This window comes from Nocardioides halotolerans DSM 19273, assembly GCF_000422805.1.
In the GTDB taxonomy this organism is placed as follows: Bacteria; Actinomycetota; Actinomycetes; order Propionibacteriales; family Nocardioidaceae; genus Nocardioides; species Nocardioides halotolerans.
Genome location: NZ_KE383923.1, coordinates 353,072 through 465,881, shown reverse-complemented (window position 1 = coordinate 465,881; position 112,810 = coordinate 353,072). Strand labels below are relative to the sequence as shown.

The 112,810-nt window shown below is 68.1% G+C and carries 114 protein-coding genes and 1 other RNA gene (2 of these 115 cut by a window edge); 72 read left to right on the top strand and 43 right to left on the bottom strand.

Annotated elements, in window-relative coordinates:
• From ftsX to ssrA, 6 genes are all read left to right on the top strand, one after another.
• Window positions 1-82, top strand: partial view of a permease-like cell division protein FtsX gene (ftsX, locus tag G514_RS0117055; protein ID WP_028652742.1) — the end only. Its footprint begins 830 nt before the window's first position; 82 of the gene's 912 nt are visible here — the last part of the coding sequence; the start codon falls outside the window, past its left edge; it ends in the stop codon at window positions 80-82.
• A 96-nt stretch (window positions 83-178) separates the two neighbouring features.
• A complete protein-coding gene (locus G514_RS0117050) occupies window positions 179-1,441 on the top strand; it encodes a M23 family metallopeptidase (RefSeq protein WP_157544922.1) in 1,263 nt (420 codons plus the stop codon).
• 53 nt (window positions 1,442-1,494) lie between these two features.
• Complete coding sequence (locus G514_RS30745; protein WP_169576479.1) at window positions 1,495-1,665, top strand: DUF6767 domain-containing protein; 171 nt, start codon at window positions 1,495-1,497, stop codon at window positions 1,663-1,665.
• A gap of 64 nt (window positions 1,666-1,729) precedes the next feature.
• Window positions 1,730-2,206 carry an SsrA-binding protein SmpB gene (gene smpB, locus G514_RS0117040; protein WP_028652740.1) on the top strand — a complete coding sequence of 159 codons (477 nt, stop codon included), beginning with the start codon at window positions 1,730-1,732 and terminating at the stop codon, window positions 2,204-2,206.
• Window positions 2,207-2,289: 83 nt separating this feature from the next.
• The gene (locus tag G514_RS0117035) at window positions 2,290-3,111 is read left to right on the top strand and encodes an amidohydrolase family protein (protein ID WP_342662592.1); all 822 of its coding nucleotides are present in this window, start codon (window positions 2,290-2,292) and stop codon (window positions 3,109-3,111) included.
• A 106-nt stretch (window positions 3,112-3,217) separates the two neighbouring features.
• Window positions 3,218-3,586: a transfer-messenger RNA gene (gene ssrA / locus G514_RS29940) on the top strand.
• A 309-nt stretch (window positions 3,587-3,895) separates the two neighbouring features.
• Here ssrA and G514_RS27375 read toward each other — a convergent pair.
• Genes G514_RS27375 through G514_RS27370 form a run of 6 tightly spaced genes read right to left on the bottom strand, consistent with a single transcriptional unit; the run spans window position 3,896 to window position 11,031 of the window.
• Window positions 3,896-4,978, bottom strand: a complete 1,083-nt coding sequence (locus G514_RS27375; protein ID WP_051247609.1) for a CaiB/BaiF CoA transferase family protein — start codon at window positions 4,976-4,978, stop codon at window positions 3,896-3,898.
• A gap of 38 nt (window positions 4,979-5,016) precedes the next feature.
• Window positions 5,017-7,227, bottom strand: a complete 2,211-nt coding sequence (locus G514_RS0117025; protein WP_084152174.1) for an acetate--CoA ligase family protein — start codon at window positions 7,225-7,227, stop codon at window positions 5,017-5,019.
• 39 nt (window positions 7,228-7,266) lie between these two features.
• On the bottom strand, window positions 7,267-8,463 hold the full coding sequence (locus G514_RS0117020; protein ID WP_169576477.1) for a CaiB/BaiF CoA transferase family protein: 1,197 nt from the start codon (window positions 8,461-8,463) through the stop codon (window positions 7,267-7,269).
• Window positions 8,464-8,492: 29 nt separating this feature from the next.
• A complete protein-coding gene (locus G514_RS0117015) occupies window positions 8,493-9,641 on the bottom strand; it encodes an acyl-CoA dehydrogenase family protein (protein WP_028652736.1) in 1,149 nt (382 codons plus the stop codon).
• A 43-nt stretch (window positions 9,642-9,684) separates the two neighbouring features.
• Window positions 9,685-10,044: a metal-sulfur cluster assembly factor gene (locus G514_RS31375; RefSeq protein ID WP_084152173.1), complete on the bottom strand. Its 360-nt coding sequence runs from the start codon at window positions 10,042-10,044 to the stop codon at window positions 9,685-9,687.
• A 15-nt stretch (window positions 10,045-10,059) separates the two neighbouring features.
• Window positions 10,060-11,031 (bottom strand): amidohydrolase family protein, encoded by a 972-nt coding sequence (locus G514_RS27370; RefSeq protein WP_157544920.1) that lies wholly within the window; start codon window positions 11,029-11,031, stop codon window positions 10,060-10,062.
• A gap of 382 nt (window positions 11,032-11,413) precedes the next feature.
• Between G514_RS27370 and G514_RS0117005 the strand changes: the two genes are divergently transcribed.
• From G514_RS0117005 to G514_RS29410, 4 genes are all read left to right on the top strand, one after another.
• Window positions 11,414-12,577: an ABC transporter substrate-binding protein gene (locus G514_RS0117005; protein ID WP_084152172.1), complete on the top strand. Its 1,164-nt coding sequence runs from the start codon at window positions 11,414-11,416 to the stop codon at window positions 12,575-12,577.
• Between the two features lie 81 nt (window positions 12,578-12,658).
• Window positions 12,659-13,549, top strand: coding sequence for a branched-chain amino acid ABC transporter permease (locus G514_RS0117000; protein ID WP_028652734.1), 891 nt, complete (start codon window positions 12,659-12,661; stop codon window positions 13,547-13,549).
• A gap of 23 nt (window positions 13,550-13,572) precedes the next feature.
• Window positions 13,573-15,303: a branched-chain amino acid ABC transporter ATP-binding protein/permease gene (locus G514_RS0116995; RefSeq protein ID WP_028652733.1), complete on the top strand. Its 1,731-nt coding sequence runs from the start codon at window positions 13,573-13,575 to the stop codon at window positions 15,301-15,303.
• Window positions 15,278-16,048 carry an ABC transporter ATP-binding protein gene (locus G514_RS29410; protein ID WP_036565080.1) on the top strand — a complete coding sequence of 257 codons (771 nt, stop codon included), beginning with the start codon at window positions 15,278-15,280 and terminating at the stop codon, window positions 16,046-16,048. Before G514_RS0116995 ends, G514_RS29410 begins: the two co-directional genes overlap by 26 nt.
• 66 nt (window positions 16,049-16,114) lie before the next feature.
• Here the strand turns inward: G514_RS29410 and G514_RS29405 are convergent, their stop codons facing one another.
• The 7 genes from G514_RS29405 to G514_RS0116955 form a co-directional block, all read right to left on the bottom strand.
• On the bottom strand, window positions 16,115-17,491 hold the full coding sequence (locus G514_RS29405; RefSeq protein ID WP_051247603.1) for an MmgE/PrpD family protein: 1,377 nt from the start codon (window positions 17,489-17,491) through the stop codon (window positions 16,115-16,117).
• Window positions 17,492-17,536: 45 nt separating this feature from the next.
• Complete coding sequence (locus G514_RS0116980; protein WP_028652731.1) at window positions 17,537-18,322, bottom strand: enoyl-CoA hydratase/isomerase family protein; 786 nt, start codon at window positions 18,320-18,322, stop codon at window positions 17,537-17,539.
• Complete coding sequence (locus G514_RS29400) at window positions 18,319-18,756, bottom strand: Zn-ribbon domain-containing OB-fold protein (protein ID WP_051247601.1); 438 nt, start codon at window positions 18,754-18,756, stop codon at window positions 18,319-18,321. The genes G514_RS0116980 and G514_RS29400 overlap by 4 nt, the downstream gene beginning before the upstream one ends.
• Before the next feature lie 10 nt (window positions 18,757-18,766).
• Entirely contained in the window at window positions 18,767-19,897 is a 1,131-nt protein-coding gene (locus G514_RS0116970; RefSeq protein ID WP_211222169.1) for a thiolase C-terminal domain-containing protein, read from the bottom strand.
• Between the two features lie 16 nt (window positions 19,898-19,913).
• Window positions 19,914-21,926 (bottom strand): AMP-binding protein, encoded by a 2,013-nt coding sequence (locus tag G514_RS27355; RefSeq protein WP_157544918.1) that lies wholly within the window; start codon window positions 21,924-21,926, stop codon window positions 19,914-19,916.
• 84 nt (window positions 21,927-22,010) lie between these two features.
• The gene (locus tag G514_RS0116960; protein WP_028652729.1) at window positions 22,011-23,171 is read right to left on the bottom strand and encodes an acyl-CoA dehydrogenase family protein; all 1,161 of its coding nucleotides are present in this window, start codon (window positions 23,169-23,171) and stop codon (window positions 22,011-22,013) included.
• 46 nt (window positions 23,172-23,217) lie between these two features.
• Window positions 23,218-24,192, bottom strand: coding sequence for a beta/alpha barrel domain-containing protein (locus G514_RS0116955; RefSeq protein WP_028652728.1), 975 nt, complete (start codon window positions 24,190-24,192; stop codon window positions 23,218-23,220).
• A gap of 337 nt (window positions 24,193-24,529) precedes the next feature.
• On the opposite strand from G514_RS0116955, the gene G514_RS0116950 reads away from it, so the two are divergent.
• The 3 genes from G514_RS0116950 (at window position 24,530) to G514_RS0116940 (ending at window position 26,957) form a co-directional block, all read left to right on the top strand.
• The gene (locus G514_RS0116950; protein WP_028652727.1) at window positions 24,530-25,327 is read left to right on the top strand and encodes an IclR family transcriptional regulator; all 798 of its coding nucleotides are present in this window, start codon (window positions 24,530-24,532) and stop codon (window positions 25,325-25,327) included.
• Window positions 25,328-25,331: 4 nt separating this feature from the next.
• Window positions 25,332-26,096 (top strand): enoyl-CoA hydratase-related protein, encoded by a 765-nt coding sequence (locus G514_RS0116945; protein WP_028652726.1) that lies wholly within the window; start codon window positions 25,332-25,334, stop codon window positions 26,094-26,096.
• An 81-nt stretch (window positions 26,097-26,177) separates the two neighbouring features.
• On the top strand, window positions 26,178-26,957 hold the full coding sequence (locus G514_RS0116940) for an enoyl-CoA hydratase/isomerase family protein (RefSeq protein WP_028652725.1): 780 nt from the start codon (window positions 26,178-26,180) through the stop codon (window positions 26,955-26,957).
• Between the two features lie 26 nt (window positions 26,958-26,983).
• Here the strand turns inward: G514_RS0116940 and G514_RS0116935 are convergent, their stop codons facing one another.
• Window positions 26,984-27,445 (bottom strand): Lrp/AsnC family transcriptional regulator, encoded by a 462-nt coding sequence (locus G514_RS0116935; protein WP_036565364.1) that lies wholly within the window; start codon window positions 27,443-27,445, stop codon window positions 26,984-26,986.
• A 156-nt stretch (window positions 27,446-27,601) separates the two neighbouring features.
• On the opposite strand from G514_RS0116935, the gene G514_RS0116930 reads away from it, so the two are divergent.
• Window positions 27,602-29,959, top strand: a complete 2,358-nt coding sequence (locus G514_RS0116930; RefSeq protein WP_028652723.1) for a transketolase-like TK C-terminal-containing protein — start codon at window positions 27,602-27,604, stop codon at window positions 29,957-29,959.
• An 85-nt stretch (window positions 29,960-30,044) separates the two neighbouring features.
• Here G514_RS0116930 and G514_RS0116925 read toward each other — a convergent pair whose 3' ends face one another.
• Together G514_RS0116925 and G514_RS0116920 are read right to left on the bottom strand one after the other, a co-directional pair.
• Complete coding sequence (locus tag G514_RS0116925; RefSeq protein ID WP_028652722.1) at window positions 30,045-31,838, bottom strand: hypothetical protein; 1,794 nt, start codon at window positions 31,836-31,838, stop codon at window positions 30,045-30,047.
• Entirely contained in the window at window positions 31,835-32,731 is an 897-nt protein-coding gene (locus G514_RS0116920; protein WP_157544914.1) for a hypothetical protein, read from the bottom strand. Before G514_RS0116920 ends, G514_RS0116925 begins: the two co-directional genes overlap by 4 nt.
• 351 nt (window positions 32,732-33,082) lie before the next feature.
• Here G514_RS0116920 and G514_RS0116915 point away from each other — a divergent pair, with 351 nt between their 5' ends.
• The 3 genes from G514_RS0116915 to G514_RS29930 all read left to right on the top strand — a co-directional run bounded on the left by G514_RS0116915 (window position 33,083) and on the right by G514_RS29930 (window position 36,057).
• Window positions 33,083-33,379, top strand: coding sequence for a hypothetical protein (locus G514_RS0116915; RefSeq protein ID WP_028652720.1), 297 nt, complete (start codon window positions 33,083-33,085; stop codon window positions 33,377-33,379).
• A 167-nt stretch (window positions 33,380-33,546) separates the two neighbouring features.
• A complete protein-coding gene (locus G514_RS27350; RefSeq protein WP_211222168.1) occupies window positions 33,547-35,073 on the top strand; it encodes a hypothetical protein in 1,527 nt (508 codons plus the stop codon).
• Between the two features lie 138 nt (window positions 35,074-35,211).
• Window positions 35,212-36,057: an HIRAN domain-containing protein gene (locus G514_RS29930; RefSeq protein WP_084152168.1), complete on the top strand. Its 846-nt coding sequence runs from the start codon at window positions 35,212-35,214 to the stop codon at window positions 36,055-36,057.
• On the opposite strand, the gene G514_RS0116900 is transcribed toward G514_RS29930, so the two are convergent.
• From G514_RS0116900 to G514_RS0116895, 3 genes are read right to left on the bottom strand one after another with little or no spacing between them, the layout of a single operon-like run.
• Window positions 36,032-36,523, bottom strand: a complete 492-nt coding sequence (locus G514_RS0116900) for a hypothetical protein (RefSeq protein WP_028652719.1) — start codon at window positions 36,521-36,523, stop codon at window positions 36,032-36,034. The two genes, G514_RS29930 and G514_RS0116900, sit on opposite strands and share 26 nt — an antisense overlap.
• The gene (locus G514_RS30425; protein WP_157544912.1) at window positions 36,520-36,657 is read right to left on the bottom strand and encodes a hypothetical protein; all 138 of its coding nucleotides are present in this window, start codon (window positions 36,655-36,657) and stop codon (window positions 36,520-36,522) included. The genes G514_RS0116900 and G514_RS30425 overlap by 4 nt, the downstream gene beginning before the upstream one ends.
• Window positions 36,658-36,670: 13 nt before the next feature.
• Window positions 36,671-37,162 carry a hypothetical protein gene (locus tag G514_RS0116895; protein WP_157544910.1) on the bottom strand — a complete coding sequence of 164 codons (492 nt, stop codon included), beginning with the start codon at window positions 37,160-37,162 and terminating at the stop codon, window positions 36,671-36,673.
• 582 nt (window positions 37,163-37,744) lie between these two features.
• Here G514_RS0116895 and G514_RS30420 point away from each other — a divergent pair.
• On the top strand, window positions 37,745-37,912 hold the full coding sequence (locus tag G514_RS30420; protein ID WP_157544908.1) for a hypothetical protein: 168 nt from the start codon (window positions 37,745-37,747) through the stop codon (window positions 37,910-37,912).
• Window positions 37,913-38,018: 106 nt separating this feature from the next.
• On the opposite strand, the gene G514_RS0116880 is transcribed toward G514_RS30420, so the two are convergent.
• From G514_RS0116880 to G514_RS27340, 3 genes are all read right to left on the bottom strand, one after another.
• On the bottom strand, window positions 38,019-38,405 hold the full coding sequence (locus G514_RS0116880; protein ID WP_028652716.1) for a hypothetical protein: 387 nt from the start codon (window positions 38,403-38,405) through the stop codon (window positions 38,019-38,021).
• A gap of 122 nt (window positions 38,406-38,527) precedes the next feature.
• Entirely contained in the window at window positions 38,528-39,088 is a 561-nt protein-coding gene (locus G514_RS0116875; protein ID WP_028652715.1) for a hypothetical protein, read from the bottom strand.
• A 145-nt stretch (window positions 39,089-39,233) separates the two neighbouring features.
• Window positions 39,234-39,932 (bottom strand): IclR family transcriptional regulator, encoded by a 699-nt coding sequence (locus G514_RS27340; RefSeq protein WP_051247595.1) that lies wholly within the window; start codon window positions 39,930-39,932, stop codon window positions 39,234-39,236.
• A 68-nt stretch (window positions 39,933-40,000) separates the two neighbouring features.
• On the opposite strand from G514_RS27340, the gene G514_RS0116865 reads away from it, so the two are divergent.
• From G514_RS0116865 to G514_RS0116820, 10 genes are all read left to right on the top strand, one after another.
• A complete protein-coding gene (locus tag G514_RS0116865) occupies window positions 40,001-40,795 on the top strand; it encodes a 2-keto-4-pentenoate hydratase (RefSeq protein WP_028652714.1) in 795 nt (264 codons plus the stop codon).
• Window positions 40,792-41,733 carry an acetaldehyde dehydrogenase (acetylating) gene (locus G514_RS0116860; RefSeq protein ID WP_028652713.1) on the top strand — a complete coding sequence of 314 codons (942 nt, stop codon included), beginning with the start codon at window positions 40,792-40,794 and terminating at the stop codon, window positions 41,731-41,733. The genes G514_RS0116865 and G514_RS0116860 overlap by 4 nt, the downstream gene beginning before the upstream one ends.
• Window positions 41,734-41,735: 2 nt before the next feature.
• Entirely contained in the window at window positions 41,736-42,749 is a 1,014-nt protein-coding gene (gene dmpG / locus G514_RS0116855; protein WP_028652712.1) for a 4-hydroxy-2-oxovalerate aldolase, read from the top strand.
• Between the two features lie 71 nt (window positions 42,750-42,820).
• Window positions 42,821-43,582, top strand: a complete 762-nt coding sequence (locus G514_RS0116850) for an SDR family NAD(P)-dependent oxidoreductase (RefSeq protein WP_036565073.1) — start codon at window positions 42,821-42,823, stop codon at window positions 43,580-43,582.
• 130 nt (window positions 43,583-43,712) lie between these two features.
• Complete coding sequence (locus G514_RS0116845) at window positions 43,713-44,525, top strand: SDR family NAD(P)-dependent oxidoreductase (protein WP_028652710.1); 813 nt, start codon at window positions 43,713-43,715, stop codon at window positions 44,523-44,525.
• Window positions 44,526-44,596: 71 nt separating this feature from the next.
• Window positions 44,597-46,282: a class I adenylate-forming enzyme family protein gene (locus G514_RS27335; RefSeq protein WP_051247594.1), complete on the top strand. Its 1,686-nt coding sequence runs from the start codon at window positions 44,597-44,599 to the stop codon at window positions 46,280-46,282.
• Window positions 46,279-46,884, top strand: coding sequence for a UGSC family (seleno)protein (locus G514_RS0116835; RefSeq protein WP_425411448.1), 606 nt, complete (start codon window positions 46,279-46,281; stop codon window positions 46,882-46,884). Before G514_RS27335 ends, G514_RS0116835 begins: the two co-directional genes overlap by 4 nt.
• Window positions 46,881-47,909 (top strand): hypothetical protein, encoded by a 1,029-nt coding sequence (locus G514_RS27330; RefSeq protein WP_051247591.1) that lies wholly within the window; start codon window positions 46,881-46,883, stop codon window positions 47,907-47,909. The genes G514_RS0116835 and G514_RS27330 overlap by 4 nt, the downstream gene beginning before the upstream one ends.
• On the top strand, window positions 47,906-48,190 hold the full coding sequence (locus G514_RS0116825; RefSeq protein ID WP_028652708.1) for a hypothetical protein: 285 nt from the start codon (window positions 47,906-47,908) through the stop codon (window positions 48,188-48,190). Before G514_RS27330 ends, G514_RS0116825 begins: the two co-directional genes overlap by 4 nt.
• On the top strand, window positions 48,191-49,861 hold the full coding sequence (locus G514_RS0116820) for an AMP-binding protein (protein WP_051247589.1): 1,671 nt from the start codon (window positions 48,191-48,193) through the stop codon (window positions 49,859-49,861).
• On the opposite strand, the gene G514_RS0116815 is transcribed toward G514_RS0116820, so the two are convergent.
• Window positions 49,848-50,828, bottom strand: a complete 981-nt coding sequence (locus G514_RS0116815; protein ID WP_028652706.1) for an NADPH:quinone oxidoreductase family protein — start codon at window positions 50,826-50,828, stop codon at window positions 49,848-49,850. The two genes, G514_RS0116820 and G514_RS0116815, sit on opposite strands and share 14 nt — an antisense overlap.
• Window positions 50,829-50,851: 23 nt before the next feature.
• A complete protein-coding gene (locus tag G514_RS0116810) occupies window positions 50,852-51,304 on the bottom strand; it encodes a MaoC family dehydratase (protein WP_028652705.1) in 453 nt (150 codons plus the stop codon).
• A 168-nt stretch (window positions 51,305-51,472) separates the two neighbouring features.
• Between G514_RS0116810 and G514_RS27325 the strand changes: the two genes are divergently transcribed.
• The 7 genes from G514_RS27325 to G514_RS0116775 all read left to right on the top strand — a co-directional run bounded on the left by G514_RS27325 (window position 51,473) and on the right by G514_RS0116775 (window position 58,655).
• Entirely contained in the window at window positions 51,473-52,960 is a 1,488-nt protein-coding gene (locus G514_RS27325) for an AMP-binding protein (protein ID WP_169576473.1), read from the top strand.
• 103 nt (window positions 52,961-53,063) lie between these two features.
• The gene (locus G514_RS0116800) at window positions 53,064-53,915 is read left to right on the top strand and encodes a branched-chain amino acid ABC transporter permease (RefSeq protein ID WP_028652704.1); all 852 of its coding nucleotides are present in this window, start codon (window positions 53,064-53,066) and stop codon (window positions 53,913-53,915) included.
• 4 nt (window positions 53,916-53,919) lie between these two features.
• The gene (locus G514_RS0116795; protein ID WP_028652703.1) at window positions 53,920-54,987 is read left to right on the top strand and encodes a branched-chain amino acid ABC transporter permease; all 1,068 of its coding nucleotides are present in this window, start codon (window positions 53,920-53,922) and stop codon (window positions 54,985-54,987) included.
• Window positions 54,984-55,685 carry an ABC transporter ATP-binding protein gene (locus G514_RS0116790; RefSeq protein WP_028652702.1) on the top strand — a complete coding sequence of 234 codons (702 nt, stop codon included), beginning with the start codon at window positions 54,984-54,986 and terminating at the stop codon, window positions 55,683-55,685. Before G514_RS0116795 ends, G514_RS0116790 begins: the two co-directional genes overlap by 4 nt.
• Window positions 55,682-56,374, top strand: a complete 693-nt coding sequence (locus G514_RS0116785; protein ID WP_028652701.1) for an ABC transporter ATP-binding protein — start codon at window positions 55,682-55,684, stop codon at window positions 56,372-56,374. The genes G514_RS0116790 and G514_RS0116785 overlap by 4 nt, the downstream gene beginning before the upstream one ends.
• 98 nt (window positions 56,375-56,472) lie before the next feature.
• Window positions 56,473-57,612, top strand: a complete 1,140-nt coding sequence (locus G514_RS0116780) for a CaiB/BaiF CoA transferase family protein (protein WP_245582246.1) — start codon at window positions 56,473-56,475, stop codon at window positions 57,610-57,612.
• A gap of 5 nt (window positions 57,613-57,617) precedes the next feature.
• Window positions 57,618-58,655 carry an LLM class flavin-dependent oxidoreductase gene (locus tag G514_RS0116775; protein WP_169576471.1) on the top strand — a complete coding sequence of 346 codons (1,038 nt, stop codon included), beginning with the start codon at window positions 57,618-57,620 and terminating at the stop codon, window positions 58,653-58,655.
• A gap of 73 nt (window positions 58,656-58,728) precedes the next feature.
• Here G514_RS0116775 and G514_RS0116770 read toward each other — a convergent pair whose 3' ends face one another.
• The 3 genes from G514_RS0116770 to G514_RS27315 all read right to left on the bottom strand — a co-directional run bounded on the left by G514_RS0116770 (window position 58,729) and on the right by G514_RS27315 (window position 61,387).
• Window positions 58,729-59,943: an ABC transporter substrate-binding protein gene (locus G514_RS0116770; RefSeq protein WP_028652698.1), complete on the bottom strand. Its 1,215-nt coding sequence runs from the start codon at window positions 59,941-59,943 to the stop codon at window positions 58,729-58,731.
• Window positions 59,944-60,083: 140 nt separating this feature from the next.
• Entirely contained in the window at window positions 60,084-60,452 is a 369-nt protein-coding gene (locus G514_RS27320; protein WP_036565069.1) for a nuclear transport factor 2 family protein, read from the bottom strand.
• On the bottom strand, window positions 60,449-61,387 hold the full coding sequence (locus tag G514_RS27315; protein WP_342662591.1) for an NAD(P)-dependent oxidoreductase: 939 nt from the start codon (window positions 61,385-61,387) through the stop codon (window positions 60,449-60,451). Before G514_RS27315 ends, G514_RS27320 begins: the two co-directional genes overlap by 4 nt.
• A gap of 85 nt (window positions 61,388-61,472) precedes the next feature.
• On the opposite strand from G514_RS27315, the gene G514_RS27310 reads away from it, so the two are divergent.
• The 4 genes from G514_RS27310 to G514_RS0116740 all read left to right on the top strand — a co-directional run bounded on the left by G514_RS27310 (window position 61,473) and on the right by G514_RS0116740 (window position 66,264).
• Window positions 61,473-62,177: a tyrosine-protein phosphatase gene (locus G514_RS27310; protein WP_051247584.1), complete on the top strand. Its 705-nt coding sequence runs from the start codon at window positions 61,473-61,475 to the stop codon at window positions 62,175-62,177.
• A gap of 82 nt (window positions 62,178-62,259) precedes the next feature.
• Window positions 62,260-63,936 carry an AMP-binding protein gene (locus G514_RS0116750; protein WP_028652697.1) on the top strand — a complete coding sequence of 559 codons (1,677 nt, stop codon included), beginning with the start codon at window positions 62,260-62,262 and terminating at the stop codon, window positions 63,934-63,936.
• Window positions 63,933-65,282 (top strand): PucR family transcriptional regulator, encoded by a 1,350-nt coding sequence (locus tag G514_RS27305; RefSeq protein WP_051247582.1) that lies wholly within the window; start codon window positions 63,933-63,935, stop codon window positions 65,280-65,282. Before G514_RS0116750 ends, G514_RS27305 begins: the two co-directional genes overlap by 4 nt.
• 4 nt (window positions 65,283-65,286) lie before the next feature.
• The gene (locus G514_RS0116740) at window positions 65,287-66,264 is read left to right on the top strand and encodes an NADPH:quinone oxidoreductase family protein (RefSeq protein WP_028652696.1); all 978 of its coding nucleotides are present in this window, start codon (window positions 65,287-65,289) and stop codon (window positions 66,262-66,264) included.
• Between the two features lie 22 nt (window positions 66,265-66,286).
• On the opposite strand, the gene G514_RS0116735 is transcribed toward G514_RS0116740, so the two are convergent.
• Window positions 66,287-67,066, bottom strand: coding sequence for an SDR family NAD(P)-dependent oxidoreductase (locus tag G514_RS0116735; protein WP_028652695.1), 780 nt, complete (start codon window positions 67,064-67,066; stop codon window positions 66,287-66,289).
• Window positions 67,067-67,189: 123 nt separating this feature from the next.
• Between G514_RS0116735 and G514_RS27300 the strand changes: the two genes are divergently transcribed.
• From G514_RS27300 to G514_RS0116715, 4 genes are all read left to right on the top strand, one after another.
• Complete coding sequence (locus tag G514_RS27300) at window positions 67,190-68,266, top strand: phosphotransferase family protein (protein WP_051247580.1); 1,077 nt, start codon at window positions 67,190-67,192, stop codon at window positions 68,264-68,266.
• A gap of 98 nt (window positions 68,267-68,364) precedes the next feature.
• A complete protein-coding gene (locus G514_RS0116725) occupies window positions 68,365-69,603 on the top strand; it encodes an acyl-CoA dehydrogenase family protein (protein WP_028652694.1) in 1,239 nt (412 codons plus the stop codon).
• Window positions 69,604-69,690: 87 nt separating this feature from the next.
• Window positions 69,691-70,875, top strand: coding sequence for an acyl-CoA dehydrogenase family protein (locus G514_RS0116720; RefSeq protein ID WP_028652693.1), 1,185 nt, complete (start codon window positions 69,691-69,693; stop codon window positions 70,873-70,875).
• A gap of 24 nt (window positions 70,876-70,899) precedes the next feature.
• A complete protein-coding gene (locus tag G514_RS0116715) occupies window positions 70,900-72,834 on the top strand; it encodes an AMP-binding protein (RefSeq protein WP_036565066.1) in 1,935 nt (644 codons plus the stop codon).
• Between the two features lie 8 nt (window positions 72,835-72,842).
• Here G514_RS0116715 and G514_RS0116710 read toward each other — a convergent pair whose 3' ends face one another.
• Entirely contained in the window at window positions 72,843-73,625 is a 783-nt protein-coding gene (locus G514_RS0116710) for a FadR/GntR family transcriptional regulator (protein WP_211222166.1), read from the bottom strand.
• Between the two features lie 60 nt (window positions 73,626-73,685).
• Here G514_RS0116710 and G514_RS0116705 point away from each other — a divergent pair, with 60 nt between their 5' ends.
• From G514_RS0116705 to G514_RS0116635, 15 genes are all read left to right on the top strand, one after another.
• Window positions 73,686-74,723: an acyl-CoA dehydrogenase family protein gene (locus G514_RS0116705; protein WP_028652690.1), complete on the top strand. Its 1,038-nt coding sequence runs from the start codon at window positions 73,686-73,688 to the stop codon at window positions 74,721-74,723.
• 69 nt (window positions 74,724-74,792) lie between these two features.
• A complete protein-coding gene (locus G514_RS0116700) occupies window positions 74,793-75,980 on the top strand; it encodes an acyl-CoA dehydrogenase family protein (RefSeq protein ID WP_211222165.1) in 1,188 nt (395 codons plus the stop codon).
• Window positions 75,981-75,990: 10 nt separating this feature from the next.
• Window positions 75,991-76,740 (top strand): SDR family NAD(P)-dependent oxidoreductase, encoded by a 750-nt coding sequence (locus G514_RS0116695; protein WP_028652688.1) that lies wholly within the window; start codon window positions 75,991-75,993, stop codon window positions 76,738-76,740.
• Window positions 76,740-77,930 (top strand): thiolase family protein, encoded by a 1,191-nt coding sequence (locus tag G514_RS0116690; protein WP_028652687.1) that lies wholly within the window; start codon window positions 76,740-76,742, stop codon window positions 77,928-77,930. Before G514_RS0116695 ends, G514_RS0116690 begins: the two co-directional genes overlap by 1 nt.
• Before the next feature lie 10 nt (window positions 77,931-77,940).
• Window positions 77,941-79,185, top strand: coding sequence for an acetyl-CoA hydrolase/transferase family protein (locus G514_RS0116685; protein ID WP_028652686.1), 1,245 nt, complete (start codon window positions 77,941-77,943; stop codon window positions 79,183-79,185).
• Window positions 79,185-80,132: a hydroxymethylglutaryl-CoA lyase gene (locus tag G514_RS0116680; RefSeq protein WP_051247576.1), complete on the top strand. Its 948-nt coding sequence runs from the start codon at window positions 79,185-79,187 to the stop codon at window positions 80,130-80,132. The genes G514_RS0116685 and G514_RS0116680 overlap by 1 nt, the downstream gene beginning before the upstream one ends.
• A 36-nt stretch (window positions 80,133-80,168) precedes the next feature.
• A complete protein-coding gene (locus G514_RS0116675; protein ID WP_028652684.1) occupies window positions 80,169-80,930 on the top strand; it encodes an SDR family NAD(P)-dependent oxidoreductase in 762 nt (253 codons plus the stop codon).
• A 37-nt stretch (window positions 80,931-80,967) separates the two neighbouring features.
• Window positions 80,968-81,795: a 1,4-dihydroxy-2-naphthoyl-CoA synthase gene (gene menB, locus G514_RS0116670; RefSeq protein WP_028652683.1), complete on the top strand. Its 828-nt coding sequence runs from the start codon at window positions 80,968-80,970 to the stop codon at window positions 81,793-81,795.
• A 41-nt stretch (window positions 81,796-81,836) separates the two neighbouring features.
• Window positions 81,837-82,607 (top strand): enoyl-CoA hydratase/isomerase family protein, encoded by a 771-nt coding sequence (locus G514_RS0116665; protein ID WP_028652682.1) that lies wholly within the window; start codon window positions 81,837-81,839, stop codon window positions 82,605-82,607.
• Window positions 82,608-82,609: 2 nt separating this feature from the next.
• Window positions 82,610-83,632, top strand: coding sequence for an EamA family transporter (locus G514_RS27295; protein WP_051247574.1), 1,023 nt, complete (start codon window positions 82,610-82,612; stop codon window positions 83,630-83,632).
• The gene (locus G514_RS0116655; RefSeq protein ID WP_245582245.1) at window positions 83,622-84,440 is read left to right on the top strand and encodes an enoyl-CoA hydratase/isomerase family protein; all 819 of its coding nucleotides are present in this window, start codon (window positions 83,622-83,624) and stop codon (window positions 84,438-84,440) included. Before G514_RS27295 ends, G514_RS0116655 begins: the two co-directional genes overlap by 11 nt.
• Window positions 84,441-84,463: 23 nt before the next feature.
• Complete coding sequence (locus tag G514_RS0116650) at window positions 84,464-85,270, top strand: enoyl-CoA hydratase/isomerase family protein (protein WP_051247572.1); 807 nt, start codon at window positions 84,464-84,466, stop codon at window positions 85,268-85,270.
• A gap of 1 nt (window position 85,271) precedes the next feature.
• The gene (locus tag G514_RS0116645) at window positions 85,272-86,327 is read left to right on the top strand and encodes a phosphotransferase family protein (RefSeq protein ID WP_036565063.1); all 1,056 of its coding nucleotides are present in this window, start codon (window positions 85,272-85,274) and stop codon (window positions 86,325-86,327) included.
• On the top strand, window positions 86,324-87,346 hold the full coding sequence (locus tag G514_RS0116640) for an Rv3169 family protein (protein ID WP_028652678.1): 1,023 nt from the start codon (window positions 86,324-86,326) through the stop codon (window positions 87,344-87,346). The genes G514_RS0116645 and G514_RS0116640 overlap by 4 nt, the downstream gene beginning before the upstream one ends.
• A 9-nt stretch (window positions 87,347-87,355) precedes the next feature.
• Window positions 87,356-88,105 carry an SDR family NAD(P)-dependent oxidoreductase gene (locus tag G514_RS0116635; RefSeq protein WP_028652677.1) on the top strand — a complete coding sequence of 250 codons (750 nt, stop codon included), beginning with the start codon at window positions 87,356-87,358 and terminating at the stop codon, window positions 88,103-88,105.
• Here G514_RS0116635 and G514_RS0116630 read toward each other — a convergent pair.
• Window positions 88,102-89,235 carry an acyl-CoA dehydrogenase family protein gene (locus G514_RS0116630; RefSeq protein ID WP_028652676.1) on the bottom strand — a complete coding sequence of 378 codons (1,134 nt, stop codon included), beginning with the start codon at window positions 89,233-89,235 and terminating at the stop codon, window positions 88,102-88,104. The genes G514_RS0116635 and G514_RS0116630 overlap by 4 nt on opposite strands.
• A 6-nt stretch (window positions 89,236-89,241) precedes the next feature.
• On the bottom strand, window positions 89,242-90,036 hold the full coding sequence (locus G514_RS0116625; protein ID WP_028652675.1) for an enoyl-CoA hydratase-related protein: 795 nt from the start codon (window positions 90,034-90,036) through the stop codon (window positions 89,242-89,244).
• Between the two features lie 142 nt (window positions 90,037-90,178).
• Here G514_RS0116625 and G514_RS29395 point away from each other — a divergent pair, with 142 nt between their 5' ends.
• Window positions 90,179-90,952 carry a PaaI family thioesterase gene (locus G514_RS29395; protein WP_051247569.1) on the top strand — a complete coding sequence of 258 codons (774 nt, stop codon included), beginning with the start codon at window positions 90,179-90,181 and terminating at the stop codon, window positions 90,950-90,952.
• A 9-nt stretch (window positions 90,953-90,961) separates the two neighbouring features.
• On the opposite strand, the gene G514_RS0116615 is transcribed toward G514_RS29395, so the two are convergent.
• Window positions 90,962-91,468 carry a thioesterase family protein gene (locus tag G514_RS0116615; protein WP_028652674.1) on the bottom strand — a complete coding sequence of 169 codons (507 nt, stop codon included), beginning with the start codon at window positions 91,466-91,468 and terminating at the stop codon, window positions 90,962-90,964.
• Window positions 91,469-91,591: 123 nt separating this feature from the next.
• Here G514_RS0116615 and G514_RS0116610 point away from each other — a divergent pair, with 123 nt between their 5' ends.
• A complete protein-coding gene (locus G514_RS0116610; RefSeq protein ID WP_028652673.1) occupies window positions 91,592-92,053 on the top strand; it encodes a MaoC family dehydratase in 462 nt (153 codons plus the stop codon).
• 14 nt (window positions 92,054-92,067) lie between these two features.
• Here the strand turns inward: G514_RS0116610 and G514_RS0116605 are convergent, their stop codons facing one another.
• Together G514_RS0116605 and G514_RS0116600 are read right to left on the bottom strand one after the other, a co-directional pair.
• The gene (locus tag G514_RS0116605; protein WP_028652672.1) at window positions 92,068-92,823 is read right to left on the bottom strand and encodes an SDR family oxidoreductase; all 756 of its coding nucleotides are present in this window, start codon (window positions 92,821-92,823) and stop codon (window positions 92,068-92,070) included.
• A complete protein-coding gene (locus G514_RS0116600; protein ID WP_028652671.1) occupies window positions 92,820-93,833 on the bottom strand; it encodes an LLM class flavin-dependent oxidoreductase in 1,014 nt (337 codons plus the stop codon). The genes G514_RS0116605 and G514_RS0116600 overlap by 4 nt, the downstream gene beginning before the upstream one ends.
• Window positions 93,834-93,958: 125 nt before the next feature.
• Here G514_RS0116600 and G514_RS0116595 point away from each other — a divergent pair, with 125 nt between their 5' ends.
• The 4 genes from G514_RS0116595 to G514_RS0116580 are packed head-to-tail and all read left to right on the top strand — an operon-like array spanning window position 93,959 to window position 96,878.
• A complete protein-coding gene (locus tag G514_RS0116595) occupies window positions 93,959-94,891 on the top strand; it encodes an LLM class flavin-dependent oxidoreductase (protein ID WP_036565061.1) in 933 nt (310 codons plus the stop codon).
• Entirely contained in the window at window positions 94,888-95,862 is a 975-nt protein-coding gene (locus G514_RS0116590) for a zinc-binding dehydrogenase (protein WP_028652669.1), read from the top strand. Before G514_RS0116595 ends, G514_RS0116590 begins: the two co-directional genes overlap by 4 nt.
• 3 nt (window positions 95,863-95,865) lie before the next feature.
• Window positions 95,866-96,642 carry an enoyl-CoA hydratase/isomerase family protein gene (locus tag G514_RS0116585; RefSeq protein ID WP_028652668.1) on the top strand — a complete coding sequence of 259 codons (777 nt, stop codon included), beginning with the start codon at window positions 95,866-95,868 and terminating at the stop codon, window positions 96,640-96,642.
• On the top strand, window positions 96,639-96,878 hold the full coding sequence (locus tag G514_RS0116580; protein WP_028652667.1) for a hypothetical protein: 240 nt from the start codon (window positions 96,639-96,641) through the stop codon (window positions 96,876-96,878). Before G514_RS0116585 ends, G514_RS0116580 begins: the two co-directional genes overlap by 4 nt.
• On the opposite strand, the gene G514_RS27285 is transcribed toward G514_RS0116580, so the two are convergent.
• The 3 genes from G514_RS27285 to G514_RS0116565 all read right to left on the bottom strand — a co-directional run bounded on the left by G514_RS27285 (window position 96,866) and on the right by G514_RS0116565 (window position 99,559).
• Complete coding sequence (locus G514_RS27285; RefSeq protein ID WP_157544900.1) at window positions 96,866-97,654, bottom strand: esterase/lipase family protein; 789 nt, start codon at window positions 97,652-97,654, stop codon at window positions 96,866-96,868. The genes G514_RS0116580 and G514_RS27285 overlap by 13 nt on opposite strands.
• A gap of 191 nt (window positions 97,655-97,845) precedes the next feature.
• Window positions 97,846-98,715 carry an alpha/beta hydrolase gene (locus G514_RS0116570; RefSeq protein WP_028652666.1) on the bottom strand — a complete coding sequence of 290 codons (870 nt, stop codon included), beginning with the start codon at window positions 98,713-98,715 and terminating at the stop codon, window positions 97,846-97,848.
• 127 nt (window positions 98,716-98,842) lie between these two features.
• Complete coding sequence (locus tag G514_RS0116565) at window positions 98,843-99,559, bottom strand: FadR/GntR family transcriptional regulator (protein WP_028652665.1); 717 nt, start codon at window positions 99,557-99,559, stop codon at window positions 98,843-98,845.
• Between the two features lie 143 nt (window positions 99,560-99,702).
• On the opposite strand from G514_RS0116565, the gene G514_RS27280 reads away from it, so the two are divergent.
• From G514_RS27280 to G514_RS27275, 7 genes are all read left to right on the top strand, one after another.
• Entirely contained in the window at window positions 99,703-100,752 is a 1,050-nt protein-coding gene (locus tag G514_RS27280; protein ID WP_169576466.1) for an amidohydrolase family protein, read from the top strand.
• Between the two features lie 13 nt (window positions 100,753-100,765).
• Window positions 100,766-101,839 (top strand): DODA-type extradiol aromatic ring-opening family dioxygenase, encoded by a 1,074-nt coding sequence (locus tag G514_RS0116555; RefSeq protein WP_028652664.1) that lies wholly within the window; start codon window positions 100,766-100,768, stop codon window positions 101,837-101,839.
• An 86-nt stretch (window positions 101,840-101,925) separates the two neighbouring features.
• On the top strand, window positions 101,926-102,684 hold the full coding sequence (locus tag G514_RS0116550; RefSeq protein ID WP_211222164.1) for an alpha/beta fold hydrolase: 759 nt from the start codon (window positions 101,926-101,928) through the stop codon (window positions 102,682-102,684).
• On the top strand, window positions 102,681-103,964 hold the full coding sequence (locus tag G514_RS0116545; protein ID WP_028652662.1) for an aromatic ring-hydroxylating oxygenase subunit alpha: 1,284 nt from the start codon (window positions 102,681-102,683) through the stop codon (window positions 103,962-103,964). The genes G514_RS0116550 and G514_RS0116545 overlap by 4 nt, the downstream gene beginning before the upstream one ends.
• Window positions 103,961-104,467, top strand: a complete 507-nt coding sequence (locus tag G514_RS0116540; protein WP_028652661.1) for an aromatic-ring-hydroxylating dioxygenase subunit beta — start codon at window positions 103,961-103,963, stop codon at window positions 104,465-104,467. The genes G514_RS0116545 and G514_RS0116540 overlap by 4 nt, the downstream gene beginning before the upstream one ends.
• Window positions 104,464-105,246: an SDR family NAD(P)-dependent oxidoreductase gene (locus G514_RS0116535; protein WP_036565060.1), complete on the top strand. Its 783-nt coding sequence runs from the start codon at window positions 104,464-104,466 to the stop codon at window positions 105,244-105,246. Before G514_RS0116540 ends, G514_RS0116535 begins: the two co-directional genes overlap by 4 nt.
• Entirely contained in the window at window positions 105,243-106,949 is a 1,707-nt protein-coding gene (locus tag G514_RS27275) for an AMP-binding protein (RefSeq protein WP_036565059.1), read from the top strand. The genes G514_RS0116535 and G514_RS27275 overlap by 4 nt, the downstream gene beginning before the upstream one ends.
• Window positions 106,950-106,954: 5 nt before the next feature.
• On the opposite strand, the gene G514_RS0116525 is transcribed toward G514_RS27275, so the two are convergent.
• From G514_RS0116525 to G514_RS0116515, 3 genes are read right to left on the bottom strand one after another with little or no spacing between them, the layout of a single operon-like run.
• Window positions 106,955-107,902, bottom strand: a complete 948-nt coding sequence (locus G514_RS0116525) for a cupin domain-containing protein (RefSeq protein ID WP_028652659.1) — start codon at window positions 107,900-107,902, stop codon at window positions 106,955-106,957.
• Window positions 107,903-107,906: 4 nt separating this feature from the next.
• Window positions 107,907-108,440 (bottom strand): MarR family winged helix-turn-helix transcriptional regulator, encoded by a 534-nt coding sequence (locus G514_RS27270; RefSeq protein WP_051247559.1) that lies wholly within the window; start codon window positions 108,438-108,440, stop codon window positions 107,907-107,909.
• Complete coding sequence (locus G514_RS0116515; RefSeq protein WP_245582267.1) at window positions 108,437-109,165, bottom strand: fumarylacetoacetate hydrolase family protein; 729 nt, start codon at window positions 109,163-109,165, stop codon at window positions 108,437-108,439. The genes G514_RS27270 and G514_RS0116515 overlap by 4 nt, the downstream gene beginning before the upstream one ends.
• A 256-nt stretch (window positions 109,166-109,421) precedes the next feature.
• On the opposite strand from G514_RS0116515, the gene G514_RS0116510 reads away from it, so the two are divergent.
• Window positions 109,422-109,958 carry a nuclear transport factor 2 family protein gene (locus G514_RS0116510; protein WP_028652657.1) on the top strand — a complete coding sequence of 179 codons (537 nt, stop codon included), beginning with the start codon at window positions 109,422-109,424 and terminating at the stop codon, window positions 109,956-109,958.
• A 124-nt stretch (window positions 109,959-110,082) separates the two neighbouring features.
• Here G514_RS0116510 and G514_RS0116505 read toward each other — a convergent pair whose 3' ends face one another.
• The 3 genes from G514_RS0116505 to G514_RS0116495 form a co-directional block, all read right to left on the bottom strand.
• Complete coding sequence (locus G514_RS0116505; RefSeq protein WP_028652656.1) at window positions 110,083-110,463, bottom strand: hypothetical protein; 381 nt, start codon at window positions 110,461-110,463, stop codon at window positions 110,083-110,085.
• The gene (locus G514_RS0116500) at window positions 110,460-111,071 is read right to left on the bottom strand and encodes a hypothetical protein (RefSeq protein WP_028652655.1); all 612 of its coding nucleotides are present in this window, start codon (window positions 111,069-111,071) and stop codon (window positions 110,460-110,462) included. The genes G514_RS0116505 and G514_RS0116500 overlap by 4 nt, the downstream gene beginning before the upstream one ends.
• 68 nt (window positions 111,072-111,139) lie before the next feature.
• Window positions 111,140-112,810, bottom strand: partial view of a hypothetical protein gene (locus tag G514_RS0116495; protein WP_028652654.1) — the 3' portion only. Its footprint extends 144 nt past the window's final position; the window shows 1,671 of its 1,815 coding nt (coding positions 145-1,815); its start codon lies off the right edge, out of view; the stop codon is at window positions 111,140-111,142.

Genomic DNA, 112,810 nt, shown 5'->3' with positions numbered 1-112,810 from the left:
GCTCGTCGTCATCGCGATCCTCGGCCCAGCGCTCACACTGCTGCCGACACTCCTACTGACGCGCAAATACCTCAAAGTCTGACCTCGGGCCCTTACCGTCGGGGACGACCGATCAGTTACTTCCCCGACTGTTAGGCACGACGTGCGCTACTTCCCCGGCGCCGCCAACCGTCCTGCGTTGGCGACCCTCCTGATCGCGGCGACCCTCGGACTCGGCGTACCCGCCGCCCAGGCGCACCGCGACGGCGACCTCGAGGACCGCCAGCATCAGGTCCACCAGCAGGTCCAGCAGGCGCAGGCCGACGTGGAGGACGCCAGCAAGGCGATCACCCGGGCCAAGGCCGAGCTCGCCGACGCCGAGGCGCAGCTCGCCGCCGCGCAGGCGGACTTCGCGGACAAGCAGGCGCGGGCCGCCGACGCGCTCTCGCAGCTCCAGACCGCCGAGGCGCAGGACGCCGCGATGCGCGCCGCCCTCGAGACCGCGCAGGCCAACCTCGCGCAGGCCAAGGCCGACGTCGTCGCGGGGCAGGCGGCGCTCGACGCGCAGCAGGTCCGGGTCAAGGACACCGTCGTGGCCTTCTACCAGCAGGGCTCGCCCGAGCTGATGGCGTGGACGGGCTACCTCGACGCGCAGACCCCGGCCGACCTGATCCGCAAGATGGAGTACGCCGACACGCTCGTCGAGGACCAGAGTGCGGTGTTCGACCAGCTGCACGCCGCCGAGCTCCAGCTGCGCGCGCAGAAGGAGGAGGTGAAGGCCGCCGAGGCCGCGGCCGACGAGCAGGCCGACCTCGCCGCCCAGCAGCTTGCCAACACCCAGCGCCTCAAGAACGAGGCCGACCAAGCCGCCAACGACGCGCTGCTCGCCCAGGACCAGGTGACGCTCACCGTCGCCGCCCGCGAGAAGGCGCAGCGGCACGCCGAGCGGGCCAAGGCGCGCGACGAGGCCGAGCTGGCGAAGCTCAAGAAGCAAGAGCGCCACATCAAGCAGCTGATCATCGCCGCGGCGGCCGCCGACCACAGCACGGGCTTCGTCGGCAGCGACGACGGGTTCCTGCTCGCGCCGGTCAACGGCTCGGTCACCTCGCCGTTCGGCTACCGGGTGCACCCGATCTACGGCTACTGGGGCCTCCACGACGGCACCGACTTCGGCGTCTCCTGCGGCGAAGGCATGCGCGCCGCCGCGGCCGGCAAGGTGATCTCGCGCTACTACTCCTCGGTCTACGGCAACCGGCTCTACCTCGACGTCGGCAAGGTCAACGGCCACAACCTCACCGTCGTCTACAACCACGCGACCTCGTACCGCGTCGGCGTCGGCGACCGGGTCGCGCGCGGCGACATCGTGGGCTACGTCGGCTCCACGGGCTGGTCCACCGGCTGCCACCTGCACTTCACGGTGCTGCAGGACGGCACCGCGGTGGACCCGATGAAGTACCTGTAGGCGCAGGACCTCGGGCCCTGCCCGTCGCCGTTCGGGCGCCCTACCGTCGAAGCGTGACGAGGCCCGTCCCGCGCTGCCCGATCCGCATCGGTGACGCGTGCTCCCTGTGCCTGCCGGGCGTCACCGGCCCCGAGGACTGCGGGCTGGTCTGGCTGGTGATGCAGGACCCCAACCTGCGCGATCGGCTGGCCGAGCTGCGCCGCGAGGCCGCGCTCACGAAGTGACGGACCTCAGGCGGAGACGGCGGGCACCCCGTAAGCGAGTTGCGCTCATTGACAGAATGGCGGGATGGCCAGGGAGCAGGGGCGCAAGGTCGTCGCGCAGAACCGCAAGGCGCGGCACGACTACGCCGTCGAGGACACCTACGAGGCCGGCCTCGTGCTCCAGGGCACCGAGGTGAAGTCGCTGCGGGAGGGCCGGGCCTCGCTGGTCGACGGGTTCGTCGACATCGACCGCGGCGAGGCGTGGCTGCACAACGTGCACATCCCGGAGTACTCCCAGGGCACCTGGACCAACCACTCCGCCCGCCGCAAGCGCAAGCTGCTGCTCAACCGCGACGAGATCGACAAGATCGAGCGGAAGGTCAGCGAGAAGGGGTTCACGATCGTGCCCCTGTCGCTCTACTTCCTCAACGGCCGAGCCAAGGTCGAGATCGCGCTCGCGAAGGGCAAGAAGACCTGGGACAAGCGGCACGCCCTGGCCGAGCGCCAGGCCAACCGCGAGACCGAGCAGGCTGTCGGCCGCCGGCTCAAGGGGATCGACTGAGCCTCGAGGCGCCGGATCGCTCCGACGACGTCGCGCCGGTCCGCGCGTTCTGGGAGGGGCTCGGGCTGCCCGGGCTGTTCGACGTGCACGTGCACTTCCTGCCGCCCAACATCCAGAAGGCGGTCTGGAACGTCTTCGACACCGCTGGCCCCAAGATCGGCCGCGAGTGGCCGATCCGCTACCGCCAGCCCCACGAGGAGCGCGTCGAGCTGCTGCGCGCGATGGGCGTGCGCCGCTTCTCGACGCTGCCCTACGCGCACAAGCCCGGCGTGGCGGCGTACCTCAACGACTGGTCGCGCGCCTTCGCCGCCGACGTCCCCGAGGTGATCTGGTCGGCGACGTTCTTCCCCGAGGAGGGCGTCGCGGCGTACGTCGGCGAGCTGGTCGAGGCCGGGGTCGAGCTGTTCAAGCTGCACCTGCAGGTGGGGGAGTTCCACCTCGACGACCCGCTGCTCGACGACGTCTGGGGGCCGCTCGAGGACGCCGGCGTCCCGATCCTGGTGCACGCGGGCTCGGGGCCGGTCGGCAACGACTTCACCGGGCCGGACTCGATGCAGCGGCTGCTCGAGCGCCACCCGAGGCTGCCGATCATCGTCGCCCACATGGGTGCGCCGGAGGTGGTGCGCTTCCTGCGGCTGGCGGAGGAGCACGAGCACGTGCGGCTCGACACCACGATGGTGTTCACCGACTTCTTCGGCATGCCCTACCCCGCCTGGCTGGTGCCGCGTCTGGTCGACCTGCAGCCCAAGATCCTGCTCGGCACCGACTTCCCGACGATCCCGTACCCCTACGCCCACCAGCTCGAGGGCCTCGCCCGCCTCGACCTGGGCGACGACTGGCTGCGGGCGGTCTGCTGGGAGAACGGCGCCGGGCTGTTCGGCGCCGAGCGCTCCGTCCGGCCCTGAGTGGCCCCGGAGGGAATCTCGGGGGCGGGTAGTCGGTTGCACCCCGTAGACTCACCGGTGGTTGAGAAGGTCGCGCTGCGACCGTCTCGAAGCCAACAACTCAAGAGGGGCTGATCGGTTTCGACTTGGGACGTTAGTTCCAGGAGAAGCGGGTCGAGGAGCCAGCGACATCTCGTAAACGACCGCTGGAAAACACAACTGCCAACGCTAAGCGCAGTTCCTTCGCTCTCGCCGCCTGAGCGGTGATCGAAGCGTCAGACCGGGCATCCGTCTCCGTCCCGGACCCTGGCGTCATCTAGGAGACTTGCTGTTCACCCCCAGTCAGGAGGGGTGACCGGGACTCAAACCTGACTGAGTCCGTCGGCGACGTGTCTGTGCGAGCGCCGGGGCTGAGAAGACGCCATCACAGACTGCACCCGGAGAAGACCTGGTTCGACGCTCGAGGACGCGGGTTCGATTCCCGCCAGCTCCACCACGGGGTGTTCGCACAATTCGCGGCACCCTGTTCGCACAATTCGTGGCCGACGCCTTGGCGCCGGCCACGAATTGTTCCGGCGCCCGGTGTCGTGGCGCGCTGCGGGCGGCATGGGGGTCTGAGTGAACTCAGAATCCGTTAGCGAGCCCCTGCGCTGGTTCGCATAGAGCACCTTGCGACCTCATTGCACTCGTCGACCTCTCGCGGGCCTGTCCCAGACCCGCCTCAACTTGATCGGCGGCACGCTGATCACTGGACGCTAAGCACGACAGCGGCGCGCTCATCAGGCCACATGGATCGAGTGTCGGCCTAGACCGCCGGACTCCAGCTGACGACCGCTCCGGTGTCGAGGCTACAGGCGAGAGATCGAAAGGCCGGCGGCGTTTCTCGAAGGCGAATCGCTGTCGGCAACTGCGGCCCGATATCGGGTCCGGGCCGGGTCGCAGAGTGCCAGTCGATGTCGACGGCCTCGTCCTCTAGGACCTCACCGATGTTGTTGACGACTCCGAACGCGACATCTGCGCCGCTCAAGAGATCGACCCACTCGGCGCGCGTTCTGCTGAGGAAGATCACCTCCAACGCCCGATGGACCTTCTGTGCGTCACTGTGGCGGAGGGAGGTCAGGTGATCAGCTCCGAGGGCGACGCACAGGTTTCCCCACAGGGACTCCTCAAGGCACGCCACGGTCAGATGCCGACCGCATTTGGTCTCATAAATGCGGTACGCGGGGTCGTTCCCGGTGCTGACGGAGCGATGGTTGATCTCGCCGTCTGTCAGTGACTCCAAGAGTTGGGAGCCTATGAGGCCGACAGCACTTCCGAGCAGACTCACATCTATCTGCTGACCCTGTCCCGTTCGCTGCTTGTGCACATAGGCCGCTAGCACGCCGATGGCCATGTTCAAACCTGCGGCGACGTCCGCTATCGGGAATCCGAGCTGCCGCGGACGTTCGCCCCTACCTGCGAGGTCGAGGAGTCCGGCGATCCCCGCGATGTTCAGATCGTGGCTGGGACGCTCGCGCATGATCCCGTCCGACCCGTAGCCCGTGATCGATCCATAGATGACGGACGGGTTGACGCGTCGGCATGCGGCGTAGTCGATACCAAGCCGGGCTGCTACTCCCGGCCGAAACCCCTCAAGCACGACATCCGCGTCAGCTATGAGATCCAAGACCACACTGAGCTGGGCTGGGTCCTTCAGGTCTTTGACGATCGACCTCTTGTTCCGGCCGACCCAAGCGTGCAAGGCGCTGTCTTCCCCGAACCTCGCAGCAAGCTGTCGCGAGGGATCGCCACCCGGTCGCTCGACGTGGACTACGTCGGCACCGAAGTCGGCCAAGATCATGCTGGCCAGCGGCCCGGGCAAGAGGCTCGTGAGATCGACTACGCGCATGCCTGCCAAAGCAGCTGGATCGACGTGATCGGGAACTGTCACGAGTGCTTCACCGGCGCGACCATGGGGTTGGTAGTGATGACAGCATCCGCCGCGACTAGGCGGCCTTCGGCGGTCTCGAGCAGGGGGTTGACTTCCACCTCGACGATCTCGGGAAGAGCCGCAAGCAAGGTCACGAGCCTCATTGCGGCCTCGGCCAAGGCGTGCAGGGCCTGCGTTGCACCCGGCTCGTCCTGCTGCGCGGGGAAACGCTCTGCTAGTAGGGCGGCGAGCTCGTGTGCGGAATCAGCGCCGAAGACGATCAGAGGCTCCAGCTCCTCCACGCGGGTGCCGCCCCGACCGACCGTGAGCACTGTGCCGAACTCAGCGTTTCGTGAAGCCCCGACGAACCACTCTCGTTCAGCGGACACCATGCTCTCCACCAGCACTTCAGAGCCGCTACCCAAGGAGGATGCGAGGACCGAGAGTTCTGAGATCGCATCACCAAGCTTTGAGGGATCGGTGAGATTCAGGCGTACGGCCCCGACTCTCGCCTTGTGCAAGAGGTGTCGATCAAGGATCTTTGCCACGACCGGAAAGGTGATGCCGTGGAGGCGAAGGCTGTCGCGCTCCAAGTCACCCATGCGGAGTGCGCCTGGTGTCTCGGTGGACACGACGACGCTCGGTGGGATGGGGATGCCCAGCGCCGAGAGCACGCGCTTGCCCTCTGCTTCGTTCAGGTAGTAGGGACCATCAACAGCAGGAAGCGATCCGAGACCTGCGGCTCGGATCGCCTGCTCCTGAGCGCCATCCAGTAGTCGCGTTGGGAACCCATGCGTCAGTGACCTCTGGAGGTGGGCTCGCCAATCGAGCCAGTGGCGGGCGCTGGCGAATGCGGACCGGAACGACTTGAACACGCTCACATGGGGTGCATCCTTGAGGAGCCTCAGGCCAGGGCCCTCGGTCCAGTCGCTCAGCCACACGACACCGATTCCTGCAGTGTCGTCACCAAGGTGGGTGGCCGCGTACTCCGCCATCGCGTGTGCCCGCGGCTCCGACGTCGTCTCGGCCGCGAGGGTGACGGCGGTCAAGACGAGTCCAGTACCTGGGTCAGTTGCAAGAGCGTCCAGACACTCCGTGAAGATCTGCGTTGGAGCCTCAGCGCCCATGTCCACTGGATTGCCGGCACGGGCGAACGTCGGCAGAGCGAGATTCAAGGTCCTCAGCGTCGAATCCTGGAGTTCACCGAGCTCGACCTGCGCGGCATGGGCTTCATCAGCCGCAAGGATGGCCGCTCCTCCCGAGCCTGACAGCACGGCAACTTGACCGAGGGCACGCGGCTCAGCCTTGACGAAGAGGGACGCCGTTGGCACCAATTCGTCAAAGTGATCGACGACGACCAGTCCCGCCTGCGCGCAGGCTTCACGAAGGAGTGTGTCGCCCCCCATGAGTGCGCCGGTGTGAGACTGAGCCACCTGCTGACCCTTCGGAGATCCACCGAGCTTGTGCACCAGGACTGGCTTCCGTACTGCCGCCGCTGCACGGCCCAACTGCCAGAGGCGCTCGGGGTTCTTCAGACCCTCGAGGATCATGACGACGCAGCGCGTCGCGGGGTCCGCCAGCATGAGGTGCGCAAGGTCGAGGACGTCGACGTCGACGGCGTTGCCCGTCGCCGCCCAATGGGAGAAACCAACGCCTTCGTAGGCCGCTTGGCCGAGCAGATACCCCAGTCCTCCGCTTTGCGAGACGATGCCGACGTGCCCCTCAACCAGGTCACCTCCGAACGCACGGGTGAAGTGCAACTCCATGCCGGTGCTTGAGTTGATGGCCCCGAGACAGTTGGGGCCGAGGATCCGCATTCCATCGGCTACCAATCGCGCCAAACCCCGCTCAGCCTCGATGCCGTCCGCAGTTCCAGTCTCACCGAAGCCTGATGAGTGCACCACCGCATGCGACACGCCGACGGCGCGTGCTTCGGAGAGAGCGTCGAGGACACCGTCGCGGGGGATGCAGACGCAGACCAGGTCGAGTGGGAACGGCGAGTGCGCCAAGCTCCCGATACAGGGAACGCCGTGAACCTCGTCGCCTGCGTAGCGAGGATTCACTGCGACTAGCTGGACCCCTCTGGCACGCGTTGCGTTGCGCAGCAGCTTTCCTCCCAGGGCATCATCGCGAGGTGATGCCCCGACCACCGCGACGGCTCTTGGCGTCAGGAAAGGCTTCAGCTCCTGAGGGGAGTAGAGGTTGCGGGACAAGAGGAGCTCCTTCACAGGTGTGTCTCTTTGCCGGCGCCGCCGGCTCGCTCGCCTCTAGGGCGCGGCAGCGATCTCGGGCTGAGCCTCCACGACGCCGGCCGCCTCAAGGGCCGCGATTGCATCGGCGCCGTACCCGAGCTGCGCCAGGACGGCACGCGTGTTGGCGCCTGCCGGCGGTGGGGCGCTCCGAGACATCAGACGTTCACCGTTGAGGCGGACGGCTGGGGCGATGTCCCGATAGTCGACGATGTCGTCGTGGCTTGTCCTGCGGATCATCTCCAGCGCGCGAGTCTGTGGGTCGCTCATCAGCTGGTCGATGCCACGAACCGGAGAGCACGCGACGCCTGCGCCTTTCATGGCGCTCTCCGCAACAGCCGTCGTTCGGGAGGCGAAGAACGGCGCGATGGTCTCGTGCAGCGCCAAGCGATGTCCTACGCGAAGCTCGTTGCTCGCGAAGCGCGAGTCCCGAGCGAGTCCGGGTGCTTCCATCGCCACGCACAACCGTTGCCACTGTGCGTCGTTGTTCGCAGCCACGAGGAGATAGCCGTCCTTGGTTTGAAACGCCTCGTAGGGTGCCATCATCGCTGCTCCTGAGCCCTCGGGCTGCGGCACGACGCCCGTGGCCATGTAGCTCATGATTTGGGCCGGCAACCAGGCGAGTGCGGTCTCATACAGAGAGACATCGACTCGCTGCGGTCCGCCGACTTGTTCCCGCGTCCTGAGCGAAGCCAGGACCCCGAGTGCAGCCCACATCCCCGTACCGATGTCGATGACCGAGAAGCCCACTCGCACCGGCTCGGCGTCACGATGACCCGTGACACTCATCAGACCCGCGGAAGCCTGCATGAGCGCGTCGTACCCAGGCTGGTCGCTCAAGGGCCCGACGCTGCCGTGCGCTGAGATTGCGCAGTAGACCAACGAAGAGTTGCTTTCGGTGAGCGTGTCGAAGTCGAGCCCCAGACGGGTCGCAGTTGCCGGCAGGAGGTTGTGAACCACCACGTCGGCGTCGCTCACCAGACCGCTCACTATCGCTCGCCCGGCCGGAGTCTTCAGGTCGACGACGGCGGACTGCTTGTTCCGGTTGAAGGCCAGGTAGGTAGCGCTGATGCCTTCCCAGAAGGGTGGGCCCCACGATCGCGAGTCGTCGCCCTTGCCGGGGCGTTCGATCTTGACGACGTCAGCACCCAAGTCCGCGAGTAGTTGAGTGCAGAACGGACCGGCGATGCTGTGGGTGATGTCGACGACTCGCACGCCGGCGAGTGGAAGGCCGCTCGGCATGCTCAGTAGCTCCGAGGTAGGCCGAGCATTGCCTGGCTCAAGTAGTTGAGTGTCACCTCACTGCTGACCGGAGCGATGCGCTGGAGACGGATGATCGGCCAGAGAGCGGCGATGTCAGTGTCAGCCTCGAACGCCGAACCACCGTGTACCTGTAGCGCTGCATCGATTGCTGCATCGGCTGCGAGGCTCGCCAGGTACTTGGCGGAGGTGGCCTGCACACCGATGTCGGCGCCTTGGACATCGTGCCGGGCGCAGGCGTCGTAGGTCACGAGTCGAGCGGCGTCCAGATGGATCCGGGCGTCGGTCAACGGATGCTGAACCGACTGGTAGCCGCCGATCGGCGTGCCGAACGGCGCACGTACCTGGGCATATTCCACGCCGAGCCGCACCGCACGAGTGCCCAACCCGATCGTCATGCCGGCGACGATCAGCCGCTCCGGGTTGAGCGCGCTGAACAGTTCGCTGGCCCGCGAGCCTCCGCTCCCAATGCGAGCGTCCACAGGCACCTCGACGTTGTCGAAGAAGACGGTGAAGTGGCGTTGTGGGATGTTCAGGCCCATCGTCAGCCGCTGGAGCGTCACTCCATCGTTGGGCATGGGCACCATGTACAGGCCCACGTCTCGCGGGTCGCCCTCGGATCGAGCGACCACCATGATCTCCTCTGCCTCGTCGGCGGAGGAGATGAACGTCTTCTGGCCAGAGATCAGGTAGGTGCCGTGATCGGTCGCCCGAGCTGTCGTCGTCAGGTTGAAGCTGTTGCTCCCCGCACCAGGCTCGGTCAGGGCGAACGCGTATCGGATCTCGCCCGTAACAGTCGGTGGCACCCATCGAGCCCGTTGCTCCGGTGTTCCGTGCAGCAGGATCGCCTGTCGGACAAACCCGAGTGACACGTAGAGCTGGGGCGGGGTGCCGGCTTCGGCCATTGCCTCCATGAAGGCGACTGGGGCCGTGGTGCCGCCACCTGAGCCGCCGTACTCCTCAGGCACGCCCAGACCCAGCAGCCCCTGCTCCCCGAGGAGCGACCACAGCTCGGGACCGGGGACAGCGTCATCTCGCACGAGCTGCAGGTAGTAGTTCCTGTCCAGGCGTGCGGTGACGCCGCGAGTGGCCTCGCGAGTCGCAGCAATGAGTTCCTCTTGCCAGTCGAGCATTCTTCTCCGTCGAAGGTCGTTGCCGATGGGGCGCTGGTCGGGGTCAGGAACCTAGATGGGGTCGCCGAATGGCGTGGGGCGGGTTCATGCGGTCTGGAGTCCACGGTTGGTCGTGGATCTCGGTCTCGCATCGCCACCCCGTCACCTCTGTCACACGTCGCTCGATTTCCTCGAGCAGCGGCATCTGGAAGAAGCAGGAGGCTCCCGTCGGACAGAAGGACACCTGGACGACACCGGTGTCTGCATCGACGTCGACTGATTCGATGAGCCCAAGAGACACGACATCGATCGGCTGGCCAAGCCCTTCGCTACATGGGTCAACCAAGCGTCCGAGCGACGTCCACACTGCTTCGCGGACCGAGCCCAGCTCGTCCTGCTGTGCCTGGGTTGTTCGTGATGTCATCTCAGTCGCCCGCCGTCACTCGTTGAGTCCGTGAAGCCGGATGACGTTGCCGCCGAGGATCAGGTCCTTGTCGCTTTGTGTGATCGGGTGGAACGACCCGTCTTCGACCAGGCTCTGTGGCATCTCGAAGACGTCGAACGCATCGATCAGCGGCTTGGGGTGGATGAGGTTGTAGCCGCTCGCGAAGATGAGTTGCTCGGCGCTGCCCCAATAGAGGAGTTCGCCGAGCGCTCGGGCGAAGAGCTGGGGGCGCGTGACGATGTAGGACATGGTCACCTCGAGGTTGACGTACACGTTGCTGAATCGGTGCAACAACTGCGCGGTCTCCTCCAGGAACGCCAAACCCCCATGGACCACTTGGAAGTTCAGGTCTGGGAACTCTGCGGCCGCACCGACGAGGTCATCGACGCGGAAGGGTCCGATTGGCGCGGGGCCAACCGGAAGTGCCTTGTGAACAGCGATGTTTCGGATGCCGAGTTCCAATGCTCTTTCGAACACCGGGAACGCCACCTTCTCGTCGTCCATCGTCCAGGTGTAGGAGCGGCCATTCATGTACGCCGAGGGGTACAACTTGATGCCGTCCACCCCGTCGACCTCGACATTCCTGGTGAGGCGCTGGAGGGCGAGAGGACCGTCAAGCGGACTGATCGGCGCGTAGAGCAAGACCTTCTTCGACGTGGAGTCCCGCAGGTGCTTCCCCTGCTCGAGCGAGGTCAGCCCGTCGATGAAGTAGTCCCACAGGGGCAGCCCGTGAAAGACCACGGCTTCGACGCCGGCCTCTTCGACTGCGGCCAGTACCGACTCGTTGGATGACTGACCCATGAAGTCTTCGCGGCTGGTGATGTAGCCGTCGGACTGACGCTGATACGCGACGTGGTGGCGGTACAGGCCCTCGGCGAATCGCGCCGAGGCTTGATTGGCAAAGTTGGAGCTGAGGAGGTTGTACGGATGGACCACTCCGTCGACGATGCGGCGCGGGCTTGTCACGGTCGCGACCCTGCTGTGTGGGCACGAGGCACCCACCCTTCGAGTGCGCGGAGACTTTTCGTGTTTTCGAACACGACCGCAAGTTACTCAGCCTCAGATACCTCTGTCAAGGAAGCAACTATCCCAGCATCCACCGCCTGAACGGCGCACAAAACAGTCCATCGACCATGGGCGGCCAGCCGTCCGGAACTGCGGATCGCCATCCGAAATTTCGGAAAGTTTCGGCCTGAATGCTTGACATGCCGATGTGGGGACTGTCACGTTACGTCTCATTCCCAGGCCGCCCGGCCGTCAACTCAAGGCCTCTTGAGGCCCGCGTGCTGCTAGCTCATCACTCCCGGGAGCGCACGCCCGCACCCGAGCCATCGATCGAAGGAGCAGCATGACTTTGTGGGTAAGGACCGCGATCGCCGCCAGCTGTCTCGCGCTACTAGCGAGTGCATGTGGATCAGACGGTGGCGACACATCCTCTGACGGCACCAAAGTAATCACGGTCGGCATGATGGCCAATCTGACCGGAGCCGGCGCTCCGTATGGCGTCCCGTTCAAGAACGGCCTCGACCTCGCGCTCAAGGACAGCGCCGGGGACCTCAAGGACGCCGCCGATGTGTCGATCAAGATCGACTCGAAGGACACGACTTCCGTCGAAGCGAACGCTGTGACGCTCTGCAACCAGTACGCGCAGAAGAAGTACCCAGCGATCATCAGTGACTCCCTCACGCCCATCGCGGCGGCGGTGACTCCGTGTGCCACGCAGAACAAGATGCTGTTCGTCAGCGGTTCAGGCGGTGAGGTCCCCAACGAGGAGGGCTATGAATTCCGGCTGACTGATGTCAGCACTGTCATGGTGACCCTGGCCAAGCACATCGTTTCGACAGGCCATCAGAAGGTCGCTGTGATCGTGGACCGCGACAACCCTGCACTCGTTTCGACAGCGGACATCACGGAGCAGGCTCTCAAGGATGACGGAGTCGATGGGTTCGTCGCCCGCGAGGACGTCTCGGGGACGGACACGGACTTCTCGTCCGTGCTCACGAACATTCGGGATGCCGATCCGGACGCCATCTTGATCATCACGCTGGCTGAGCAGTCGGGAGCGATCGTGCGGCAGATTGCCCAGTTCGGCGGATTCGACGGCGTACTGCTCTCTGGAAGCCACGCTTGGGGACCCCAGGTGTTCGAGGTCGCCGGCGACGCCGCGGTTGGCTCGATCTACGGCGCACTGTGGTCGCCTGGGGAAGCCAGTAGTGCAGCTTTCGTCGAGGAGTACAAGAAGGAGTACGACTCCGACCCAGTCGCCTTCTCGGCCCTGGGGTACGAGACCGGATGGCTTCTGGCCGCAAGCATTCGGGCGGTCTTGGCCGACGGCGGCGAGGTGACTGGAGAGGCATTGCGGGACGCCATGGCGGACGCGGTCGACTCCGACTGGCTGAAGGATCATGGTCCGGTCCAGGGTCTGCACTTCGAGGATGGCGGCGCTGCCCGCTATCCCGGGACGGTCGTCGAGTTCGGGGCCGGTGGCGAGGTCCAGATCGTGACGGACTGAGAATGACTCGCTGATCGGTGGCGTCCGGCGGCCAGAGGGCTGCCGGACGCCACCGGCAACCTCCACTGGAAGGGCCTCCTGGTGCAGCTCCTCGGTCAGCAGACGATCAACGGCATCGCCTTAGGCATGGTTTTTGCACTCTTTGCGATGGGCTTCAGCTTGGTGATTGCGAACCTCAGCGTCTTCCATGTGGCCCATGCTGCGGTCTTCTCATGGGGAGCAGTGTTCGCATGGGACTTGACGGACCGATTCGGGCTACCCCTCGTGGTAGCCCTGCCAGGTGCCGCACTTCTAGCCGGCGTGCTCAACGTCCTCTGTTACTTCGTACTCATCCGACATCTGGACTCTCGGCGGGACAAAGAGCTGGCTGCGTTCATCTCAAGCGTCGGCGGTGGAATCATCCTGACGGAGCTGATCAGCAAGCATCTGAACTACGTCACAGTCAGATTGCCGGACGGGCTGTTTCCGATCCGCTCGTGGCGCGTGTGGGGACTCCAGATCTCGAGTATCCAGCTGCTGATCGTGGGTGTTGCGGGAGTTACGGTCGTGCTCCTCGGTCTGTTGATGACCCGAACACAGATCGGCCGCGAGGTCCGCGCGGTCGCCTACGACCGAGAACTGGCCTCGATGCTGGGCGTCGGGGCTACCAGTGTGAGCGCCCTCGTCTTCTTCTTGTCTGGAGTTCTGGCCGGCGTCGCGGCCGTCCTCATCGCGTTGGCCTTTAGCCAGATCGACTCGCGTCAAGGCAACGCCTACCTGGTCCTCGCGCTCACTGCCATGGTCCTCGGCGGGTTTGGAAGCGTCAAAGGGGTGGTTGTGGGTGGGCTCGTCGTGGGGCTCGCGAGCTCGTACACGACGGCGTACCTGTCGTCCGGCTACCGCAACGTCGTCATCTTTGGGCTGTTGATGCTGGTCCTGGTGGTACGGCCGCAGGGCCTCTTTGCGGTTCCGTCCTCCGAGATTCGCGTCTAGCCGGACCTGGGACGGATATACGCATGCAGACCTTTCTCGACGCCTTCGGGATCTATGACTATGCCGTCCGACAGGGGCTCGCGCTCACCCTCGTGGGGCTGAGCGTCTTCATCCTTCTCCGCGTCGGCCTCTTTGCCATGCCACAGATCGGCTTCATGGCGATCGGCGCCTACACCACCGCCGTGCTGATCGCAGATCACGGATGGCCATTCCTGCTCGCGGCGCTAGCAGGCGGCGTGTTCGGGGCAGTCTCAGGGCTCGTGTTGGGCGTGTTCCTGTCGCGGCTCAGCGGCGTCTACTTGGCGCTCGCGACCATCGGCTTCAGCGAGATCGTGCGTGAGCTGATCCTGCAGTTGGAGTTCACGGGTGGCGCACAGGGCATCTACGGGATCCTGCCCGAGCAGGTGGACCTCTACTTGGTCGGTTCGATCGCGCTGGTCTTGGTCGTGTGCCTGCTCACGGAGCGCACACGGGTTGGACTTGCGATGTCAGCCATCAGGGATGAACCGATCATGGCTGCTCATCAAGGGATCGGGATCAAGTGGTACCGCATTTCGCTCTTCGTGGCCTCCGGCTTCCTGGCTGGACTAGGCGGATCCTTCTTCGTCAATCAGGCGGGGTTCGCGGATCCGAGTTCTTACTCTTTCGCGCTTCTTGTCCAAGTTCTTGCTGCCGCGATCCTCGGCGGCCGGGCCAGCTCGTGGGGACCCCTGCTGGGTGGCATCGTGATCTTCGGACTACCTCTGTTTCTGGGCGGCCTCGATCAGTACGGCGCCATGATCAACGGTGCGCTCATCGTCTTGGTCATCGGTCTGTTTCCCGGAGGTCTCGTGGGGACAGGCAGAGGACTCGTGACGTGGCTCCTCGCACGAACCCGCACAGCAGGTTCGGCGTTCGACGGAGACACGTCCAGCGCACCATCAACGCCACGAGCCGCCGGGATCGCCGTACCGAAGCCAGCTGTGGCGGCCGACAGGACATCAGAGTCGCCTCTCCTGTCGCTCGAGGGGATCCAGAAGTCGTTCGGAGGCATCCAGGCTCTGCGGGGCGCAGACATGTTCGTCTACTCGCAAGAGGTGTTCGGCCTGATCGGACCGAACGGGTCGGGAAAGACGTCACTGCTCAATGTCCTGTCCGGTGTCTACTTTCCCGATGCTGGAAAGGGGCAGTTGGACGGGCGAGAACTGTCAACCATGTGGGGTCACCCTGAACGCTTGTCTCGCGCGGGGATAGCACGCACCTTCCAGGGCATTCGTCTCCTGGGTGAGCTCACCGTTGCAGCCAACGTCTCGTTGGGCGCCTATCACACCCACAGGAGAGCCGTTTCCCCCAGGATGGCGGACGGCCGCCTCGGGGAACATGTGACGGCAGAGGTCAAGGACCTGGTGCGCGACACGTTGGCCGAGCTCGGTCTGGGCGAGCTCGCGAGTCAGCCGACGGAAAGCCTTCCCTACGGTGTCCAGCGCAAGGTAGAGATAGCGCGCGCGATCGTGAGCCAACCAAAGCTCTTGCTTCTCGATGAGCCGACGGCTGGCATGACGCCCTACGAACGAGCTCAGATCTTTGAGCTGGTTCAGCACGTTCGGGCTCGTGGCGTCACGGTCGTGGTCGTCGAGCACGACGTCAGCATCATGGCCGAGCACTGCGATCGGATGATGGTCCTGGACTTCGGATCAGTCATTGCCGTCGGACCCGCCGATTCGATCCTCAAGGAGGAGGCTGTGATCGATGCATACATCGGACGACCTGCTTAGCCTGACGCAGGTCACGATCAGGTATGGACGCGTCGAGGCCGTTACCGACGCAAGCTTCAGCGTCCGTCCGGGTGAGGTGGTGGCCCTCCTTGGTGCCAATGGAGCGGGCAAGACCAGCCTGTTGAAGTCGATCAGTGGCCTCGTTCCAGTTGCGGCCGGAGACATCCGTCTACGAGGGTCATCCATCTTGAAGAAGCGTCCTGAGATCGTCTTGAGAAGCGGTATTGCCCATTCACCCGAGGGACGGCGCGTGGTCGCCAGCCTGACTGTCGAGGAGAATCTGGAGCTGACAGGCAGGGCAAGCCGGCGGCGTGCGACGCGGGCAGACCTACTCTCGGGGTTCGAGGAGTGCTACGAGCTCTTCCCCCGCCTGTTCGAGCGCCGACAGCAGGGAAGCGGCCTCCTGTCCGGAGGTGAGCAGCAGATGCTGGCTATCGCCAGAGCGATCATGGCCCGGCCCGAGGTGATGCTCTTGGACGAGCCGAGCATGGGGCTCGCGCCGATCATGACCCAGAGTATTTACGCAGTGCTGTCGAAGCGGACCGGGACACTAGGCGAAGCGGCAATCATCCTCGCCGAGCAGGGAGCCTCCCTTGCCCTGACCCTGGCGGACACGGCATGTCTGCTCAAGCGCGGAGAGGTCGTGTATCACGGCCCGGCGAGCGAACTCACCGCCGAGCAAACGGTAGCTGCCTACATGGGCACGGCCGAGGAGCGCCAAGCCGGGAGTCCCGCAAGTCCTTAGACGCGTCACGTTCGCTCGGGGACGTCGCCCATCGCCCGGGTGTTCCGCTCTCCACCTCGTCACGTGCTACGAAGGCAGAACCAGCGCGTCGACCAAGCTTCGGACGTTTCCGACAGTGGAAAGCCCCGACGCTGAAGCGTAGGCATGGGCAGCACCTCGATCGGTCAGCACCGGAGCCACAAGAGCTTCAAACTTCAGGCGCAGCGCCGCCTCGGACAGAGGGTTTGCGGGCGAACCTTCTGCTAACAAAACCCGTTCCCGATCCAAGGCGGTGCCGCGCGAGGTCGTCACGACTACCTCGGCCGCGGACGCCTCAGCACTGTTCTCGGGGATGGCTGAGAGCTCTGGGTGGAGGCTCACCTCGACGCGTTTCATGAGACTGGTCACCGCGTCATCGGGGGGAGCATCATCCTCGAAGCGAGACATGTCGACCTCTCCCGCCAGGAGTGCGCTCGCTACGCAGAACTCCATGCTGAACTTGCGCTCCAAGGCGGTCGTTGGAAACCGCGTGAGCAGAGGCGGCAAGCATGCAGGCGCCACGAGCACCCTGACTGCAAGGTCCCGTTCGGGTGGCAGGACCGTTCGACGGTAAATGCTCCGAGCCGCGTCTATGGCCTGATGCGTTGCTGCGCAAGACGGGTATTGCTTCCTAGTGAGTCCGTACTTCGTGATGAGGAGCTGCGACAGGTCTTGAGCGAGGTGCACCGAGGTGCTCGTGTCAGGTCCGAACGCGTTGAGGAAGCCAGACTCGCCGTCCAGGGCGTGTGAGTCTGCCACGAGTCCAGCCTCTCCCAAGAACGCAGCTTGCAAGCCGTTTCGCGCCGCCATGCCGACATGGAACGGCTTCACCATGCTGCCGAAGTTCTGGCGCAGACCTGCGGCTTGCGATGCGGCGATGCCGAGAGCGGAGGTGAACTGGACGGGGTCGAGACGCAACAGGGTCGCAATGGCGGCCGCGGCCCCTAACGTGCCGCAGGTAGCTGTGGCGTGCCAGCCCCGTAAGTAGTGCTCGGGAGTGATTGCGTGACCCAGGCTCACCATCACCTCGTAGCCGACCAGGTATGCGGAAACGAGATCCTGTCCCGAACTGCCGAGAGCCTCACCAGCTGGCAACAGAGCCGATATGAGAACCGCCGACGGGTGCCCCATCATCTCCCAGCACACGTCGTCAAAGTCTGCGACATGGGCGCAGGTACCGATGGTCAACGCGGCGTCCATCAATGACTGTCGATCGGTGCTTCCTGGGATCCGCGCCTCGAGGTCGGACCTACCGGTGAGCAGCCTGTGCTGGCGGAGGAGCCGACCGGCTGGTGAACCCGCTCCGGAGATGACGCAGGCCAGGGTGTCCACGAAGGACTCCGTGACCAGATGCCCGATTTGGGGCGCCAGATGGGAGCTCCGAGCCAGGTCACTGAGAGCCGCTATCTCATCCGCCAGAGACACGATGCCTCCTCCTTCCGAGACCGCGGCGACCTCGGGATCGGGTGGTCAGCGGCCGGTCCATTCCGGCTTGCGTCCCTCGGCGAATGCCGACTGTCCTTCTTGGCAGTCGTCGCTGGCGTACACGACCCGACACATGTCGTCGGCGACGAGATAGCCGGCAGCCCTGCCGACGTCCATCGTCCTGTAGAACAGCCGCTTGTGGGCCTGGACGGTCAGAGGGGCGTTCTCAGAGATCTGTGCGGCGAGTTCTTGAGCACGTCGAAGGGTCTCCTCCGGCGGCGTCACCTCGTTGACGAGTCCGACCTGGTGTGCGCGTTCGGCTCCGATGGTCCGTCCGAGCAGGAGCATCTCTAGCGCGATGGCGCTTGGCATCGCCCACAGAAGCGGTACCGACCACGGCGCCGCGCGACCGACCTGTGCCTCGGTGATGCCGAAGGTGGCCGAGTTGCTAGCAACTCGGAGATCGCACTGCAGAGCCAACATGAATCCCCCTGCGAGCGCGTATCCATTGATCGCGCCAATGACCGGCTTGCTGATCTCCCATTCGTAGGTGGCGCTGAGGTAGCGAGGCGGAGCTCCAGCGCGGACGTCGCTCGAGTGTCGTGCCCTGAGGGCTGCGAACTCTTTGAGGTCACCGCCCACGCAGAAGGCACGGTCTCCCGCACCGGTGAGTACCACGGCCCGCACATCGTCGTCCTTGTCCAGCTCTCGCCAGGTCGATGCCAAGGCGTCGAAGAGCGCACCGTTGAGCGCATTCAGCCGACTGGGGCGATTCAGAGTCACCGTCGCAACGTGGCCGTCGCGAGAAACGAGGAGCGGATCCTGGGTCATGCGCCCTCGCTCTCCCGGTGCCACACTGGCAACACGACCCCCTCGCCTCGTTCGGCGAACCTGACCACGAGGCGTTCACCGGCGACGAGGGTGTCGATGTCGGGCGTGTGGATGTAGCCGACCATTCGGACGGGAGTTTCGTCGATCTCGACGATGCCCACTGCATAGGGAACGAGGTCCTGGTATCCCGCAAGCCCGGTGCGGTGTACCTCGGTCCACGTCGACAGCGTGCCCGAGCCGGCGATGACGTGCCAGGTGAGCTGAAGGCTCTGGCACTTGACGCATGCCGCACGTGGGGGCCATTGCACGCCTTGACAATCTGCGCACACCTGCGCGCGGAGCTCCCGCTCTGTGAGGCCGTCCCAAAAATGGCGGATCTCCGGATCCCGCCTGTCGGGGCGGGGTCCGTCGAGTGCTGCGAGCTCTGCGTTCACGGCTGTTCTCCTAGTTGGTCAACACTGCAAGTGAACCGTCGCCGAGGTCGCCCCAGCCGGTCACCGCCGCTACTTCTGCTCCTGGGACCTGGCGATCACCACCGGCGTGACGAAGCTGGAGCACTGCCTCGACGATGTGGTTCATGCCAGCGAGGTGGCCCTCTGACAGAAGTCCGCCGTGCGGGTTGACGGGTAGGGATCCGCCGCTGAGCGCGATCTCTCCGGCCTCGACGAATGCTCCACCCTGGCCGAGGGGCGCGAAGCCAGCCGCTTCAAGTTGCTGGATCACTTGGAAGGTGAAGCAGTCGTAGATCAGAGCGACGTCCACGTCTGCTGGCCCGATGCCGGCCTCACGGAACGCTCGAGGTGCAGCCTTGGCGAGGCCCGTACCGTAGATCGGGTTCCTGGCGCTGAGGTCGTCGGCGGAGTCCGCGTGACCCTCGGCAACGCCTCTGATCAGGACTGGCGGCTGGGGAAGGTCTCGCGCTCTCTCTGCCGACGTGATCACGATCGCCGACGCGCCATCCGTCTCAAGGGAGCAGTCGAACATCAGGTAGGGGAGTGCGATCGGCTTCGAGGTGACGTACTGCTCGAATGTGAGCTCTCGGCCGTACATCTGGGCATGCGGGTTGAGTAGAGCATGTTCACGCATGGTGACGGCGACTTTGCCCAGTTGCTCCCTCGTGGTGCCGAAGTCAAGCATGTGTCGGCGGCACATGAGGCTGTAGGTCTGGACCGGGAGACTGAGTCCTAGAGGGTGTTCGAGGCCGTGACGGAACTGCTGACCGGGCACTTGCTGCGTCACGCGCGACTCGACTCTGTCCCCCGACCGACCATTTCTCGCGACGTACATCAGGACGGCCTCTGCCTGGCCCGCTGCGATGGCAAGGGAGGCCGTGCGGAGCCCGGCGACCGGGCTAGCGCCGCCCAGATGAGAGACGGCAGTGAACCGGACGTCTCCGAGCCCGAGCATCGCGATCAGATCTTCCGCTGGTGGTCCGATCTGGTAGGGGATGATCCCGTCGATGTCACCGGGGTTGAGTCCAGCATCCGCGATGGCCAAGAGGGCAGCCTCGATGGCGAGGCGGGACTGGCTGCGGCCGCTGCCGCTCGAGAACTCGGTCTGGCCGACGCCAGTCACTGCCGCGGTCCAACAACTACTCATCAGCTCGTCCGTCTCTCGCAGTGTGTGATTGTTCTGAGCGCTCGATGCATCCCGCATGCCCAGGCGGGACGCCACCCACGAGGAGGACCTCCTCGTCGCCCGGCGGTTGGTCCGGCGGGTCGGTCGATGTCAGCAACTCTCGGACGGCACGCCGGTTCACCTTGCCGTTTCCGGTTTGCGGAATGGCGTCGACGATGCGAATGATCGCTGGGCTGAAGGCTCGACCCATCGCCTGTTCGATTCGGGCGCGTACGGCGGCCAGGACTTCTTCTGGGGACGGGTTCGCAGCAGACACCTCGAGGACGAGGTTCACCGCCTCGCCTTTGTCATGATCGGGAACCCCCACCGCGACGGCCAGGACTACCTGGGGGACCTCGCACGCAAGTCGCTCGTACTCTTCGGGACCAACGCGCTTTCCAGCGACTTTGATGAGGTCATCCGAGCGCCCCACCAGTTGCCACGTGCCATCAAGGTGTTCAACGGCGCGATCGCCTTGGACCCAGGCTCCTGGCCACTGTCGCCAGTGGCGGTTGACGTAGCCTTCGGCGTCGTCCCAGAAGCCCAGCGTCATGGACGGTCCTGCCTGAGTGACCACCATCTCGCCAGGTTCACCGAGGGTGAGGTCGCCCTTGGCGTCGCGCACCTCGGCCCGGATGCCCGGCGCCAGACCGGAGAAGTGACACTCCGGCGTCTCGACGATCGGGCTTCCCACGAGAAGCGCGCCGGCCTCCGTGCCACCGGACAGGTCGATGATCGGGCGGACACCACGTCCGACATGCCGGTGCAGCCACCTCCATGGCGAGGACGTCATCGGCTCGCCGGCGCTCCCGAGGATACGCAAGGTGCGCAGGTCGTGCTCTTCGATGACGTTCACGTCGGCGGCAGCCATGGCACGGGTGACTGTCGGTGCCATCCCCAGGTGTGTCACGGCGTGGTCCGCGACGATCGACCAGACAGTTCTCGGCGACGGATAGGTCGGCACTCCCTCCATCAGAACAACAGTGGCGCCGAGCGCGAGCGTGCCGACCAAGCTGTTCTGAGACATCATCCACCCGGTGTCGCTGGGCCAGAGCACTCGGTCGTCAGCGCAGACGTCGAAGTTGAGGCCGAACGTGATCGGGATCCCGTATGCGAATCGGCCGTGACAATGCACCGCGCCTTTGGGTGGTCCGCTGGTTCCGCTCGTGAAAGCCAGAAGGCACGGGGTCGCGGGGTCGAACGCCTCGATGTCGTTGTCTGAGTCTCCCTGGATCAGCGTCGACCATGCGACGTCGCGGGCGAGACGGGTCCCGCGTCCCGCCTCGCCGTGTTCTACGACGACGACCCGTTCGACCGAACCGACGGTGTCGCAGGCGGCGTCGGCAATCGACTTGAGATCGATGGCCCGTCCGCGTCGGCGGGCCCTGTCGGCGGTGATGAGCACCTTGGCGTTGGAGAGCGCCAGGCGTTGCGCGAGAGCCTCCGCCCCGTAGCCGCTGAAGGCCGGAACGGCGATCGCCCCGATCTTGGCAATCGCAAGGAACGCGATGACCGCTTCTGGGATGGTCGGGAGGTATAGGCCAACCCGGTCGCCCCGCTCGACGCCGAGCTCGCGGAGCCCGGTCGCCGCAGCGGACACCGCGCCAGCCAGCTGAGCGTAGGTCAGCTCCAAGCTTGCACCGTCCTCAGAGCACCAGATGAGGGCGGCTTTGTCCGGGGTCGTGAGCAGCCAGCGATCGACGCTCAGCCACGCCAGGTTCGTCCTCCCGCCCGAGAACCAGTGCGACCACTCGGGCCCGTCAGAGACATCGAGGACGCTGTCGAAGGATTCCATCCAGTCGAGACTCAAGAAGTCGAAGATGGCTGGGTAGAACCAGTTTGGATCGTCCGCACTTCGGCGCAGGAAATCGTGGTAGTCCCGAAGGCCGTGTTTCACCATGAACTGCCACGTCCTCGTCAGCTCCACGCTGCCGGGTGGCGGCACCCAACGATCGTTGACGAACCACTCAGGAAGGTCCAGGGTCACGGTGCCTGTCTCGCCTCTCTCGTCCCGCGCCTCATCGGCAGTTTGTCGTGTGGTCCTCGTCCGATTGCGCTCCGATGCGCTCGACTAGAAAGTCCTGGGCATCCCCAGTACGTGCTGACCGATGTGCGCCAGGACCAGGTTGTTGCTGACCGGCGCCACCATGAAGAGTCGTGCCTCGCGGAACCTGCGTTCGATGCCGTACTCCTCAGCGAAGCCGTACCCGCCGAAGGTGTCCATGGCGGCGTTCGCCGCCGCCCACGATGCCTGGGAGGCCAGTAGCTTTGCCGTGTTCGCCTCATAGCCTTTCGTGTGACCTGCCTCGAACATCGCGGCCGCCTGCCAGCGCATGAGGCTGGCGGCCTCGAGCTGTGCGAACGCCTGTGCGATGGGAAACTGGACACCTTGGTTGGCCCCGATCGCCCGACCGAAGACGACGCGCTCGCCGGCGTAGCGCGCTGATCGATCGACGAACCAAAGACCCGCTCCAATGCATTCCGAGGCGACGAGGATCCTTTCCACGTTGAGCCCGCTCAGCAGGTAGGTGAACCCTTCGCCCTCCTGTCCGATCAGGTTGTTGGCCGGCACGCGCAGATCGTCGAAGAAGAGCTGATTCGTCTCGTGGTTGACCATCGTCTTGATGGGGCGGACGCTGATCGCGTCGCCTGCTTCCGCGAGGTCTACTAGAAAGACGCTGAGCCCGTGGGTCCGGTGCTGGGCTTGCTCCTGGGGGGTCGTGCGAGCAATGAGCATCATCACATCGGAGTGCTGGAAACGAGACGTGAAGATCTTCCCGCCGTTGATGACGTAGTGGTCACCGTCGCGTACGGCAGTAGTGCGCATGCTCAACGTGTCGGATCCTGCTTCGGGCTCGGTCAGCCCGAACGCTTGGAGACGAAGCTCCCCAGAAGCCAGCCTGGGCAAGTACCTGGCCTTCTGGTCCGTCGAGCCGTGCCTGAGCAACGTCCCCATCGTGTACATCTGGGCATGTGCGCTGGCAGCGACGGCGCCGTGTCGAGTGATGGCCTCGAGGACGAGGGCGGCATCGCTCACGGTGCCCCCACCGCCGCCGTACTCCTCGGGGATCATGAGCCCCAGCCAGCCTTCGTCCGTCAGTGCCTTGACGAATTCGTCCGGATAGGCCCGTACGTCGTCGAGGCCGGCCCAGTAGTCCTCACTGAAGCGGTTGCAGATCTTTCCGACCGAGTCTTGGATGGCGCGTTGCGCGTCAGTCAACTCGAAGTGCACGGGCGTCCTTTCACAAGTACCAGGCGGGCGATTCCATGTGCCCGTCCTAGGAGACAGTGGCGTGATCGATGTACTCGCTCACGTAGTCAGTGACATCTCCGTGGAGCGTGATCCGGGGCATAGGCACTGGCCTCACCAACTTGGACATATCCAAGGCGATGTTCCGGATGGTCTTGAAGTCGATGCCAGTTTCGTAGCCGAGGGAGTTGAGCACGTAGACGACCTCCTCCGTCGCTACGTTGCCCATCGTGGCCTTGTCAACAGGAACCACCGTCCCGGAGCCGACGCCGAGAAGCGACGCGTCGATCTTCACGACGTCTGCGTCCAAAGCGGCGAGCACACCCACCGATGCCACGCCGTGACGGTTGTGTAGGTGAACGCCGTACTGAATGTCGGGGAAGTTGCCCTTCAGCTCTCGTAGAAGGTCGTAGATCGTTCCGGGATCCGACATACCCAGCGTGTCGGCGATCGTGACCTCTCGGATGCCGATGTCTCGTAGCTGGCCGAGAACTTCAAGAACACGCTGCCTGGGGATCTCTCCCTCGAACGGGCAGACGGTCGTCGTACCCAAGTCGGCACTCATGTTGAGCCCCGCGTCCGCCCCGACGCGCCACATGGACTCGATTTCGAGGAGCGACTCTTGAATGCTCTTGCCTACGTTCTTGGCCTGGTAGGCCTCGCTGCAGGTCAGGAACGCGGTCACGCTCCTCAGTCCAGCGTCGATCGCTCTCTCGAGTCCGCGGACGTTGGGGACGAGCGCACGGGCAGCACCTGACTCGCGTGCCTCGGCCGGAAGCTGGCGCACCACTTCTTCTGCATCTGCGAACTGAGGGAGAAGGGTCGGGTGTGCAAAACTGGTTGCCTCGATGTCGTCGACACCGGCCTCGAGGAGTCTCTCGACCATGTCAACTCGTGTCGCCGTGTCCAACGCGACAAGTTCTCCAGCGTGGAAGGCCTGCAACCCGTCTCGGAGGAAGCACTCCGAGATCCGGACCTGCTTGCCGTCTCCCAGTAGACCCATGCCGCGTCGCTCCTTGTATCGAAGGCTGAGCGTTCGCCGGCCGTGAGGCCGGGAACGCATCTGGAGGTCCGAGTTCTCGAAGAGTCATTCGGATTTTCGGATCATCTTTGCACGCAAGATGGGCTTGGTGTCAACCAGTGGAGCGCGCTGAACGGGTTTCGCGCCGGAGGTAGACGTGTGGAGTTCGAACTTCTGGTAGGTTTTCCGAGTCAGCCTGACCCAGGTCACCGCCTCCCGTGGTGGAGGCCGAGGGACGGGATAGCAGAGGGTCCGTCGCCCTGAAATCGTGCGACGGTCTCCACGTGAACGTGTGCCCTCCACAGCCCGGAGCGTTGCCATGAACAACAGCGAGCGCGCCAATCGCGTCGAACGTGTCGTGCAGGTCATCGAGTACCTCGCCGACCCTCCCGATGAATGCTCACTGTCTGACATATCTCGAGAGCTGGGTCTTGCGGCGAGCAGCACCCATGACTTGCTCAAGGCGATGTTGGTATCGGGGCTCATCGTGAACGGTGAGGATCGACAGTTCCGACTGGCGCCACGCAGTATCCGACTCGGGCTGCGGATAGCTGCGCAGGTCGACGTCGACAACGTCACCACCACACACGTGGTGCGGCTGGTGGAGCGCGTTCGGCAGGATGTCTACGTAGCGTCGCGTGTGGGAAACGATGTCATGTACATCGGCCGGTACGACGGACCACAGCCTGTGAGACTGGGTCTCCGACTTCGCGAGCCTGTGGCCCTGCACTCCACGGCCGTCGGCAAGTTGATCACGGCCTTCGACCCGGAGTTGGAGCAGCAAGTGCTCGCGGGGGAGCTGGTCTCGATGACCCCATCCACGATCACTGATCCTGCGGTGCTTGCGCTCGAGTTCAAGTCGATCAGGGAAACGGGCATCAGCGTAAGTCGAGAGGAAAACCTGCGAGGCATCATCGCCATCGCAGCTCCAGTCCGTGGCGGCCAGGAGAGGGTCTCCAGCGCCATCGCGGTTTCAGCCCTGGCAGTCGACATGCCGGAGTCCCGAATCCCGTCCATCGCAAGAATGTTGGCAGAAACCACTCAAGCCATCGAGTTCACGCTTGGAAGCTACGCAGCTCCTGATGCAACGTCATCCAGGGTCGCGCAGGAGGCCTGACACCTTGTCATCGAACTCAGCGGTGCAGTTGAGTGGACCCGACAACGGGATCGTCCACATCACGCTCAGCCGGCCGGAGCAGCGAAACGCGCTGCGGGAGTCCGATCACCAGAGGTTGTCTGTGATCTGGGACGACCTCGACAAGGATGCAGACGTGCGCGTGGTCGTGGTGCACGGCGCAGGACAGTCCTACGGTGCGGGCGGTGATCCTGACTACGTGCGGCAGGTGGTCAGCGATGAAGATGTACGCCGACGCGCGTGGTGGGAGGCCCGTAGCATCGTCAGAGGGATGATCGAATGCAGGAAGCCGATCGTCTCGGCTGTCGAAGGCGCGGCTGTCGGAGCTGGATGTGCCATCGCTCTGCTCGCTGACATCTGCATCGTCGCCGAGGATGCGCGGCTGATCGACGGTCACCTTGCCATGGGTGTCTCTCCCGGGGACCACGCAGCGTTCCTCTGGCCGCTGGCCATGGGCATCGGTCGCGCTCGCGGCCACTTGCTCTTGGGCCGCAGGCTGAGCGGCGCGGAGGCGGCTGCGCAGGGGCTGGTCTACGAGGCGGTGGCGCCGGGCACGGCGCTTCAGCGCGCGGACGAACTCGCGGCTGAGCTCGTTGGGTTCGATGCCCAAGCGCTGGCAGTGACCAAGCTGTCGGTCAATGCGATCCTGCGTCAGCATTGGCAGTCGTTCGAGGCGGCGCTTGCCTTGGAGTTCATGCTGATCTCCGGCGACGGGCCCAGGGCGGCGCTTGCGTCCCTCGATCAAGCCTGACCGCGGATGCCGTCAGCCTGCATCCCTCGTTGCTCCATTCGAGGCAAAGCTTTCTCGCCAGTCCACTCAGAAGGGTGATCTATGTCGGACCTGATCCAGTACGAGGTGGACGGTCGAACGGCCCTCATCACGATCAACCGGCCGCAGAAGATGAACTCGCTCACTCCCGAGATGCGCGATTCCCTTCGTGAAGCATTCGTGCAGGCGAATGCGGACGAGTCGGTCTGGGTGATCGTCTTCACGGGAACGGGTGATCGGGCCTTCTGCTCTGGGTCCGACCTCGGTAGCAACATCTCCCGCCTGACCGACGACCCTGCGACCGGGCTCAAGGGCGCCATTCCCGACCCATCGAAGCGTTGGTTCTCCGACATCTACAAGCCGATCATCTGTGCGGTGAACGGAGTCGCGGTCGGAGGCGGCGTCGAGATGATGCTGGGCACGGACATTCGCGTGGCAGCCGATCACGCAACATTTGCCCTCCGTGAGGTCGCACGCGGCATCGTTCCTGCCGGAGGTTCACACGTCCGGTTACCGCGCCAGGTGCCATGGGCGGTTGCGATGGAGATCATGCTGCTCGGCGACCCGATCGACGCGGCTCGCGCCTACTCCATCGGCCTCGTCAATCGCGTCGTTCCTGGCCCCGAGGTTCTGGCAACGGCTCACGAGCTCGCCGCGCGACTTGTCCGCAACGGACCGGTTGCCGTGAGAACAGCCAAGGAAGCGATGGTCAGATCACTCGAGCTGGAGGGGCCGTTCAGCAGGGACTACTACCTCTCAGGCACCGTCTTCCATACAGAGGACGCTCGCGAGGGGCCAAAGGCATTTCTAGAGAAGCGTGAGCCCAGGTTCACCGGTCGCTAGCGCGGTGGGCACTCGGGTCCGCAGGATCATCGGTCCTCGTCGTCGGCGACGCGTTGACCGCGTCGCCACGAGTCGAGCACCATCAACGTCTTGGTCCCGATGACGTTCCCGTCCCGACGGATCAAGTCGATGAGTCGGTGCAGGTGCGGGAGACTGTCGATGCGGAAGTGGATGAGGGCATCGGGGTCGCCGGCGACGGTGTAGATGCCGATGACCTCAGGAAGGTCTTTCGCAGAGGCGGTGATCGCCTCGACCTTGGTATTGCCGGCGTACCTCACCTCGGCAAACGCCTCCATGGTCGCGCCGAGCTGGCTCTCGTCGACCAGTGCGGTGTACCCGGTGATGACACCTTGCCTTTCCATCCGCTCAACTCGTCGTTGAACGGAACTCGGGGAGAGGCTCACCGTGCGGGCGATGTCTCGCACCGAGCGACGCCCGTCCTCGACCAGCTGATCGAGGATCTTGCGGTCAACCGCGTCAGTCTTCATCTCGGGCACGCTGACATCCTAGACTGAAACGCAGTAATATTGCGCAGGAAGCCGAAGTGCTGCAACAAATTTGCGGATCTGCTACGAACATGTCACTTTGGTTGCATATCACGCCAAGCGGCGTGAGCGTTTGTCCATGGTCGGACAGGAAAACGCATGACGTCGTTGGACATGCCGTCTGCACGCACACCCACGGCGGACCAGACGCTCGGCATAGATGTAGCGGCGCTGCGCGACATCTCTCAGCGAGTGCTCTGGTTGTCCACCGCGATCGTGGACGCGGCGAATCGCGGGCGGCCCAATGAGAGTGGTGTCAAGGTGGGAGGCCACCAAGCCTCCTCGGCGTCGATGGTCGACATCATGGTGTCGCTGTGGTTCTCCGAGCTGACAAGCCTCGACCGGGTCTCGGTCAAGCCTCATGCCTCACCTGTGCTGCACGCCATCAACTTCCTACTCGATGATCTAGAGCCTCGGTTCCTCTCCACTCTGCGATCCAAAGGTGGTCTTCAGTCCTACCCGAGCCGACTCAAAGACCCGGATACGGTCGACTTCTCGACGGGATCGGTCGGAATCGGTGCGACCGCAGCGCTCTGGGCCGCGATAGCCCATCGCTACGCGGCCTCGAGGTTCCCGGACACACCGCCGGCAGGCCGATTCGTGAGCCTCATTGGTGATGCAGAACTCGACGAGGGAGCGATCTGGGAGGCGGTCGCCGACCCAACGGTCTCGCGACTGGGTGAACTCTTGTGGATAGTCGACCTGAACCGGCAGTCCCTGGACCGCATCGTCCCCGACGTGCAGATCCACCGCCTCGCAGGCATGTTCGCCGCCGCGGGGTGGCAGGTTCTCACACTGAAATGGGGTCGGACCATCTCCGAGCTCTTCAACCGACCCGGCGGCAGCGAATTGCGGCAAAGGCTGGAGGAGATGCCTAACGAGGAGTACCAGCGACTCCTGAGGGCCGACGACGCTGAAGTCGCCAGCCGTCTTTCGGGCCCCCATCCAGGACAGGGTCTGAATCAACTTCTCAGTTCCCTGTCCACCGACGAGTTGAAGCTTGCCGTCCGTGACTTGGGTGGCCACGACATCGGCGCTCTTCTCAACATGTACGCGCAAGTCGATGACTCACGACCGACCGTCATCTTCGCGTACACCATCAAGGGTCGCGGGCTTCCCATCGAGGGACATCCGAACAACCACTCCGCGCAACTGACGCAGGCGCAGATGGAAGTGCTCGCGCAGGCGTCCGGGACGGATGCGGCGGACCCGTGGCGTCCTCTTCCGCCGAACAGCGACGCGGCGCGCCTCTGCGCGTCACGGGCTGCTGTTATGGCTCGCCCTGCCGTCGTCGCGAAAAAGCCGATGTCGATGCCCGTGACCCTGGGTCGGCCGCACCGAACTGCAATCTCGACGCAAGCGTCCCTCGGCAGGTTCCTTGCCGACTTCAGACGCGCATCACCAGAAAATGCCGAACGCGTCGTCACGTGTAGTCCTGACGTGGCTTCGTCGACCAACCTGGGAGGCTGGATCAACAAGACTGGCGTCTGGTCGGTTGCAGACCGTCACGACTGGTTCGCCGACGACCCCGACCGGGTTTTACGTTGGTCCGAGGTGAGTGTCGGCCAGCACATCGAGCTTGGCATCGCCGAGGTGAACCTGGTTGGTTTGCTTGGCGAGCTCGGCGCGACTTGGTCGAGGTGGGGCGAGCGACTTATTCCGATCGCGACGCTCTACGACCCGTTCATCGCCCGGGCCTTGGAGCCCTGGTCATACGGTATCTACTCCGGCGGGCAGTCGATCATTGTCGGCACGCCCTCCGGGGTGACGCTCGCTCCCGAAGGTGGGGCGCACCAGTCCATCACCACCCCATCGATCGGGCTAGAACAACCGGGTTGCATTGCTTGGGAGCCCGCGTTCGCACAGGACCTGGAGTGGTGCCTCCTGCACGCAATGAGCCAGGTTGGCTTCGAAGGCGGCACGTCGTCCTATTTCCGCCTGTCTACCCGGCCGATTGAACAGACACTTGCCGCCACGCCCGAGGATCCGCACCTTCTGGAGCGACGACGTCGGCATGCTGTCGCGGGCGGGTATCGACTGCCTCGCTTCGGCACCGACGCCGAGGATGTCACTCTGGTCGGCGTTGGGGCGATCATGCCTGAAGTGCTCGCCGCGGCCGAGGCCCTTGCCGTTCTGGGCGTCACCGCCGGCGTCGTATGTCTGACGAGCCCAGATCTCGTGTTCCGATCCTTCCTGAGCCGCGGACGGCTCGGTGTCACGATTGGGGACGACATCGCCGCCACGCTCTTTCCGTCCTCACTCTCCGCGCCGATCGTTACCGTCATCGACGGCCATCCACATACTCTGGCCTTCCTCGCCGGGATGCGGGGTGATCCCATCCGATGTCTCGGCGTGCGCGAATTCGGGCAATCGAGTGACTTGGAAGACGCATATCGACTCCACGGAATCGACACGGGCTCGATCGTCGATGCCGCGCTATCGCTACTCGATCGATGAGCCCGCCGGTTGACAGATTCGATCCGGCTCCCGCTGCGAAGTTACTCGCAACAAGATCGCGACCGCTGGCCTTCGCCCGCCCCGCTCATGCGGCCTCGGGTAGCGGGTGGTTGTCGGATTCTCCACTCGGGTCGAGGACGTTCGGGTTGGTGAGGAGGACGAAGCCGTGGAACTCGGGCTCAGGTGCGAGCAACGGGTTGGCGAGGTCGCCATTGCCGGTCCGGTCGTGCCAATTGCGGAGCTGTCGGAGGTTGGTGGCAGTGGCGGCGGCGGTGATGGAGAGCGTGACCAGCGGGAGACCCACGAACCTAAAGAGGCCGCGGTGGACGTTCTCGTTGTTGGGTGCCTTGAGCAGTCCGAACGCGGCCTCGACATATGTCCTGCGCCGATAGCTTGTTTCCCACCGTTTGTCGCCCCAGTACTCGTCCTGGGCGTGCTTCATCGCTTGTGCAAGCTTGGTCTTCCTGTCGCGCTCGCTCCTCGTGTCGTCTTCGGCCGGGGGCTGGATGCGGATCATGAACGTGCGTTGGTTGCAGCAGGTCGGCTTGGCATCCTGGGCTGGTGGTCGGGCGATGCTGGGGAGGTCGAGCTGGTGGGCGACCTCGATGGTGCCGGGGACGTGGGTACAGCCGACCTTGCCGGCCCGGGCGGGGCATTCCCAGCGTGAGGCGCCGTCAGGGATGTGGCTCTTCACGCGTCGCATCGCGTAGGCCTGTCGTTCGGCGATGAGCTTCTCGAATCGCTCCTGAGCTGCCCGGCTGGCTCCGATGCCTGGGCGGGGGATGGTGCCGAGGCGGTTGGGGGTGCCGGGACAGTGGGGCCAGGAGGCGGCGATCTTGGCGCCGTCGTAGTCACGGAACCCGTGTTCGTTCTCTCGGAGATCAAGGACGGGTCGGATGCCGCGGGTCCAGAGCTGGTAGGCCCAGCGGTTCCACTCCTTGTATGAGTAGTGCCGGTCGGCGGCGAGGTCCTTGACCGGGGTGTGGGCGCGCACCCGGTCGAGGAGGCCAAGACTCACGTCCACGATGTCGGTAGCCGCAGGGGTGAGCTCAACGGCCTCGATGAGGATCGGATCGTCCTCGTCGGTGAACGAGGGGCCGGGTCGCAGGTCGGGGATTCGTACGAGGGCGTGCAGTCCGTAGCCGAAGTAGGCGTCCTGAGTCCCGTCCTTGCCGGTCTTGGTGCCCCACGCTGCGTCGGGGCAGCTCGACAGTCGAAGCTGTGCAGCGGCAGACTCGTCGACGCCATCGGGCTCATGCTCCTCGTTGCTGACTGCTGCCTCCTCAAACCGTCGGTTCCTGCGGCCGCGTGCCCAGGCCCAGATGCCGCTCTCGTCGAGGGCGTAGGAGCTGCCTGGTCGTTCGGGGAGGGTGGCCCGCAGGAGTCGGTCGCTGATCTCGCGCATCGCGTCGCGTCTCTTCGCCCGTTCTTCGTCGGTCAGACCTGTTGCCTTCGGGCCGGTCCACGAGAGCTTGCGGGTGATCGTTCGGGAGATGTTGTAGAGCTCGTCGATGGGCATGTCGGTCCACCGCATCTCCGGAGCTCCGCGAAGCCCGGCGGCAGGGGTTTCGGAGACGGGGGAGAGGTGACGGCGAGTTGTGCCGGCTGCTGCCCCACCGTCGGTCGCTGCTCTGTGGCGGATGGTCCCGAGTTCGAGCTGGATGTTGAGGGGCAGCTCGCGAGTGCCGATCTGGTGCATCCGTTCGATGGTCAGCTCTCCGTCGGCGGCAGCCAGGAGCATGAGGATCAGGAAGGTGCGAGGGCTCCCAGGTGATCGGCGGCCGCGCGGTGAGGTGCGAATGGCCCTCTGGAGGACGTCGGCGGCCCCGCTGGTGTCGACGATGTGCGTGACGAGCTGGTAGCGGAACGCCGATTTCATGCCGCCACCTCCGCACGTGCTGCCGCGGCAGGTGGGCCGCCGCGGAGTGCGAGTCCGGTCTCCTCCTGGGTGGGAGGGGGCAGGTACGGGATGAGGTCGGGCAGGGTTCGGGCGGTCCGGAGCCCGGCTGCAGTCATTAGAAGGTCCAGGCGGACCGGTTGCATCAGCAGGGTCGCGAGCCAGGTGGCCCGGAGCCGCGACTGCTCGATCCGCGGGCACCCGCCGAGGACAACGACGTCGGCGAGTGCGTTGGCCGCAAGGTTTCGGCGCTCCTCGACCCTTCCCAGCAGCAGCTGATCGGAACCGAGTCCCTCAAGGCCCCGGAGGACGAGCTCGACGTACTCGACGCGCACCGGCACGAACCGGGCGGCTGTCGTGGCGGCTGTCCTGGCGGCCGTCTCCGCGACCGTCACCGTCACGAGCGGGCGCGAGCTGTCTGGTGTGACTTGGATGTGGTGACGTCGCAGTCCGCGGAAGTCGCTGGAGTCGAGGCCGGCGCCTAGGCCGAGCCCGATGCAGAGTGCGGCCTTCCGGGTGCGCTCTGCCGATGGCTGGTTCCAGGCTGTGCGGAGGAGTGCCTGGACTTCGCGGTCGGTGTAGGGCGGTCGGACGGTGGGGCGTGCGATCTCGACGTGGGGGGCGGGCGCCTGCTCGGGGTGGTGCTGGTCGGCGAGGCGACGGAGGCGGCTGCGCCGGTCCGCGCGGGACTTGGCGCTGCTGCCGGGCATTCCGGTCCGGGCGTACTCCTCGATGTTCGATCGCGTCAGCGTCGCGACGGTGAGAGGGACGTCGTGGTCACGTGCCCAGACGTAGAAGTAGCCGAGGTGGGTGAGGTGTTTGCGGAAGCTGTCGTGGCCGCGAACGACGGATGCGGCCAGTACCTCGGCGACCACCGGGTGCACCTGGGGCCAGATGGTTGAGATCGGCGGCCCGGGGCTGAACTGCTGGACCATCTGGGCCAGCTCAGCTGGCAGATCCGTCGCCTTGATCGCGGGCGTGTTCTGGTCGGCGAGCAGCCGTCTCGCGGCCGCCGCGCTGGTCCGTCGTGGGCGAATCGCCATCGACCTGTTCTCCTGCGTTCGGCCCGGGAACCCCGGGCTGCCGGGACCTTCCGGCGGTTAGCAAGGTGCCGGCCGATGCTCGTCTGGCATTCGATCTGAGTCGAGGAGCGGCAGGTCGGCTCTAGGCGCTCCTGTGTCGCCGGCTTCTTGCCGACTCGCCCCGTGTCCGGACCGTCTCCGGTCATGTCCGATGAACATGCCCTCCCGCAGACCACGTCCACCTCGCCCGGGGATGTCCAGCCAGGGTCAGAGACGGCGGGCCGAGGCTTGCCGACTTCCTCGCCTCTGACGCTCGTTATCCACGATGGCGAGGGGACCTGGCATGCGGTCAGCGCCCTGAAGCTGGTCGGGCTGCTGCCTGAGGAGCTCGCGGACCTCGAGGACGGCGACGAGAGCCTGCTTGACGATCTCCCGAGCCGCAGTGTCCTCGAGGCGCTCCAGGCACAGAACCCCGACCTCGCCGACGACATCTGGACCTGAGTCTGGCCAGACTCTTCAGCAGTCAGGCGGGACCCCGAAGCGCCTCTAAGTCAATAAGAGACGAGCAGCACCCGCCAAGCCGGATTTGACGTGTCGGGAGGCTCTCGAGACTTACCCTGCTTGCTGCGTGGCACGACCCGCGAACGCAACCAGGGAGGGCTCAGACCATGACAGAAGAGGCATGGCACGAGGCACGGTTGATCCCAACCTCCGGCATCTCGGGAGCGGAGGAGCAGGAGCGCCGGGCCACCTCTGCGCTGTTGGCGGTCATGGGCATCGTCAAGGAGTTCAGCAAGGCCGTCCTCGGGCCGCTCGGCGCGCCGGCCGGAAACGTGGAGACCTACATCGAGGTCCCGTTCATGCTGGTCGACAAGCGCTGTTACCCGGACGGTCTGATCCGGGTCACACGTGGCTCGCGAACCTGGACTGCGCTGGTCGAGGTGAAGACCGGGAAGAGCGAACTCGAGACGCAGCAGCTGGAGAACTACCTCGACATCGCGCGCGAGCAGGGCTTCGACGCCCTGATCACGATCAGCAACGAGATCCCGCCCGTCGCGGGTCAGCACCCGACCAAGGTTGACAAGCGCAAGATGCGCAAGGTCGAGCTCCATCACTGGTCATGGACCTACCTGCTCTCCACTGCGGTGATGCAGAAGGAGCACCGCGGTGTCTCCGACCCAGAGCAGGCCTGGATCCTCGGGGAGCTCATCAGGTACCTCGAGCATCCGCGTTCGGGTGCGATGGAGCTCGACGACATGGGCCAGCACTGGGTCGCCGTCCGCGAAGCGGTCACCGCCGGGACGCTGCGCGCTACCGACAAGGCCGCCCCGGAGGTCGTCGCGCGGTTCGATGCGCTGCTGCGCTACGCCAGCTTGCGTCTGGGACGACAGCTCGGCACCGAGGTACTCCCTGTGCTGAGCCGCCGTGAGCAGGCCGAGCCCGGCTTGCGCGCTCAATCCCTCCTGCAGGGCATGGTCGGCCAAGGCCTGCTCTCCGGCGCCATCCGGATCCCTCATGCCGTCGCGCCGATCTCCGTTACCGCCGACCTGAGGGCCGGTCGGGTGATCGCATCGCTCGACATCGACGCGCCCAAGGAAGGCAGAGCCCAGACACGTGTGAACTGGCTGGTCCGCCAGCTCAAGAGCGCACCGGACTCCGTACGGCTGGAGGCTTTCGTCGCAAACGCTCGCGGCGCCGGCGCGACGGAGCTGCTGGGCAAGGTCCGCGAGGAGCCCAGCCTGTTGATCGCCGACCCCAAGCGTGACCTGCGCAGCTTCCAGGTCGCCATGTCAGCACCCATGGGCGTCAAGCGAGGCCGCGGTCGTGGAGGGTTCATCGACTCAGTCTTGGAGCTGGTCGACGCCTTCTACGCCGAGGTCGTCCAAGACCTGAAGGCGTGGTCGGCCTCGCCGCCGAGGATGCGGGAGCCACTGGCTGTCCACGAGACCCCCTCGGCTCTGGTCTCGACGTCCCTTTCTTCGCAGGACGGCCCCTACGACGTCGACCACCAGGAAGACGGCGACAACGCAGGAAGCGACGCCGGGCCGACTACCAATCTGAACGCCGCAGCGGGGTTCGATGACAACGGAGCCGGCGACAACTCGGCCCCCGGGGTCGACGAGTCAGGCACCGTTACTCGCGCCGAAGACGACCCACTACCAAGTGGGACCGCACCCTCGCCCCGTTGTTCGTAAGCCGACCGCCCCGTGCGCCTCTTTCGACGTCGCAGCCGAGAAGACACCTCCCCGCCCGACCGTGGGCCAGCTGCCGCACCACCGGATCCGGGTGAGGATGAGACGGCCCAGCTGATAGCAGCAGAGGCCGAGCGGCTCATGCCCGAGATCGACCGGCGAGCCCAGCAGCTGCTCGCCGAGCTCGACGGTGGGCCTACGCCCTCTGACTCGGTCACGCCGCCTGACGAGCCGCCACCGCTCACCTCCCCGACCGCAACCTCGAAAGTGCCGGGACCGTCGTGTATGAGTGCAGAGGACTGGGCCCACCGAGTCGCCTCCTATCGACGGCAGCAGAGGTCCATCGCGGAGATCGTCGAGATCGCCAGCCATCTCGAGCGACGCGGCCCACCGAAGCCACGCCAAAAGGCTCAAGGACGGCGCATCACACCCGATTCGGCCGGCACGGTGAGCGGCAGCGGCCATGCGGGAGGTGTCGTCCGAGAGGACTATGTGGCCAAGGAGAACGAGAGCAGGTACCTGACCCGGGACACGAACGGGTCGCCGACGCTGAGGCTTGTCGACGCCGGCGACCGACTTGTCTTCTGGTCGCCCATCGACGGCGGCAAGGCCCTCAACCCCAAGGGCCCTGGGCTGCGGTCCATCGGGATCGTGACGTCCTACGCGCGGGGCAGTGCGTACCACGCGGCGGCGTTCCGTAGCGCCGATCTGCGCAAGGGGCGACCCGTCGAGCTGCGCAGAGAGCCGGACAATCCGCACGACCGCAACGCGATCGCTCTCTATGCACCTGGCGCCCGGAAACCGTTCGGCTACGTCCAGCGCGGGCGAGCCGTGTCGTTGGCCAAGCGCCTCGACAGAGGTGAGGAACTTGGCGCGGTCAGCCTGCGGGGACCTCGCTCAGGACGAGACGACGGCACGGCCTTCATCGTGATCGCCGCTGCCGCCGACATCTCATCCATGCTCAGCTCTGGTCGTCCGTACGCCTGACGACCTCGGGTTCGCTCGAAGCAGCATGCGCGGTCGCGATCAGCTTCTCTGGCCTTCCCGATTTTGCCTTTGATCGAGGTTGCGAGGGACCAGCTCGTATCCCATCGACATGGTCAGACTCCTCAACCGCGTCATCGCCCGACCTCAGGTTGTGAAGGCGGAAGTAGAGGTCGACGGTCTCGTCGATCTCTTGGTGGAACCGGACGCGCTGCTCGAGATCCAGCTGAGAGAGCAGGTCCAGGACCTTGCGGATTGTGTCGTCCAAGCGCTGCCAGATGTCGACGTGCTTTGTCGGGATGACCAAGGGGAGTCGGGCGACGGCTGCTCGGCCCCCGTAGACGAAGACGAGGAAGGCCCGGTAGGTCGTGCCGGTGCGTGGGTGTTGCTCGAACACTCCGAGGCTGCGGATGTCGGAGAACGGCGGTAGCTGCCAGTGCTCCTCGTCATCGGACGGCACCTCGGTCATGGGTCGACCTCGTTCGGCGAGTCCGGTCTGGCCTCCGTTGGATCGTCTTCCTCCAAGGGCTCGGTGTCGCCATCGACGAGATCGACTGCAAGCTCACGCAGCTGATCGACGGTGCCGATGAAGTCCTTGGCCAACCTGAGTGCCGCCTCACGGACCGCAGGAGGTTTGTCGCAGGGCTTCCTGGACCAGCCGCGAGAGGTGCAACCGACGCTCGGCATCGGCAAGCTCGTCCTCTGCGCGCTTGACGAACTGGACTCGGCTATCGACGAGGTCGCTGGCTTCCTCGATCTCGGCGTCGGCAAGGGACTGCGCGATGGCGAGGAGGTCGGTCGACGTCAGTGCGTTGACGAAGTCGAGCACGACCTGGCCGCTTGGATCCGGTATCCAGCCCTCAGGCTCGAGGCCGGGCGGCTGCATCGTGAACACACCCGGTTCGGTCTCGACCATCCAGCGCATCCAGGCGGTCTCGTCCTCGACGTCTCGCCGGATGAGGAACCGGTTGTGCGAGTCCCAGTGGCGAAAGCCGATGCACGTGAAATCGCCTGCTACGACGTGGGCGTAGACCTGGAGGACGTCGTCGCCATAGGGCAGCTCCCAGGTGGTCTCCACGGCAGCCAGCGTGCCGGTCGGGTACGACACGACATTGATCATCCGGTCGACGCCGAGGACCGCCTGCCTGTGTCGCACCTCGATGCCACCATCTGGGACCACACCGCCACTCGCGCCGGTTCACCAGGCGCGGCGGCATGGGGAGAATCCGGAAGGAAGACGCGCGATGCGACGACGCGAGCCGCTCCCGTGGTCCTTCGCACCCGGTGACCGGAAACGTTCCGTGCTGGCGACCCCGTCACGCCGCGACTGGCGCTGGGTGCACTTCACGGCCGCCGGCCCCGTCCGGCCCGACCCGCAGATCGGGACCGTCGTGCGCTCGGTCGAAGGCGGCGACCCCTGGTTGCTACGCCTCAGCGATGAACTACATCTCCCCGCTCGGGGGCTGCGGTCCACGCGCGCACACGAAGAGGACCAGCTCAGCGAGCTCAGCCCCACGGGGCCGACGCCACTCGAGCACCTGTTCCTCGACACGGTCGCGGCCCTCCCGATCGAAGAGATCGTCGAAGCTGCGCGGATCTTCGCTCAAGAGCGGTCGACGGCGCGCGAGCCCGGCTGGAGATGCGGACGGAGCGGAGCAAGCACGACCCACGCAACCGAGTTTGGTCCGGGATGATCGAGAGCAGCCACGAGCGGGTCGCTCTCGAGGAACTACGGCGGGCGGCCCTGAACATCGATCATCCCGTGGCGAGGTCGTTCGCCGTACGCGCGGCCGACTCCTTCATCGGCAGCCCGGACCAGTTGGTCGAGCTGGCCGCAGACGTGGCCTCTAACAGGTGACGGAGCGGGGCATCCCGGGACACCGCCGGTGTTCCATGCGGAAACCGCCGCCGGACTCTAAGGTCCGGCGGCGGTCTGGTCGAACGCGCTGCGCCCGGCGCTGCACCTACGCGGCGTCGGGTGGACCTGCCGTGGGCACCGTCCTCGAGATGGTGCGGCACAGGGTGCAGTCAGGCATCCACTCGCCGACGGGGTGTTCGGCGACGGAGTCTTGGACGGCCCAGTCGGTAAGCAGGTGCTCGTAGGGGAGCGGGAACTCCTGGCTGATGATCGACTCGACACTCAGCAGGAGCTCGAACGTTTCGGCGGCCTCCTCGAGGCCGTGGCTGCGTTGAGCCGCGGCCGTGGTGGCGAGGTGCTCGCGGACACTCGTCAGCCGCTCCAGCCGACGGCGGTCCTTGTAGTCGGCTAGCGAGATGACTTCCGCCAGTTGCTCCGCTTGGGCAGCGGAGGCGCTCCGCGTATCGCTGGTCCGGTGATCGATTGTGGTCATGACCCCTCCATGGGTCTTGGCGCCGCCGGGAAACATGGGCGTCCCAGTCGTGGCGCGGAACGTCTCCGACGTTCATCAGGACCCGTTGGCGCGACTCTCCGGCCCCAAGACCCGTGCGCGCCTCAATCGGGCTCCGCGAGGTCGGCCTCAGGATCGGTGGCGAGATGTGTGGCGAGCTGCCTGAGCTCGTCTGCGTTGCCAACGAAGTCGTCCGCGATCCGAAGCGCTGCCTCGCGAACCGTCGGCGGCAGCCTCAGTGCGTCGAGAACCAGGTTGGCGCGGTGCAGTGCGCGTCGGGCTCGCACTAGGTCTTGGCTAGTCCGATCGAGAACATCGAGGCGCTCTCGAGCTTCGTTTCTCGCCACTATGACTTCTTGCCTGGCGAGGGTCTGCGCGATCTGTAGCAGCTCCCCTTCGGAGAGCCCATCCACGAACGCGCAGACGCGGCGCGCTCGCGACTCATCCCGCTGGTCCGGCGCATAGTCATCTGGCAGATGGGCGTGGCCAGCAACTGCGTCGGTGTCGACTCTCCAGAGAACGTGGGCACATGCCTCCGAGACACCGCGACGCACGATGTAGTCCACAGAGTCTCGATCCCGGAACTCGATCGTGGTGATCGTGCCGCCCGACGCACTCGCCTGCACCGTGAGCACCTGGCTTTGAAACGAGATCTGCCACGCCATTTCCACCTCTGGATGCTGACGAGTTTGTGCGACAACACCCTAGGTAGCCGGTGATCGGCGTCGGAGATCGCCAGCGCGGGACTCGACGTCTACGTGTTGCTTCACGCGCGCTATGCAGGATGCGCGTGAAGCGACAGATGACTACCTAGGGACTGTGTTGCTCCGGTCGGAACCGACTCGTGGGACCGGTCAGACTCAGAGCGGCCACCACTTGACCGGCGACGGCGATCGGGGCTGCGACGCAGTTGATACCGAGGGCGGATTCCTCTCGCTCGAAGGCGACCCCTCTACGCCGAGCGTCCGCTAGGGACCTCGAGAGTTGCCCAGGCCGGACGATCGTGTGTGGCGTTCGACGCTCAAGTGCACCGCTCAACATCGAACGACGGACAACCGTTGGCGCGAAGGCGAGCAACACCTTGCCGATCGCCGTGCAGTGCAGTGGCAGGCGACCACCTACGCGCGATGGGCTTGATGCCTGCCGGTGTCCGCCGAGCTTCGAGATGTACATGACCTCTGTGCCCTCGCGCACGCCGAGATGCACGGTCTCGTGGGTCCGTTCGTAGAGGTCTTGCATGAACGGGACGGCCAACTCGAGGAGGCTTCGCTCGGCCGAGGCGCGCATCCCGAGCTCGAAGAGACCACCGGACAGCCGGTAGCCGCCGCTCGTCTTGTCGAGGAGACGGAGCTCGACCAGCTCTCCGCAGAGCCGGTAGGTCGTGGCCTTGTGCAGCCCCGTGCGGCGGACCAGCTCCGCCAATGTCAGCACGTGATCGTCGACCCCGAACGCGCGGAGGATCGCTGTGGCCTTGCCCAGGACGGAGTCGAGATGGGTGGCTGCGGCCATCTCGGCATCGTATCGCTGAGCGATACGATCCCCTCGCGCGTCGAGCGCTTCGGAGCCACAGTCCCTCCATGCCCACCGATGCTCTGCAGGCCGCGGCGGAACGGTTGCAGGCGGCGGCTGCGACGGGGCGGCCGTGTCGGCCGGTTCGGGGCCTGATCGGTGCCGACGACCTCGAGGCGGCTTACGCCGTCCAGACCGCCGTGGTGGACGGACGCGTTGCTGCTGGTGCGCGGGTGGTCGGTCGCAAGATCGGTCTGACGTCGCAGGCCGTGCAGCAGCAGCTCGGGGTGGACCAGCCCGACTTCGGCGTCCTCCTCGCGGACATGCAGTACGCAGACGGGGACACGATCCCCTTCGACCGCCTTCTTCAACCGCGGATCGAGGCGGAGGTGGCGTTCGTCCTGGGGGATGACCTGGCGGACGGCGACCTTGACCTGGTGCAGGTGAAGGACGCCGTCGGGTACGCCGTCGCGGCCATGGAGATCGCGGACAGCCGGATCGAGGGCTGGGACATCACGATCGCGGACACCGTCGCCGATAACGCCTCTTCAGGGGCCTACGTGCTTGGATCCCGACGGGTGCACCTCGACCGGTTCGAGCCCAAGGACGTCGAGATGCGGATGATCGTCACCGGCCAGGATGACTCGACCGGCACCGGCGCGGCGTGCCTGGGTGACCCCCTGGAGGCGCTGCGCTGGCTCGCGCTCCGATCCCGCGAGCTCGGGGATCCGCTTCGAGCCGGCCAGGTGGTGCTCTCCGGGGCACTCGGGCCCATGCGGCCCGTCGTCCCGGGTGCCACCGCCACCGCAGTCATCAGCGGTCTCGGCGGGGTGTCCGTGCACTTCTCGGCGGTTCCGGCGTGAGGACGAAGGTGGCCGTCATCGGCTCCGGCAACATCGGCACCGACCTGATGATCAAGGTGCTCCGCACGGCGAAGCACCTCGAGATAGCGGCGATGGTCGGCATCGACCCGGACTCGGACGGGCTGGCGAGGGCCGCCCGCCTAGGCGTACCCACCACGCACGACGGGGTGGAGGGGCTGCTGGCGCTGCCCGGTGCCGACGAGATCCGGATCGTCTTCGACGCGACCAGCGCCAAGGCGCATCGTCACCATCACGAGGTGCTGGCGCCGCTCGGGAAGCGGCTGGTCGACCTCACCCCTGCGGCGATAGGTCCCTTCGTGGTGCCGGCCGTCAACCTCGAGACGCACCTCGACGCCCCAAACCTCAACATGGTGACCTGCGGGGGGCAGGCAACGATCCCGATCGTGGCTGCGATCAGCCGCGTCGTACCAGTGGCCCACGCCGAGATCGTTGCCTCGATCGCCTCGAGGAGCGCAGGTCCAGGCACCCGGGCCAACATCGACGAGTTCACCGAGACCACTGCAGCGGCCATCTCGGAGGTCGGCGGTGCGCGGCGAGGGAAGGCGATCATCATCCTCAACCCTGCCGAGCCGCCGCTGATGATGCGCGACACCGTGTTCGCGCTGGTGGAGGCGGCGGAACAGGGCCAGCTGGACGAGATCCGCAGGAGCGTGGAGAAGATGGTCGGCGACGTCTCCGCCTATGTGCCCGGCTACCGCCTCAAGCAGGATGTGCAGATCGAGGAGATCCCCGCCGGGTGGCCGCTGCGGACACTGGTCGCCGAGGACCCCGACCGCGTGACTCACCAGGTCTCGGTGCTCCTCGAGGTCGAGGGGGCGGCGCACTACCTCCCGTCGTATGCCGGCAACCTCGACATCATGACCTCGGCGGCTCTCCAGGTGGCCGAGCGGATCGCTGCGGCCCGGGCGGGGGCGTGAGCATGCCCGGCCGGGTCTTCGTCCAGGACGTCACGTTGCGCGACGGCATGCACGCCGTCCGCCATCGGCTCGACACTGGCGACGTCCGGCGCATCGTGGGCGCCCTCGATGCTGCCGGCGTCGACGCGATCGAGGTGGCCCACGGGGACGGACTCTCGGGCAGCTCGGTGAACTACGGGCCGGGCTCCCACACGGACTGGGAGTGGATCGAGGCCGCGGCGTCGGTGCTGCAGCGGGCTCGGCTGACGACGTTGCTCCTGCCCGGCGTCGGCACCATCCGCGACCTCGGGCACGCCCACGAGCTCGGCGTCCGCAGCGTCCGCGTCGCCACGCACTGCACTGAGGCGGACATCTCGGCCCAGCACATCTCCGCGGCTCGCGAGCTGGGCATGGATGTGTCGGGCTTCCTGATGCTGTCGCACATGGCTCCTCCCGATGAGCTCGCCAGGCAGGCCAAGCTGATGGAGTCCTACGGCGCCCACTGCGTCTACGTCACCGACTCCGGCGGTCGGCTGACCATGAACGACGTCACCGCCCGGGTGCGCGCCTACCGCGACCTCCTCGATCCCGGCACCGAGATCGGCATCCACGCGCACGAGAACCTCTCACTGTCGGTCGCCAACTCGGTGATCGCCGTCGAGCACGGCGCGACGCGTGTGGACGCCTCGCTCGCCGGTCACGGCGCTGGGGCGGGCAACTGCCCGGTCGAGGCCTTCGTCGCCGTCGCGGACCTCTCCGGCTTCGAGCACGGGTGCGACCTGTTCGCGCTCCAGGACGCCGCGGACGACTTGGTCCGTCCCCTTCAGGACCGCCCGGTGCGGGTCGACCGGGAGACGCTCACCCTCGGCTACGCAGGTGTCTACTCCTCGTTCCTCCGGCATGCCGAGGCCGCGAGTTCCCGGTACGGCGTCGACGTACGCCAGATCCTCATGGAGTGCGGCCGCCGGGGCCTGGTCGGCGGCCAGGAGGACATGATCATCGACATCGCACTGACCCTGCAGCGCGCGTCCGCCTGACCTGTGCCGGTCGACAGCGGACCGCGCGGAGCCGTTCGCCATGCTGCGCGCGGTCTGCCTACGTTCTGGGGGTGACCACAGATCGCGAGTTCGAGGGCAAGGTCGTCATCGTCACCGGGGCCGGCGGCGGGATCGGCAGCGCTACCGCCCGGCTCTTCGCAGAGCGGGGCGCGACCACCCTCCTGGTCGACCGGGACGTCGAGCCGCTCAACGCGCTCGCCGAAGAGATCGGTGGGCACGCCTACGCGCTCGACCTCCGGGACGAGCCGGCTATCGACGCGTTCGTCGAGAAGGCCGTCGAGGAGGCCGGGAGGCCCTACTCGCTGGTGAACATCGCGGGCGTCTTCGTCGGCACAGAGGGTCGGGTCGAGGAGAGCTCACGCAAGATGTGGGACCTCAGCCTCGACGTGAACCTCAGGGCGACCAGCCACCTGACGGCGAGATGTCTGCCGCACCTCGTCGCCGGGGGCGGCGGCTCGGTGGTGACGACGTCGTCCACGCAGGCACGGGCCGCCGACATCGGCTGGTCGTCGTACGGCATCGCCAAAGCAGGTGTCGAGGCGCTCACCCGGTACGTCGCGACGCAATACGGACCCGACGGCGTGCGCTGCAACTGCGTTGCCCCCGGGGTGACGGCGACCCCGCGCGCGATGCAGCGCTTCCCCGAGGACCGCGCCGCAGCGGTGAAGGTCAACACCCCGCTCCGCAGGTTCGGTCGCCCCGAGGAGCTCGCCGAGGCCTACGTCTTCCTCGCGTCCGAACGGGCCTCCTTCATCACCGGCCAGGTGCTCCCGGTCGACGGCGGCATGATGGTGCACCTGCCCACCACGTGATCCCCTCCCCAGCGGACTCCCCGGGGACCTGCCTGGGGAACTGCACATCGACGGTCGGGCGCAGACTGGCCCGGCGTTGAGTGCCGACCTAGCGTGCACGCGTGATCGCTACCCGCTGCCAGGCGTCGACGTGACCCGCTCCAGAACGCCGGTCGCGGTCGTCACCGGCGCGGGCCGTGGCATCGGACGGGCCGTGGCGCTGATGCTCGCCCGGCGCGGGATGGACCTCGTCGTGGTGGGGCGCGACATGTCCCCCGACTACGAGCGCTACGGCGAGGAGATGTCCGCGGGCACGGTCCAGGACGAGATCGAGGCGATGGGTCGACGAGCGCTGGTCGTCGAGGGCGACCTCCGCGACCGTGCGGTGGCAGACCGAGTGGTCGAGCAGTCGGTCGCCGGCTTCGGGCGCATCGACGTCCTCGTCAACAACGCCGGAGGCGCTCTTGCGCCGCCCGAGCGGAGCTTCGGCTCGCAGATGCCGATCGAGGACCTCGACGACATGATCCGGCTCAACACCCACAGCGCCATCCACTGCTGTCAAGCCGTGATGCCGGTCATGAGGGAGGCGCGGAGCGGCAGCATCGTCAACGTCGGCTCGCGCGTCGCGATCGACCCGGCGACGGCCGGCGGCCGGCTCGCCCCCTACGCGATGTCGAAGGGGGCGCTGGTCCAGTACACGCGGCACCTCGCGATGGAGGTCGGGCCTGACGGCATCCGCGTCAACTGCGTCTCGCCCGGGATCGTCGCCACGGCGCGGGTCATGCACTTCGCCGCGAAGCGCGGCATCGGTACGGACGACGACCTGAACGCGATCCCGCTGCGCCGCTTCGCCACCCCGGACGACATCGCCGGGGCCGTCGCCTACTTCGCGGGCGAGGAGTCCACCTACGTCACCGGCCAGGTCCTCTCGGTCGACGGCGGGGCGGTCCTCACCCCCAGCTGACTGTCGAAGTCCACAGGTGGCTCGCCCGGATCGCGTGCGACGGCTCGTGCCGCGTGCCTACCGTGCAAGACGTGGACCTCGATGTCGACAGCCTGTTCGACCGGCCCGCCAAGGACCGCTGGAACCGCATGGCCCTCGGCGACGTGCTGGAGCGGGTCACCTGGAGCCACCCCGACCGGGACGCCATCGTCGGCTGGTCCGGCGCGTACGCCGCGCCCGAGTTCGAGCGGCTGACCTACCGGCAGGCTGACGAGAGGGCCAACCAGGTCGCGCACGCGTTGCTGTCAGCGGGGCTCGAGCGCGGCGCGCGGGTGCTGCTCTACTGCGAGAACTCGGTCGAGGCCGTGGTGACGATGCTCGGCATCGCCAAGGCGGGGCTCGTCTGCGTACCCCTCAACCCGCTGCTCGCCCCCGACGTCGTCACCTACGCCATCGAGCACGTCGGAGCAACGTTCGCCGTCGTCGATGCGGAGCTCTGGCCGCGGGCCGAGGCGGCCTTCGCCGCGGCCGGTCTGGCCGCGGGCGTCACGATCCCGATCGGTGGCGGGGCGGTGCCGGGCTCCCACGAGTTCCACGACTGGATCGCGGGACGGCCGACCACCGAGGTCGAGGTGGCCATCCACGCCGACGACATCTGGAGCCTGATGTTCACCTCGGGCACCACGGCGATGCCCAAGGCCGCCATGATCAGCCACACCTACGGCTACCTGTCCTCCTACACCTACGCGCTGTCCACCAGCCGCGGCCTCCGGTTCGAGGACCAGATCCGGTCGGCGACGTTCCTCCCGATCACCTACCACGTGGGGCACTACGCGGTCCTGTTCCCAGCGTGGTTCTCGGCGGGCACCGCTGTCATCGGCCGTCGACCGAACCCCTCGGAGCTCTCGAAGGCGATCGCGGGGGAGAGGGTGACCGCGGTGTGGGGAGGCTCGCCGACCTTCCTGCAGCTCCTGGCCGACGCGAAGGACCAGCAGCACGACGACTTCACCAGCCTGACCGTGGTCTTCTTCTCGTGGGGTGCCATGCGTCCCGACCTCATCGACCGGCTCAAGTCCGCAACCGCCAACCCGGAGCTCTGCGCCCTCGAGGTCTTCGGCCAGACGGAGTCGCTGTCGAGCTACCGCTTCTATCCCGACCAGCACCCAGAGAAGCACCGACTCGCGCTCCAAGGCGTCAACTACGTCGGCCTCCCCAACCCGATGCTGGCCGCCAAGATCATCAGTGCCGACGGCGAGCTGCTCGTGGACCAGCCGGGCGTGGCCGGCGAGGCCGTCTACCGTTCACCGGCCATCAGCAGCGGCTACTTCCGCAACGAGGAGGCGACCCGCGAGGCGTTCGCCGGTGGTTGGTTCCACTCCGGGGACTCGTGTGCCTACGACGACGACGGCCTGCAGTTGATGGTCGACCGCTTCAAGGACATCGTGAAGTCCGGCGGGGAGAACGTATCGAGCCTGCGGGTCGAGGCGGTGCTGTCCCAGCACCCAGGCGTGGCGCGCGTCGCGGTGGTGGGCCTGCCGAGCGAGCGGTGGGGCGAAGAGGTGACCGCGGTGGTGATCCCCCACGCGGGCGTGGATCTCCAGGCGGACTCCGTCCTCACCTTCGCCCGGGAGCGGCTCGCGGGCTACGAGACGCCGAAGCGGCTGGTCGTCGTCGACGAGCTGCCCGAGACCGTCGGTGGGAAGGTGCTGAAGTACCGCCTCCGCCAACAGCTGGCCGTGACCACGGCCGGGTCAACCCCAGAGGAGGAGCAACGATGAGCGGACTCGAGGTCCTCGACCCCAGCGGTGGCGCGTCGGCAGGAGACGGGCACAAACTGGCGCCGCGCCTGGTGAGCACCGCGGGCACAACCCTAGGGGTGGTGTGCAACGGACTCGGCAACTCCGAGACCTTCTTCGACGAGCTGATCGTCCAACTGCTCGCGCTGGGCGGCTTCGCGAAGGTGGTCAAGGTCGTGAAGGACAGCAAGTCGGTTCCTCCCACGGAGGAACAGTGGACACAGCTGCGCGAGGTCGACGTGGCGGTCACAGGGTTCGGCGGGTGCGGCAGCTGCAGCACCCGTGCGGCCCGCGACGCCCTCGAGCTCGAGTGGCAGGGCATCCCGACCGTGTACGTCGGGCACCCCGCCCTCGCGCCGGCTGTGGCCGCCATCTGCAAGATCTCCGGGCACCCGGACTACCCCCAGATCCACGGTCACCTCGACCCGCCGGTGGCGGCTTGGGCCGACGACGACGCCAGAGCGCTCGGACGCGAGCTCGCGGGCGCCGTCTACGACGCGATGGTCGACCCGACCTCCGACGCCGCGCTCCTGACGTCGGTGCCGACCCGCAACGACGCCGCGCTGTCCGGCGCGGGTCGATGACGACGACGGCGGAGGCTCGTCCGCGCGCCACGATCCACTTCGACAACGACGACTCGTTCCAGGTGGCCGCGATCGAGCGCGGGTGGAGCGACGGTCTACCGCTCGTCCCGCCCACCGCGGCGAAGGTCGACGCGCTGCTCGCCGCGGCGGGTGTCGAGCCCGACGACGTTCTGGGCGGGATCGCCACCCGCGACGTCACGGTCACGGCCGAAGCGACCGCGACGAACGCGGTCATGGCCGGATGCCGACCTGAGCACTTCCCGGTGGTCGTCGCGGCGGTCAGCGCCCACCTGAGCGAGCTCGGCAACAGCCACTGCACGACGGCCAGCCTCGGCGGCCCGTCGCACGCGGTGGTGGTCAACGGTCCTATCCGCGGCGAGCTCGGGATCGCCGGTGGTCCGGGCTGCTTCGGCCCGGGCTTCCCTGCCAACGCGAGCATCGGCCGCGCCCTGCGGCTGGTGATCCGCAACGTGTGCCAGTCGGTGCCCGGTGTCCTGGACCGCGCCGTTTTCAGCAGCCCCGCCCGCTACTCGTTCTGCTTCGGCGAGGACGAGGAGGCGGGGGCACCCTGGACCCCGCTCCACGTGCAACTCGGCTACGCGCCCGACGAGAGCACCGTGACGATGCTGAGCGTGTGGGGGATCACGGAGTCCAACGGCCTCGGCGACGCCCCTGAACTCGTCCTGGACCACCTCGTCCAGGACTTGCGCTTCAACGGGTTCTGGAAGCAGCTCGGGGACCCGGCTGCGGACCAGTTCCTGGGCGACGCCTTTGGTTTCATGATCGTCGTCGGCGAGGAGCACCGGCGCGTCATCCAGGCCGCGGGGTGGACCAAGGCGGACGTGCAGGCGTACACCTTCGAGCGCCTCGTGGCTCCCACCCGCGGCACGCGGGACCTTGTGTGCCACGTCTCGGCGCCTGAACGGATGCTCGTGGTGGCCGCCGGTGGCCCGGGGATCCCGGAGACCCAGGTCCTGATGCCGCATCTGGCCGCGCCCGTGACCACCAGGATCACTCGTCCATGACGAGCACGGACGGGGCGTTGTCGCCCGAGGTGCGGGCGGTCGTGGACGAGTTCCAGGCGATGGTGTCCGTGGACGGAGCTCGCATCGACGTGCTGCGGTCGGACCCGTCGCGGCTCGAGCTGGACCTGGTGCTCGTCGAGGCAGGCTGCGCCGAGTGCGTCATGCCGCGCGACTACCTCGAGGCGATCATCCGTGACCAGCTGCAGACCGCGCTGGACGCACCTCCGGAAGTCACGATCCGGGACCCGCGAGAGCTGACCGACACCCCGAAGGCGGACTGAGTGCCCGACCCGACCCAGCCGCGGATGATCCTCCCGACAGTGACCGACTTCTACGACCCGGAGGTCGTCACCCGCTACCGCGAACTCGGCTACTGGAACGACGAGACCCCAGCCAGCATCCTCGACGAGCTCGCGGACCGGCGGGGAGGCGACCTCTTCGCCCTCGACCGCGACGGTGGGCTGAGCTACGGCGAGTTCCGCCGCCGGGCCTGGCGGTTCGCTGCCGCACTCGTCGATCTCGGGGTGGAACGCGGGGACCGCGTGGTCGTCCAGGTGCCGAACTGGACCGAGCTGCTGGTCGCGATGATGGGGGTCACGCGCGCAGGCGCCGTCCTGGTGCCGGCGATGATGACCTACCGCCCGGGCGAGGTCGGCCACCTGATCGAGAACACCCAGGCGAAGGCCTCGGTCACCGCGGCGACGTTCCGGGGCTTCGACCACGTCTCGATGCACGAGGAGCTGCGCCGGAACAGTCCCTGGCTCGAGCACGTCGTCGTCGTGCGAGGCGACGAGCCCCGGACGGGCGCGCTGGCATTCAACGATCTCATCGCCGGCGAACCTGCGGCCGACGCCGCGGATCTGCCCCCGATGCCCTCCGCCGACGACGGGCACGTGATCATCCACACCTCCGGGACCGAGTCGAAGCCGAAAGGGTGCTTCCACTCCTACAACACGCTGGGCTTCAGCGTGCGCACCATCGAGCGGACCCACGGCTGGACCGCGGACGACATCTCCTTCGGTCCCTCGCCTGTGGTGCACAGCAACGGCTACCTCAACCACTACCTCGTCCCGCTGCGGGCCGGCGCCGCCACCGTGCTGATGGAGCAGTGGGAGCCCCGCGCCGGAATCGACCTGATCGACGAGTTCCGGTGCACCGCGACAGTGACGGCCACGACCTTCCTCACCATGGCTGTCGACGCGCGACGGGGCTCCGACAAGGACCTCTCGTCGATGCGGCTGTGGGTCGCCTCCGGCGCCACCATCCCGGCGCGGTCGATCACCGAGGCTCGGGAGGTCATGCCGGACTGCGAGATCCTGAGCCAGTACGGACGCAGCGAGAACCAGCTCGCGACCAACTGCCCGGTCGGCACCGACCCCGAGAAGTCGTTGACGTCCGACGGCGAGCCACCGGAGGGTGTCGAGATCGTCCTGTTCGACCAGGACGGTGGGCGGGCGGGGAATGGCCCTGGTGACGTCGGCTACCGCGGGCCCGGACACATGCTGGGCTACGTCAACCAGCCCGAGCTGACCGCGACCATGGTCAACGCGGAGGGCTTCTCGTTGGCGGGCGACCTCGCGGTCTTCGACGACGACGGCTACCTGCGCATCACCGGACGGCTCAAGGACATCATCATCCGCGGCGGTGTCAACATCAGCGCCCGCGAGGTGGAGGAGCTGCTGCTGGCGCACCCGTCGGTCAAGGACGTCGCGCTGGTGGGCATGCCGGACCCCCGGCTGGGTGAGCGCGCCTGCGCCTTCGTGGTGCCCACGCCGGGCTCGGCCCCCACCCTCGACGAGCTGTGCGGGTTCCTGCGCGATGAGCGCGGCATCTCGGTGCAGAAGCTGCCCGAACGGCTGGAGGTCGTCGACCACCTCCCGGTCAGTGCCACGGGGAAGGTGCAGAAGGTCGAACTGCGCGAGCGCGTCGCTCGCGTCTTCACCTCACCGTGACGACGACCTTGCCGATGGCCGAGCGCTCTTCGAGGGACCGGACCGCGGCGGACGCCTCCTCGAAGGGGTAGGTCCGCCCTACGTACGGGTGGAGCGCCCCGGCGTGGGCCAGCGTCTCGACGCCGGCGCGCACCTCGGCCAAGGTGCCGGGGTGCTCCAGCTCCATCTGGTCCATGGTGATGCCGGTGACGGTCAGGTTTCGGTGCAGCAGGCGGTTGACCTTGACCTCGGGGATGGACCCGCCGGTGAAGCCGATGACGACGAGCCGGCCGCCGATGCGCAGCGAGCGGAGCGAGTCGGTGAACCGGTCGCCACCGACCGGGTCGAGGACCACCTGAACGCCGCCAGCGGTCACCTCGCGGACCTCCTCCAGCCAGGGCCCGTCGGACCGCACGACCACGTCGGCACCGCACCGACGCGCGACCTCCGCCTTCTCGTCCGTGGAGACCAGGGCGACCGCGCGGGCGCCGAATGACGCGGCCAGGTCCAGCGCGGCCGTGCCGACACCGCCGGCGGCGCCCTGCACCAGCACGGTCTCGCCGGGCCGGACACCGGCGCGCCGGTAGGCGTACCACGCGGTCGCGTAGTTCATGTAGAGCGCGGCGCCCTCGACGTAGCTCATCGAATCGGGGAGCTTGACCGTGTAGTCCGGCAGGGCGAGCGCCCGCTCGGCGATGCCGCCCTGCCAGATGATCCCGCCGACCCGGTCGCCGGGCGCGAACCCCGAGGCGGGCGGGGCCTCGAGCACGACCCCTGCCACCTCGCTGCCCACGGTGTACGGCACCGAGACGCCGTTCTGGTAGCCACCGCGCGTCTGGAGCGGGTCGATGAAGGACAGCCCGGCGGCGTGCACCTCCACGAGCAGTCGGCCGCCTTTCGCTCGCGGGTGCGCTCCCAGGGGCTCGGCGACGTCGAGGACCTGGATCGCGTCAGGACCTTTCAGCTCCTGGATGACTGCGGCGCGCATGGGATCTCCCCTCTCGGTCAGGTTCAGTCGAAGTAGGCGACGACCGCCTGAGCGACACAGGCCGGCTTCTCCTGGTCCTTGACCTCGAACGTCTGGTCGAACGCGAACACCGTCCCGCCCTCGATGGGGCGCGCCCCGCTGAGCGTCGCACGCATCCGCACGAAGCTGTCGACCTTCACCGGACTCAGGAACCGCACCTTCTCGTAGCCGTAGTTGAGGCTGAGCGAGAAGCCGGCCACCGAGTAGAGCTGGTAGATGAACTTGGGGCCGAGGGAGAGCGTGTACATCCCGTGCGCGATCGTGCCACCGAGGCCCGCCTCGATGGCACGCTGAGGGTTGACGTGGATCTGCTCGTGGTCGTCGGTCGCGTCCGCGAAGGCGTTGATGCGCTCCTGGGTCACCTGGTGCCACTCGCCCGCGCCGAGCTCGTTGCCCACGAAGGCCCGCATCTCGTCGAGGCTGTTGAAGGTCTGCATGCCCCGCACACAAGCACGAAGCCGCGCTGCTCGCGTCTCGTCGCCATCGGCGTCGTGTAGTTGTCTCCAGTGCCCGTCGGGCAACGCCGCCTCCGTGGCGACGTTCGCTCCTACCGTGTGCTCCCGACCGCGAAACGAACGGAGCGAGCGATGAGCACGGTGCGCCCCATGGTCGAAGCGTGGGCCGACTTCGCCCGGACCCGCGGGACGGAGCCCGCCGTCACGGTGGACGGCGAGAGTGTGACTTGGACCGCTCTCGACGTGCGCTCCAACCAGCTCGCCCACGCACTGGCGGACGTGGGTGTAGTCAGCGGCGACATGGTCTCGATCGCACTGCCCAACTCCGTCGATGCCGCGGCCACGGTCATGGCGGTCCTCAAGCTGGGCGCGACCCCGCAGTACGTGTCGCACCGCCTCCCGGCCGCAGAGCTGAGCGCCATCCTGGAGCTAGCCCGACCGCGGGTACTGGTGTGCGAGTCCGACCTGGTCCCCGAGACCGCCATTTCGCGCGTCCGGCCCTCGGACGTGCCGACCGACGCGCGCGCCGAGGCGCTGCCCCTCGTCGTCGCCGAAGTCATGAAGGCGCCCACCTCGGGCGGGAGCACCGGCCGTCCGAAGATCATCCTCTCGGGCGGCTCCGCCGTGGTCGACTCGGCCCCCCACCACCCGATGCGCCGTATGGGGTTCCCGCTCGACGGAGTCGTCTACACCGGTAGCCCGCTCTACCACAACCTCGCCCTCGTCGCCCTGCTCTCGGGACTGAGCCTCGGCAACCACGTGGTGCTGACGGCCAAGTTCGACGCGGCCCAGGCGCTCGACGCGTGGGCGAGGCACCGGGTCACCTACGCCCTGATCGTGCCCACGATGATGATCCGCATCTCCCGCCTCCCCGACGAGGTACGACACGGTGCCGACCTCTCGGCGCTGGAGATGGTCGTCCACGCCGCTGGCCCGTGCCCGCCCGACACCAAGCGTGCCTGGATGGAGTGGCTGGGTCCACACCGCGTCTACGAGAACTACGGGACGACCGAGCAGGTCGCTCTCGCGTTCGTGTCCGGTGAGGAGTGGCTGGACCGGCCGGGCACCGTCGGCCGGTCCATCCTGGGAGAATTCGACATCCGCGAGGCGGGCGGCAGCTCATTGCCGCGAGGCACCGAGGGCCTCATCCACATGCGACGGCCCGGACAGGGACGAGCCTTCGGCTACCTCGGCGTGGACGAGGAGCCGGTGGTCGACGGGTGGGAGACTTTCGGCGACCTCGGGTGGATGGACGAGGACGGCTACCTCTACATCTCCGACCGGCGGACCGACCTGATCATCTGCGGCGGAGCGAACATCTACCCCGCCGAGGTCGAAGGGCAGCTGATCGCGCACCCGGCTGTCAGTGACTGCGTCGTGGTCGGTCTGCCGGACTCCGAGCTCGGCCGCACGACCCACGCCATCGTGCAGCACGACGGCGCTCCCCCCGAAGAGGCCGACCTCCGGGCGTTCATGCGCGAGCGGCTCGCGCTCTACAAGAACCCGCGGTCCTACGAGTTCACGACCGTGCCGTTCCGTGACGACAGCGGCAAGGTGCGGCGCAGTCGGCTGGTCGCGGACCGGGTCGACTGGGGAGTCCTACAGCCGGAGCGTGGAGCTGGCCCTTCCACACTTTGAATGGTTGGACCATAATCTTGTGACGTACGACTCACCAGTGCTTCATGGCACTGGGCCGACACCCGTGAGGAAGTGGACCACGCATGCCGGAGCCAGCCGACCGATGAACATCGCACAGTTGCTGAACGGCCTCGCCCTCGGGTCGCTGCTGATGATCCTGAGCTCGGGCCTCGCGATGATCTACGGCCTCCGCGGGGTCATGAACTTCGCCCACGGTGCGCTCTACATGAGCGGCGCCTACCTCGCGTACACCGTCACGAACCACGTCTCGTTCTGGGCGGCACTGATTGTGTGTCCGCTGGCGCTGGCCGTCATCGGCGCCGTCCTCGAGCTCGTGTTCTTCAGGCACCTGCAGACCCGCAGCCACATCGAGGTGGGCCTGATCACCTTCGGCCTCGCGCTGATCATCGAGCGGATCATCGGCATCATCTGGGGCCCGCACACGCTGCCGGTCCCGGCGCCCGACGTGCTGAACGGCACCAGCAACGTGTTCGGGACCGCTTACCCGACCTACCGGCTCTTCATCCTGGCCATCGCGGTCGTGATGGCAGCGGCGCTCGTCTTCTGGCTGCGGGTGAGCGACACCGGACTCCACATCCGGGCCGCCAGCCAAGACGGGGAGACCTCCGCGATACTGGGCATCAACGTCGACCGGGTCAGCCTCACTGTCGTGTGCCTCGGCGCTGCGCTCGCGGGGCTGGCCGGCACGCTGGCGGCGCCCTACTTCTCCGTGCAGCCGGGCATGGGGATGGCGATCCTCATCAACGTCCTGATCGTCGTCGTGGTCGGCGGGGTCGGGAGCCTCGGCGGCGCGATGGCGGCCGGGATGGCCCTGGGGATCGTCCAGACCGTCGGAGCCGTCTGGCTGCCGAACCTCGCAGCCCTGCTTCCCTATATCGCGCTGGTGGCCGTGCTCGCCTGGCGCCCGACCGGCTTCGCCGGGAAGAGGGTGTGACGAGATGACCGTCGAGGCTCCGCTCCTCCTTTCCGACGACCCGCTCGCGCCCACACCGAGCCGACGGCTCAAGCTGGGCATCTCCCCGCGTGGTGTGGCCATCGGCGCCGTCGTGGCCGTGGTCGCAGCCGTCGCCGGGCTGGCCGTGCCGAGCATCGTCAACGACCTCTACTGGATGGGGATCCTGGTCAACGGGCTCCTGCTTGCGTTCATGTCGCTGAGCGTCGGTTTCATGGCCAAGCACCTCGGTCTGATCAGCCTCGGCCAGACGGCGTTCTTCGGCGGCTCGGCCTACCTGGTGTGCATCGCGACCTCCAGCTGGGAGTGGAGCCCGTACCAGGCCGTGGCCTTCGCGATCCTCGGAACGACAGCGATGGCGTTGGCCATGGGCGTGCTCGTGGTTCGCGCCACCGGCATCGGCTTCATGATGCTGACCCTGGCGATGGGCCAGGCCATTTACCAGGTCGTCATCCAGGAGTGGGCACGTGACACGACCGGGTCCTTCGACGGGGTCGCCGCCAACATCGGTGACCAGACCTTCCTTGGGATGGGGGTGAGCGACCTGCTCGACCCGACGGTGTTCTGGAACCTCGGTTGGATCGTCCTGGTGGCGGTGACCTACCTCCTCTGGGTGGCTGGGCGCTCCCGCTTCGGCGTCATCCTGGAGGGAACGCGTGAGAACACCGAGCGCATGCGGTTCTCGGGTTACAACACCTTCCTCCCACGGCTGGCGGCCTTCGTGTTCTCCGGGTTCGTCGCCGCGGTAGGAGGGGCGCTTTACGGGTTGAACTCCGGCTACGTCTCACCCGAGCTCCTCAACTTCCTCAAGGCGGGTGACGGGATCATCGCCGCGATCGTGGGCGGCCTCGGTGTTCTGCTGGGACCTTTCGTGGGCGCATTCCTCTACGTCTACGCGCAAGCTGAGTTCAACAACTCAGGGAACCTCTACCTCTACACGGGCATCGCCTCGGTCCTGGTTCTGGTCTTCCTCCCGGGCGGCATCGTCGGCACCATCTCGACCCTGTCGCGGAGACTGTGGTCGTCGCGCACTGGAAGGAAGCCCCAAGCATGAGCCTCTTCCGGGCCACGTCGGTCTCAGTTCGCTACGGCCAGCTCCGCGCGCTGGAGAACGTCGATATCGCCCTCGAACCCGGTGTCGTCCACGGGGTGATCGGACCCAACGGAGCCGGCAAGTCGACGTTCGTCGACGCGCTGTCCGGCCGAACGCGATTGACCTCCGGGAACGTCGAGTTCGACGGCGCGGACATCACGCACAGGTCGGTCCGCTGGCGCCGCAAGGCGGGGATCTCCCGGTCGTTTCAGAAGACCAGCGTCTTCAACTCCATGACAGTGAGCCAGCAGCTCGAGCTGGTGGCGCACCGCAACCACGAGCGGGACCTCGACGGCATCGTCGACGCCCTGAGCCTGGGACCGGTGATGGACCGGGTGTGCAGCGAGGTCGCCTACGGCACCCAGCGGTCGGTGGACCTGGCGATGGCGCTGATCGGCAACCCGAGGGTCGTACTGCTCGATGAACCCTGCGCCGGCCTGGTCCACGACGAGTCTGTGAACATGCTGCAGCACGTGCGGGACCTGTGCCGCGAGCGTGGCGTGGGCGCACTGCTGGTCGAGCACGACGTCGACGGCGTGTTCCGGACCTGCGACGTCATCACGGTCCTCAACCTCGGGACGGTGCTGTGCCACGGCACCCCGGACGAGGTCCGCAAGGACGATGCCGTGATCAAGGCCTACCTGGGGAGCGCGGCATGACCTCTGTCCTCGAGTTCCGGGGCGTCAACGCCTCCTACGACGGCGCGGTCGTCCTGCAGGATGTCACCTTCGCGATCGACGACGGTGAGACCGTCGGCCTGGTTGGGCGCAACGGCGCCGGCAAGTCGACGGCGCTGCTCTCGGTGTACGCCGTGCCCACGGTTACCGGCGACATCGCGATCGACGGCAAGATCATCAGCGGGCGGCGCTACGAACCCGCGGCACTCGGGGTCTGCCTGGTCCCGCAGGGGAAGCGGATCCTCCCGAACCTGACCGTCACCGAGAACCTGCACCTTGGACGCGCGGCCAAGCGTTCGGGTATCTGGAACATCGACACAGTCTTCGACCTCTTCCCCAACCTGGCGCGTGGGGCGAAGCGGTCGGGCATCGCGTTGAGCGGTGGCGAGCAGCAGATGCTCGCGATCGGCCGGGCGTTGATGGCCAACCCCCGGCTGCTGATGCTGGACGAGCCGACAGAGGGGTTGGCGCCGGTGATCATCGACCAGCTCGTCGAGGCCCTCCGGAAGGTCCAGTCGGGAGGGACGTCCCTGCTGCTGGTCGAGCAGCGCATCGGCATGATCCAGCAGCTCGCCACCCGCTATCTGGCGCTCCGCAAGGGACTGCTCGTGAGCGAGGGCGGGATCAGCGACCTCGACAAGCGGGACGTCCAGGAGATGATCGCCCTGTGAGCGCGGTGTAGCACTCGACACCTGCCCTCGGAGGCGGGCTGTCCTCCCGTCCGGCCATTTGCTGTCATGCAGAAGTGGTGACTTCTGCGAAGGGTCCGTTGTCCGGCTACAGAGTCGTCGAGATCGGGTCGATCGGCCCTGGGCCGTTCTGCGCCATGCTGCTCGCCGACCTCGGTGCCGACATCATCAGGGTCGACCGGGCCAGCGGGTCCGCGCTGGTCGGACCATCGCAGGACTTCCGGGCCGAGCTGCTCCACCGCGGCAGGAGGTCGGTCGCCGTCGACCTGAAGCACCCCGAGGGACGCGCCGTGGTGATGCGTCTCGTCGAGGGCGCGGACGCGCTCGTCGAAGGGTTCCGCCCTGGGGTGGCTGAGCGGCTCGGCATCGGTCCCGACGACTGCCAGCAGGTCAACCCGCGACTGGTCTACGGCCGGATGACCGGCTACGGCCAGACCGGACCCTGGTCCCAGGTCGTCGGCCACGACCTCAACTACGTGGCGATGAGCGGGGTCCAGGCGATGATCGGTCGCCAGGGGCAGCCGCCCACCCCGCCACTAAGCCTGGTCGGAGACTTCGGCGGGGGCGGACTCGTCCTCGCCTTCGGCATCCTCGCGGCGCTGCTCGAGCGCGGTACGTCGGGTCGCGGCCAGGTCGTCGACGCGGCCATGGTCGAGGGCGCCGCCACGCTCGCGGTCGCGTTCCACGGCTTTGTCCAGAGCGGAGCCTGGGCCCTGGAGCGGGGGACGAACATCGTCGACAGCGGGTCGCCGTTCTACGACCTCTACGAGACGTCGGACGGCAAGTGGCTCTCGGTCGCGGCGATGGAGCCGCACTTCTACGCGGACCTGGTGCAGCTCCTGGGCCTCACCGACCTTCCCGACCAACACGACCGCGCGGCCTGGCCGGAGATGAAGACGAGGTTCGCCGGCGCCATCCGGACGAAGACGCGTGACCAGTGGGTCGCCGAGGCGGAGCCGTTGAATGCCTGCGTGGCGCCCGTGCTCGGACCGGACGAGGTCATGGACCATCCCCACCACCGGGAGCGCGGATCTTTCGTCGAGGTCGGTGGAGTCGTCCAGCCGGCACCCGTGCCGAGGTTCGACCGCACGCCGGCCGAGCTCCGCTTGCCGCCGCCGCTCCCCGGCGAGCACACGGTCGAGGGTCTCCAGGGCTGGGGCGTGCCCGACTCGGACATCCAGCACTGGCTCAGCAGCGGCGCGATCAAGGCCGGGGGCTGAGGTCGGTGTACGGCGTCAACGTCTTCAGCGGCGGCCACGGCCGCGAGCGGTTCGAGCGAGCCGCGAGGGTCGTCCGCCGGGCCGAGGAGGCCGGGTTCGAGGCGGTGTGGACCGGTGAGCTCTACAACCGGTCGGGCACCATCCCCCTGGCGAACTTCGCGCTGGCCTCGAGCCGGATCAGGATCGGGACGAACATCGCCTACGGCGTGGGGCGTAGCCCGCTGATCTGGGCCGCGGAGGCTAGGGACCTCGACGAGATGTCCGACGGCCGGCTGACGCTTGGCTTAGGCAACGGCACCGCGGGGATGATGGAGAACTGGCACGGGGTCACTGGTGAGGCGCCAGCCCTCCGCATGGAGGAGTTCATCGACGTATTCCGCCAGCTGTGGCGGCTCCACGAGGGACCCGTCCACCACGACGGCCGCTTCTACCGCGTCCACCTGCAGACCACGGCAGACACCCCGCCGCCCGTGCAGGACCGCCTGCCGATCTGGATCGCCGGTGTCGGTCCGCGCATGGTGCTCGCCGCCGGCAAAAAGGCCGACGGCCTGGTCGGGCACCCGATGTTCACCGGGCGCTACGTCACCGAGGTCGTCCGCCCGCAGCTCGCCGCGGGTGCGGAGCAGGAGGACAGGGACGTCGCCGACGTCGCCGTGATGGGCATTCTCATGTGCCTGATCACCGACGACGTCGAGGCCGGTCGCCGCAAGATGGCCTACGCCATCGCCCAGTACGCCGCCTCCAAGGTCTACGACAAGCTGTTCGCGCTGCACGGCTGGACCGCCGACCAGATGGTGATCCGCGAAGCGGCGCAGCGGCGCGACATCGACGCGATGGTGGCCGCCGTACCCGACGAGGCCATCGACGCGATCGGCGTCGTCTGCGGGCCGGGCGACCTCGCTGGGCGCGTGGAGCAGCATGCCCGCGACTACGACCACCTGGCCCTGGTGGGGATGCCGTGGGGCGTCACGGTCGACCAGGCGGAGCAGGAGACGCTGGACATCATCGAGGAGATGGCTCCGCACCTGCGTACCGCGCCCTGAACCGGCACGCAGCAACCTAAGACACAGAAGGGCCCCGGCTCAGCCGGGGCCCTTCCGCTTCAGCTCAGGCGACTCACATCTTGCAGGCCGGGTCCGGCTCAGGAGTCGTGGTGGACGCGTCGGTGGAGGCGACGACCTCATAACCCTCGCCGCTGCTGTCCTTGACGACCTTGGCCACGTTGACCGGCACCAGGATCTGGTGGTCCTCCGCACGCATCTCGGCCTGGCCGTACGGCGTGTCCAACTTGAGCCCCTCGAGGGCGTCGCGGACCTTGTCGGTGTCCGAGCTGCCAGCAGCCTTGATCGCCGCGAACAGCATCGTCGCCGCCGTGTAGTTGCTGGCCTGGACGAAGAACGGCGTGCCACCGGAGAGCTTGGTCATGCCCTCCACGAACTTCTGGTTGACGGGGTCGTCCAGCTTGACGTCGTAGGCGAGGTTGGTGAAGTTCCCGACCACGTTGTCGCCCAGGGCATCGAACAGCGGCGGGGTCACCACGTCGATGCCGAGCACGCTCTGGAACTGGTCGAGAAGCTTGAACTGTGCGGCTTGGTTCGTGAACGCCACCGCGTCAGCGCCCTGCTCCATGGTGAAGAGTGCGTCGGCACCGCTGTCCTGGATCTTGGTGATGTAGGTGCCGAACTCGGTCGTGCCGCGGGGCGGGTAGCCCTCGTAGACGATCTCCTTGCCAGCGTCCTCGGCGGCCTTCTTGAAGATGTCGGCGCCGGAGTGGCCGATGGTCTCGTCGACGGCGAGGATCGCGAACTTGTCGCCGGGGATCTGGTCCAGTGACGCCGCGACGCCGTTGAGCTCCATCTGGTCCGAGGCCACGAAGCGGAAGAAGTTCTTGGTGCAGGACTCGCCCGTGAGCGCCGCCGCCTTGCCGGTGCTCAGCGCGAGGGCGTTCAGGCCCTGCAACTGGGGGTCGAGGGCGAGGTACTCGCTGGAGGTGACGATGCCACCGAGGAAGTGCGCCCCGTCCTTGGTCGCGGCCTCACGCGCTGCTGCGATCGTCTTGTCGGGCGAACCGTCGGTGTCCTTCTTGATCAGGTCGACCTTGCGTCCGTCGATGCCGCCGGCGTCGTTGACCTCCTTGACCGCGTAGTCCCAGGCCTGGGCGGCCGCGGTGCCGTAGATCGCGAGGGCGCCGCTCGAGGGCGTGATGATCGCGACCTTGATGTCGCCCTTGTCGCTCCCGCTGCTGCCACCGCTGTCATCGCCCCCGCAGGCGGAGGCCAGCAGACCGCAGGCGAGGACCAGGGCACCGGCCCTAACGAGTGGTGTGCGCATGTCTCTCCTCGTCGTTCGTGTGGGTATGCGCTCGCTCCGTGTGGCTAGCGTCACAACGGGCGCATACTGACGAACTATTGGTCCAAAGTCACCGGTCGCCCTTTGGGTCGAATGTGGATCTCTCCACATCCGGCGCGCGATCACGCGGGGGAGGCGTGGTGCACGCTGACCAGCCAGGTGTCGTGGCGCCGGACCAGCGTGTGGGTGAACCTGACGGCGGTTCCGGGGTTGTCGGTCCACCGGAACGTCCCGATCGAGGCCCCGGCCACGACGCCCGCGCCGGGGGACGTCACGTGCAGCACCTCGAAGTCGACGTCGGCCTCGGGTTGCGGCGGGAGCACCTCGAAGTAGTCCCGGATGCCGTCGGGTCCCACGCGGAGCGTCGGGGTCGAGCCGAAGAAGAGGGCATCCGGGGCGTAGAGCGCCACGAGGGCGTCGATGTCCCTCTGCGAGTGCGCACGACCCCAACGTTCGTAGAAGTCGTCGAGGACGGCTCGGGCCTCGGTCATCGTGCCTCCTGGTTGTGGAGCATCCGGTAGACGCCGTCCAGGACCCCGGCGACCGGGGCGGCGGTGCCCTGGCGCCGTGCGATGTCCAGGGCGAAGGCGAGGTCCTTCAGCAGCATGTCGGTCCGTCCGCCTGCCGGCCCGTCCTCGAACCCGAGCAGCAACCCGCGGAGTCCGTTGATGATGCCGGTGATGTTGGTGTCCTCACCGGCTGCTCTGCCGCGCGCGTACTCACGCAGCATCGAGGAGTCGGCGAGCCCTCCACTCATGGCTTCGGGAAGGGCGTCTGGATCAAGGCCGAAGGCGCGACCCAGCGCCATGGCCTCGGCGATCGCGGCCATGGTCGCGAAGTTGACGAGTTGGTTGCACGCCTTGCCCACCTGGCCCGATCCGAGGGGACCGAGGTGCGTCACCCTCCTGGCGTAGCTGTCGAGCACGGGACGGACGAAGGCGACGTCGTCGTCGGCCCCGCCGACCATGACCGCGAGGGTGCCCGCTCTCGCGCCTCCTGGCCCACCGGAGACCGGGGCGTCCACGAACCCGACACCTGCCGCCCGCAGTCTCGCGCCGAGCGACACGGTGAGGTCCGGGTGCACCGTGGAGCTGTCGACGACCACGGCAGGTGGCCGGGGCGCCTTGAGCACCTGGTCGACGACCGCCTCGACGCCGGCGGGGGTGTCGATGCACAGCACCACGACCTCCGCGTCGTCTGCCGCCTCGGCGGCGGAGGCCGCCACCGGCACCCCGGCCTCGGCGAACGGCGCCGACCTGGCCGGGGTCCGGTTCCACACCGTCAGCTGGTGCCCCTGCTGGTGGATCCGCGTGGCCATGGGGGCCCCGATGTCGCCGAGGCCGATATAGGAGACGCGCATGGCGCGTGAACTTAGGTGTGGTTCGCGCGGCCGGGCAACGACGGCCGTGCGGAGTGCTGGAGCCATCCCTACCCGGCGAGCACTGGAGCAACGGACACGCGGTGCCCTGCAGACGCTTGGCCGACGCCCGGCCGACACCGAGAGTGGGGCCGTGTCGGACCGTGCCATCGTGCTCCCCGGGCTCCTCAACCTGCGCGACCTGGGAGGACTCCCGACCGTGGACGGCGGGCAGGTCAGGCGCGGGCTCCTCTTTCGCAGCGACTACCCGGCGCTGCTCGGTCCGGGGCAGGTCGCCGCTGCCCTGACCAAGCTTGGGCTGCACACCGTCGTCGACCTGCGCGCGCGTCGTGAGGCTGAGCACGAGTGCGTCGACTGGCGCGAGCACGGCGTCGACTACCACCGCTACCCGGTGTCCTCGGGCGCCTCGTCGTGGGACGCGGGATACCGGCGCTACCTCACCCATCGCCCGGAGACCGTCGTCCAGGCCGTACGGGTCCTGCTCGACCCCGATGTCTGGCCGGTGCTGTTCCACTGCGCTGCGGGCAAGGACCGGACCGGCACGGTGGCCGCGCTAGTCCTGTGCGCGATGGGGGTCGAGGCGAGTGACATCGTCGCCGACTACGTTCTTTCCGAGGCTTCGGTCGAAGGGGTGCTGGCGCGACTGGCCGGGGCCGCGCCCTACCTCCAAGTGCTCGCAGGGGAGACCGCGGAGACCCAGCGACCGCGCGCGACGGCCATGAGCGACTTCCTCGAGTGGCTCGAGGGGCAAGGTGGAGCGCGGCGCTGGCTCGATGAGCAGGGGATCGGTGCCGACCTCATCGAGCGAGCCCGGGACTCGCTGGTCACCGGCCCTTGAAAAGAAAGGTCCAACCATTCTAATGTGCGTCATGTGACCGACGCCTCAGGCGCACCGCTCTCGCAATCCCGGAAGAAGTGACATGGCCGCTCCCCTCAAGACCGTTCACGACCGCTACACGGACGCGGAGATCGCGACGTACTACGAAGCGGGGTTCTGGCAAGACACGAGCTTCAACGCGCTGCTCGCGGCGCGGGCCGCCGAGCAGCCCGACGACGAGTACATCTTCGACAGCACGACGTCGCTGACATACGCCGATTTCCGCGACCGGTCCCTCCGGCTCGCGGTGGGGTTGAAGCGGCACGGGCTGCAGAAGGGCGACCGCATCGCGGTCCAGCTCCCTAACTGGACCGAGTTCCCGCTGCTGGCTGCCGCGGTGTCGCGGCTCGGGGTCGTCCTCGTGCCGATCATGCCGATCTACCGCGACGACGAGGTCGGCTACGTCATCGAGCACAGCGGCGCCTCGGCCATCGTCACCTGCCAGGAGTTCCGCGGCTTCGGCCACTTGGCGATGATGAACGAGCTTCGCCCCTCGCTGCCCGACGTCCGGGAGGTCTTCGTCGCCCGGGCGGATGACTCGCTGAGCGCGGACCAGGGGACGTCGCTGGACGACCTCTTCGTCGACGGCGCCACAGCCGACCTCGAGGCCGAGGCCGGACCCGACAGCTCGCCCGATGACGGCTTCTTGATCGTCTACACCTCGGGCACCACGTCGCGGCCCAAGGGCTGCTACCACACCTTCAACACGATCCGTGCGAGCGCGGCTGCGATCCGCAAGAGCCTTGAGTACGGCAAGGACGACGTGCAGTTCGGGCCCTCGCCGGTGACGCACAGCACAGGGCTGGTCACCAGCGTCGTGCTGCCTGCCCTGGTGGGTGCCAGGTCCTACCTCATGGAGGCGTGGGAGCCCGGCGAGGCGCTGGTCAGGATCGAGCAGTACGGCATCACCGCCGCGGTGACCGCCACCCCCTTCCTCCAGATGCTGATGAGCGCCTACGACCCGGAGAAGCACGACGCCAGCAGCCTGCGACTGTGGGTGTGCGCGGGGTCACCGATCCCGGGGGCCGTCGTCGAGCGGTCGCGCGAGATCTTCGCTGGCTGCCAGACGCTGAGCCTCTACGGGCGTTCGGAGAACTTCCTGACCACGATGTGCACGGTCCACGACCCGGCCGAGCGCTCGGCGACGTCGGACGGGTCGGCCCTCGAGGGCGCACTGGTCAAGATCGTCGGTCACGACGGCTACGAGGTCCCTCGCGGTGAGGAAGGCGACATCACCTACAAGGGGCCCAGCCACATGATCGAGTACTTCAACAACGACGAGGAGACGGACGCTCTCTTCACGCCGGAGGGGTTCTCTCGCTCCGGCGACCTGGGCCGGATGGACGACGACGGGTTCGTCCGGGTCACCGGACGGCTGAAGGACATCGTCATCCGCGGGGGCATGAACATCAGTGCCCGCGAGGTCGAGGAGCACCTCCAGAGACATCCTTCGATCGCGAGCGTCGCCGTGGTCGGCATGCCGGACGAGCGACTGGGTGAGCGGGTGTGCGCCTACGTCGTGCTCAACGATCCCGACTCCTCCCTGGAGCTCTCGGACATCACTGCGTTCCTGCGCGAGCACAAGGTGGCGACCCAGAAGCTGCCGGAGCGTCTCGAGGTCGTCCCGGCCATGCCGCTGACCGCCACCGGCAAGGTGCAGAAGCACCTGCTCCGCGCCGAGATCGCCGCCAAGCTCGGCGCAGCGGAGGCCCGAGCATGACGACGATGACGACCGCGGCCAAGGAGCGTTCGGCGCGCGAGGAGTGCAGCCGCGCCGAGCTCGCTCAGCGATACGACGAGCTGCGTCGCCGCCATTCCATCGAGCTGCGGCTGAGTGCCGTCTCTGCGGCCGGCGGAGGCATCGCCTCCCTCGTCAACACGCTGGCGGAGCTCACCACCGACCCGGTCTGGCTGATCGACCCGAAGCACCGCGTGGTTGCCCGCTCCTCTGACGTCCGCGGGAGCGAGTTCAAGCCGCCGGACGTCCAGCTGTTGCTTGAGGAGCACGGTCCGATCGACCTGACGAGCTCCGACCCGGTGCTCGTGCCGGCGCGTCCCGCCCGCGGCATCGGCCGCAGGCACCTGCTCGTTCCGGTGGCTCGCGACTCCTGCCTCTTCGCCTGGCTCGTCATTCCCGAGGTGTCGGCGAGGTTGACCCGCGACCAGGCGTGGCTGGCGTGCCGCGGCGCGTTCCACCTTGCCGGCGAGTACGCCGTGCAACGACGAGTGGCGCGGGCCTCGTGGAACGCCCGGTCCACACTGACCCGGCAGCTCGTGCGCGGCTCGCACCGCGACGACGACGTCACGGCCGCGGCCGACTACCTCGGCGTCCGCGCGGATGCCGACCGGGTGTTGGTCTACATCGCCGACAGCTCGCCCGACGAGCCCCGCGACGAGCTCGCCGTCTCCGAGCTGGTCGCCGCGGAGATGGGGCTGGAGGTTCTCGGTGCGCGCGGTCGCGAGGGGACGATCCTGCTGGTGGAGGCACCCGAGGAGTCGGCCCACATGACCGTCGTCCAGCAGGTCAAGCGCGTGATGCGCCGGGTCGTGGACGACCTCGGTGAGCCCGACGCCATCGTGGGGGTGTCCGCGGTGACCCGCGCGGACGCCCTGCAGCGCTCCTACCGGGAGACCCGTGAGGTCGTCCTCTGCGTCGACCGGTTCGCGCGGTCGGGCGATCGCATCATCGCGGTCGACGACCTCGGACCCGCCCGGCTGCTGGTCGCCAACGGCGACGTGGGTGCCGTGCGCAGGTACGTCGACGACGTGCTCGGCGCCCTGCTCGGGGACGTGCCCGGCTCGTCGGACCTGCTGCGCACGCTGCAGTGCTTCTTCGATACCGGCCGCTCGGTCCGGGAGTCGGCCGCCCGCCTGGGCATCCACGAGAACACCGTCCGGCTCCGGATGGCCAAGATCCACGACCTGACCGGGCTGGACGTGGCCGGCAACTCCAACGACCAGCTCAGCGCGCAGACCGCCCTGCTGGTGCTGCGGCTCGAGGGCCACCCGGCGATCCCCCCGTTCGAGGATCGTGCCCGGGTGGACGCGGCCGAGCACACCGCCTGATCCGGTGCGAGCGCTCCTGCTGGAGAGCAAGGACGGCCCCGCGGCCTGCCGGGTGCGCGACGTGCCGTCGCCCACGGGCGCGCACCCGTGGGCCGACGGTGAGTCGCTGCTCGTAGACGTGCGGGCCGCGGCGGTGGGCTTCCCGGACCTGCTCCAGACCCGGGGCGCCTACCAGCACGGTGCCGAGGCGCCGTACGTCGTCGGCGGAGAGTTCGCCGGCGTGGTGCGGGAGACGGCAGCAGGCTCGAGGTTCGAGGTGGGTGACCGCGTCGCCGGCCTCAGCGTGTGGGGAGCGCTGGCGGAGGTGGTGACCGCGATCCCGCGCTACACCGTCCGGCTTCCGGACGAGCTCAGCTGGACCCAGGGTGCGGCGTTCTACGTCAACTACCTCACGGCGCTCTTCACGCTTGAGCGCGCCCGGTTCACCGACGGCGACTCGGTGCTGGTGCACGGTGCTGCCGGCGGAGTCGGGACCGCCGTGCTGGACCTCCTCCGAGGTCGTGCTCGGCCCTCGATCGCCGTGGTCTCCACCCCGGAGAAATCCGACGTGGCCCGCTCGTGCGGCGCGGACGAGGTCGTGGTCGCGACCGAGGACTGGCTCGCGGAGGTGCGGGCGATGGTCCCGCACGGCGTGGACGTCGTCGTCGATCCCGTCGGCGGCGACCGTTTCACCGACTCGCTGCGCGCGCTGGACGTCGGCGGCCGACTCATGGCCGTCGGGTTCGCCAGCGGCGACATTCCCCAGGTCCAGGTCAACCGGCTCCTGCTGCGCGACCTCACCGTCACCGGCGTCGCTGTCGACCCGTGGCACCGGCGGTTCCCCGACGACGGACACCGCATGAACGCCGAGCTGGAGCAGCTGGCCGCGACTGGGCGCGTTCGCCCGCACGTCGGCGACGTGCTGACATTCGACCGAGCGGCGGAGGCGCTGGAACTCCTGGAGGCGCGCCGAGCCCTCGGCAAGGTCGTCGTGGAGCTGTGAGACGCGACCGCGCCAGTGCCTTTCAGAGAAGCAGGACCCCACCGTCGACGGGGATGCTCGCACCGGTGATGTAGCCGGACGCGTCGCTGGCCAGGAAGACGACAGTGCTCGCGATCTCGGCGGGATCGCCGAGGCGGCCGATCGGCACGCGGGCGTCGATCAGCTTGCGCTGGTAGTTCGGGCTGTAGTTCGCGGTCGCCTCGGTGAGGAAGACGCCGGGCAGGATCGAGTTGACCCGGATCCCCTTCTCGCCCCACTGGGCCGCGAGGTCGCGCGTGAGCCCGAGGACTGCGGCCTTCGACGCGCTGTAGGCCGACGCGGGCATGCGCGCGGTGGTCAGGGCCATCACCGAGGAGATGTTGATGACCGAGCTGCCTGGCTTCATCACCCGCCCCGCCGCCTGAGCCATCCAGTACGAGCCGTGCAGGTTGACGTCGACCACGCTGCGGAAGTGCTCGGGCGGGTCCTCGGTGGCCGGGTTGTAGTCGCCGCCCACCCCAGCGTTGTTGACGAGCACGTCGCAGCCGCCGAGCTCGTCCACCGCAGCGTTGACCAGGGCGGTGCAGTCGTCCACGTCGGTCACGTCGGTCTGCCTGGCGACACACCGACGCCCGAGCTTCTCCACGAGCGTCTTGGTGTCCTCGAGCATCTCGAGCCGGCGCGCACCGATGACCACGTCGGCTCCCGCGGCGGCCAAGCCCTGGGCCGTGGCCACGCCGAGCCCGCTCGACGCGCCGGTCACCACCGCGACCTTGCCGTCCAGCCGGAACTTCGCCGCCCACGTCGGCTCGTCGAACTCCATGACGCTGTTCTACCCGTCTCGTCGGCTGACCGATCATCGTGCGCCAGGCGAGAGGTGTCGGTGTCTCCAGCCGCCGCCAGTGCGGCCTTTGCCCGATCCGCGGATGACGCGCAGAGTGGCACCGTGGACGTGCACGACCTCACGGTGGCTGACGTCGTCGACCGGACCACCACCGCCTTCCGTCGCACCGATGCCACGGCGACCGTGCACGACCTGCGACGGCTCGAGGGTGGCGTCTCCAGCCTCACGTACGCGGCAGTTGTGTCCGGGGAGCACGGGGACCAGCCCATCGTGGTCAAGTTCGCTCCACCGGGGCTGGCGCCGGTGCGCAACCGGGACGTGCTGCGCCAGGCGACGATGCTGGACCGCCTCGCCGACCTCGACGGCTTCCCCGTGCCACGGGTCCTGGCCCGCGACGACGGCGCCCCGCCCTCGGAGCCGCCCATGTTCGCCATGGAGCTGCGTCCGGGCGACGCCTACGAGCCGATGCTCGACGTCGCCGATCAGCCCCCGTCGGCCGAGGACGTGTGCCGCCGGCAGCACGGGGCCGCTCGCGCCCTCGCGACGTTGCACAGCCGCAGTCCGGAGTCGCTCGGCGTGGACGAGAGCCCGATCCCGGTCGAGGAGGAGCTCGAGAGGTGGGCCCGGCTGTTCTCGACCGTCGACCCCGACATCGCCGTGGGGCACGAGCGACTCTACGAGCGTCTGGCGGCTCGGGTCCCCGCAGGCGCCCCGCCCGTCGTCGTGCACGGCGACTACCGCGCCTCGAACATGCTGTTCAGGGGTCCCGACCTCGAGGCCGTGATCGACTGGGAGATCTGGTCGGTGGGCGACCCGCGGGTCGACCTGGTCTGGCTGCTCATCCACACCGATCCCGCCCATACCTTCTTCGACCCGCGTGGCCCCGCCGACCTCGAGGCCGGACGGCTGATGCCCTCGGCGGACGAGCTCTTCGACACCTACCTGCGGACCCGCCGTGAGCTGGGCGCCACCGACGTCGACCTCGAACCGGTCCAGCGCGACCTGGACTGGTTCCGTGGCTGGGCCAACTACAAGGTCGCCTCCACGGTCTCGGTCATCCACAAGCGCGACAGGAAGCGCGCCGTGCCAGACTCGAAGATCGCCACCGCAGCCGCACGCATCGGCGAGGTCCTCGCAGCGGGACATCTGGCTCTCGACTGCCGGACCGTGTCCCATTGAGCCCTGCCTCACGAGGACGGGCGGCACCGGTGGAGAACTCGACACCAGCTCCGCGCGACGCCTCGGCGGTCGCCGCGCCCGGGTCGTACGGTCGCGACATGGACATGTCGACCCCTGCCGACGTCACGAAGTTCATCGAGGATCTCGACCACTTCATCGACACCCAGATCAAGCCGATCGAGGAGGCGAACCCGGAGTACTTCGACCACCGTCGCGAGTTCTCCCGGACCGACGTCGAGCGCGGCGGGATCCCGACGGCCGAGTTCCGCGAGCTGATGTACGAGGCGCGCCGGCTGGCCGACAAGGCCGGTTTCTACCGGTACCCGCTGCCGAGCGCACTCGGCGGGCAGGACGGCACGAACGTCGCCGTGGCGCTGATCCGCGAGCACCTGGCGCACCGAGGCCCCGGGCTCCACGCGGAGCTGAGTTTCGAGATGTCCATGGTCGCGAGCCTGCCGTTGGCGCTGGTGATGCACGAGTACGGCACCGACGAGCAGAAGGAGGCCTACCTCGAGCGGCTCGTCTCCGGCGACATGGACATGGCCTTCGGCCTCACCGAGCCGCATCACGGCAGCGACGTCACCTGGCTCGAGACGCGAGCGGTCCGCGACGGGGACGACTGGATCATCACGGGCGAGAAGCGCTTCAACAGCGGCGTCGACATCGCCGAGCTGGACCTCGTCTTTGCCCGGACCGGAGGTGAGGACGGCAAGGCGGAGGGCATCACGGCCTTCCTGGTGCCGACCAACGCCGAAGGCTTCGAGATCCCCTACTACCACTACTGCTTCAACATGCCGTCCGACCACGCGGAGGTGCGCCTGGACTCGGTGCGGGTCCCGGGGTCGGCCGTCGTCGGCGAGGTCGGTCGCGGGCTCGACTGCGCCCAGCTGTTCGTCCACGAGAACCGCATCCGCCAGGCGGCCTCGTCCCTCGGGGCGGCGCAGTTCTGCATCGACCGCAGTGTCGCGTACGCGGACGAGCGACGCCTGTTCGGGCAGAAGATGCGCGACTACCAAGGCTTGCAGTGGCAGCTGGTCGAGCTTCAGACCGAGGCCGAGCTGGTGCGCAACAGCATCCTGCGCACCGCGTGGGAGATGGATGTCAACGGCAAGACCGGGGTCAGCGACAAGGTCTCGATGGTCAATCTGCGTGGCAACCGGCTGGTCTGCGAGGCCGCCGACCGGGCCATGCAGATCCACGGCGGTGCCGGTTACACCCGGCATCTGCCGTTCGAGTACATCTATCGGCACCACCGCCGCTACCGGGTCACCGAGGGCTCGGACGAGGTCCAGCTGCGACGCATCGCCGCGGCGATGTGGGACTTCAAGAGCCACTAGGACCGCACTGGGACCACTGGCGACCTGCACAGTCGCAGTCGTCGGGCCGCGTTGTCGATTCGGTCTGACCATTGTAACGTCCGAGACGTGGACCTCACCGACGCGCCCGACGAGGCAGAGTTCCGCGCGCGGGTGCGCTCGTGGCTGCAGGAGAACCTGCCCACGTTGGCCTGGCCCCAGCCCGAGGACCTGGTGGAGCGCAGGCCGTTCTGGCAGCAGTGGCAGCGGCTGCTGTTCGAGGCCGGCCTCGCGGGCCTGACCTGGAGCACGGACTACGGCGGGCAGGGCCTCGACGAGCGGTTGCGAGCGGTATTCGGTGAGGAGTGCGACCGCGCGGGAGCCCCCGAGCGGCTCAACATCCTCGGCGAGGACTTCGGTGGCCCGACGATCGCGCACGTGGGCACCGAGGAGCAGAAGGCTCGCTACCTCAAGCCGATCCTGACCGGTGACGAGATCTGGTGCCAGCTGTTCTCCGAGCCTGAGTCAGGCTCCGACCTCGCGTCCCTGCGGACGAGGGCGACACGGGTCGACGGCGGCTTCCGCATCTCGGGCCAGAAGATCTGGACGAGCCGGGCCCAGATCGCCGATCACGCCATGCTGCTGGCGCGCACCGGCGGGACCGATCCGGGGTTCGCTCGGCACCGCGGCATCACCTACTTCCTGCTGCCGATGGACGCGGACGGGATCACTGTGCGCCCCCTGCGGCACATGCTGGGTGACGCCGAGTTCAATGAGGTCTTCCTCGACGACGTCTTCGTCCCGGACGACGCGGTCCTTGGCGAGGTCAACGGCGGGTGGAAGGTTGCGATGGCGACGCTGGGCTTCGAGCGGGTCGCGATCGCGACCGGTCGCGTGAACACGACCAAGGCGATCGCCGACATCGTCTCCGACGTGCGCGGCATGGTTGACCACGACGGGAACCCCCTCGGCGAGGACCCGCGGGTGCGGCAGAAGGTGGCCGACCTGTGGGCCCGGACGATCGTCCACCGCGCCATCAGCATGCGGGTGATCACCGGCGCCGACACCGGTGGGCCTCCGGGGCCGGTCACGTCGATCGGCAAGCTCTACTTCTGCCCGCTGGTCGAGGACCTCGCCGACTTCCGGCTGTCCCTCGAGCCGCTCGGCGGGCAGCTGGACCCGGACGACGAGCTCAACGAGACCCGCGCCTGGCTGCGTCTGGCCAACCAGTCGCGGGGCACGGCGATCGCCGGCGGCTCCACCTACATCCAGCGCAACATCGTCGCCGAGCGGATCCTCGGCATGCCGCGTTGACCTGACCCTCTGCAAGGAGTGCCCGTGACCTACGTCTGGTCGCCCGACGACGACTACCGCACCAGCTCCAACGTCGCCCGGCTGATGCGCCGGTTGGACGTCTCGACCGCGGATGCTCTCCGCGCGGAGTCGGTCCGCGACGTCGCCGCCTTCTGGGACGTCGTTGTCGACGACCTGGAGATCCCCTTCCGCGTGCCCTTCAGCCGGGTGCTCGACCTCAGCGCGGGGATCGAGAGGCCCGAGTGGTTCGTCGGTGGCGTCCTCAACGCCTACGACGCCTGTCTCGGCAAGTGGGTGCAGCGCACCCCCGATCGGCCGGCGGTCGTGCACGAGTCCGAGGACGGTGCCGTGCGCTCACTGACCTACCGTGAGCTCGACGATCTGGTCGCGCGGCTTCGAGGCGCACTGCGGACGCGCGGGATCGGACCGGGAGACTCGGTCGCGCTCTACGTCCCGATGACGACCGAGGCCGTCGTCGCGACGTATGCGGTGGCGAGCCTGGGGGCCGTCCTCGTGCCGCTCTTCTCCGGATTCGCGCCCGGCGCCATCGCGTCGCGCGTGCAGGACGCCGGCGCGCGGGCCGTCATCACGGCTGACGGGACCATCCGCCGGGGCCGGGCCACCACGATGCTGCCGCAGCTGCGCGAGGCGCTCGCGGACTGCCCCACCGTCGAGACCGTGATCGTCGTCGACAACATCGGTCAGCGGGGCGATCTTCGCGCCGGTGAGGAGGCCTGGGAGACAGCACTCGCGGAGAACCCCGACCCGCTGGTCGAGGCGACCGCGGCGTCCTCGGTCCTGCTCCTCGCCTACACCTCCGGGACCACCGGCCGGCCCAAGGGGGCCGTCCACACCCACGCGGGCTTCGTGACGAAGACGGCCTGCGAGGTGGCGTACGGCTTCGAGATGGCGCCGGGCCGGACCTTCTGCTGGATCACCGACATGGGCTGGATCATGGGGCCGCTGTCGATCTTCGGCACGCACGGCACCGGTGGGACCCTCCTACTCTACGAGGGTTCGGTCGACGTGCCCGACACCCAGCGGCTCTGGCAGCTGGTGGAGCGCCACGGGGTCACGATGCTCGGCGTCAGCCCCACGCTGATCCGTACCCTCCGCGCTTCGGGCGGCCTTCCGGCGTCGGACCTCTCGTCGGTGCGGGTGCTCGGGTCGACAGGCGAGCCGTGGGATCCCGAGTCCTACGAATGGCTGGCGCGCGAGGTCTTCGACAGCCGGGTCCCGGTCATCAACTTCTCCGGCGGTACCGAGGTCGGTGGCTCGTTCCTGTGCCCCTACCCGGTCGAGGAGATCCGCAGCTGCTCTCTCGGCGGGCCCGCCCTAGGGATGGACGTCGACGTCGTCGACGACCGGGCGCAGCCCGTCCGCGGGGAGATCGGTGAGCTCGTCTGTCGCCAGCCCTGGCCCGCCATGACCCGGGGAATCTGGAACGACGACGCTGGGAGCAGGTACCACGAGGCGTACTGGTCGACCTTCCCGGGCCTGTGGCGGCATGGGGACTACGCGCTGGTGGACGAGGACGGCTCATGGTTCATCCTGGGCCGTTCCGACGACGTCATGAACGTCGCGGGCAAGCGGGTCGCCCCGGCCGAGATCGAGTCGGTCGTCGCACTGGACGAGGCGGTCGCGGAGTGCGCGGTCGTCGGGGTGCCGGACGCGACCAAGGGCGAAGCGGTGTGGGTGTTCTACGTGGCCCGCGCCGATTCGGCCGGCGATGACGAGGTGGCCGAGCGGGTGCGCGGGCTCGTCTCCTCCCGGGTGGGCAAGCCGTTCGCGCCCAGTCGGGTGGTCCGGGTCGTGCAGCTGCCCAAGACCCGGTCGCTCAAGATCCTGCGGCGGGCCATCAGGGCTGCGGCGACCGATACCGACCCGGGCGACCTGTCGGGGGCCGAGAACCCCCAGGCCGTCAACGAGATCCGCGACGTCGTGAAGGCGCTGGCGTGACCTGCCGCTCAGGCCTCGCCGACATCGATCGCCGTGCGGTCGTCGACCTGCACGACGGCCTCGGCGTAGGCGTGCACGTGGCGCTGCATCCTGCGGACCGCGGACTCGGCGTCCTGGTCGCGGATCGCATCGGTGATGGCGACGTGGGAGTGCACGGTGGCGCGCCGCACGTCGGCGTCGACGAACCCCTGGTTGTCCGTCGAGGTATAGATCGCGCGCGAGAGCGCGAGCATGAACCCGTTGAGCAGCTCGTTGTGGCTCGCCACCGCGACAGCCACGTGCCAGTCGACGTTGGCCTGGAGGAAGTCGGTCAGAGACCCGTCCCGCGCGATCGCCTCGTTGGCTCGGTCGAGCTCAACGAGGTCCTCCTCGACGCGGTTCACCGCGGCGAGCCGCGCGCACGACGGCTCGATGGCCTCACGGGTCTCCAGCAGCGCTGCCATCCGGATCTGCCGGCCACGGATCAGCAGGTTGACCGTGCTCGCGATCGACTCCTCGCCGGGGCGCTGGATGAACGCCCCACCGGCGCGTCCCGTCTTGATCCGGACCAATCCTTGTACTTCGAGGATCCGGAGCGCCTCGCGGACCGTCGTCCGACTCATCCCAGTCTGGGTCACCAGCTCGCGCTCGGGGGGCAGTGCGGTGCCCACGGGGAAGTCGCCCTTGAGGATCCGCTCGCGCAGGTCGTCGGCGAGCACGTCGGACGCCTTAGGCACCTGCATCGGCCGCAGCTGCACCGGCATCCGGGTCGTTTCGGTGCCGCCCGCGCCGGCGTTGGCTGGGTCAGCCATGCGTCCCCCGCATCCTGAGGTAAATGGTCTTACCTAATCTATCAGTCGAGAGGTGTCGTCATGGAGTGGAAACTCTCCGGCGAGCAGGAGAGCTACCAGCAGACCCTGCGCGAGTGGCTCGTCGCCGTCGCGGGTCCAGAGCCGGTCCGGGCGTGGTTCGAGGCCGCCGACCCGGGTCCGTTCAACCAGCGGCTGCTGGGCGACGGCTGGTGGGGCGTCGGGGTGACCGAGGACGCCGGGGGACAGGGCGGTGGGGTCGTCGAGCTGGCGCTCACCGCCGAGGAGCTTGGGAGGGCCGCCGCCCCGAGCGCCGCGTGGCTCTCCTCGGTCCTGACCGTGCCGGCGACCGGTCGGTGGGGAGACACCCCCTCGTGCTGGCTCACCCCGGCCGAAGGCCCGCCCCGGGTCGTCGACGTCGCCGTGGACGGCGACGGACTCCTGACCGGGACCGTGCCGCGGGTGCTGGGAGCGTCGAGCGCGACCTCGTTCGTGGTGGCCGTCCGCGGTGCGAGCGCCGTCGAGCTCCGCCTCGTCGACGACTCGGACGCTGTCACGATCGACCTCCGCAAGCTCCTCGACCGATCGCGCGACGTGGCCGACGTGACCCTGCGTGGCGCTCGGTCGACGCTCCTCGAGGCTGGCGCCGACGCTGCTCTGGCCGACGCCGCGAGCCTCTCGGCCGTGCTGGTCGCGGCGGACGCGCTGGGCGCGAGTCAGCGCATGCTGGACATGACGGTCGCCTACAGCCTGCAGCGCCGGCAATTCGGGGTTCCGATCGGCTCGTTCCAGGCCGTCAAGCACACTGCCGCGACGATGGAGGTGATGGTGGAAGCCTCGCGGAGCGCGGTCTACTTCGCCGCGGCCTCGATTGAGGGCTCTGACGTCGACTCCCGGCTGCACGCCGCCGCGGTCAAGGCGCAGGTAACGGCCGACGCGAGCATCGCGGCGGATGCCGCACTGACGGTGCACGGGGCCATCGGCTACACGTGGGAGTACGACCTGCAGCTGTTCTACAAGCGCGCCAAGCTGGACGAGTACTTGTGCGGAGACCCTCACTGGTGGAACGAACAGATCGCCATCGGTCTGGCACTGGCGTAAATCCCGATTGTGTGTAGGTTTTGGTCAGGCCATTAGTTACAGTCGAGCCAAACAGTCAAACGAGCCTTGATGGCCCAGGAAGGGAGCGACGTGGACTTCGAGCTCACGGAGGACCAGCAGCTCATCCGCACCGCGGTGGCTGAGCTCTCGGCCAAGTTCGACGACCAGTACTGGATGGAGAAGGACGAGAACCACGAGTTCCCGACGGAGTTCTACGACGCCTTCGCCCAAGGTGGCTGGCTGGGCATCACCACCCCCGAGGAGCACGGCGGTCAGGGCTTCGGTATCACCGAGGCCTCGCTGCTGCTCGAGGAGGTCTCCGCCTCTGGCGCCGGCATGAACGGCGCCAGCTCGATGCATCTCACGATCTTCGGGATGCACCCGGTGATCGTGCACGGCTCGGAGGAGATGAAGAAGGAGAACCTTCCGCGGGTGGTCAACGGCGAGCTGCACGTGTGCTTCGGGGTGACCGAGCCGGGAGCAGGGCTGGACACCACCAAGATCACCACCTTCGCGAAGCGGGACGGGTCCGACTACGTCGTCAACGGGCGCAAGGTCTGGATCTCCAAGGCCCAGGAGTCAGAGAAGATCCTGCTGCTGACCAGGACCGCGAAGTTCGAGGACTCTCCTAAGAAGACCGACGGGCTCACCCTCTTCTTCACGGACCTCGACCGCGACCGCGTCGACATCCGCCCGATCCGCAAGATGGGCCGCAATGCGGTCACCTCGAACGAGCTCTTCATCGACGACCTGCGGATCCCCGAGGAGCACCGCGTCGGCGAGGAAGGTCAGGGCTTCAAGTACATCCTCGACGGGCTCAACCCGGAGCGGATGCTGGTCGCCTCGGAGGCGCTCGGGCTCGGCCGGGCCGCCCTGCGGCGCGCGGTCCGCTACGGCAACGAGCGCGAGGTGTTCGGTCGGCCGATCGGCATGAACCAGGGCCTCCAGTTCCCGCTGGCGGACTCGCTGGCGCGCCTCGATGCCGCGGAGCTGGTGCTGCGCAAGGCGACCTGGCTCTACGACCACGGAAGGCCGTGTGCCCGCGAGGCGAACACCGCGAAGTACCTCTGCGCCGACGCCGGCTTCGAGGCCGCGGACCGAGCACTGCAGACACACGGCGGCATGGGCTACTCGGAGGAGTACCACGTCGCGCGCTACTTCCGTGAGGCCCGGTTGCTCCGCATCGCCCCGCTGAGCCAGGAGATGGTGCTGAACTTCCTGGGCGAGCACGTCCTCGGCCTGCCGCGGAGCTACTGAGATGGCCGACGTGTTCTCACTCGCCGGGCGTTCCGCCCTGGTCACAGGCGCGGGCGCCGGCGTCGGGGCCGCCGTCGCCAAGGCCTACTCCGCGGCGGGCGCCGCGGTCCTCGTGACCGACGTCGACAAGGACGCTGCGGCGGCCGTCGCGGCCGAGATCACCGACACCGGCGGCCGGGCCGAGTCATGCGCGCTCGACGTGCGGGACGCCGACCAGGCCGCTCAGGCCGCCGAGCAGGCCGCTCGGCTGGCCGACGGCGTGCTGAACGTCGTCGTCAACAATGCCGGCGTCATCGCGCCAGCGATGTTCCACAAGATGTCACCGGAGTCCTTCCAGCTGGTCCTGGGCGTCCACGTCGGGGGCACCTTCACGGTCACCCAGGCTGCGCTGCCCTACCTCCCCGAGGACGGCACCGGCCGCGTCATCAACGTCACCTCGGCGGCGGGCCTCGTCGGCACCATCGGCCAGGTCAACTACGGCGCCGCGAAGGCCGGGATCATCGGTCTCACCAAGTCGCTTGCGAAGGAGCTCGCGAAGCGGCACGTCACGTGCAACGCGGTCGCGCCGCTCGCCGCGACCGCCATGACCGAGAACATTCGCAACAACGAGAAGCTCGCCGAGATGACCCTCGCACGGATCCCGCTCGGCCGCTGGGCCGACCCCGACGAGATAGCCGCGACGTTCGTCTTCTTCGCCTCGGACGCGGCTGCCTACATCACCGGTCAGGTGCTGCCGGTCGACGGCGGGACGGTCATCTGATGGCCGGGCGCACGGTGTTCGGCGGCACCGGCCGCGAGGTCTGGATCGTGGAGGCGCTGCGCACGCCGATGGGCAAGGCGCACCCTGACAAGGGGTGGTACCGCGACGTGCACCCCAACGTGATGCTGGGCGAGGTCTACCGCGCCGTGCTCGCGGCCACCGGGTTGGCGCCGGAGCAGGTCGAGGACCTGGTCATCGGGTGCACCGCGCCGTTCGGGGAGCAGTCCCGCAACGTCGCGCGCAACGCCTGGCTCCAGGCCGGATACCCGCCCGAGATCCCGGCGACCGTGCTCGACCGACGCTGCGGATCGGCCCAGACGGCGGTGGAGATGGCGGCCGCGCTGGTCGCGTCCGGCACCCACGACGTGGTGTTGGCCGGCGGTGTGGAGACCATGACGCACGTCCCGATGACTGCCGTCGCCGCTATCGAGGAGCTCTACGGTGCGGCGTGGCCGGCCGAGCTCCGAGAGCTCTACGACTTCCCGAGCATGGGCGAGAGCGCCGAGCGCATCGCCGACCGGTGGGGCATCGGTCGCGCCGAGATGGACGAGCTCGCCGTACGTTCACACGCACTGGCCGCCGACGCCGTCGCGGCCGGGAGGTTCGCGCGCGAGATGATCCCGCTCGAGCTCGACGGTGAGCTGCGCACCAGCGACCAGGGCGTCCGTCCGGGGACCACGACGGAGAGCCTCGCCGCGCTCAAGCCGGTCTTCCGTCCCGACGGCGGACAGGTCACCGCCGGGACGTCGTCGCCTCTCACCGACGGGGCGGCCGGCGTGCTCGTCGCCTCCGACGAGGCCGTCGAGCGACACGGGCTCACCCGACGTGCTCGCGTCCTCGACCAGACCACGGTCGGCGTCGACCCCGACATCATGCTGACCGGTCCGATCCCAGCCACGCGCAAGCTCCTCGAGCGCACCGGCATGACCATGGCTGACATCGACCTGATCGAGATCAACGAGGCGTTCAGCTCCGTGGTGCTGGCGTGGGAGCGCGAGCTCAAGCCGGACATGGAGCGGGTCAACGTGAACGGCGGCGCCATCGCCCTGGGGCACCCGGTCGGCGCGTCCGGCTCCCGGCTCTTCGCGACCCTGCTGGCCGAGATGGAGCGCCGCGACGTCGAGGTCGGGCTGGTCACGATGTGCTGCGGCGGCGGTCTCGGCACCGCCACCCTGGTGCAGAGGGTCTGAGGGGCGAGCCATGGTGGACATCGAGGCGTTCCTCAACCCGGGCGACGGGGTCTGGTGGGGTCAGGGCAGCGCCGAGCCGGAGAGCCTGGTCAACGCCGTGCTCGACGCGGTCGACTCCGTCGGACCGATCCGCGCGTTCTCCGGACTTACCCTCAACGAGCGGCTGTCCGGAGACCTCCCGGAGTCGCTCACCGTCGTGTCGTACGGCGGGCTCGGCGAGCTGCGCGGCCTGAGCCGGCACGGGCGCCTCGACGTGGTGCCGTGCCACTACTCCGCGATCCCGCGCATGTTCGCCACCGGCGTGCTGCCCAACGACCTCGGCCTTGTCCAGGTCTCGCCTCCGGGAGCCGACGGCATGGTCACGCTGGGCACGGGTGTCGAGTACGTCGCCGACGCGATCCCGCACACCCGCACCCTCATCGCCGAGATCAACCAGCAGATGCCGAGCACCGTCGGCGGACCCAGGCTCCCGATGTCCGCCTTCGCCGCGGTGGTCGAGATCGACCGACCGCTGCGGGAGGTCCCGGCCCGGTCCCCCGACGCGGTCGACCAGACCATCGCCGACCACGTCGCCTCGATCGTGCACGACGGCGCGACCATCCAGATCGGCGTGGGGACCCTCCCCGCGGCGGTGCTCGACTCCCTGACCGGGCACAAGGACCTCGGGTTCCACAGCGGGCTGATCACCGACGGCGTGCTCACCCTGATCGAGAAGGGCGTGATGACCGGAGCCCGCAAGGAGATCGACCCGGGCCTCGCGGTGACCGGCGCGGCGCTGTGCACGGGTTCTGCCTACAACCGCCTGGCCGAGCTGCCGGTCGAGTTCCGCGCCGCCAGCTACACCCATGCGCCCGCAGTGCTCTCCGAGCTCGGCTCCCTGGTCTCCATCAACTCCGCGATCGAGGTCGACCTGCTCGGCCAGGTGGGCGCCGAGATGTCGCGCGGAGTCCACATCGGCGCCGTCGGCGGGCAGGTCGACTTCAGCCGCGCCGCGTCGCTGACCGGTGCTCGGTCGATCATCGCGCTCCGCTCCACGCACGGGAGCGGCGACCGTGCCGAGTCCAACATCGTGCCCACGCTGCGCAGCGGTGTCGTCACCACGGCCCGCGTCGACGTCGATGCGGTGATCACCGAGCACGGCATCGCCATGCTCGCCGGCTGCACCGTCGCCGAGCGTGCCCTCCGCATCATCGAGGTGGCGGCGCCCGAGCACCGAGAAGCGCTGCAGCGCAGCCTGGCCGACCAGGAGGTCTGATGAACGCCCACCAGCCCAACGCCTCGCCCGACGAGCGCCGCACGGTGCACGTCCGCGAGGTCGGACCGCGCGACGGGTTCCAGAACGAGCCCGAGACCATCGCGACCGCCGACAAGATCCGGTTGATCAACGCCCTGGGGCGGGCGGGCTTCAAGCGGATCGAGGTTGCCAGCTTCGTCCGCCCGGACGTCATCCCGCAGCTCTCCGACGGCGTCGAGGTGCTGACCGGCATCGACCTTCCCGACGACGTGGCGCGGATGGTGCTGATCCCCAACAGCCGCGGCCTCGACAACGCGCTCCACCACCGCGAGCTCTACGAGGCGGCGACCCTCTTCGTCTCGGCGAGCCAGACCCACAACATGCGGAACATCAACCGGAGCGTCGAGGAGACGATGGCCGACGTCGCGGTGATGGGGAAGCGGATCCTCGCCGAGGACCTCACCTACTGCGCCGTGATCGCGACGTCGTTCGGCTGCCCGTTCGAGGGCGAGGTCCCGATGGACCGGGTGCTCGAGCTCGCCGAGCAGTTCGCCGCGTCCGGTGCCACCGAGATCGGCTTCGGCGACACCACCGGCATGTGCAACCCGGCCTACGCCTCGCGCTTCTTCGCCGCGGCCATCGAGCGGCTGCCCGGCGTCGAGGTCACGGCGCACTTCCACAACACCCGTGGCCAGGGGCTCGCCAACGCCTACGCCGCCCTGGAGGCCGGGTGCAGCAGCTTCGAGTCGAGCTTCGGTGAGCTGGGCGGCTGTCCGGTGCCGAAGGGCTCGACCGGGAACATCGCGACCGAGGACCTCGTGAGCATGTTCCACGAGATGGGCGTGGAGACGGGCATCGACCTCGACGCCGTCATCAGCGCCGCTCGAGAGGCCCAGGACGTCCTGGGCCGCAAGCTCACCAGCCACTCCATCGTGGCCGGGCCGGTCATCTGGCACCCGGCCATCTGACGTGCCACCCAATCAGCAGCAGGAGAAGGACAACTCATGAGCAACCGTGTCGCACTGGTCACCGGCGGCGCCCAGGGCATCGGCAAGGGCATCGCCACCGCACTCGGCGCGGACGGGTTCCGCGTCGCCGTCGCCGACCTCAACCTGGCCGTGGCGGAGGAAACGGCCAAGGCGATCAGCGCCGCCGGCGGGGAGGCGATCGCGGTGGAGGTCGACGTGACGTCCACGGAGTCGGTGCAGGCTGCCGTGGCGACCATCCAGCACGAGCTCGGACCGATCGAGGTGGTGGTCAACAACGCGGGCTGGGACGACTTCATGCCCTTCGTGAAGACCACTCCGGAGTTCTGGGACAAGATCCTCGACGTCAACTTCAAGGGCGCGCTGCGCGTGATCCACGCCGTCGTCCCCGGCATGGCCGAGCGCGGCTTCGGCCGGGTCATCAACATCGGCTCCGACGCCGGCCGGGTGGGTTCCTCGATGGAGGCCGTCTACTCCGGTGCCAAGGGCGGCATCATCGCCTTCACCAAGACCCTCGCTCGCGAGGTCGCCGGCAAGGGCATCACCGCCAACACGGTCTGCCCCGGCCCGACCGACACCCCGGCGCTGCGCAAGTTCGCCGACGGCGCGGGCGGCGGTGACGCCGAGAAGGTGATCGCGGGTATGACGCGCGCGGTTCCGATGAAGCGGCTCGGCACCCCCGAGGACATCGGCCCGGCGGTCGCGTTCTTTGCCTCCGACGGCGCCGGTTTCGTCACGGGCCAGACCCTGTCCGTCAGCGGCGGACTGACGATGGCCTGATGCCGGGACCGCACGGACCGGCTGACAGCATGCCGACATGACCGACGAGCAGTGGCACGAGCAGGGCGAGTGGGACGACATCCGCTACGCCACCACCCCCGACGGGATCGCGAAGATCACCATCAATCGGCCGGAGGTCCACAACGCCTTCCGCCCGCAGACCCTGGTCGAGGTAGGGGAGGCGCTGACCCTGGCCCGCGAGGACGAGGCGGTCGGCGTCATCGTGCTCACTGGAGCAGGGGACAAGGCGTTCTGCTCGGGGGGCGACCAGCGGGTGCGCGGCAACAGCGGCTACCAGTTGGACGAGAAGGCCACCGGACGGTTCCACGTCACCGACCTCCACGTCGCGATGCGCCGGTGCCCCAAGCCGATCGTCGCGATGGTCGCGGGGTGGGCGATCGGCGGCGGGCACGTGCTGCACCTGGTGTGCGACCTGACCATCGCCGCGGACAACGCCGTGTTCGGGCAGGTGGGTCCCAAGGTTGGCTCGTTCGACGGCGGCTACGGCTCGAGCGTGCTCTCCGACCTCGTCGGTCCCAAGAAGGCCAAGGAGATCTGGTTCCTGTGCCGGCAGTACGACGCCGCGAAGGCGCTGGAGATGGGCCTGGTCAACACGGTCGTGCCGCTGGCCGAGCTCGAGGCCGAGACGATGAGGTGGTGCCGGGAGATGCTCGCGCTGTCGCCGTGGGCGCTGCACCTGTCCAAGCTCAGCTTCCACGCCCACGAGGACGGCTACGCCGGGATCCAGCAGCTCGCGCACGAGACCAACCTCCTCTTCTACGGCACCGCGGAGGCCCAGGAGGGCCGTGAGGCCTTCAAGGCGAAGCGGAAGCCCGACTTCACCCAGTTCCCCCGGCGTCCCTAGTCATCGCTGGGTTCACCACCCGTCCACGAAGGGAAATCTCCATGTCCGACGTCGTCACCTGGCACACGCACTCGCCCGGGATCATGGTCGTCACGATCGAGAGGCCGCCGGCCAACGCGCTGGGCCTGCCGATCCTCGACGGCCTCACAGGGGCGATGGACGCGGCGACCGCCGCCGGGGACGTGAAGGTCATGGTGGTCTGCTCGGCCCTCGACGGCTTCTTCGCGGCCGGCGCAGACATCAAGCACATGTCGTCGATCGACCGCGAGTCCTTCTCGGCCTACGGCGCGCGCATGCGCGGCGTCTTCGACCGCCTCGCGGAGGCACCCTGGATCTCGGTGGCGGCCATCGACGGGCTAGCCCTCGGCGGCGGCATGGAGCTGACCCTGGCCTGCACCATGCGCGTGGCCGGTCCGGGTGCGCGACTCGGCCTCCCCGAGGTGAAGCTCGGGCTGATCCCCGGATCCGGCGGCACCCAGCGGCTGCCCCGCATCGTGGGGCGCAGTCGGGCGCTCGACCTCATGCTCACGGCCCGGCAGGTCTCCGCCGAGGAGGCGGCCGCCATCGGTCTCGTCGACCGCCTGGTCGACGGGGACGCGCTCAAGGGCGGCCTCGACCTCGCCTCCGAGCTGGTCACGATGTCCCTGCCGGCTCTCATGTCGGTGGTGCGCAGCGTCGACGTCGCCTTCGACTCCTCACTGGCCGACGGCAACGCCTTCGAGGCAGCCGAGGTCGAGGCGCTGTTCGAGAGCGGTGAGGCCGCCGAGGGCATCAGCGCGTTCCTGGCCAAGCGCCCGCCCAACTTCGCCTGACCTTGACCACCATCGCGCCCGGCACCAGTCGCCTCACCCTGTTCCTCGCCCTGGGAGCGGTGTGGGTGCTCTGGGGCTCGGTCTACCTCGGCATTCGCCTGGTGGTCAACGAGGTCGACCCCTTCCAGGCGATGGCGCAGCGGTTCGCCGCCGCCGGGGTGATCCTCAGCCTCGTCGTCGTGGCCCGCCGGGGCGTGCGCGGGATGCGCGTGGAGCGGCGCCAGCTCCGGTCGCTCGTCGTGACCGGCGTGCTCCTGCTGGGCCTGGGCAACGGCTTCCAGGCGCTGGCCCAGGTCAAGGGGCTCCCGTCGGGCGTGACCGCCCTGGTGGTGGCGACGGTGCCGGCCTGGGCCGTGCTGCTGCGGCTGGTCACGGGCGACCGGCCCGCGTCGTTGACCCTGTGGGGCGTCGCGTTCGGCTTCGTCGGACTGATCGTTCTCGTCGCCCTCGGACACGGCGTGGGCGACGGCATCCCGATGGTGGGCGTGGCGCTCTGCGTCGGCAGCAGCATCAGCTGGACCGTGGGGTCGTGGGCGCAGGGCTGGCTGCCGCTCCCTCAGGACGTCTTCACCATCGCGGCCTACCAGCAGCTCGTGGCTGCCTGCTGCTCGACGGTCCTCGCCGTGGTGACCCACGAGAGGTTCAGCATGAGCTACTCGGCCAAGGGCTGGGTCGCGCTGGCCCACCTGGTCTTCTTGTGCTCGATCGTGGGGTTCCTGGCCTTCGCGTGGCTGCTAACGCACGTGCCCCTCTCGCTCACGGCCACCCACGCCTATGCCAACCCGCTGGTCGCCGTCCTGCTCGGGTGGCTGTTCCTGAGCGAACCGATCGGCCTCCCCGTTCTCCTCGGCGGCGGGATCGTCGTTGCCTCGGTGGTCCTCGTCGTGTCCGCGGAGCGACGCGTGACGGCGGCCGCGGAGGAAGTGGACGAGTCGGTGGCGCAGCGACTCGTCGGTTCGGCCCACCCTGCCGCCCCCGACCCGAGGGCGGCCCCCGTCGAAGGAGAAGCGAACCGTGTCACCTGACCTGCTGACCCAGGCGTTCGAGACCCTCGAGCTGGACGAGCCGAGCCCGGGCACGGTGGTCGTGCGGCTCAACAGACCGGACCGGCTCAACGCCATGAACAACACGATGTTCGACGAGCTCGAGCGGGTGGCGCTCGGTCTCAACGATCGCGACGGCTGCCGCGTGGTCATCCTGACAGGAGCGGGGCGGGCCTTCTGCGCCGGGTTCGACCTCGCCGACGCCGAGCACCTGGCCGACCTGGGCGCGATGGGGATGCTGGACCAGCAGGAGCTCGCCGCTCGCTCGATGCTTGCGATCAGGTCCATGCGACAGCCCACGATCGCCGCGGTCAACGGCGCGGCGACCGGCGGTGGCCTCGCCCTGTCCCTCGCGTGCGACCTCCGGATCGCTGCACCGGCCGCGCAGTTCAACACGGCCTTCGTCAAGATCGGGCTCTCCTCCGGTGACCTCGGGACCTCGTGGCTGCTGACGCGCCTCTGCGGCCCCGCCGTGGCCAGCGAGCTCGGTTTCACCGGACGCATGGTGCTCGCCGAGGAGGCAGTGACGATCCGGCTGGTCAACTCGGTCTCTGCCGAGGGCGCCCTCATGGACGACTGCCTGGCGCTGGCGGCCCAGATCGTCGCCAACAGCCCTGGCGGCGTGCAGATGTCGAAGCGGGCGCTCCAGATGAACATGGAGGTCGGCTCCTTCGCCGCCGCGATCGAGCTCGAGAACCGCGGTCAGGCGTTGCTCACCCGGGGCACCGACATGCCCGAGGCGCTGGCGGCGTTCAAGGAGAAGCGGCCGCCCCGCTTCACCGGAACGTGAGCAGCGTGGTAGCCCCGTCCCCCGTGAACCTCCCCGAGCTCGAGACGCTCACCTTCGAGGTCGTCGAGGACACGATCGGCATCCTGCGGATCAACCGGCCCGGTCGGATGAACTCGCAGACGGTGCGCATGTTCCACGAGTACGGCGAAGCGGCCCTCGCGCTGCGAGACAGCCGGCTCCGGGCGCTGATCGTGACCGGCGCTGGCGACCGGGCCTTCTGCGCCGGCTTCGACCTCGACGAGATTCACTACCTGACCGAGATGGGGGTCCTGGAGTTCCTCAAGTTCCAGGAGACCGCCACCGGCGGGATCCAGGCGATCCGGCACCTGCCCTTCCCCGTCATCGCAGCGATCCACGGGCCTGCCACCGGCGGCGGGCTCGCCCTCGCCCTCGCGGCTGACATCCGGCTGGCCGACGAACGGGTCAAGATGAGCGCCGCGTTCGTCAAGGTAGGGCTCTCCGTCGGCGAGCTCGGCACGTCCTACCACCTCACGAGACTCGTCGGCCCCGCCCTCGCCGCCGAGATCGCCTACACGGCGCGGATCGTCGAGGCGGAGGAGGCGGAGCGGATCGGGCTGGTCAACCGGGTCGTACCAAGCGAGCAGCTGATGGACGAGGCCCTGTCGATCGCGCGGCTGATCGCGACCAACAGCCCGGGCGGCGTGCGGATGTCCAAGCGGGCGATCCAGCGCAACCAGGAGATCACATCCTACGCCGCCGCCCTGGAGCTGGAGAACCGCGGTCAGGCGCTGATGTCCCGCACCCGGGACATGCCCGAGGCGTTGGCGGCGTTCAAGGAGAGGCGCCCGCCGCGCTTCACCGGCGAGTGACATGAGCGACTGGGACTGGTCCACAGTGGACTGCGCGCGGTTGGCCTCGTTCCTGTCGGCTCGCGGCCTGACCAGCGGACCGGTGTCGACGCGGCGGATCGGCGACGGACACTCCAACCTGACCTTCCTCGTCTCGGACGAGGGCGGTCGCACGGTCGTTCTGCGCCGACCGCCGCCCCCGCCGACACCGCCCGGTGCCCACGACATGCTCCGCGAGGCGCGGCTCGTGGGAGCCTTGGCCGCCACCGACGTACCGGTCCCTCGGGTGCTCGCCACCGCCGGGGCCGACGAGGTCCTCGACGTCCCGTTCTACGTCATGACCTTCGCCGCAGGCCCCGTCGTCACCACGACGACCCCCGGCCGGTTGGCTTCTCCGACCGTGCGGCGCCGCATCGGCGAACAGCTCGTCGACACCCTGGCCGACCTGCACGCCGTGGACTGGCGTGACCTCGGTCTGGCCGACATGGGCAGACCCGAGGGCTTCAACGAGCGGCACCTGCACAGGATGGGACGGCTCGTGGCTGACGACCAGGGTCGCCCACCCATCGACTTCGCCGAGATCGTCGAGTGGCTGGCCGGGCACGTGCCCGCCGAGTCGGACGCCGCGATCGTGCACAACGACTACCGCATCGGCAACGTCGTCCTCTCGCTCGAGCGCCCGGGCGGGCTCGCCGCCGTCCTCGACTGGGAGCTGGCCACCCTCGGGGACCCGCTCTTCGACCTCGGCTACTTCCTCTCCTCGGTGCCCGAGCCCGGCTCACCGATGACGCCGACCGAGGAGCTCGGGACGGCGATGCTCGAGGACGGCTGGCCGACCCGCGCCGAGCTGGCCGACCGCTACGCCGCGCGCACCGGGGCCGACCTCACCGGCCTGACCTGGTACACCGCGCTGGCGCTCTGGAAGCTCGCGGTCCTCTACGAGTACGGCCGCCGACGGGCTGCGCGCGGTGTGGGCGACACCTACTACGCCGACCCGGCGCTGGTGCGGTCCTTCCTCGAGGCCGCGCACCGCGCTGCCGGACTGCCGCCCCCTGTGGGACCCCGGGCGGACGCGTGACCGCCGGCAAGTTCCACGACCGGCTCGTCACCCCGGCCGACACCGGGCTCCCCAAGGGGTTCTTCGACCGGTTCGTGGTCAACCTCCACCCCGACGACGCGACGGCGCCATCGGTCCTGGTCGGGTGCGGCCTCCACCCGGTCCGTGGCACCGTCGACGGCTTCGCGATCTTGGTGACGCCGACCGAGCAACGCAACGCGCGGTTCTACACCGAGCTCGCCGCCACCGACTGGTCCAGCTGCGGACCGCTGTCGTGGGAGGTGGTCGAGCCGAACGACGTCTGGCGGCTGGCGCTGGCCGACAACCCGACCGGGATGACCTTCGACCTCACATGGCGGGCACGTGCGCCGTACTTCGCCACCACCGTGGGCGTGGCCAACCCGGCGGGGGGCACCACGTCCTTCGACCACCTGTTCCAGTCCGGGTACGTCGAGGGGACACTCACCGCCGACGGGGTGGAGACCGCCGTCTCGCGCTGGTACTCCCAGCGCGACCGGTCCCGCGGCCTGCGCACGCTGGCGGGCGGTCAGGGGCTCCACGTCTGGTTCCAGGCGCAGTTCCCCGACCGGTCGGTCGGCTTCCTGCTCGTCGAGCGACGCGACGGCAGCAGGGTCGTGCTCGAGGGTGCGGTCATGCACACCGAGGAGTCCGGCGGTCGACTCGACGAGATCGTGGAGGTGCGTCACGACCTGCGCTTCTCCGACGCGCTCGACCTCGAGTCGGGCACCGTGGCGGTCACCACGGCGTCGGGGACGGTCTACCCGATCGGCTGCGACGCCTCCGCGGGCGGAGGGTTCATGGCCGGCGGCGGGTACGGCGGCCACCATGGCGAGGCGAAGGGCGTCGACCACGTCGAGGGCGAGACCTACCCGCTCGACGGCTCGGTGTCGCCCCGGACCCTCGACTCCTCGCTGACCGACCGGCTGGCGGTGTTCGACTGGGACGGCACGGCCGGGTCGGGGATCTTCGAGTTCGCGCTCTCCCGGTCCTCGTCCTACTCCTACGAGCCGACGCTCTAACGTCGTCCCGTGGACCTCGGACTCGCGGGCGCGCCCGCCCTCGTCACCGGCGGCAGTCGCGGCATCGGCCTCGCCGTCGCTCGCGCCCTGGCTGCGGAGGGTGCGCGGGTCGCACTGCTCGGCCGTGATCCCGACGCGCTGTCAGCGGCGGCCGCCTCGGTGGGGACCGGCACGGTCACGGTCCGCGCGGACACGACCGACGACGACGCCGTCCGAGCGGCCGTCGAGACCGTGGCAGATCAGCTGGGTGGCCTCGACGTGGTCGTCAACTCCGCCGCCCCCAGGGCCCAGCCCGGCCAGGTCCCGGGGATCGCTGGCCTCGATGACGAGGACTTCCTCCGGCAGGTCGACACGAAGGCGCTGGGCTACGCGCGGGTCGTGCGCGCTGCGGCGCCGTTCCTCGAACGCGCTGCCGGCGGCCGGGTCGTCAACATCAGCGGCATGAACGCCCGGATGACCGGCTCGATCACAGGCTCGGTGCGCAACATCGCAGTCGTCGCCATCACCAAGAACCTCGCCGACGAGCTCGGCCCCCGCGGCGTCTCGGTCACGTGTGTCCACCCTGGACTAACGGTCACCGAGCGGGTCGCGGACGACGCCGCCCTGCTCGAGCTGGCGGCCCAGAACGGTATCGGGCGGCCGGTCACGGCCGACGACGTGGCAGGAGTCGTGGTGTTCCTGGCCTCGCCGCGGGCTGCGGCTGCCAACGGCGCGGTGGTCACCCTCGACGGTGGCCGGCCGGGCCCCATCTGGGGCTAGAGGATCGCCTTGGCGATGATCTCGCGCTGGATCTCGTTGGAGCCGCCGAAGATCGGGGGCGCGAGCGCTCGGCGCACCTGGAACTCCATGCCGTACTCACGTGCGTAGCCCGCGCCACCCATGAGCTGCATGCCCTCGAGAGCGACGTTCTTCGCGACCTCGGTGGCCCGCATCTTCGCCATCGACGACTCGTGGGCGAGGCCGTCCTCGTCGCCGTCGTCGATCGCCTGCGCGACGTCGTAGATGAAGGACCGGGTGACCTCGATGTCGGTGGCGAGGTCCGCGACGCGGTGGCGGAGGGCCTGGAAGTCCGAGATGGGCTGTCCGAACGCGTCGCGCTGCTTCATGTAGGCGACGGCGTCCTCGAGAGCGCGGCGGGCGTTGCCGATGCTGAAGGCCGCGATGATCATGCGCTCCACCGAGAGGCCACGCATGAGCTGCTTCCAGCCTTGGCCAGGCTCGCCGACCACGGCCGAGGCCGGGACCCGGGCCTGGGTGAAGAAGACGTCGTTGCAGGTGCGCGCCTCCATCGTCCGAACCTCACGCATCTCGATGCCCGGGGTGTCTGTCGGGACCATCAGCAGCGTCAGCCCGTCGTGCTTGGCGCCCGCGGAGTCCTCGCGCACGAGGGTGAGCAGGTGTTCGGCCACGTGCGCCGCCGAGATCCACGTCTTCTGACCGTCGACTACGTACTCGTCGCCGTCCCTGACAGCACGGGTGCGGACCGCTCCGAGGTCGGATCCGGTGCCCGGCTCGGAGAGGGCGATCGCCTCGATCTTGCCGGAGGCGAGGTTGGTGCAGATCGTCTTCTTCTGCTCCTCGGTGCCCCACTTGAGATAGGTCTGCGCCGCGGTCAGGCCGGTGGAGTAGCCGAGGATGGGAGCAAGACCGCGGTTGGTCTCCTCCAGGAACACGCACTCATCGACGAAGCCGGCGCCACCGCCGCCGTGCTCTGCGGGGAGGGAGACGCCGAGCCACCCGAGCCGGGCCATCTTGTCGAGGATGTCGGGGCTGTTCGCGATCGCCTCGTCGTCGGTGAGCTCGGACAGCCCCGCGTACGAGCCGATCTCGCGCCTGCAGAAGTCCTCGATGGCGGCCGCGAACTCGAGTCGCTCGGCGTCCAGACGCATCGCTCCTCAGTTCCCGCGGTACTTGGAGAAGTCGGGCTGCCGCTTCTCGTTGAACGCGGTGATGCCTTCCTTCGACTCCTCGGTCTCGCCGAACATCTTGAGGGTGGTGTAGGCCATGTTGCCGACGCTGATGAAGTGCTCAGTGTCGGTGTTGAACGACTGCTTGAGCACCTTCAGGGCGGTCGGGGAGTAGGAGTTCATCGTCTTGGCCCACTCGCGGACCTCGTCCTTGAGCGACGCCGCCGGAACCACCTTGTTGACCAAGCCCCAGTCGAGCGCCTCCTCGGCGGAGAGCCGGCGGAGCATGAACCAGATCTCGCGGGCGCGCTTCTCCCCGACGACCCGCGCGAGGTACCCCGACCCGAGGCCGGCGTCGAACGAGCCGACCCGGGGGCCGTTCTGGCCGAAGGTCGCAGTGTCGGCGGCGATCGTCAGGTCGGCGAGGACGTGCAGCACGTGGCCGCCGCCGATGGCGATGCCGTTGACCGCCGCGATGACCGGCTTGGGCACATCGCGGATCACGCGATGCAGTGCCTCGACCTCGAACAGTCCGCTCACCGACGGGCCGTAGTCACCGGTCTCCATCCGCTGCTTCTGGTCACCTCCCGAGCAGAACGCCTTGTCGCCCGCACCGGTGAGGCAGATCGTCCCGACCTCGTCGCTGGCCCACGCCCGCTTGAAGCTGAGCACGAGCTCGTCCACCGTCTGGGCGCGGAACGCGTTGTAGCGGTCCGGTCGGTTGATCGTGATCCAGGCCAAGCCGTCCTCGACCTCGTAGGTCACATCGGTGAAGTCGTCCATCTGCTCGCGTCTCTCCTCGGTTCGTGGTCTGGCGGCTTGTTTGGCCTGACCATTTGCACGATAGTTGGTGCACGCGTGGCCAGCAAGCCAACCCGGGACCGCCGGATGGACCGACCTACAGCACGAGGAGGAGCGGGGCCGCATGACGCAGGTCGAGCTCGTGGATACCTCGGCGGCCCAGCACTTCGGGCTCAGGGACCTGGAGCAGCACGGTGACCTGGTCCGGGCCAGCATGACGCTCACCGCCGCCCACGTCGGACCGGACGGCCGCCCCTCCGCCGGGGCCTTGGGAGTGCTCGTAGACGAGGTGCTCGGGTACGCGATCATGGCCAGCCTCCCAGCCGGAAGCTGGTCGATCAGCACCGAGATCTGGGTGGACCTTCTCCGGCCGGTGCCTCCGGTGGGCACGACGGTCCGGGCCGAGTCGGGCAGCGTCGCGACGGGCTCGTTCGCCGTCGGCCGGGTCCTCGACGAGAACGGCGAGGTCGTCGCGGAGTGCCGCGAGCGCGGACGGGCGCTCGTGCGGCCAGGGACGCTGGCGTCGGCAGTCGCCCTCCCGGAGACGGACCGGCCGGCCGCCGACTTCTCCGAGCTCCTCGGGCTCCGCCTCGATGCGGGTCAGGCACGCGCACAGATGGGCGTCACCCACGCGCTGACCAACCCCAGCACCGTGCTGCACGGTGGCGTCTCCCTGGCCGCCTGCGAGCAGCTGGCGACGGCAGGCCGGGTCGCTGCCGGCAGCTCGCTTCCCACGACCTCGGTGCACGTCGTGCACACGCGACCGGCGCCGATCGGCGCCGAGGTGGTGCTCGAGTCGCGAACGGTGCACGCAGGACGGTCGCTCTGGCTGACCGATGTCGACGCCCTGGTCGAGGGGAAGGTGTGCGCCACGGGACGGGTCTCGGCGCAGGTGTAACCCGTCGCCTCAGGGGCGTAGCCCGATGCCTCCGGACAGGGGTAGCGCCCAACTGATCCCGGACGTGCGGTCGGTCGCCGCGTCGATCATCGTCGCGACGTCATCGGGGAACCCGACGGGCCGACGGCTGTCCATATCGACGTGGACCAGGATGATCTCGACGCAGCAGGCCAACACGCGGCGGGTGCGGTCCGCGAGCATCGCGACCACGTGCACCACCTTGTCGGTGCGCCCGACGGCCGCGGTGTGCACCGAGAAGCTGTCGCCCTCGTGCATCTCGGAGAAGTAGCGGATGTGGTGCTCGTTGGTGAACACGCCCAGGCGTCGCTGCGCGCGGTAGTCGTCGTCGATCCCGATCTCCTCGCACCAGGCCGAAGCGCCGGAGGCCGCGGCGCGGAGGTAGTGCTGGACGTTCATGTGGCCGTTCGCGTCGATGAAGTCGGGGGTCACCAGACCGTCGAGGCGGGTCGGCAGGGACGTGACGTCCTCGAAGGACGGCAGGCTGGGGCGGCTCACGCGGTCACCGTAGGCGCGCGACCGGGACGCCGCCGAGAAGCACCGCCCCAGCGGTGGAGGCTCCCACAGCACCCGGGTCGCGGCGCGATTGACCCTGCGGAGGCCGTGCTGTGCGCTTACCTGATGCTGCACATCACTGTTGCGGAGCTGGCCGCGGCCGCGAATCTCGACCTCGGCGCCTCACCCTGGCTCGAGCTCGATCAGGTGCGCATCGACACCTTCGCCGATGCGACCAGCGACCACCAGTGGATCCACGTGGACCCGGAGCGCGCGGCGGACGGACCCTTCGGCCGGCCGATCGCACACGGCTACCTGACGCTCTCCTTGGTGCCCTACCTGCTCAAGCAGCTCATGGTGATCACCGACCACGGCCGAGGCACAAACTACGGCCTGGAGAAGGTCCGGTTCACCTCGGTCGTCCCGGTGGGTTCGGAGCTCCGGCTCGCCGCGACGATCCCGGGATCGACCCGCCGGGACGATGGTGGTGTTCAGTACCGCCTGGCGTTCCGCATCGAGATCCTCGGGCAGGAACGCCCCGCGGTGGTGGGTGAGTCCATTTACGTGACGTATCCCGCTGCTTCCTGAGCCGACCTGAGCACCTACGCCTGGGTCGTGGGTCGCACCACGACCTCGGCGACCGCCATCCGTCGCGGTGCCCGCACGATGAATGAGATCGTGTCGGCGATGTCGCCTGGCAGCAGCGGCTCGACGTCGGCGAACAGCCGCTCGTAGTACTCCTGCACCGGTTGCTGCTGGTGCCCGAAGAGCTCGGTCTCGACGACGCCGGGCTCGACGACCGAGACGCGGACGTGCCGCGGCGCGAACTCCTGGCGCCACGACTCCGAGGCTGCGGTCACCCCGAACTTCGTCGCGTTGTATATCGCGACGTTGCGGTTGGCGAACCGACCTGCGATCGACGAGATGTTCACCAGGTCCGCCACGCGCCGAGGCCCGCTCGACGCCGCCTCGACGAGGTGCGGCAGTGCCGCCTTGGTGACGTACATCAGTGCCTTGAGGTTGAGATCGACCATCGTCTCCCACTCCTCCAGCGTCGCGTCGAGCGTCGGGCCGTTGAGCATCCGCCCGGCGTTGTTCACCACTGTGTCGAGACGTCCGAACCGCTCGACCGCGGCGGTCACGGCGCCTGACGCCGCCATCGGGTCACGCAGGTCTCCAGGAAGCGCGAGGCACCGGTCCGCACCCAGCTCGGCGACCAGCTCGGCGAGCAGCTCCGAGCGCCGGCCGACGACACCGACACTGGCGCCGTGCGACGCCAGGCCGACGGCCACGGCGCGGCCGATGCCGCTGGTCGCACCCGTCACCAGGGCGACCGTGCCGGCAAGCTCCTCGCTCATCGCGCGAAGGTCTCGAGGATGGCCGTGGTGTTGTCGTTCACCCGCTCAGGGGTGAGGGTGAAGCTTGGCGAGTAGAGCGCAGCGTGGTCGTAGCGCTGCTCCAGCCGTGCCACCTGGTCGCGGACGTCGTCAGGAGTGCCGGCGGCGGCCATCTCCTCCAGCATGGGGCCGGACACCGCGGCGACCATGGCCTCGTGGTCCTTGGCCCGGAACGCGCTCTGGATCGCGGCCGCCTCCGCGCCGAACCCGGACGCCTCCATGACCGGTCCGTAGGCGCGGGGGGCGACGTAGAAGGCGAGCTGAGCGGCGGCCTCGCGCCGGGCCTGCTCCGAGTCGTCCGAGATCGCGGTGATGATGACACCCTTGAGGGACACGTCGGAGGCGGAACGGCCGCTCTTCGCCGCACCCTTCTCGATCGCGGGTCGCGCGACCTCGTCGAGATAGCTGTCGGTGACGGTCGGGTGGCAGATCAGGCCGTCCGAGACGCGTCCGGCCGTCTCGATCATCCTCGCGTTGACGCCGGCGGTGTAGACCGGGATCTCGGGACGGTAGGGCGGTTGGATGTCGGCGGTCGGAGTGATGTCGCACCGGTAGAAGCGGCCCTCATGCTGCACCGGCCCCTCGTGTAGGTGCCACAGCCGACGCAGCAATGGGATGAGCTCCTCCATCCGGGACGCCGGACCGTCGGGGTCGGCCACCCCGTGCCAGCCGACCATCATCCCGCGGGTGCCCGTGCCGAGACCGAGGGTCAACCGGCCCTCGCTCATCTCGTCGAGGAACCGGGCGTCGTTGGCCAGCACCAGCGGCGAGCGGCCGACGGCGTAGGCGATCGACGTACCGACGCCGATCCGCTGTGTCGCGGCCGCCATGGCCGCCACGGACACGACCGCTGAGCGGTTGAGGAACTCGCCGGACCACGCGGCGTCGAATCCCGCCGCCTCTGCACGCACGGTGATGTCGCGGGTGTCGGCCAGGCCGCCCGCGAGGACGGTGATACCCCTGGTCGTCACCCGCCCAGCATCGGCGCGCTCACGCTGGCGGGCAACGCGGGCGACGCCACGCGACTGGAGAGGGGAACACCGGGAGCGGCTGACGTGCGTTGGCGTGCACCGCCCCGACCTGCAGGATGCGAGCCATGGAGTCGCAGGTAGAGCTGGGCATCGCCGTCAACGACGAGCTCTTCAACCCGGACGCGGGCGAGCGGCGTGCGCTGCTGGCGCACATGGGTGACGTGGGGCTGGACCACCTGACGGTCGGCGACCACATCAGCTTCCACGGCGGCACGGGCTTCGACGGCTTCGTGGCCGCCACCACCGCGCTGGCCTCCCACGACACCCTCAGCGTGATGATCGGCGTCTACCTCGCGGGGCTGCGACACCCCATGGCGACGGCCCGCTCGCTGTCGACCCTCAGCTCGCTGGCTCCCGGCCGACTTGTGCTGGGCGTCGGCGTCGCGGGCGAGGACCGCACCGAGGTGAGCAACATGGGGGTCGACCCGAGCACCCGCGGCCGCCGGATGGACGAGACCCTGGGACTGCTCCGCAGGCTCGCGAGCGGCGAGGCCGTCGACCACCGGGGCGAGTTCTTCGAGCTCGACAACGCGCGCATCCTCCCGCCGCTCGAGCCGCGGGTGCCGATCGTGATCGGTGGCGGCGGTGACGTCGCGGTCAACCGGACGGTCAGCCACGGCGACGGCTGGCTCGGGATGTGGTGCTCCGCGAGGCGCTACGGCGCCACCCACCTGCAGATCCTGGAGGCGTGCGAAGAGGCGGGCCGCGATGCACCGACGTTCGCCGGGCTGAACATGTGGGTGGGCCTCGGTGACGAGGCTGACGTGGCGCGCGCCGACCTCGGCGCGAGCATGTCGAGGCTCTACAACCTCCCGCCCGAGAAGTTCCAGCACATCACCGCCGCGGGTCGTCCCGAGGACGTGGCCGAGTTCCTGTCGGCGTACGTCGAGGCGGGCGCACGCACGCTGACCCTGGTCCCGGTCGCGAAGGACGTCCACACGGCGATCGAGCTCTCTGGCGAGGTGCGCCGCCTGCTCCAGGCCCTGGTCCCCGCGTGAGAGCAGCGGTCCAGCGCGAGTTCGGCGGTCCCGAGGTCCTGGCCGTTGAGGACCTCCCGGACCCACGGCCCAGGCCCGGCTGGACGCTGGTCCGGGTGCGCGCGGCCGCACTCAACTGGCACGACGTCCTGGTCCGACGGGGCCAGTACTCCTCGCCGCTCCCGCACGTGCCGGGCGCCGACGCCGCGGGCGTCGTCGACCGCACCGGCGACGAGGTGGTGGTCCTTCCGTCGCTGTGGTGGGGACCGGACGAGGCCGCACCCGGCGCCGACTGGGAGATCCTGGGCGACCGTCGGTCCGGAACCTACGCAGAACTCGTGGCGGTCCCGGACGAGTGCGTGTTCCCCAAGCCGGCCGGGCTGACCTGGGCCGAGGCCGCCGCCCTCCCTCTCGTGGGTGTCACGACCTACCGCGCCCTCTTCTCCCGCGCTCGCCTGCACGCCGGCGAGTCGCTCCTCGTGCTCGGCGCGGGGGGCGGTGTCGCGACGATGGCGGTGTCGCTGGCCTCCGCCATCGGCGCGGACGTGTGGGTGACCTCGTCGAGCGAGGACAAGATCGACCGAGCTCGTGAGCTGGGGGCCCGCGGCGGCGTCCTGTACCACGAGGAGGGTTGGCCCGAGGCAGCGCGGCGGCTGACCCCGGCGGGCGGATTCGACGTCGTCCTCGACTCTGTCGGCACCTGGCGCGAGTCGCTGCGTGCGCTCCGACCGGGCGGTCGACTGGTGGTCCTGGGCGCCTCGCGCGCCGAGACCGCCGAGGTCGCGGTCCGCCCGTACTTCTTCGCGCAGCAGTCGATCCTCGGCACGACGATGGGTAGTTCCGCCGACTTCGCGAGCCTGCTGCAGCTGCTCGCCGAGCACCCGGTGCCGTCGCCGGTCATCGACTCGGTCTTCGCCCTTGACGACGTCGTCCCCGCCCACGAACGGCTGGAGAGCGGCCACGCGTTCGGCAAGCTGGTCCTGGAGGTCTGAGCCGTGCCCGTGCGCTACCGCGTCGACGACGAAGGCGCTGCCTTCGTCACACTCGACAGTCCCGAGTCTCGCAACGCGCTCGGAGACGAGCTGTTGGACGAGCTGCTCGCACGCCTCGTCGAGGCGCGCAACGACAACGGTGTGCGCGTCGTCGTCCTCGGCTCGTCCCACGACAGGGTCTTCTCGGCCGGTGGCGACCTCAAGGCGTTCGCGTCCGACGTCCCGACCGTGCAGAAGTACGCCGGCCTCGACCGGTTCCCCCGGCTGTACGAGCTGATCGGCGGCCTCGGCAAGCCGGTCATCTGTGCTGCCGGCGGTGACGTGCTCGCCGGCGCCTTCGGGCTCGCCCTCGCCTGCGACCTGGTGATCGCCAAGGAGGGCGTCCGGTTCGGCTGTCCGGAGATCAACGTCGGGGTGTTCCCCTTCATGATCTCCGCGCTGATCTACCGCAACCTCGACCGGATGAAGGCCAACGAGCTGATGATGCTGGGTGAGCCCGTCGGCGCGGACGAGGCCGCACGCCTCGGTTTCGTCAACGTCGTCGTCCCGGCCGAGCAGTTCGAGGACACCGTCGTCGCGTGGGCCCACAAGGTGGCCGCGAAGTCGCCGCTGCTGATGCGGCTGGGCAAGGACGCCATAGACGCCACCCGCGACATGAGCCTGTCCGCCGCGCTCTCCACTCTCCGGGCTCAGCTGGCGCTGGCGTTCACCACTGAGGACATCCAGGAGGGCGTCGCCGCGTTCCGCGAGAAGCGGTCGCCGGAGTGGAGGTTGCGATGACCGTCGAGTGGTACGTCGTGTGCCGGTTCACCGGCTCCCGGCAGGTCGGTGGCGAGACGCTGCTGTGGCCCGCGTCGGTCGCGCACGCCAAGAGGATGGGTGGCACGCAGACGGCGTGCGGGCTGAACGCAGCCACGTGGACCCGGCTGTTCCACGTGGGCTTCCCGGCCGAGCGGTCCGAGAACTGCCCCGAGTGCGTCGACGCCATCATGCAACGCAGACCTCACCGCGCGTAGCGAGCCGCGTACGCCGGGAGGGCGGGTTCGTGGTCGACCCACGTCAACGGGTCGGCGAGACCGGTGAGGAAGTTGGCGACCGTCGAGGCGAAGCCGGCGGCACCGACGAGATCGGCCTGCGGCAGCGTCTGTCCGTTGCACACGGAGCGGTCCACGCGCCTGGCCTGCGCCGCCCCTCGGCGGTCGACCGCGTCGCGGACCAACGCATACCCGACGCGGTCGCCGAGCAGCAGCCCGTGCTCGACGACGTGCCCGGGGCAGACGTCCTGGACCAGGACCGAGTGGACGCCGTTGCCCTGCCCGGCGTAGGGCTGTGGGGTGATGAGCTCGTCCATCGAGGTGGCGATCGACGTGATCTTCGGCCCGCGGGGCACAGGTGCGTTCGACAGCGCGTCCGTCGTGAGTGAACCCTGCCGGAGCTGCCAGGCCACCGTCGCGCAGGTGCCAGCCGCGCACAACGCGTTGGCCACGGTCGTGCCGTGCAGCGGGCCCGCGAGGGCGATGACGTCTGAGGCATGTCGTGCGACATCCGGCCAGAACTTGGCGATCCACAGGACCATCGCCCCGCCCTGGCTGTGGCCGACCAGCGCGACCTTGCGACCGCTGCGACGGTAGGCCTTGCGAGCCGCGAAGACCGCGTACTGCGAGGCCGTGACGAAGTCGCCGAGCGCCCGATCCGGGAGGCGTACGTCGCACCAGCCGTACCCGTCGGCGGTGAGCTGTCGCTCGTACCCCCAACCCCAGGCCTCCTCCGGTGTCGCCGCGGTGCCGTGCACCAGCAGCAGGGTCCGCCTCGGATTGTGCCGATTGGCCAGGGGATTGCACCGCACGGCCCCGCGCAGCAGGGGCCGCGGCACCGTGAGCACGGGTCCGCGACCGGGCCGTGCCGTCGCTGGTGCCGCCGGGGACACCAGGGCGAGACCGGTCGCGAGCACGGCCACGGACCACGCGAGGCGACGCAGCATCGTCAGATCCGCTCGTCCAGCCACCCGAGCACGTCGTCGAGCACCTCGGCCCGGTTGGTCTCGTTGAGGATCTCGTGCCGAGCCCCCGGGTAGACCTTCAGCGTCACGTCCTCGAGACCGGCGTCCGACAACCGGTCCACGAGCGGATGCACCAGCGCGAGCTGTCCGTTGACCGGGTCCAGCTCGCCCACGGCGATGAGCACGGGCAGGTCCTCGCGGATGCCGTCCAGCGCCCCGGGCTGGCCGACGCGACGTGCCGCGACGAACATCTGCTTGCCCGCCTCACCGTCGAGCCCGAACCCGCACAGCGGGTCGGCGACGTACTTGTCCACCTCGGTGTCGTCGCGGCTCAGCCAGTCGAACTCCGTCCGGGGCGGTTGGAACGCTGCGTTGAACATCGTCAGGTCGAGCGGCTGGTCCAGGTCGAGAGCCGGTTCGAGCAGGTCGAGGACCGCCGTCCCGGTCAGGACGACCGCGTCGACGTCGGCGCTGTGGTCGAGCAGGTACTGCTGCGCGGCGAACGAACCCATGGAGTGGGCGATCAGGGCGTGCTTGAGCCCAGGGTGCTCGGACGTCGCCAGGTCGCCCACCCTGCCGAGGTCGTCGACCAGCTCGGTCCACCCGTCCGCGCCGATGACACCGAGCTCGTCGGCGGAGGTCGCGCTCGCTCCGTGGCCCCGGTGGTCCTGCGCATAGACGACGTAGCCGGCCTCCGCGAGTCGCTCCGCCAGCGGCGCGTAGCGCAGCGCGTGCTCCCCCATCCCGTGAGCGATACGGGCCACCGCGCGCGGCTCGCCGGGAGGCTCCCACACGAGGACCTGCAGCTGGACGCCGTCGGTACTGGCCAGCGTCGTCGCGGTCGGGTGGGCCATGGGTCGCTCCTTCGTTCGCGCTTGCGCCGCCAGCATCTGTCGTCGCGTCCCACGCTGCAACGTCGTGCGCGAGCGCTCGATGGAGGAGCCGACAGTGGGGGCCGCCCGGGTCCTTGCGCGACTGGGTTCAGGTAGTCGGCGACCGATGCGGGTCGTCGGCGCGCACCAGGCTCTCGTGGTGTCGGCCCATCACCTCCGCGAACGCGGCGGCATCCCGCGTCTCGACCGCGTCGGCGATCTCGTGGTGGACGATGATGCTCGCACCGACCTTCTCCTCGTGGTCGGCGATGAACTCGGCGCGGGAGAGGCTCGCGAGCAGCAGCGTGGTCACGGCCTGGTGCATGTCATCGAGCACGGGCAGGCGGGCCGCGACGACGAGCGCTCGGTGGAAGGCGATGACCGACTCGAGGAAGGCGTGCGCGGTCGGCGCATCTCGCATGTGGTCGACGGCCTCGTGCATGGCCCGGACATCGCTCTCGTCCGCCCGCTCGAAGGCAACCCCGTTGACCCCCTGCTCGAGGTGGATCCGCGCCTCGAAGAGGTCGAGGGGGTTGGTGTGGCTGGCGTCGAACCACAGGTCGATGCCGCCCAGTCGGACCTGCGGCGGTCGGCTCGAGACGAAGATGCCCCCACCGTTGCCGGGCCGGACCGCGATGAGCCCACGCGTGCGGAGGATCCGCATGGCCTCGTTCATCGTGGTCGGGCTGATGCCGAACCGCTCCATCAGCTCCACGCGTCTGGCGAGGTGTGCCCCGACAGGTAGTCGCTCGGCAAGGATCTCGTCCTCGATCGCGGCCGCGACCTGCTGGGCTCGCGACTGTCGCTGATCGACCGGGGCGGTCATGAGTCTCCTCGTCCTCAGGGCTGATCCAGCCTAGATGCCGATCCGTACCGGCTGGCGGGCGTTGCGCATGGTCTGACCAAACCTTGATTGTGTATGCACAATGGACTATGGTGACGAGCACCACAAGTGGCGAGGGGGATGGCGTGGCTGAACGAGCATCGGTCCCGTCGTGGCGCGGAGGGCCGCACCTCCAGCTCGTCGACTTCCACACGCACGTCGTCGATCCGGAGCTGCCCACGCTCGACGACCAGGATCCGGTGTTGCCCGTGGTCAAGCGCACCGCCGATCGAGTGGAGATCCTGGTCGGTGGCCGGGTCTACCGGACTCTGGACGAGCGCGCCTGGTGCACCGAGGCTCGGCTGCGCGACATGGACGCAGACGGAGTCGCGATCCAGGTTCTCTCCCCGCTTCCCGGGACGTTGTGCCACGACGCCTCGGCGCCGAAAGCTGCTGCCCTCGCTACGTTGCAGAACGAGCACCTCTCCCGCATGGTGGCCGAGGTTCCTGACAGGTTTCGTGCCCTTGGGACGGTGCCGTTGCAGGACACGGAGCTTGCAGTGGTGGAGCTCAAGCGGCTAGTGCTCGAGCTCGGGTTCATCGGCGTGGAGATCGGGACTCGGGTGGGAGGAATGGAGCTGTCCGACGAACGGCTGAGGCCATTCTTCCGAGCAGCGTGCGAGTTCGGCGCCATCGTGTTCATCCATCCGGTGGACAGAGTCCTCGATCCGCGACTGTCAGCCGCAGGCCTCGACTTCGGTGTCGGCATGCCAGGGGAGACCGCGGTCGCCGCAGCCGCCATGCTCACCTCTGGCCTTCTCGACGAGCTGCCCGATCTCGTCGCCGTGCTCGCGCACGGCGGTGGAGCGCTCCCGCAGGTGCTGCCGCGCGTCGATCACGGACGCACCGTCCTGACCGCGGCCGAGGACCCAGGTCCGAGCCTGGTCGCGTCGGCTCGGCGACTCTGGAGCGACTCCCTCACCTACGACGTCGCCAGCCTTGACCTGACCCTCCAGCGGTTCGGGCTCCATCACGTCGTGCTCGGTACGGACTACCCGCTCGCCGCACGCGAGCATCCCGCCGGCCGCGTCCTGCATGACTGGGACAACACGCGCCGAGGCGGTGTCGCCATGCAGATCGGCCACACCAACGGCATGCGGCTCGTCGCGCCGGACCAACCCCCTAGCGCCCATTGAGAAAGAGAAGCGAATGAGCCACTTCCTGGGTCTCGGGATGACCCACTATCCCTTGCTCGCCGGCACCGATGAGCACATGGCGGGTCTCCTACGTTGGACTTTGGGCGACCCTGACATTCCCGACGCGGAGAAGGACCCGGGTAACTGGCCGGCGTCGATGCGGCAGGACTGGTCGGACGATGGAGGTACGGCGGCGGCCTCGCGGCACCGCGCCGACCTCGTCACCCAACTCGCAACGGTGCGCCAGGCACTCGATGACTTCGCTCCGGACCTGGTGGTCGTGTGGGGCGACGACCAGTACGAGAACTTCCGCGAAGAAGTCGTGCCGCCGTTCTGCGTGCTGGCATACGGCGACATCGAGGTACATCCGTTCGCCCTCATGAACGAGCGCGGTTCACCCAACGCTTGGAGCCTTCCCGAGGACATGACGATCACCCTCCATGGGGACGCGGCAGAGTCCCGGCAGCTGGCCGACGCGCTCATCGCCGACGGGTTCGACATGGCGTACTCGTACCAGAAGCGGGAGGGAGCCCACTTTCCCCACGCCATCCTGAACACGCAGCTCTTCCTCGACTATCCCGCTGCCGGCGCCGAGATGACGTACCCGATCGTGCCGATCACGGTGAACTGCTACGGCCAGCATGCGATAGCCCGCCGAGGTGGCCTGGCCCGATTCGCTGAGATCGAGGACGAGTCACTCGATCCCTCGGGGCCTACGCCGAAACGCTGTTTCGAGCTGGGCGCCGGCGTGGCCCGCGCCTACCGCGAGAGCGGAAAACGCGTCGCCCTCATCGCGTCCTCGAGCTGGTCGCACGCGTTCCTCCATGACAAGGGTTGGCACCTGCGACCCGACACCGAGGCCGACCAGGTTCTCTACGACGCCCTCGTCAAGGGCGACTTCGACGCGTGGGTCAGCGTGACCAGCAAGGAGGTCGTCGACGCCGGCCAACACGAGATGCTGAACTGGTTCTGCCTCCTTGGAGCGGTTCAGGAGCTCGGTCTCGAGCTGACGTGGTCGACCTTCGTCACCACCGACGTCTTCAACTCCAACAAGTGCTTCGCGATCTACCAGGAGGTCTCCGCATGACGATCGCAGCAGGCATCGAGGCGGGTCAGTACCTGTCGATCGGTGGCCACAACACCCACTATCACGACGTCGGGAGCGGGGACGTCGTGCTGTTCATCCACGGATCGGGTCCTGGTGTGTCGGCGTGGGCGAACTGGCAACACACGGTCCCGGTGCTCAGCCGCGGCGCACGAGCCCTGGCGCTCGACCTGGTCGGCTACGGCTTGACCGACCGGCCGGCAGACGTCCGGTACTCGTTGCGCACCTGGACTGACCACGTATGGGCCTTTCTGGACGCCCTCGACGTCGACCGGGTCTCAGTCGTCGGCAACAGCCTCGGCGGTCGGGTCGCCCTGCAGATGGCCGAGGACCAGCAGGACCGCCTGCACCGCATGGTGCTCATGGGCAGCCCCGGACCGACCATGACCGTGACCGACGGGCTGAAGGCTCTACGCGCTTACGAACCATCGCCTGAGGCGATGCGCTCCCTGCTCGTCGACTACTTCGCAGTCGACCCCGGCATCATCACCGACGAGCTGGTCAAGATCCGCTATGAAGCCAGCGCCCTGCCCGGAGCTCACGAGGCCTACCGCTCGATGTTCTTCGACCCTGCCCACGCCGGGAACCAGCTCGGTATCACCGAGGAGCAGGTGCGGGCAGTGACGGTTCCCGCTCTGGTCGTCCAGGGACGCGAGGACCGCGTGGTCCCCAAGGAGGTTGGTTGGCGGCTGTCCGAGCTGCTTCCCAACGGAGACATGCACCTCTTCTCGAGGTGTGGGCACTGGACCCAGATCGAGCGAGCAAGCGAGTTCAACCGCGTCGTCGCCGACTTCCTCGGCCTGGACATCGAAGGAGACCAGTCATGACTCTGCTCGAGGAGAGGCCGAGCTCCACGCTCAGCACCGGCTCGCGCTGCGTCGACGAGGACATCGACGGGATGCGCTTCCGAGTGCACCGAGACGCGATGACGTCAGAGGACGTCTTCCGCGAGGAGATCGAGAAGATCTTCGCGCATTCGTGGCTCTACGTCGGTCACGAGTCCGAGATCCCCGAGCCTGGAGACTACGTGCGGCGACCGGTGGCCGGTCGACCGATCTTCATGGTGCGGGGGGCCAAGTCCGGACGGGTGAACGTCTTCCACAACACGTGCACCCACCGGGGTGCCGTGGTCTGCCGCCGGGACAAGGGCAACAGCAAGGTCTTCCAGTGCTTCTACCACGCGTGGACCTTCGACAGCGAGGGCAAGCTGGTCGGCGTACCGGGCAAGGACGCCTACGACGACCAGCTGGACATGGACGCTCTCGGCCTCGGCCGCGTGGCGAAGGTTGAGAGCTACCGCGGATTCGTCTTCTGCAGCTTCGATCCTGACATCGTCGACCTCACGACCTACCTCGCGGGCGCTCGGGAGTACCTAGACCTGGTCGTGGACGCCATGGACGGTGACGTGCAGATCGTCCCCGGCACCAACGAGTACGGCATGCAGGCGAACTGGAAGCTCCTGGTCGAGAACAGCATCGACGGGTACCACGCGGCCTCGACGCACGACACCTACTTCAAGTACCTCGTCTCGCTCGGCACGGACCTGAGCATCGGCGTCAAGGGCCACACGAAGGACCTCGGCAACGGGCACGCGGTGCTCGAGTATCTCGCGCCGTGGGGCCGGCCCATCGCCCGCTGGGAGCCGATCTTCGGCGAGGAGGCCAAGCCCGAGATCGACGCGCTGCGGCAGAGGCTCGTCGACAAGCACGGACCCGAGCGGGCCGGACGCATGTGCGACGTCAACCGCAACATGCTCATCTACCCCAACCTCATCATCAACGACATCATGGCCGTCACGGTGCGCACCTTCATGCCGACCTCACCCACCTCGATGACGGTCACTGCGTGGGAGGCAGCTCCGGGCGACGAGCTTCCCGAGGTTCGTCAGCGGAGGCTCGACAGCTTCCTGACCTTCCTAGGGCCTGGTGGGTTCGCGACGCCCGACGACATCGAGGCACTCGAGTCGTGTCAGCAGGGGTTCGCCAGCGGTGGGATCGAGTGGAACGACATCTCCCGGGGGATGAACCGTGAGCCCGAGGCGACCGACGAGGAGCAGATGCGGGCCTTCTGGCGGCGCTGGGCGGAGCAGATGGATGGTGGGCGATGACAGTGATCGAAGACTCGGCCCTTGCCGAGGTCACGCGTCCGGCGGTGGAAGACCTTCTCTACCTCGAGGCCGAGCTTCTCGACGACTGGGAGCTGGACACCTGGCTCACTCTCTACACCGACGACGCGCACTACGAGATCCCGTGCACGGACGACCCGGGCGGCACTGGGCAGACCTCGCTCATGCTCATCCATGACAACCGCATGCGGATGGCGTCACGTGTGGAGCGCCTCAACAGCCGCAAGGCGCACCGCGAGTACCCCCACTCGAACCTGCGGCACCTCGTCACCAACGTCAGGCTCCTCGGCGTCGAGGACGGCGAGCTGCGGGTGCGCGCTTCCTTCCTCGTCAACCGCTGCCGGGCCGGCCGCGAGACGACGTACACCGGCCGATTCGACTACCGGCTGGTGCTGCAGTCAGGCGAGCTCCGCATCAAGCACAAGCGCGTGACCCTCGACATGACGGTCCTGCGACCCGCGAGCGACGTAGCGGTCATCCTGTGAGGCTGCCGCTGGAGGGCCGGCGCGCGGTCGTCACCGGGGGTGCGACTGGGATCGGGGCGGCTATCTCGGAGCGGTTGCGGGCGGACGGAGCCAGCGTGCTCGTCGCCGGCCTCGACGACGCCGTCGTGAAGGATGCCTGCGAGCGGATACGCGCGGTGAATGGGCCTGGAGCCGTCGTGGGCTTCGTCGGAGACCTCGCCGTGGAGGGAGTTGCCGAGTCCATGCTGGTCCACGCCGACACGGAGCTCGGCGGGCTCGACATCCTGGTCAACAACGCTGGAGGGGGAGTGATCGCGCCCACCTTCGAGCACACCGTGGCCACCGTTCGAGCGACCATCGACAACAACTTGATGACGACGATCTGGACAACGCTCGCCGCGCTCCCTCGCATGGTCGCCGCAGGTGGTGGTCGCATCGTCAACATCGGCGCCGAGTCCGTCCGCAACGGGCTGACGGACCACGCCATCTACAACGCGGCCAAGGGCGGTGTGCACGGGCTCGCCGTCGGACTCGCCCGAGAATTCGCGGCGTACGGGATCACGGTCAACACCGTCGCCCCGTCGTACACCAGGACCGACGAGCTCGACACCCGCCGACGCGAGGGCCTGACTCCCGCCCGCCTCGAGGTGGTCATCGAGGACGCCGTCGAACTCATCCCGATCGGTAGGGCCGGGGAGGTGGAGGAGGTGGCGGCAGCCGTCGCCTACCTCGTTCGAGAGGACTCAAGATTCGTCACCGGCCAGACCCTGTCGGTCAACGGTGGAAGCAGCATGTCATGAACTTTCCGCCGTCCTCCGAGCCGACGAACGCGGCCACGGCTGCCTTCCGCAGCGCGCGAGACCAGCTGCTGGCACTGCGCGGAGAGCAGGTTCGCGCCTGTGCCGAGTTCGGCTGGCCCGAGCTCGGATCGCGGTGGAACTGGGCCCTCGACTGGTTCGACGAGATTGCACGTGGAAACGATCGACCGGCTCTCGTCATCGTCGAGGAGGACCACAGCTCGACGACCGTCACGTTCGCCGAGATGGCGTTCCGGTCTGACCAGATCGGAACGTGGCTGGCGGCTCAGGGCGTCGGTCAAGACGACCCGGTGATCGTGATGCTCAACAACCAGCGCGAGCTCTGGGAGGTCGTCCTTGCGGTCATGAAGGTCGGCGCAGTCGTCGTGCCGACAACTACGGCGGTCGGCCCTTCGGATCTTCGCGACCGCCTGGATCGCACACGTGCCAGGGCAGTGGTGTGCAACGGCATCGACGCAGCCAAGTTCGACGACCTGGCCGGGGACTACCGGCGCATTGCCGTCGACCAGGTGGGCGGCTGGCTTCACCTCGACGACGCGTTCACGGTGGACCCCGCTCTGAGCCATCCGGCAACCGCGCCTCAAGATCGTCTGCTCCTCTACTTCACGAGCGGCACCACCAGCCGACCCAAGTTGGTCACCCACACTCAGCGGTCGTATCCCGTCGGCCACCTCAGCACCATGTACTGGATCGGGCTCCGGCCCGGGGACGTGCACCTCAACATCTCCTCGCCCGGCTGGGCCAAGCACGCTTGGTCGTGCATCTTCGCGCCCTGGAACGCCGAGGCGACTGTCTTCATCTACAACTACGCGCGCTTCGACGCGAAGGCCCTGCTCGGGGTGCTGCAGGAACACGAGGTCACCTCGTTCTGCGCGCCGCCGACCGTGTGGCGGATGCTGATCAACGCTGACCTCTCCTCTGGACCAGGGACCCTCCGAGAGCTCGTGAGCGCGGGAGAGCCGCTCAACCCCGAAGTCATCTCACAGGTCGAGGCCAAGTGGGGCATGTCGATCCGCGACGGCTTCGGCCAGACCGAGACGACGGCGCAGATCGGCAACGCACCCGGCAGTCCGGTGCGCCTCGGATCCATGGGCCGGCCTCTGCCCGGCGTCCCCTCGGTGCTGCTCGACCCGGTGTCGGGGGAGGTCGTCGCCGGCGTCGGCGAGGGAGAGCTGTGCCTGGACCTGACCGGTGACCCGGTGCCCGTGATGACCGGGTACGCGGACGAGGCGCTCAACGACGCCGCCATGGCCGACGGCTACTACCGCACCGGTGACGTGGCCTCGCGCGACGAGGACGGCTACATCACCTACATCGGTCGCACCGACGACGTCTTCAAGGCCTCGGACTACAAGATCAGCCCCTTCGAGCTCGAGAGCGTGCTGATCGAGCACCCCGCCGTGGCCGAGGCCGCGGTCGTCCCGGCGCCCGACGAGGTGCGGCTAGCCGTGCCCAAGGCCTACATCGCCCTGGCGCCTGGGCACGAGCCGAACGAGGAGACGGCGAGGTCGATCCTCGCCCACGCCCGCGAGCACCTCGCGCCGTACCAGCGGATCCGACGGCTGGAGTTCTTCGAGCTGCCCAAGACCATTTCCGGCAAGATCCGCCGCGTCGACCTGCGGCAGCGCGAGGTGGAGCTGGTCGACCATCCGAGCGAGCAGGAGTTCCGCGAGAAGCGGAGCTGAGCGGTCTACTCGCGGTAGTAGTTGAGCGCCCGCATCACCGGCTCGTCGGAGACCCCGAACAGGGTGGCGTCGGAGGTCGCTGCGTGGTGGTACGTCGACCAGGTGGGCACGACCACTGTGTCGCCGCGCGACCACGTCAGCTCGGTGTCGCCCGCCGTCGTCGTGCCGGAGCCGTCCATCACCACGAACACGCGGTTGGCGTTGGAGCGGTGAGGAGTGGTGGTCGTGCCGGAGGCGAGCCGCTCCACGGTGAGCCCCATCGAGGGCATCTCCGGTGCGTCGAGCCAGATCTTGGGCCCGTGGGTGCCGTCCGGAGCCGACGGTGCCGCGTCCAGCCGGGCCTGGATGTCCTCCGAGCGGAACCGGTACGGAGAGGTGTCGGCACGGGAGACGATCGGGGCGAACCGGTCGGGGTGCTCCTCGTAGCGCATCGGCTCGAGCAGGTGCACCAAAGGAATGTCGAGGGCGTCGAACCAGTATGCGGGCTCGTGACCGTCGTGCCCGTGCCCGTGCCAGCTCCCACCGGGGGTCAGCACCACGTCCCCCGACTCCATGGGGATCCGCTCGCCGTCGACGACCGAGTAGGTTCCGACCGCGTCGATCATCAGCCGCACGGCGTGCGGTGAGTGCCGATGGGTCGGAGCGACCTCCTGCGGGAGGATCATCTGGTAAGCGCAGGCGAAGCCTCGGGTGGTCGCGAAGTCGTTGCCGGTGTGGGGGTTGCGCAGGACCAGGTTGCGTCGCTCGGCCAGCTCCACGTCGATCAGCCGCCCAGCGTCGTCGAGGGATCGGCGAACCTCGTCGTAGTGCCAGCGCGCCGGCACGAACGCCGTCCGGGGCGAATCCCAGAAGATCGGGGTGGACCGGTTGACCCACCCGGGCGTGACGTCGAGCCGGTCGGTCACGACGTACAAGTCGTCGAGGGACGAGACGGTCTCGCTCCACAGGGTCATCGTGTCATTCCTCTTTCTCCTCGGGCGGGGCTGCGTCGGCGTCCGCGAGCATCGCCAGACAGGCCATGAAGACCGGACGCAAGTAGTCGGGTAGTGGGCTGAGGAGGGCGCGCTGCGCGTCGAGCGCACCGACGACGTTCTGCAGCAGGGCTTCCTCCCCGGCGCTCGTCAGCCGCACTTCGCTGGTGCGGCGGTCGGCGGCGGTGGGGCTTCGCAGCACCAGCCCCCGGTCGACCATGCGTTGGAGCATTTCGCCCAGGGTGCTCCGGTCGAGGTGGAGCAGGAGGGCCAGGTCGCTCTGCAACACCGTGCCCTCGTCGTGGACGACCTTGAGGAGCCCAAACTGCCGGGGCGTAAGACGAGCCTGGCCGGTGTGGGTCTCGAAGAGGGCGGCAGCGCGGCTGTCCAGCCTGCGGATGAGGTATCCGGGCATGCGCTGCAGCTCGAACCGCCCGAGGACGTCACTGTCCGTCGTCAGACCCCCGCCGGAGAGGAGATCGTTCGTCGCGTCGAGGAATGAGGCCGTGGTCGTGGTCATGCGGCGGACACTTCCACGGTCATCGAGCCCAGCCCATCGGCTCCGGCCACGATCACGTCCCCGGGAGCCACCGGTCCCACACCCTCAGGAGTCCCGGTCAGCAGGACGTCGCCGGGGTGAAGCGTGTACATCTGCGACGCCAGCTCGACCAGGCGAGGGATGCCGACGGTCATCGCCGAGGTGGACGAGCGCTGGCGCTCCTCGCCGTTGAGGCTCAGCCACAACGTGAGTGCGCCCGGGTCGTCGATCTCGTCGGCCGTCGTGAGCCAGGGGCCGAGGACCGTGAAGGTGTCGCCGGACTTGCGGAAGCTGCGGTCCTGCTTCCCGCGGACGCTCATGTCGAGCCCGATGCAGTAGCCGGCGATGTGGTCCATGGCGTCCGCCGCTGCTACGTCGCGCACCGTACGTCCGATCACTACCGCGAGCTCCACCTCGTAGTCGGTGCGCACGGAGCCTCCGCGGACGCGGATCCCGTCGGCGGGACCGGCCAGCGAGGACGAGGCCTTGAGGAAGAGCCCCAGTTCCTCCACGGGATGGGTCACCCCGGAGAGCCGCGCCCGGTGGACGCCCTGATCGACCCCGGGATCGAGGGTGTCTTCCTCGACGTGCCGACGGTAGTTCGCCGGCGCCGCCATGACCTTGGTCGGCGAGGTCACGAGGCTGTGCAACGCAACGCTGGTGGCGTCGACGGTCGCGGTCCCGGCCCGGTCGTCCAAGGCCGTCATCACCCTGTCCAGGTTGGTCACCACCGGGTCGCCCACGGGCGGCGGCCAGCACTGAGTGGGGAGAACATTCAACGTGTACGTGATGTCTTGGACGCGACCTTCAGGGGTGACGAGTCCGAGGCGGTCGACATTGAATCGACACAGTCGCATAGATTTGCCTCCCGTCTGCTCCAGTCGCCCCTAGATGAATCTTGACACCCGTGTGCTGCAAGTGCAACGTACACGTAACATTCTTGAGCTGCTGGGGGGTTGTTCCATGACCATCGACGACGAGGTGCGAGACCTGCTGGTGAAGCAGCGTCTGCACGAGCTGGAGATGGCCTACTGCCGAGGCGTCGACCGACGGGACCGCGACCTCATCGCGTCCATCTACTTCGAGGACGCCGTCGAAGAGCACGGCTCGATGCACAGCGGCCCCGTCTCGGAGTTCCTGGACTGGGCGTTCGACACGTTCCTCCCTCAGTTCGAGATCGTCGCCCACTACGTGCTCAACGAGTGGTACCAGGTCGACGGGGACCGGGCCGAGGGCGAGACGCACCGGATCTCCTACCACCGCCCGAAAGGCGGCGGTGACCAGCGGTTCGCCGCGTGCCGCACCTTCAACCGCTACGAGTGCCGGAACGGGGTGTGGAAGATCGCCCACCGGGCCGTGGTCCGGGACTGGATCGTCGATGCCCCGCTCGACCTGGGCCTGCTCGGCGGCAGCTTCGAGTTTCCGATGAGTCGCAGCGACGGTTCGGATGCCTCGTATGCCCAGTTGTCGATGTTCGGCCGGGGTCCGCTTGCATCTTGATGCGAGAGAAGCCGAGAGACTGAATCGCGCGTCACCTGTGTCGCCGTCGAGCTGGATTTCGCAGGTGTCGGCGGCTGTCTCGCCGTGCAATGTGTGGTCGATTCCGCGTTCGCGCCGGATGCGCTCACCGCTGATCGTTGCACTCGCTCGACTTGACCCGTGACTCGCTGTCGAGGCCCAGCCTCTCAAGAGTGAAGTAGAAGTCCATGGTCTCGTTGATGCTGCGGTGGAACGCGAGCCGGGTCTGGTGATCCATCTCGGCGAGCAGATCGAGAACGTGCCGAATCTCGGCGTTGAGGCGCTCCCAGGTCTTTCCGCCTGGGCCGCCGAGGATGAGGGGTAGGCGTGCCGTGGCAGCTCGCCCGTCGTGAACGAAGATCAGGAACGCACGGTATCCGTAGTCCAGATCGGCGTAGTCCTCGTAGTTGCCGACATAGCGGATGTGGGTGAAGGGTTCGAGGAACCACTCGGGCTCGTCGGACTGGGCGTCCGCCGGCGTGCTCACAGTGCTGTGCCGATCTCGCCTTGCTGCGCGGGCGGGATGTCGTTGCCGGTGAGATGGGCGACGATGTGGCGGAACTCGTCGATGGTGCCGGCAAAGCTGGGGGCGAGCTGCGCTGCGGTGCTGCGGGTGAAGGGGTCCGGCTGCGTGAGCGCGTCGACCATGAGGTGGGCTGTGCGGAGGCGTCGTTCGGCCTCGTCTCGCTCTCGCTCCTTGCGCTCGAGGGCTGCCCAGCGGTTGGCGCAGAACTCCATCGCGTCCTCGGCCTCGCCTGCAGCAAGTTGCTGGGCGATCTGGAGGATCTCCTCGTTGGTGAGGGCGTTGACGTGGTCGAGGACGACGCGGGCGCGAGGGTCCGGCGCCCATGACGGCCGCGTGTGGTGGGAGGGGTCGTAGTCGTCGCGCTCGAAGGTGTAGCCGCCGTGGTCGTCGAGCGGCACGGACCACAGAAGCTTGGCTTCGGAGTCGTCAATGCCCCGGCTGATCAGGTAGGTGCGCTTGTTGTCCTTGTCGTCGTCGTGTCGGAACCCGATCCGGGTGGGGTCCCCGGAGGCGTAGGCGTAGACGTAGAGCGGCTCGTCGTTGTAGGTGAACTCCCAGCTGGTCTCCATGGGCTAGAGGGTGCGGGCTGGGTGCGACACGGCATTGATCGCGATCACTGGCCCCCTCTGCACGCCGGTCATGCGGCCTCTGGCAGCTCGAGGTCGTCGGGCTCCGTGCTCGCGTCGATGACGTTCGGGTTGGTCAGGAGCACGAAGCCGTGGAACTCGGGCTCGGGGGCGAGGAGGGGGTTGCAGGGGTCGCCGTTTCCCGTGCGGTCGTGCCAGTTGCGGAGCTGTCGGAGGTTGGTCGCGGTCGCCGCAGCGGTAATCGCGAGGGTGACCAGCGGGAGGCCCATGAAACGGAACAGGCCGCGGTGGACGTTCTCGGTGTTGGGGTTCTTGAGGTTGCCGAATGCTCCTTCGACGTGGGTGCGCCGGTTGAAGCTCGTGACCCAGCGTTGGTCGCCCCAGTACTCGTCCTGGGCGTGCTTCATCGCTTGGGCGAGCTTGGTCTTCCGGTCGCGCTCGGCGCGGGTGTCGTCCTCGGTCGGTGGCTGGACTCGGATCATGAAGGTGCGTTGGGTGCAGCAGGTGGGCTTCGCGTCCTCGGCCGGTGGCCGGGCGACGACGGGGAGGTCGAGCTGGTGGGCGACCTCGACGGTGCCCTCGACGTGGGGGCAGCCGATCTTGCCGGCGCGGGCGGGGCACTCCCACCGGGACGCGCCGTCGGGGATGTGGCTCTTGACGCGGCGCATGGCATAGGTCTGCCGTTCAGCGATCAGGTCGTCGAACTTCTCGCGGTCGGCCTTGGGGGCGCCGATGCCCGGCCTGTGGATGGTGCCGAGGCGGTTGGGGGTGCCGGGGCAGTGGGGCCAGGAGGCGGCGACCTTGGCGCCGTCGTAGTCGCGGAAGCCGTGCTCGTTCTCGCGGAGGTCGAGGACGGGTCGGATGCCGCGGGTCCAGAGCTGGTGGGCCCACCGGTTCCATTCCTTGTAGGAGTAGTGCCGGTCGGCGGCCAGGTCCTTGACCGGGTGGTGGGCGCGGACGCGGTCGAGGAGTCCGAGGCTCACGTCGACGACGTCGGTGGCCGCGGGAGTGAGTTCGAGGGCTGCGATCAGGACAGGGTCGTCTTCGTCGGTGAACGAGGGGCCGTGGCGCAGGTCGGGGATGCGGACCAGGGCGTGGAGGCCGTAGCCGAAGTAGGCGTCTTGGGTGCCGTCCTTGCCGGTCTTGGTGCCCCAGGTCGCGTCGGGGCAGGTCGAGAGCGGCCTGCCAGGGGCAGCGACGGGAGCTGGCTCATCGGCGAGGGCGACGCCTCCGGGCTCGTCGTCGTCACGGGCTTCGTCAGCTGCCGGCTCGGTCGGGTTGCGACGTGACTTTCGACCGCGCGCCCAGGCCCAGATACCGCTCTCGTCGAGGGCGTAGGAGCTGCCGGGCCGCTCGGGGAGGGTGGCGCGCAGCAGCCGGTCGCTGACCTCCCGCACGATGTCCTGCCGCTGGGCCTTCTCCTCCTTGGTGAGCCCGTCGGCCTTGGGGCCGGTCCACGCGAGCTTGGCGCTGATCTTCCTGGTGAGGTGGTACAGCTCGTCGATGGGCATATCGACCTGCTCGTGTTCCGTGTCCGGCAGCGGCGGGACCGCTCGGAGACCGAACTTCGCCGGCAGCCCGCGCGGCGCCGCGGCGTTGCGGCGGTAGCGGGTGCTGCTGGATCGGACGGTGCCGAGCTCGAGCTGGATGTTGCGGGGCAGCTCGCGCGTGCCGATCTGGTGCATCCGCTCGATGGTGAGCTCGCCGTCTGCGGCGGCGAG

What these genes read in the sequence shown, in the direction of transcription:
- G514_RS0116930 (WP_028652723.1), top strand. Translation starts at nt 27,602, where the DNA reads ATGACGTCGTTGGACATGCCGTCTGCACGCACACCCACGGCGGACCAG.
- G514_RS0116935 (WP_036565364.1), bottom strand. Translation starts at nt 27,445, where the DNA reads ATGAAGACTGACGCGGTTGACCGCAAGATCCTCGATCAGCTGGTCGAG.
- G514_RS27350 (WP_211222168.1), top strand. Translation starts at nt 33,547, where the DNA reads ATGACAGAAGAGGCATGGCACGAGGCACGGTTGATCCCAACCTCCGGC.
- G514_RS0116690 (WP_028652687.1), top strand. Translation starts at nt 76,740, where the DNA reads ATGGCCGGGCGCACGGTGTTCGGCGGCACCGGCCGCGAGGTCTGGATC.
- G514_RS27330 (WP_051247591.1), top strand. Translation starts at nt 46,881, where the DNA reads ATGACGACGACGGCGGAGGCTCGTCCGCGCGCCACGATCCACTTCGAC.
- G514_RS0116565 (WP_028652665.1), bottom strand. Translation starts at nt 99,559, where the DNA reads ATGACCGCCCCGGTCGATCAGCGACAGTCGCGAGCCCAGCAGGTCGCG.
- G514_RS0116700 (WP_211222165.1), top strand. Translation starts at nt 74,793, where the DNA reads ATGGCCCAGGAAGGGAGCGACGTGGACTTCGAGCTCACGGAGGACCAG.
- G514_RS0116995 (WP_028652733.1), top strand. Translation starts at nt 13,573, where the DNA reads ATGCAGACCTTTCTCGACGCCTTCGGGATCTATGACTATGCCGTCCGA.
- dmpG (WP_028652712.1), top strand. Translation starts at nt 41,736, where the DNA reads ATGCCCGGCCGGGTCTTCGTCCAGGACGTCACGTTGCGCGACGGCATG.
- G514_RS0116955 (WP_028652728.1), bottom strand. Translation starts at nt 24,192, where the DNA reads ATGGGTCTACTGGGAGACGGCAAGCAGGTCCGGATCTCGGAGTGCTTC.
- G514_RS0116825 (WP_028652708.1), top strand. Translation starts at nt 47,906, where the DNA reads ATGACGAGCACGGACGGGGCGTTGTCGCCCGAGGTGCGGGCGGTCGTG.
- G514_RS0116815 (WP_028652706.1), bottom strand. Translation starts at nt 50,828, where the DNA reads ATGCGCGCCGCAGTCATCCAGGAGCTGAAAGGTCCTGACGCGATCCAG.
- G514_RS27270 (WP_051247559.1), bottom strand. Translation starts at nt 108,440, where the DNA reads ATGACCACGACCACGGCCTCATTCCTCGACGCGACGAACGATCTCCTC.
- G514_RS29930 (WP_084152168.1), top strand. Translation starts at nt 35,212, where the DNA reads ATGCCCGAGATCGACCGGCGAGCCCAGCAGCTGCTCGCCGAGCTCGAC.
- G514_RS0116880 (WP_028652716.1), bottom strand. Translation starts at nt 38,405, where the DNA reads ATGACCACAATCGATCACCGGACCAGCGATACGCGGAGCGCCTCCGCT.
- G514_RS0116630 (WP_028652676.1), bottom strand. Translation starts at nt 89,235, where the DNA reads ATGCGTCTGGACGCCGAGCGACTCGAGTTCGCGGCCGCCATCGAGGAC.
- G514_RS0116725 (WP_028652694.1), top strand. Translation starts at nt 68,365, where the DNA reads ATGGACATGTCGACCCCTGCCGACGTCACGAAGTTCATCGAGGATCTC.
- G514_RS0116810 (WP_028652705.1), bottom strand. Translation starts at nt 51,304, where the DNA reads ATGCAGACCTTCAACAGCCTCGACGAGATGCGGGCCTTCGTGGGCAAC.
- G514_RS27275 (WP_036565059.1), top strand. Translation starts at nt 105,243, where the DNA reads ATGAACTTTCCGCCGTCCTCCGAGCCGACGAACGCGGCCACGGCTGCC.
- G514_RS0116980 (WP_028652731.1), bottom strand. Translation starts at nt 18,322, where the DNA reads ATGACCCAGGATCCGCTCCTCGTTTCTCGCGACGGCCACGTTGCGACG.
- smpB (WP_028652740.1), top strand. Translation starts at nt 1,730, where the DNA reads ATGGCCAGGGAGCAGGGGCGCAAGGTCGTCGCGCAGAACCGCAAGGCG.
- G514_RS0116950 (WP_028652727.1), top strand. Translation starts at nt 24,530, where the DNA reads ATGAACAACAGCGAGCGCGCCAATCGCGTCGAACGTGTCGTGCAGGTC.
- G514_RS0116750 (WP_028652697.1), top strand. Translation starts at nt 62,260, where the DNA reads ATGGCCGCTCCCCTCAAGACCGTTCACGACCGCTACACGGACGCGGAG.
- G514_RS27315 (WP_342662591.1), bottom strand. Translation starts at nt 61,387, where the DNA reads ATGGCTCCAGCACTCCGCACGGCCGTCGTTGCCCGGCCGCGCGAACCA.
- G514_RS0116515 (WP_245582267.1), bottom strand. Translation starts at nt 109,165, where the DNA reads ATGACGGCCTTGGACGACCGGGCCGGGACCGCGACCGTCGACGCCACC.
- G514_RS0116790 (WP_028652702.1), top strand. Translation starts at nt 54,984, where the DNA reads ATGAGCCTCTTCCGGGCCACGTCGGTCTCAGTTCGCTACGGCCAGCTC.
- G514_RS0116525 (WP_028652659.1), bottom strand. Translation starts at nt 107,902, where the DNA reads ATGACCCTGTGGAGCGAGACCGTCTCGTCCCTCGACGACTTGTACGTC.
- G514_RS0116510 (WP_028652657.1), top strand. Translation starts at nt 109,422, where the DNA reads ATGACCATCGACGACGAGGTGCGAGACCTGCTGGTGAAGCAGCGTCTG.
- G514_RS0116680 (WP_051247576.1), top strand. Translation starts at nt 79,185, where the DNA reads ATGAACGCCCACCAGCCCAACGCCTCGCCCGACGAGCGCCGCACGGTG.
- G514_RS0116785 (WP_028652701.1), top strand. Translation starts at nt 55,682, where the DNA reads ATGACCTCTGTCCTCGAGTTCCGGGGCGTCAACGCCTCCTACGACGGC.
- G514_RS27320 (WP_036565069.1), bottom strand. Translation starts at nt 60,452, where the DNA reads ATGACCGAGGCCCGAGCCGTCCTCGACGACTTCTACGAACGTTGGGGT.
- G514_RS29410 (WP_036565080.1), top strand. Translation starts at nt 15,278, where the DNA reads ATGCATACATCGGACGACCTGCTTAGCCTGACGCAGGTCACGATCAGG.
- G514_RS0116835 (WP_425411448.1), top strand. Translation starts at nt 46,279, where the DNA reads ATGAGCGGACTCGAGGTCCTCGACCCCAGCGGTGGCGCGTCGGCAGGA.
- G514_RS0116710 (WP_211222166.1), bottom strand. Translation starts at nt 73,625, where the DNA reads ATGGCTGACCCAGCCAACGCCGGCGCGGGCGGCACCGAAACGACCCGG.
- G514_RS0116610 (WP_028652673.1), top strand. Translation starts at nt 91,592, where the DNA reads ATGCTGCACATCACTGTTGCGGAGCTGGCCGCGGCCGCGAATCTCGAC.
- G514_RS31375 (WP_084152173.1), bottom strand. Translation starts at nt 10,044, where the DNA reads ATGACATCACGAACAACCCAGGCACAGCAGGACGAGCTGGGCTCGGTC.
- G514_RS0116625 (WP_028652675.1), bottom strand. Translation starts at nt 90,036, where the DNA reads ATGGACGACTTCACCGATGTGACCTACGAGGTCGAGGACGGCTTGGCC.
- G514_RS0117005 (WP_084152172.1), top strand. Translation starts at nt 11,414, where the DNA reads ATGACTTTGTGGGTAAGGACCGCGATCGCCGCCAGCTGTCTCGCGCTA.
- G514_RS0116605 (WP_028652672.1), bottom strand. Translation starts at nt 92,823, where the DNA reads ATGAGCGAGGAGCTTGCCGGCACGGTCGCCCTGGTGACGGGTGCGACC.
- menB (WP_028652683.1), top strand. Translation starts at nt 80,968, where the DNA reads ATGACCGACGAGCAGTGGCACGAGCAGGGCGAGTGGGACGACATCCGC.
- G514_RS0116925 (WP_028652722.1), bottom strand. Translation starts at nt 31,838, where the DNA reads ATGAAATCGGCGTTCCGCTACCAGCTCGTCACGCACATCGTCGACACC.
- G514_RS0116865 (WP_028652714.1), top strand. Translation starts at nt 40,001, where the DNA reads ATGCCCACCGATGCTCTGCAGGCCGCGGCGGAACGGTTGCAGGCGGCG.
- G514_RS0116735 (WP_028652695.1), bottom strand. Translation starts at nt 67,066, where the DNA reads ATGGAGTTCGACGAGCCGACGTGGGCGGCGAAGTTCCGGCTGGACGGC.
- G514_RS0116645 (WP_036565063.1), top strand. Translation starts at nt 85,272, where the DNA reads ATGAGCGACTGGGACTGGTCCACAGTGGACTGCGCGCGGTTGGCCTCG.
- G514_RS27375 (WP_051247609.1), bottom strand. Translation starts at nt 4,978, where the DNA reads ATGCGCGTAGTCGATCTCACGAGCCTCTTGCCCGGGCCGCTGGCCAGC.
- G514_RS0116545 (WP_028652662.1), top strand. Translation starts at nt 102,681, where the DNA reads ATGACTCTGCTCGAGGAGAGGCCGAGCTCCACGCTCAGCACCGGCTCG.
- G514_RS0116915 (WP_028652720.1), top strand. Translation starts at nt 33,083, where the DNA reads ATGTCCGATGAACATGCCCTCCCGCAGACCACGTCCACCTCGCCCGGG.
- G514_RS27340 (WP_051247595.1), bottom strand. Translation starts at nt 39,932, where the DNA reads ATGGCCGCAGCCACCCATCTCGACTCCGTCCTGGGCAAGGCCACAGCG.
- G514_RS0116555 (WP_028652664.1), top strand. Translation starts at nt 100,766, where the DNA reads ATGAGCCACTTCCTGGGTCTCGGGATGACCCACTATCCCTTGCTCGCC.
- G514_RS0116685 (WP_028652686.1), top strand. Translation starts at nt 77,941, where the DNA reads ATGGTGGACATCGAGGCGTTCCTCAACCCGGGCGACGGGGTCTGGTGG.
- G514_RS0116595 (WP_036565061.1), top strand. Translation starts at nt 93,959, where the DNA reads ATGGAGTCGCAGGTAGAGCTGGGCATCGCCGTCAACGACGAGCTCTTC.
- G514_RS29395 (WP_051247569.1), top strand. Translation starts at nt 90,179, where the DNA reads ATGACGCAGGTCGAGCTCGTGGATACCTCGGCGGCCCAGCACTTCGGG.
- G514_RS0116770 (WP_028652698.1), bottom strand. Translation starts at nt 59,943, where the DNA reads ATGCGCACACCACTCGTTAGGGCCGGTGCCCTGGTCCTCGCCTGCGGT.
- G514_RS0116580 (WP_028652667.1), top strand. Translation starts at nt 96,639, where the DNA reads ATGACCGTCGAGTGGTACGTCGTGTGCCGGTTCACCGGCTCCCGGCAG.
- G514_RS0116570 (WP_028652666.1), bottom strand. Translation starts at nt 98,715, where the DNA reads ATGGCCCACCCGACCGCGACGACGCTGGCCAGTACCGACGGCGTCCAG.
- G514_RS30420 (WP_157544908.1), top strand. Translation starts at nt 37,745, where the DNA reads ATGATCGAGAGCAGCCACGAGCGGGTCGCTCTCGAGGAACTACGGCGG.
- G514_RS0116795 (WP_028652703.1), top strand. Translation starts at nt 53,920, where the DNA reads ATGACCGTCGAGGCTCCGCTCCTCCTTTCCGACGACCCGCTCGCGCCC.
- G514_RS27325 (WP_169576473.1), top strand. Translation starts at nt 51,473, where the DNA reads ATGGTCGAAGCGTGGGCCGACTTCGCCCGGACCCGCGGGACGGAGCCC.
- G514_RS27305 (WP_051247582.1), top strand. Translation starts at nt 63,933, where the DNA reads ATGACGACGATGACGACCGCGGCCAAGGAGCGTTCGGCGCGCGAGGAG.
- G514_RS0116940 (WP_028652725.1), top strand. Translation starts at nt 26,178, where the DNA reads ATGTCGGACCTGATCCAGTACGAGGTGGACGGTCGAACGGCCCTCATC.
- G514_RS0116875 (WP_028652715.1), bottom strand. Translation starts at nt 39,088, where the DNA reads ATGGCGTGGCAGATCTCGTTTCAAAGCCAGGTGCTCACGGTGCAGGCG.
- G514_RS0116500 (WP_028652655.1), bottom strand. Translation starts at nt 111,071, where the DNA reads ATGGAGACCAGCTGGGAGTTCACCTACAACGACGAGCCGCTCTACGTC.
- G514_RS0116665 (WP_028652682.1), top strand. Translation starts at nt 81,837, where the DNA reads ATGTCCGACGTCGTCACCTGGCACACGCACTCGCCCGGGATCATGGTC.
- G514_RS0116675 (WP_028652684.1), top strand. Translation starts at nt 80,169, where the DNA reads ATGAGCAACCGTGTCGCACTGGTCACCGGCGGCGCCCAGGGCATCGGC.
- G514_RS0116540 (WP_028652661.1), top strand. Translation starts at nt 103,961, where the DNA reads ATGACAGTGATCGAAGACTCGGCCCTTGCCGAGGTCACGCGTCCGGCG.
- G514_RS0116705 (WP_028652690.1), top strand. Translation starts at nt 73,686, where the DNA reads ATGGAGTGGAAACTCTCCGGCGAGCAGGAGAGCTACCAGCAGACCCTG.
- G514_RS0116800 (WP_028652704.1), top strand. Translation starts at nt 53,064, where the DNA reads ATGAACATCGCACAGTTGCTGAACGGCCTCGCCCTCGGGTCGCTGCTG.
- G514_RS0117015 (WP_028652736.1), bottom strand. Translation starts at nt 9,641, where the DNA reads ATGCTCGACTGGCAAGAGGAACTCATTGCTGCGACTCGCGAGGCCACT.
- G514_RS0116900 (WP_028652719.1), bottom strand. Translation starts at nt 36,523, where the DNA reads ATGACCGAGGTGCCGTCCGATGACGAGGAGCACTGGCAGCTACCGCCG.